We start from the raw sequence: 115,343 nt of genomic DNA, 5'->3' as shown, positions 1-115,343 counted from the left end.
GAACAAGTCGATGTTCGAGCAGTGCGGTCTCGATCCGGCGAACCCGCCGAAGACGACCGACGAGCTGTTCGCGCAGGCCGAGACCATGCACCAGAAGTGCCCGGACGACTACCTGATGAGCCGCAAGCCCGGCCTGTCGGACTTCTCGCTCGCCGGCGTCAAGATCATCAACGACCAGGGCACGAAGTTCACGTTCGCGAACTCCTCGAAGGCCGCCGACCTCATCGCGAAGTACGCGAAGGCCTACAAGGAGGGCCTCATGCCGTCCTCCGTGCTGAACACCGACTACCTCGGCAACTCGACCCTGTTCACGCAGGGCAAGGTCGCCTGGACCACCGGTGGTGCCACGGCGATCAGCGACTTCCAGAAGAACAACCCGTCGCTCAAGGGCAACATCGTCGTCTCGCCGGCGCTGGACAACCCGCCGCTGTACGTGCAGGGCCTCAGCGTCAGCGCGAAGAGCAAGCACGTCGCCACCGCCGAGGCGCTCGCTGCCTTCATGACGAACGCGAAGAACCAGGAAGCCTTCGCGCACCTGGTGAACATCTTCCCGTCGACCACCTCGTCGCAGTCCGACCCGTACTTCTCGAAGGACGACGGCACCGTCGAGGCGAAGGCCCGCGTGCTCGCCAACGACGCCCTGAAGACCGCGAAGAACCTCAACCCGGTCGAGGCGAACTCGGCGATGACGGACTTCCTCGACCAGCAGATCGCGCTGGCGATGAAGGGCGGCACCACGCCCGAGAAGGCGCTGCAGACGGCGCAGACCAAGATGAACAGCCTGCTGGCCAACAGCTGATGCGCGCCAACCGCTGGTTCACGCCCTGGCTGCTCGTCCTGCCGGCACTCGTCTGGCTCCTCGCGTTCAGCCTCTGGCCGTCGATCAACACCGTCCGGCTGTCGTTCACGAACGCCAGCCCCCTCGGGGGCGTGAGCCAGTGGGTGGGCCTGCAGAACTTCGAGACACTGCTCGCCGATCCGCAGGTGTGGGAAGCGCTCCTCAACAGCGTCATCTACATGGCGGTCTGCCTGCCGCTCCTGACGGTCCTGCCGCTCCTCATGGCGGTGCTCGTCGAGCGGAAGCTCCCCGGTATCGCGTTCTTCCGGACCGCGTACTACACGCCGGTGATCGCGAGCGCCGTGGTCGTCGGGCTCATCTGGAACTGGATCCTCGACGACCGCGGGGTCATCAACGAGATGGCGCAGCACCTCGGGATCGTCCAGAGCTCGATCCCGTTCCTCACCGACCGGTGGCTGCTCGTGTTCAGCGCGATCAGCCTGACGGTCTGGAAGGGCCTCGGGTACTACATGATCATCTTCCTGGCGGCCCTCGGGAACGTCGGGAAGGACCTGCACGAAGCCGCGGCGCTCGACGGCGCCGGCGCGGTCCGCCGGTTCTGGTCGGTCACCATGCCGGGGGTCCGGGGGACGATGACGCTCGTCGGGATCCTGGTCTGCGTCAGCGCGCTCCGGGTGTTCAGCGAGCTCTACATCCTCACCAACGGCACGGGTGGACCGGGCGGGCAGGACAACTCGCTCGTCATGCTCATCCAGCAGTACGCCCGCGGCTTCACCGGCAACCTCGGCTACGCGTCCGCCCTGAGCCTCCTGCTCTTCGTCGTGACGCTCATCCCGATGCTCGCCCTCGCCCGGATGAACAGCAAGGCGGACAAGTGACCAACACGACCACCACCAGCGAACCCGCCCTGGGCGGGGCGTGCGGTGCAGCCAGCCCCACGCCGGACGTGACCGGCGGGACGGACGGGGGGCGCGCCTCCAGGCAGAACGGACGCAAGCGCCGCGCGTCCTGGGGCGTCATGTCCACCCGCGAGAAGGTCCTCCGCTACGTCCTGCTCATCGTGGTGCTGTTCATCACGATCGGTCCGTTCCTCTGGCAGCTGTCCACCTCGCTCAAGGGCACGGGGGAGGACATCTACACCGCGAACCCGTCGTTCATCCCGACCCAGCCGACGTTCGGCAACTACCTGCGGGTCGGCGAGGCGATCCCGGTCTTCGGCTACATCGGCAACTCGCTCGTCGTCGCCGCGATCGACGTCCTCGGGAACATCGTGTTCGCGACCCTCGCGGGCTTCGCGCTCGCCCGGCTGCAGTGGCGGTTCCGCAAGTTCGTGCTCGGGCTGTTCCTCGCGACCCTGGTGCTGCCGGGGGAGGCGACGATCATCAGCCAGTTCGTCACCATCAAGGACATCGGTCTCGCCGACTCCCTCGTCGGCGTCGCGCTGCCCGGCATGATCGCGGCGCTCAACGTCCTGCTGATGTTCAACGCGTTCCGGCAGATCCCGGAGGAGATCGACCAGGCCGCCGTGATGGACGGCGCGAACGCGATGCAGCGACTCCGGTACATCTCGCTGCCCGCCGTGCAGGGGACCATCGCCGTGATCGCGATCTTCTCGTTCATCGGCGCGTGGGACGACTTCCTCTGGCCGCTCATCGTGCTGCAGTCCCCGGACAAGCTGACGCTGACGGTCGGGCTGCAGTACCTGCAGGGCACGTTCGCGACGGACCAGCGGATGATCGCCGCCGGCACGATGATCGCGTTCATCCCGATCGCCGTGATCTTCGCGATCCTGCAGCGCTTCTTCTTCAAGGGCGTCGAAGAGGGCGGGGTGAAGGGCTGATGCGCTTCGGCGTCAACCACACCCCGTCGGTCGGCTGGTTCCACTCGTGGCTCGACTTCTCGCCGTCGGACACGGCGCGGGACATGGAGCAGATCGCCTCGCTCGGCGCCGACCACGTGCGGATCTTCCCGCTGTGGCCGGTGGTGCAGCCGAACCGCACCCTCATCCGGCAACCGGCGCTGCGCGACGTCGCGACGGTCGTCGACATCGCGGGGTCCTTCGGGCTCGACGTCAACGTCGACGCGCTGCAGGGGCACCTGTCGAGCTTCGACTTCGTGCCGTCGTGGCTGGAGAGCTGGCACCGTCGGAACATGTTCACCGACCCGGACGTCGTCGCGTCGACCGCGGCGTACGTCGAGGCGCTCGCGGCGGCCGTCGCGGACAAGCCGAACCTGCTCGGGATCACCGTCGGCAACGAGGTCAACCAGTTCGCGCACGCGCCGCACCCGGCACCGCACGACACCACGGCGGAGCAGGGACACGCGTGGGCGGCGGCGATGGTCGCGGCGGCGCGGCGCGGTCTGGAGGCGCGGCGCGCGTCCGCCCCGTCGCCTGCGTCGGGCACCGGGTCGCGTCCAGGGCCCCTGGTCACCGTCGCGCAGTACGACGCGGCCTGGTACGACGACGCGCAGCCCTTCGGCCCGGAGCACGCGGCGGACCACGGCGACGCGACGGTCACGCACTCGTGGGTGTTCAACGGCTCGGCGGCGCTGCACGGCGCACTCGGTCCCGGATCGGTCCGGCACGGCGAGTACCTCCTCCAGCTCGCCGCCGCGTGGAACCGTGACCCCGAGCGGCCGAACTGGCTCCAGGAGGTCGGGGCCCCGACGAACGTGGTCGACCCCGCCGACGCCGCCTCGTTCACCGAGCAGACGATCCGCCACGTGCTCGACGCGCAGCACGTGCTCGGCGTCACCTGGTGGTGCTCGCACGACGTCTCCCGGTCCCTCGCGGACTTCCCGGAGCTCGAGTACGACCTCGGCCTGTTCACGAACGACGGCCGGCTCAAGCCCGCGGGGGAGGCCTTCGCCGCACTCGCCCGCTCAGCCGGCGACGGCACCACCACCTCGGTGACCCCGCCGTCGACCGCCCTCGTCCTCGACGACGTCGGCCCGGACCACGCTCCCCGGCACGGAGTCCGAGCCGACAGTGCACCCGGCGGCCGGTTCGCCGCCGCCTGGCTCGCGCTCGCCGAGGGTGCCCCGGACGGCCGCGGGCCGCAGGTCGTCCTGCGCTCCCGCCTCGGCGACGACACCCTGCTCGCCGCACGGGGCATCACCCGGTGCGTCGAGGTCCCCGACGACGCCCCCACAGCACTGCTGTCGGTCGCCCACCCGGCGACGATGGCCTGACCGCACCACCCGCCCGTCCCGCCGGCACCGACGCCGGCCCTCCCCTCCAGGAAGGTCCCCATGCACGACGACATCCCCCTCACCACCGGCCGGGCGCGACGCGTCCTCGACGAACGGATCCTGCCGGCCGTGCACGCGACGGCGACGGCGCTCGACACCGCCTGGCACGAGCTGCCGGGTGAGCCGATCGCGCCCGCCGAAGGCCTGGCTCTCGAGTTCACGCCGTACGAGGTGGGCACGACGTGGGGTGCTGCGTGGGGCACGACCTGGTTCCGCCTGTCCGGGACCGTCCCGACCGAGTGGGCCGGTCGTCGGGTGGAGGCCGTGATCGACCTCGGGTTCGACAAGAACATGCCCGGGTTCCAGTGCGAGGGACTCGTGTACCTCGTCGACGGCACCCCGGTGAAGTCGATCAACCCCCGGAACCAGTGGGTCCTCGTCGCCGAGGAAGCGGTCGGTGGCGAGCCCGTCGAGCTCTTCGTCGAGGCGGCGTCGAACCCCGTCCTGCTCGACTACCACCCCTTCCTCGTCACGCACGAGGGTGACATCCAGACCTCGTCGTCGAAGCGGCTCTACACGTCGCGCCGGATGGACCTGGCGGTGTTCGAGTCCGAGGTGCACGAGCTCGCCCTCGACATCGACGTCCTGCTCGAACTCCAGGCCGAGCTCCCGGAGGGCCCGCGTCGGATGCGGATCCTGCAGGCGCTCGACGACGCACTCGACCGGCTCGACCTGCAGCACATCGCGTCGACCGCCGGAGATGCCCGAGCGGCGCTCGCCGACGTGCTCGCCGCGCCAGCCGAGGCCTCGGCGCACACGATCTCCGCCGTCGGGCACGCCCACATCGACTCCGCCTGGCTCTGGCCGGTCCGTGAGACGATCCGGAAGGTCGCCCGCACCACATCCACGATGACCGAGCTCATCGACCAGACCGACGACTTCGTGTACGGCATGTCGAGCGCGCAGCAGTACGCGTGGATCAAGGAGCACCGGCCCGAGGTCTACGCCCGGGTTCGTGCCGCGGTCGAGGCCGGCCGGTTCTTGCCGATCGGCGGCATGTGGGTCGAGTCCGACACCGTGATGCCGACGGGTGAGAGCATCGTCCGCCAGTTCTCGCAGGGGCAGCGGTTCTTCGAGCGGGAGTTCGGCATCCGGCCGAAGGGCGTCTGGCTCCCGGACAGCTTCGGGTACTCGCCGGCGCTGCCGCAGCTCATGCGCCGTGCGGGCTTCGAGTGGTTCTTCACGCAGAAGATCTCGTGGAACCAGGTGAACAAGTTCCCGCACCACACGTTCCTCTGGGAGGGCATCGACGGTTCGCGGGTGTTCTCGCACTTCCCGTCGATGGACACGTACAACTCGCGGCTGTCGGGCAGCGAGGTCGCGAAGGCCTCCCGGCAGTTCCGCGAGAACCGGCTCGCGACCGGGTCGATCGCACCCGTCGGTTGGGGTGACGGCGGTGGCGGCACCACCCGCGAGATGACCGGTACGGCGAAGCGTCTGGCCGACCTCGAGGGCAGCGCCAGGGTCCGCTGGGAGCACCCCGACGCGTTCTTCGACCGGGCAAAGGCCGAGCTGCCGGACCCGCCGGTGTGGGTCGGCGAGCTGTACCTCGAACTGCACCGTGCGACCCTGACGTCGCAGCACGGGACGAAGCAGGGCAACCGCCGGTGCGAGCAGCTGCTCCTCGAGGCCGAGCTCTGGGCCGCGACCGCCGCTGCACGGACTGACTTCGCCTACCCGTACGACGAGCTCGACGCCCTCTGGCAGCAGGTCCTGCTGCAGCAGTTCCACGACATCCTGCCCGGCACCTCGATCGCCTGGGTGCACCGCGAAGCGGTCGCGAAGTACGCCGAGACGGCCGCTGCGCTCACTGCGATCATCGAGTCGGCGCTGTCGGCACTGGCCGGCCCCGGCGACGCGACGGTCGTCGTGAACCCGGCCCCGTTCCTCCAGGCCGGTGCACCCGCGCAGGGCGCGGTCGTCGCGACCGACGTGCCGGAGCCGACCTCCGTGACGCTCGCCGAGGAGGACGGCGGGTACGTGCTGGCGAACGACCTCGTCCGGGTCGTCGTCGACGGTCGTGGACTCGTGACGAGCGCCGTCGACCTGGCCACCGGGCGCGAGGCGATCGCCACCGGGCAGGCTGCCAACCTGCTCCAGCTGCACCAGGACTTCCCGAACATGTGGGACGCGTGGGACGTCGACCGGTACTACCGGAACCGGGTCGAGGACCTCGTGTCGGTCACGGCGCTGCACGGTTCGGTGGACGCGGACGGCGTCGCGCGTGTCGTCGTGGAGCGGACCTTCGGGGAGTCGACCGTGCGGCAGGAGATCACGCTCGCGCCGGACTCCCGCACCCTCGAGTTCGACCAGACGACCGACTGGCACGAGACCGAGAAGTTCCTCAAGGTCGCGTTCCCGCTCGACGTCCGCGCCGAGCACACCGTCGCCGAGACGCAGTTCGGCGCGCAGAAGCGGGTCACGCACACGAACACCTCGTGGGAGGCCGCGAAGTTCGAGACCTCGATGCACCGCTACGTGCTCGTGTCCGAGCCCGGGTTCGGCGTGGCCCTGGTGAACGACTCCATCCACGGGTTCGACACCACCCGCGACGCCGTCGACGGACACGTCACCACGACCGTGCGGCTCTCGTTGCTCCGGGCGCCGCGGTTCCCCGACCCCGAGACCGACCAGGGCGTGCAGACGCACCGGTACGGCATCGTGATCGGCACCGACCAGCTCGGGGCGACGGCGGCCGGTGTGGTCATGAACGCCGGGCCGCGCACCGTGACGGGTGCGCACGGGTTCGACCCGCTCGTGCAGGTGTCCGGCGACGTCGTGCTGTCGAGCGTCAAGCTCGCCGACGACCGGTCGGGCGACCTCGTCGTGCGGGTCTACGAGCCGAGCGGGCGCCGGGGGACCGGTCGGATCTCGGTGGAGGGGCCGTTCGGTCCTGCTGCCGAGGTCACGTTGCTCGAGGAGCCGCTGTCCGACACGGATCCGTCCTCGTTCCCCGTCGATGCGTACGAGGTGCGCACCTTCCGCTTCCCACACAACTGATCGACCAACCCATTCAAGGAGGAATGAGATGAAGAAGTCCATGAAGTTCGGGATCGTGGCGGCCATCGCCGCGATGGTGGCGGCACCGCTCGTGCCGTCCGCAGCGACCGCAGCGCCCAGCGCTGCGGCCGCTCCTGCGGCCACTGCGGCGACGAAGTCCGGTCCGACGAGCATCGCGTACGTCGAGGTCAACAACGACCAGCTCGCCAACGTCGGCCGCTACCAGCTGGCGAACGGCGCGAACGCGTTCGACGTGGCGATCATCTTCGCCGCCAACATCAACTGGAACGGGTCGAAGGCCGTCCTCTACAACAACGACAAGGTGCAGGCGACGCTCGACGCCGCAGCCACGCAGATCAAGCCCCTGCAGGCGAAGGGGATCAAGGTGTCGCTGTCGATCCTCGGCAACCACCAGGGCGCCGGCATCGCCAACTTCCCGACCCAGGCGGCGGCGCAGGACTTCGCGTCGCAGGTCACCGCGACCGTCACGAAGTACGGGCTCGACGGCGTGGACCTCGACGACGAGTACGCCGACTACGGCACGAACGGCACCCCGCAGCCGAACCAGCAGTCGATCGGCTGGCTCATCACGGCGCTGCGGGCCCAGATGCCCTCGAAGCTGCTGTCGTTCTACAACATCGGGCCGGCGGCGTCCTCGCTGTCGTCGTCGAGCTCGACGATCGGCTCGAAGCTGAACTACGCGTGGAACCCGTACTACGGCTCGTACTCGGCGCCGTCGATCCCGGGCCTCGGGAAGAGCGCGCTGTCCCCGGCCGCGGTCGACATCCAGAACACGGCGCAGTCCACCGCGGTGTCACTCGCTTCGCGGACGGTCGCTGACGGCTACGGCGTGTTCATGACGTACAACCTGCCGGGAGGCGACAAGTCCGCCTACGTGTCCGCCATGACGCAGAAGCTCTACGGGCAGGCCGCGACGTACCACTGACGTCGCGCCCGCAGCGGCGGCTCGCGCCCCGCGTCTCCTCGGCGTCGGCCTGGAGGCGCGGGGCGCGTCCGTCTCACTGCTCGCTCCTCGTGGTCGCTCGGCAGGGCATCAGTGTGCGAGGGCATCAGTGTGCGAGGTTCCGTGCATCGTGCGAGGGGCGCGGGGTCGCACACTGGGCGGGACCTCGCACAGTGTCGGTGGCCCCTCGCACCGTGCGAGGGGCACGGGTCGTACGATCGCGGCGTGGAACTCGAGTTCAGCGGCGAGGTCATCGAGTGGCGCGGGCCGGCGCCGTTCTTCTACGCGGTCGTGCCGCCGGACGCCGCCGAGGTCATCCACGAGCTCGCGCCGATGCTCACGTACGGCTGGGGAGTGATCCCGGCGCGGGTGACGATCGGCCGGGTGACGTGGACGACCTCGCTCTTCCCGAAGGATGGGGGATACCTCGTGCCGTTGCGGGCAGCGGAGCGCAAGCGTGCCGGGGTCGAGCTCGGTGACGCGCCGAACCTGACGCTCACGCTCGGCGCGCGCTGACTAGCGGATCTCGGCAGCAACGGCGATCGTGCTGGCGGCGCGCTCTGCGTTCCCGGAAGTGGCGAGGAACACCTGTCCGTTCTCCCGTCTGATCCGCACGGCGCGCTGACCGTCCGCCGCAAGGAGCAGGCCTCTCCGGCGGCTGGACCCCTTGATGCCCCACCCGCCGAAGTCCTCCAACGGGCGCACGTCGACGATGGTCACGGAGGCGATCTCGACGATCCTGATGCGGACGACCCAGAACGGCACGGCGAGGAGCCAGACCGAGTTGCGTGTCGCGAGGATGCCGACCGCCGGTACGACGAGCGTCAGGAGCAGCACCCCGGCGCCGATACCGAGCATCCACCAGCCACTCGCCTTCGGGAACTCGGCGATGGAGAACACGCACACCAGTGCGGGGCCGCCGCAGAGGATGAGGCGGAGGCCGATGGTGAACCGTTGCCAGGAGAGGACGCTCATTGCTCTGTCCGATCGCTTCGCGGTACGCGCAGGTATAGCGCCAGGAGCGCCGCCATGGCCAGGTAGAAGGACCAGAGCCCGAACATCACACCGATGCACAGGTGGAACGCGAGCATGATCGCGAGCGCCAGACGGCGGACGCCCGGGCGGACGAACAGGAGTGCTGCGGCGAAGAGCTCGAGAGCCGGGCTCCGCTGTGGGCTCGGCAGCAGCGTTCGACGGGGTGCAAGCCGATTACGCCTCCGACGAGTCGAACCACGGCCACGGAATCGGTCGCTGAGTGCCTCATCGCAGTCCTTTCATGATTACGTCGAGACTGGCATGCATGTGTAAAACACACAACTTCACTCCGTATCGAGGTAGCTGAGCTCAACCGCGGCCCCGCGCCGGGACGGGCTCCTGTCCCGCTGCGTATCCATCTGATCGCCCACGGTGAGAAGCTCGAAGCGGACACCGACTGTGCGTGGTAGGTGGTGCATCGGTGCCCAGGGCGGTGGCTGGCGGGTTGGTCTGACCAACGCTCGAACTGAGTGTCCTCCGGGCGGTCTCTCATGGAGGATCTCGTGCGCGTTCCGACACGGCCGTCTGGCTCGATCCCAGGGCGGGGCCAACGAGGGGCCCGCTGGTCGAAGCGGCTTGCGGTGGCAGGGATGACGGGAATCGAGCGTCGGCGCAGTGCCAGGTTGCAGGAGAGGGGATGACGGGAATCGAACCCGCGTGGCCAGTTTGGAAGACTGGGGCTCTACCATTGAGCTACATCCCCGCGCTGCGCACCTGTCGCAGCCCGACCATCGTAGCGGACGAACGAGCACCGACATGCCAGGCCGTGTGATCCCGAAGCCGGACGCCACGGCCGAGCGCACGATCCGTTGGTCGCGGGTGGCCTCGTACGTGCTGGTGGTCCTCGCCGCCGTCGTGTTCTCGCTGCGCCCCGAGCTGTTCGGGGATCCCCAAGGTCAGCCCGCGCACGCCCTCCTGCACGTCTGGCGGATCGTCGTCGGCGCACTCCTCGTGGTAGCTGCGCTCGGCGTCCAGGTGGTCGTCGGCGTCCGGTGGCGGACTGGCCTGCGACGACGCGCGCACGACGACGCCGGGGTCGGCTCCGCAGACGGCTCCGAACCTGCCGGGAACCGCGCGCCGGGGGACCGCTAGACTCATCGGCGTCCAGTGCGCGCTTCCGGCGTGCGCGGGCACCCTGGCTCAGTCAAACGGGGCGTAGCTCAGCTTGGTAGAGCGCCCGCTTTGGGAGCGGGAGGTCGCAGGTTCAAATCCTGTCGCCCCGACCAGGACCACACGAACGTCAACCAACAGGAGAACATCCCTTGGCCACCAGCACCGTCGACAAGGTGAGCGACACCCGCGTCAAGCTCACCGTGAACGTGACGCCGGAAGATCTCAAGCCGAGCATCGACCACGCGTACAAGCACATCGCCGAGCAGATCAACATCCCCGGCTTCCGCAAGGGCAAGGTCCCGCCGGCGATCGTCGACCAGCGTGTCGGCCGCGGCGAGGTCCTGAACCACGCCGTCGGCGACGCGATCGACAACTTCTACCGCCAGGCGGTGGAGGAGCAGGAGCTGCGCATCCTCGGCCGTGCCGAGGCGGACGTCTCCGAGCTCCCGAACGTCAAGGACTTCACGGGCGACCTCGTCCTCACCTTCGAGGTGGACGTCCGTCCCGAGTTCGACCTGCCGGAGTACGACAAGTACGTGCTCACCGTCGACGCCGTCGAGGTCTCGGACGACGAGATCGAAGAGGAGCTGCAGAATCTGCGCACCCGCTTCGGCACGCTCGTGACGGTCGACCGTCCGGCGACCACGGGTGACTTCGCGCAGATCGACCTCACCGCCACCATCGGCGACGACGAGGTCGACTCGGCCACCGGCGTCTCCTACGAGATCGGTTCGGGCGACCTGCTCGAGGGCATCGACGAGGCGCTCGAGTCCCTCACGGCCGGCGAGTCCACCACCTTCGAGTCGAAGCTCGTCGGCGGCGACCGCGAGGGTGAGATCGCCCAGATCGCCGTGACCGTCACCGCCGTCAAGGAGCGCGAGCTCCCCGAGGCCGACGACGAGTTCGCGCAGATCGCCAGCCAGTTCGACACGATCGACGAGCTCAAGGCGGACCTCAAGGAGCAGATCGCGAAGTCCAAGACCTTCGGTCAGGGCGCCGCGGCTCGCGACAAGCTCGTCGAGAAGCTCATCGAGGACGTCAACATCCCGATCTCGGAGAAGCTCATCGAGGACGAGGTGCACCGTCACCTCGAGCAGGAGAACCGTCTGGAGGACGACGAGCACCGCAAGGAGGTCTCCGAGTCCAGCGAGAAGGCCTTCCGTTCGCAGATCCTCCTCGACTCGATCGCCGAGAAGGAAGAGATCCAGGTCTCGCAGGAGGAGCTCACCCAGTACCTCATCCAGGCTGCTGCGCAGTACGGCATGGAGCCGGGCGAGTTCATCAAGGTGATCGACCAGAACGGGCAGATCCCCGGCATGGTCGGCGAGGTGGCCCGTTCCAAGGCCGTCGCGACCGTCCTCTCCAAGGTGACCGTCAAGGACTCCAACGGTGACGACGTCGACCTCTCCGCCTTCACGGCGGGCGTCGCGCAGACCCCCGCGGAGGACGCGGAGTAGTCCGCGACCACCTCTCTGACTGGAGGCGCGGTGCCAGCTGGCACCGCGCCTCCAGTCCGTTTGTGGGTCACCCGCATTGCCGACAGCGAACACACGCGAAGTGGTGCGTTGCAACCGATAAGTTCGACAACAAGCGACAACTGAACGGGAGCTTTTCCATGGCCGAAGCAACACTGAACCCCAGTGTTTTTGACCGCCTTCTGAGAGACCGGATCGTGTGGCTCGGCTCCGAGGTCCGCGACGACAACTCGAACGAGATCGCAGCCAAGCTGCTGCTGCTCGCCGCCGAGGACCCTGAGAAGGACATCTACCTCTACATCAACTCGCCCGGTGGCTCGATCACCGCCGGCATGGCGATCTACGACACGATGCAGTTCGTGCCGAACGACATCGTCACGGTGGGCATCGGCCTCGCCGCCTCGATGGGGCAGTTCCTGCTCTCGTCCGGCACCCCGGGCAAGCGCTACATCACGCCGAACGCGCGCGTGCTCCTGCACCAGCCGTCCGGTGGCTTCGGTGGTACGGCTGCCGACATCCAGACGCAGGCCAAGGTCATCCTCGACATGAAGCAGCGGATGGCCGAGCTCACGGCGGAGCAGACCGGCAAGTCGATCGAGCAGATCCTCAAGGACAACGACCGCGACAACTGGTTCACGGCGCAGGAAGCCCTCGAGTACGGCTTCGTCGACCACCTCCGCGCGTCGAGCGCCGAGGTCATCGGCGGCGGTGGCACCGTCGCCGACGGCGAGACCCCCACCGCAGCGGCCGAGCCCGACGCCCAGTCCTGACCCGACCCACCGAAGAAAAGGAAACGAGAATGCATCTCCCCATGCTCGGTGGCGCGCAGAACGTCCCGGCCCCCACTGATCGGTACATCCTGCCGAGCTTCGAAGAGCGCACGGCCTACGGCTACAAGCGGCAGGACCCGTACGCGAAGCTGTTCGAGGACCGCATCGTGTTCCTCGGCGTCCAGGTTGACGACGCCTCGGCGGACGACGTCATGGCGCAGCTCCTCGTGCTCGAGTCGATGGACCCGGACCGCGACATCGTGATGTACATCAACTCGCCCGGTGGCTCGTTCACCGCGATGACGGCGATCTACGACACGATGCAGTACATCCGTCCGCAGATCCAGACGGTCTGCCTCGGACAGGCCGCCTCGGCCGCGTCGGTGCTGCTCGCTGCCGGTACCCCCGGCAAGCGTCTGGCGCTGCCGAACGCCCGGGTGCTCATCCACCAGCCCGCGACCCAGCAGGGTGGCGGTCAGGCGTCCGACATCGAGATCCAGGCGGCGGAGATCCTCCGGATGCGCACCTGGCTCGAGGAGACCCTGTCGAAGCACTCGAACCGCACGCCGGAGCAGGTCAACAACGACATCGAGCGCGACAAGATCATGTCCGCCGAGGAAGCCCTCGAGTACGGCCTGATCGACCAGGTCCTCACGAGCCGCAAGAACCTGCCGGCGCTCGTCAAGTAAGACCGACGACCCGCACGACGAAGGCCCCGCACCGATCGGTGCGGGGCCTTCGTCGTGTGCGGTGTTGCCGGTGCGTCAGTCCTCGTCGGTGTCGTCCGCCGCGGGGGCGGGACGACGGCGGAGGAGCAGCAAGACGGCGACGACCACGCCGACCAGGACGACGCCGCCGGCTCCGATCCAGAGCGCGTCGGACGCGGCTGAGTCGTCGTTCCCCGAGGCGGTGCCCGTGGTGTCGGCGCCGGCGCTCGCGTCACTGCCCGCGGTGGCGCACACCGGGGGCTTCGTCGCACCCGTCGCGGGCGTGAACCCGGCGGGGGCGTCCCAGGTGAACGCGTACTCGTCGGACACGGTGTGGCCGTCCGCGGAGACGATCTGCCACTCGACGGTGTACTTGCCCGAGTCGCCGAGGGCGGCCTTCGTGGTCATCGACGGACCGTCGACGTCGAGGCAGCCGTCCTCGTAGTACTTCCCGTCCGGCCCGACGATCCGGTACGCGAACCCGGCGTCCGAGCCGCCGATGTCGAGGAGCTTGTCGTTCGTGGTGATCTCGAAGGCGTCGGGCAGCGACGTCAGCGTGCCGTCCACCTTCGGCGTCGAGGCGACCATGTAGTTGTGCGCACTGGCCGGGCCGGCGAGTCCGAGGACGGAACCGCCCGCGATGGCGACGGCCGCGGCGGTCCCGGCCACGAGCCTCCAGGCCCGCGACCGGCCACGCGCACGACGCTCGACGCGCTGGGTCACTTGGAGGCGCTCCGGCGGCGCGTGTTCGCGACGGCGACGACCAGGGCGACCGCGCCGAGCACCAGGCCGCCGAGGCCGAGGAAGCGGCCGACGAGGTCGGGGTCGGCGGGCGTGGTCGACGCCGGGGCCGCGGCCTCGGTCGCTTCGGCGCCGTGGGAGCCGTGACCGTCCTCGTCGCCCGCGGTCTCGGCCGCGGTGAGGGTGATCGAGGGGGCCGGGTGCTCGGGCTCGGCTTCGCCGGCCTTCTGCTCCTGGTTCCACTCGACCGACCCCTTCTCGCAGGTCTGCACCGCCGGGAACTCGACGAGGTCGCCCGCCTTGCCGTCCGGCAGCGAGAACGAGAGCGAGAAGGTGTCGCGCTCGTCGGCGGGGAGCGGGGTCTTCGCGGTGTACACGACGCTCGTCACACGCTCGCCGGCGTCCTCGGCGGACTCGTCGTCGGCGGCGGCCGAGGCGCTCGTGTAGGGCTCGGTCGTCTTCGTGATGGTCCAGTTCGGGTTCACCGTCGGCGTGACCTCGATGATGGACTCCGGCACCTCGAACGCGATCCGCGTGGTCGGGGAGCCGTCGCACCCGTGCGGCAGGGAGAACGTCGCGGTCGTGTACGAGTTCGCCGCGGTCGACGTGGCGGTGGCCGACACGTGCGCGCTGGCGACACCCGCGGTGCCGAGGACGATGAGAGCGGTGACGCCGAGGGTCGCGGTGCCGACGACGGCGAGACGCTTGGGCATGGGGTTCCTTCCGGAGCTGCAGTTCTACAAGTTGTAGAGAAGTCGTGGACACGGTAGCAGGATCGAACGCCCTGGGCGAACGCGCCGGGTGAAACCGGCTCGGCGTCGCAGCCGGTGTCACCGGTTGCGATTAGGCTCGTCCACAGTCGGGCAGGTCATCGGCCTGCATCGGTCAACCAGGGAGGGCACCGACATGGCACGCATCGGAGAGAGCGCTGACCTGCTCAAGTGCTCCTTCTGTGGCAAGAGCCAGAAGCAGGTCCAGCAGCTCATCGCCGGTCCCGGCGTGTACATCTGCGACGAGTGCGTCGAGCTGTGCAACGAGATCATCGAGGAACGACTGGCCGAGGCCGGCGAGGACACCGCCAGCGGCGAGTTCGAGCTCCCGAAGCCGCGCGAGATCTTCGACTTCCTGCAGGAGTACGTCATCGGGCAGGACCCGGCGAAGCGCTCCCTGGCCGTCGCCGTCTACAACCACTACAAGCGGATCCGGGCGCAGGGGCAGATCACCGCTGCCGAGGACCGCGACGACGTCGAGATCGCGAAGTCGAACATCCTGCTGATCGGCCCGACCGGCTGCGGCAAGACGTACCTCGCGCAGACGCTCGCGAAGCGCCTCAACGTGCCGTTCGCCGTCGCGGACGCCACCGCCCTGACCGAGGCCGGCTACGTGGGCGAGGACGTCGAGAACATCCTCCTCAAGCTCATCCAGGCGGCCGACTACGACGTGAAGCGTGCCGAGACCGGCATCATCTACATCGACGAGGTCGACAAGATCGCCCGCAAGGCCGAGAACCCCTCGATCACGCGCGACGTCTCGGGTGAAGGCGTGCAGCAGGCGCTCCTCAAGATCCTCGAGGGCACGGTCGCCTCGGTTCCGCCGCAGGGCGGTCGGAAGCACCCGCACCAGGAGTTCATCCAGATCGACACGACGAACGTGCTGTTCATCGTGGCAGGGGCGTTCGCGGGGCTCGAGGACATCGTGTCCTCGCGCGTCGGCAAGCGGGGGATCGGCTTCGGTGCGCCGCTGCACAGTGCCACCGACCACCAGGACCTCTACGCCGAGGTCCTGCCGGAGGACCTGCACAAGTTCGGCCTCATCCCGGAGTTCATCGGTCGTCTGCCCGTCGTGACCACGGTGTCGCAGCTCGACCAGTCCGCGCTCATGCAGATCCTCACCGAGCCGAAGAACGCGCTCGTGAAGCAGTACCAGCGGATGTTCCAGATCGACGGCGTCGACCTGGAGTTCGACCGTGGTGCGCTCGAGGCGATCGCCGACCTCGCGGTGCTCCGGCAGACCGGTGCCCGCGGGCTCCGGGCCATCCTCGAAGAGGTCCTCGGCCCGGTGATGTTCGACGTCCCCTCCGACGAGGACGTCGCCCGCGTCGTCATCACCCGCGAGTCGGTGCTCGAGAACGCGGCGCCGACGATCGTGCCGCGTCCGCGGGCGAAGCGGGTCGAGAAGTCCGCCTAGGCCACCCACGCGAAGGGCCCGCACCGTCTGTCGGTGCGGGCCCTTCTTCGTGCGGGCGGTCGGCGCGCCCACGGTTCGACGCCTGGTTCTTCCCATGACGGCTGCGATGGAAGGTGGGATCGGGCGTACCTGGTCGGAACTTCCGACCAGGTACGCCCGATTCGACCAGGTACGCCCGATTCGACCGGGTACGCCCGATTCGACCAGGTACGCCCGGGAGCGTCCGGGAGCGCCCGGTACGCCTGGAAGCGTCCGGTCGCGCCTACTCCAGCCCGCGGCGGCGCAGCAGCGGCCCCACCTCGGCGTCACGCCCGCGGAAGTCGCGGTAGGCCTCGAGCGGGTCCTTCGCCCCGCCGACGCCGAGCAACTTCTCCGCGAAGCGCGCCCCGGCTTCCCGCGACAACCCGCCGTTCGACCGGAACCACTCGACCGTGTCGGCGTCGAGCACCTCGGACCAGATGTACCCGTAGTACCCGGCGTCGTACCCACCGGAGAACGTGTGCGCGAAGTACGTCGACGAGTAGCGCGGCGGGACGGCCTCGACGGCGATGCCGGCGTCCTGCAGCGCCTGACGCTCGAACGCCTCGACGTCCGTGACCGCCGCAGCCGAAGCGGCCGACAGCCGGTGCCACGCCTGGTCGAGCAGCGCGGCGGCGAGGTACTCGGTGGTCGCGAAGCCCTCGTTGAACCCGGCCGAGTCGCTCAGTCCGAGCACGAGCTCCGGGGGCAGCGGCTCGCCGGTCTCGTGGTGCTTCGCGTAGTTCGCCAGCACGGACGGCCACGACACCCACATCTCGTTCACCTGGCTCGGGAACTCGACGAAGTCGCGCTCGACGTTCGTGCCGGAGAACCGCGGGTACGTCGTCCGGGCGATGAGGCCGTGCAGCGCGTGCCCGAACTCGTGGAAGAGCGTCTCGACCTCGTCCTGGATGAGGAGCGTCGGCGAGCCCGCCGCGGGCTTCGCCACGTTGAGGTTGTTCACGACGACAGGCAGCGTGCCGAGCAACGCGGACTGCTCGACGACGGGGTTCATCCACGCGCCGCCGCGCTTGCCGTCCCGCGTGTACAGGTCGAGCAGGTAGAGGCCGACCTCCTCGCCGGAAGCCCCGTGCACCTCGAAGACCCGGACCTCGTCGTTGTAGCCGTGCAGGTCCGGGCGCTCGGTGAAGGTCAGGCCGTAGAGCTCGCCGGCGGCGTGGAAGACGCCGTCCCGCAGGACTCGATCGGCCTCGAAGTACGGGCGGAGTGCCGAGCTGTCCGCGGCGAACTGTTCGCCGCGCAGGATCTCGGTGGCGTACGCCCAGTCCCAGGCCTCGACGTCGAAGCCGACGGTGCGGGAGCGGACGGCCCGCTCGTCGTCCGCGTTCGCCGCCGCTGCCGTCACGAGCGAGGACAGGAGCCCCTCGACGGCCTCGGGGGTCTTCGCGGTCTCGTCGGCGGTGACCACGGCGGCGTGGTTCGGGAAGCCGAGGAGTTCCGCACGCTCGGCGCGGAGCCGCACGATGCGGAGCAGGACCTGGCGGTTGTCGTGCTCGTTGCCGCGGCGGCCGCGGGACTGCGAGGCGCGCATGATCCGCTCGCGCAGGCCACGGTTCGCCAGCGACGACAGCCACGGGTGCCCGGTGTAGAGGGGCAGCGTGATGAGCCACCCCTCGAGGCCACGGTCGGCGGCGGCCCCGGCTGCGGCGGACTTCGCGCCGTCGTCGAGCCCCTCGAGCTCGGTCTCGTCGGTCACGTGCACCGCGAGGTCGTTCGTGTCCTCGAGCAGGTTCCGCTCGAAGGTCGTCGTCAGGGTCGAGAGCTCCTGGTTGATCGCCGTCAGGCGCTCCTTGCCGGCGTCGTCGAGCCCGGCACCGGCCAGGGTCATCTCGGTGAGCGTCCGCTCGACCAGGCGGCGGTCCTCGTCGGTGAGGTCGGTCCGGTCGCCGAGCGCGTCGTGCACCGCGCGAACCCGGGCGTACAGCCGGCTGTCGAGGGTGATCGCGTCGCGGTGGGCGGCGAGGAGCGGGGAGACCTCGGCCTCGAGGTCGTGCAGCTCCGACGTGGAGTCCGCCGACGACAGCGTGAAGAACACGTGGCTGACACGGGCGAGCAGCTGCCCGGTGCGCTCGAGCGCCACGAGGGTGTTCTCGAAGGTCGGGGTCTGGGTCGAGGCGGCGATCGCCTCGACCTCGGCGCGCTGCTCGGCGAGCCCCGCGTCGAAGGCGGGGCGGTAGTGCTCGAGCCGCACGTCGCGGAACGGGGGGAGGGCGTAGGGGAGGGTGCTCGGTTCGTCGAACGGGGTTGCCATGGCAACCACCCTACGGACGGGAGGCCCGTGGCGGCCCCGCCCCGCGCCTCCAGTCCGCCACCCGGTCGCGTCTCAGGCGCGCATGGCGGCGTCGATCAGGGTCTCGGCGGCGCGGCGGGCGTGCGCGGCCGGGGCCGTCGTACCGGCGATGGCCGCGGTGGTCTGCGCGCCCTCGGCCAGCAGCGCCAGCTGCGCGGCGAGCTCCTCGGCGCGGCCCGCGTCGGCGACCGCGTCGGCGGTGAGGTCCTGGACGAACCGCTGGAAGGAGTCCTTGTGGTCGCGGGCGATCTCGGCCACCGCGGGGGAGGTCGCCCCGAGTTCGCCGAACGCGTTGATGAACCCGCAGCCCCGGAAGGTGTCGTCGCCGAACCACGACTCGAGGAAGTCGTACATCGCGAGGAGCTTCTCGCGTGGTGTCGAGGCGGCGTCGACCGCGCCGTGCACCCCGCGCTCCCAGACGTCGTGGCGGCTGGCGAGCACGGCTGCGATGAGCTGCTCCTTGCCCGGGAACGCCGCGTAGAGCTTCTTGAGGGACACCCCGGCGCCGGTCCGGATCGCGTCCATGCCGACGGACTGGATCCCGCGCGCGTAGAAGAGCTGGTCGGCGACGTCGACGATGTGGGTCCTGGTGTCGGGATCGACGGTCGAGAGCGTGCTGGTTGCCATGGACGTACCCCGTTCGCTGCGTGTTCACCGTTCCCGACTTGCGCGGGGAACGAACGTTCTCTAGTGTAAGGGACATCAGCGGAGAACGACCGTTCTCCGCGAATCTCAGGGAAGGATCTACCATGGGTGCCATCACCGTCGGGACCGAGAACAGCGTCGACGTCGAACTCCACTACGAGGACAAGGGCACCGGTCAGCCGATCGTCCTGATCCACGGCTTCCCGCTCGACGGCAACTCGTGGGAGGGGCAGGTCCCGCCGCTCCTCGAGGCCGGCTACCGCGTGATCACGTACGACCGCCGCGGGTTCGGGCAGTCCTCGCAGCCGTCGACCGGGTACGACTACGACACCTTCGCCGACGACCTGCACACCGTGCTCGAGACCCTCGACCTGCGCGACGTGATCCTGGTCGGCTTCTCGATGGGCACCGGCGAGATCGCCCGCTACATCGGCCGCCACGGCGAGGACCGCATCGCCAAGGTCGCGTTCCTGGCCTCGCTCGAGCCGTTCCTCGCGATCACCGACGACAACCCCGACGGCGCCGGCCCGATGTCGTTCTTCGAGGGCATCGCCGCCGACGTGCAGAAGGACCGGTACGCGTACTTCACGAACTTCTACCAGGACTTCTTCAACCTGTCGGAGAACCTCGGGTCGCGCATCTCCGAGGAGGCCGTCCGGAACGCCTGGAACGTCGCTGCCGGTTCCGGTGCGATCGCGTCCGCCGCGGCCCCGCTGACCTGGCCGACCGACTTTCGTCAGGACATCCCGAAGGTCACCGTCCCGGCGCTGATCGTGCACGGCACGGCGGACAACATCCTGCCGATCGACGCCACCGGCCGCCGCTTCACCAAGGCCCTGCCGCACGCTGAGTACGTCGAGATCGAGGGCGCCCCGCACGGCCTGCTCACCACGCACACCGCCGAGGTGAACGAGGTGCTCCTGGGCTGGCTCGCGAAGTAGTCCGCTCCGGCTCTGCCCGGCGCACAACCAAAGTCACCCCGAACCGCGGAAAGCCGTGGTTCGGGGTGACTTTGGTTGTGCGAGTGCGAGCGCGAGCGCGAGCGCGAGTGCGAACCGCGACGGGACCGGGACCCGGCTCAGTCCTCTTCCGCGGCGTCGTCGGGGTTCGTCACCTGGGCGTGCCCGGCATCGTCGAGGTGGATGGACGTGCCGTCGTCGAGCGCGACGATCGGCTTGCCCTCGAGGAACGTCAGGGTCCAGCCCCACCCCGCCGTGTCGACGGACTCCGACGCGAGCTCGTCCTCGACCCCGCGCACGGCGACGACCATCGCCTCGGGGAGTTGCCCGGGTGCCTCCGCACCCACGTTCCAGCGTCTGCCCAACTGCATCCGTGCCTCCAGTCCGTCTGCCGACCCCGTCGCGACCGCGACTACGCCTGCTGCTCAGCCAACTCGATCTCGGTCACCGCGAGCTCCGCGCCGTCCGTGAACGACAGGTTCTCGATGCGGCCGACGGCCGCCAGGTCGACCGCCGCGCGCTCGATGAGCGCACGCGTCTCGGCCGGGGCCGCGACGACGGCACGCGTCACGGGCGTCTTCTGGGACGCCTTCGCCGCCGTCTTCGCCCCGCGGATGCCGATGAGCGCCTGCCCGACGGCGGCCAGCAGCCCCGTGGGCTCGGCCTGGGTGGGCAGCTCGGTCACGGTCGGCCAGGAGGCGCGGTGCACGCTGGTCTCGTGGGTCCAGGCCCACACTTCCTCCGTCGCGAACGGGATGAACGGTGCGAGGAGACGCAGGAGTGCGTCGATGGCGGCACGGAGCGCGAGGACCGCGCTCGCCTGCGTCTCGTGCGTGGACTCCGTCGCGGTGCCGTACGCGCGCTCCTTGACGAGCTCGAGGTAGTCGTCGCAGAAGGTCCAGAAGAAGCGCTCGATGACCTCCAGCGCGCGGGCGTGGTCGAAGCCGTCGAACGCCGTGGTGGCCTGGTCGATGACCGACCCGAGCTCCGCGAGCATGTCGACGTCGAGCGGCTCGGTGACGCTCGTGGCGCCCTCGGGCAGCGGGAAGCCGTAGACGAACTTCGCGGCGTTGAGCACCTTGATCGCCAGACGACGGCCGACCTTGATCTGCTTCGGGTTCTGCGGGTCGAACGCCGCGTCGGTGCCGAGCTTCGACGAGGCCGCCCAGTAGCGGACCGCGTCGGCGCCGTGCTGCTCGAGGATCGACAGCGGCGTGACGACGTTGCCCTTCGACTTCGACATCTTCTTGCGGTCCGGGTCCACGATGAAGCCGGAGATGCTCGCGTGCTTCCACGGCACGGTGTCGGCCTCGAGCTGGCTGCGGAGCACCGTCGTGAAGAGCCACGTGCGGATGATGTCCTGCGCCTGCGGGCGGACGTCGTACGGGTACACGAGGTCGTAGAGGGCCGGGTCGGTCTCCCACTTGCCCGCGAGCTGCGGGGTGAGGGACGAGGTCGCCCAGGTGTCCATCACGTCGAGCTCGCCCTGGAACCCGCCGGGGACGCCGCGCTGGTCCTCGGTGTAGCCGGGAGCTGCCTCGGACGCCGGGTCGACGGGCAGCTGCGCCTCGGTCGGGACGATCGGCTGGTCGAAGACCGGGTTGCCGTCGCCGTCGAGCGGGTACCAGACCGGCAGGGGCACGCCGAAGAAGCGCTGGCGCGAGATGAGCCAGTCACCGGACAGGCCACCGACCCAGTTGTCGTAGCGGACGCGCATGAAGTCCGGGTGGAACGCGATCTCCTCGCCGCGCTGCCGGAGCGTCGCCTTGAGCTGCTCGTCCCGCGCGCCGTTCACGATGTACCACTGGCGGGTGGAGACGATCTCGAGCGGCTTGTCGCCCTTCTCGAAGAACTTCACCGGGTGGTTGATGGTCTTCACGTCGCCGACCAGGTCGCCGGACTCGGTGAGGGCGTCGACGACGACCTTCTTCGCCGAGAACACGGTCTTGCCGGCCATCTCGGCGTAGAGGGCCTTGCCGCCCTCGGACTCGATCCAGGCGGGCTCGTCGGAACGGACGCGGCCGTCGAAGCCGATGATCGCGCGGTTCGGCAGCTGCAGCTCGCGCCACCACACGACGTCGGTGGTGTCACCGAACGTGCAGACCATCGCGATGCCGGCGCCCTTGTCCTGCTGGGCGAGGTGGTGGGCGAGCACCGGGACCTCGACGTCGAACAGGGGGGAGCGGACGGTCGTGCCGAAGAGGTCCTGGAAGCGCTCGTCGTCGGCGTGCGCGACGAGGGCGACGCACGCGGGGAGGAGCTCCGGACGGGTGGTCTGGATGACGACGTCACCCGTGCCGTCGGTCTTGTGGAAGGCGATGCCGTGGTACGCGCCGGGCATCTCCTTGTCCTCGAGCTCGGCCTGCGCCACCGCGGTGCGGAACGTGACGTCCCAGAGCGTCGGGGCGTCGGCCTGGTAGGCCTCGCCGCGCTCGAGGTTGCGGAGGAAGGCGCGCTGGGCGCTCGCGCGGGAGGTGTCGTCGATCGTGCGGTACGACTGCGTCCAGTCCACCGACAGGCCGAGCGTGCGGAAGAGGTGCTCGAACTGCTGCTCGTCCTGCACGGTCAGGCGCTCGCACAGCTCGATGAAGTTGCGGCGCGACACCGGGATCTGGTCGGCGGCCTTGCTCGACTTGCCGTCGCCGCCCTCGAACGGCGGCACGAAGGTCGCGTCGTAGGGGAGCTGCGGGTCGCAGCGGACGCCGTAGTAGTTCTGCACGCGGCGCTCGGTGGGGAGACCGTTGTCGTCCCAGCCCATCGGGTAGAAGACGTGCTTGCCGCGCATGCGCTCGTAGCGGGCCTTGAGGTCGGTGTGCGTGTACGAGAACACGTGCCCGATGTGCAGCGAACCGGAGGCGGTCGGCGGCGGGGTGTCGATCGAGTAGACGTTGCTGCGGTCACCGGCGGCGTCGCGGTCGAAGCGGTAGGTGCCGTCCTGCTCCCACACGGGGCCCCAGACGTCTTCGAGACCGTCCACCGTGGGCTTCTCGGGCATGGGCTTCGTCATGGCGGCCTTCCGTTCCGTGCGGTGCTGCGACCGCTCTGTGCGGCACCGAGTCCGTGATGAGGTGCCTGAGTGTGCGCGCGTGCTGCGCGGTGTACCCCAGGCTACCCGCTCTTCTCCAGGTCTTCGGCGTTCACTCCGCTCGGGCGCATCACACCTGATATTCCATCGCGCCCGCGCGTCTGATAGTCTGTCGGAGTTTGTTCGGCGGGCGGTCCATGGGCTCGCGAGCCGCAGTGTTGCCGTCCGTCGGATGCCCGAAGGAAAGACTCAGCACTACCGGAGGACGATTTGCCGACGAACAACCCGACGGAGTCCCACAAGGGACACCCCGTCAAGCCCGTGCGGAGCAAGGCCCAGGCCAAGCGCGCCCGCCGCAAGCTGACTGAGGACGACGTCACCGTCGTCGAGGAGTCGCTGCTCAAGCGCGCCGTCGCCGCCGCTGCGCTCGGCAACGCCATGGAGTGGTTCGACTTCGGCATCTTCGCGTACCTGACGGTCACGATCTCGCAGGTGTTCCTGCCACAGGGCGACCCCGCGGCGAACATCGTCGCGACGTTCGGCTTCTTCGCGGCCGCGTTCATCGTCCGCCCGATCGGCGGTGCCGTCTTCGGCCCGATCGGCGACAAGATCGGCCGGCAGAAGGTCCTCGCGCTGACGATGATCCTGATGGCCGCCGGCACGCTCATGATCGGCCTGATCCCGTCGTACGACTCGATCGGCTTCTGGGCACCCATCCTGCTGCTCGTCGCGCGCTTCGTGCAGGGCTTCTCGACCGGCGGTGAGTACGGCGGCGCCGCGACCTTCATCGCCGAGTACTCGCCGGACAAGCGCCGCGGGTTCATGGGCTCGTGGCTCGAGTTCGGCACCCTCGCCGGTTACGTGCTCGGTGCCTCGATCGTCACCGGCCTGCAGTTCGGCCTCTCCGAGGACGCCCTCCTCAGCTGGGGCTGGCGCATCCCGTTCATCATCGCCGGCCCGCTCGGGCTGATCGGTCTGTACCTGCGCCTCAAGCTGGAGGAGACCCCGGCCTTCCAGAAGCAGCAGGAGCAGGCCGCCGAGCGCGAGGCGCAGAAGACGCCGTTCCTCAAGCTCTTCGCCGAGAACTGGCGCTCACTCATCATCTGCATCGGCCTGGTCCTCGTGTTCAACGTGACCGACTACATGCTCCTGTCGTACATGCCGACCTACCTCGAGCAGAACCTCGGGCAGAACGCCACGTTCGGTCTCATCCTGATCGTCGTCGTGATGCTGCTCATGATGGTCGTGATCACGTTCGGTGGGCGGCTCTCCGACCGGTTCGGTCGTCGTCCGGTGCTCGCCGCGGGCTGCATCGGCTTCATCCTGCTGTCCTGGCCGGCGCTCAAGCTCGTCCAGACCGGCACCGGTCTCGGGGTCTTCGCTGGCCTGCTCATCCTCGGTGTCGTCCTCGTGACGTTCACCTCGACGATGCCCTCGACGCTCCCCGCGCTCTTCCCGACGATCATCCGGTACGGCGCCCTCGCGATCGCGTTCAACGTGTCGGTCTCGCTCTTCGGTGGCACGACCCCGCTCGCGACCTCCGCGCTCATCAACGCCGCGAAGGACCACGGGTTCGGCTGGGCCGAGGACATCCCGGCGTTCTACCTGATGCTCGCCGCCGTGATCGGGCTGGTCGCCGTGTACTTCACGAAGGAGACCGCTGCCACGCCGCTCATGGGCTCCGGCCCGACCGTCGGTTCTGAGGACGAGGTCGCCGAGGTCATCGCGGACTACAACGACGAGTCGTCGGAGTTCGCGCAGTCCGACTGGGCGAAGGAGTTCGCGACGAGTGAGATCCCGATCATCTCGGGTGACGCGCCGTCGTCGGGTGACGAGAAGAAGGAGCCCGCGGGCTCCTAGTCGCTCCCGCTTCGGGCTCCGCGCTCCGCGGGGTACTTGCCGGAATCGGGCGTACCCGGTCGTTCCTTTCGACCGGGTACGCCCGTTCTCGCTTCCCATCGCAGCCGTTCTGGGAAACACCGTGCGCGCGCCGCGCTCTGCGCACCGCGCAGCGCCCGAGGCGACCGGGTGGCGGTCCGGAGGTGCCCGCCGGGCCGCCACCGTGCCTCCAGGCCGCCGTGCCTTTCGGGCGTACCCGGTCGTTCCGGGCGTACCTGGTCGTTCCTTTCGACCGGGTACGCCCGATTCCGCTTCCCATCGCACCCGTTCTGGGAAACACCGGGCGTGCGCCGCGCACCGCGCTCCGCGCCGCCCGCGGCGACCGGGTGGCGGCCCGGAGGTGCCCGCCGGGCCGCCGCCGTGCCCTTTCGGGCGTACCTGGTCGTTCCTTTCGACCGGGTACGCCCGATTCCGCTTCCCATCGCACCCGTTCTGGGAAGGAACGGACACGCCACGGCCTGGAGGCACGCTGCAACCCCGCCGCGCACCGCACGGCGGGCCGTGGTCGCGTCCGAGGCCGTGCGTGCGTCCCCGAGACTCGGCTCGGTCACACGATCGTTCGCGCCCAGCGACGGTTCTCGCGTGCTGCGCCGCGAGAACTGTCGCCCAGCCCGAGACTCGGGGCCGCGCGGAGCGCGCTACGCGACGCCGGTCGCCAGCCGTTCGGCGGCGTGCAGCAGCCGCGCCGTCACCGCGTGCGCCGGACGGTCGAACACCGACGCCGCGGGGCCGTGCTCCACGACGCGCCCCTCGTGCACGACCAGCACGTCGTCGGCCATCCGCCGCACCGCCCGGAGGTCGTGCGACACGAACACCATCGCCACGCCGGTGGTGTCGCGCAGCCGTTCGAGCAGCGTGAGCACCGCGTCCTGCACCGTGGCGTCGAGTGCGGTGACGGGTTCGTCGAGGACGATCACCTCGGGCGACGTCGCCAGCGCCCGGGCGATCGCGAGCCGCTGCCGTTGCCCGCCGGACAGCGTCAGCGGGGACCGCCTGCGGAGTGCGGGGTCGAGGCCGACCTGTTCGAGCGCGGCGTCGACCCGCTGCCCGAGCGACCCACGAGCCGATCGCTCGGCACCGCCGGAGAACGCGTCGGCGAGGACCCGTTCGACGCTCCACCGCTCGTCGAACGTCGCACCGGGGTCCTGCACGACCGCGGCGAGCCGGTGCCGGTGCGGGCGTCGTTCGCGTTCGTCGAGGGGGACCCAGGGTGCTCCGTCGAGCGCGACGGTCCCGGTGTCGGGGGTCTCGAGTCCGAGGAGGATCCGCGCAAGGGTCGTCTTGCCGGACCCCGAGGCGCCGATCACCCCGAGCACCCGTCCTCGTTCGAGCCCGAACGACACGTCGTCGAGCGCGCGGACCCCGTCGAACGCGCGCGCGATCCGGTCGGCGGCGAGCACCGGGCCCGCACGGTGCGAGCTTCCGCGCGACGTGCGAGCCTCGGAGCCCCGCACGGTGTCCGGAACCTCGCACACTGCGCCCGCACCTGCGTCCGCACCACCGTCCGCGCCACCCGCGGCGCGCACCAGGGCCTGCGTCGCCTCGTGCTGCGGCGCCGCGAACACCGCGGCCACCGGTCCCTCCTCGACGACGCGTCCCTCGTGCATGACGACGACCCGGTCTGCCCAGCCCGCGACGAGCCCGAGGTCGTGCGTGATCACCAGCAGCCCGGCCCCACGCGTCTGGGCGGCACGGAGCTGCTCCATCACCGTGACGGCGACCCCGGCGTCCAGCGCGGTGGTGGGTTCGTCCGCGACGACGAGCTCCGGCGACCCCACCGTCGCGGCGGCGATGAGCGCACGCTGGCGCATCCCGCCGGACAGGGTGCCCGCGAGCCGTTCGTCCGTCGCGATCGCGGGGTCGAGTCCGACCGCGGCCAGGGCGTCCTGGACAGCGTCGACCCGTGCCGCCGCGGTCATGTCGGTGTGCAGTCGGAGTGCGTCGGCGACCTCGCGTCCGACCGGGCGCAGCGGGTCCAGGGCGCCCAGCGCCTCCTGGCCGACGTAGCCGATGCGCGATCCGCGCACCGCTCGCCACCGCCGGTCGGAGAACGCACGGACGTCGAGGCCGGCCACGGTGAGCCGGTCGACCCGGACGGCGGAGCCCGCGGCGGACAGGCCGAGCGCAGCACGCGCGGTGACGGTCTTGCCCGAACCGGAGGCCCCGACGAGCGCGACGCACTCGCCTGCCCCGACCCGGAGCGAGACGTCGTGCACGACGGTCGTCCCGCCGATCGCGACGGTGAGGCCGTGCATGTCGAGGACACTCATCGGAGGGCTCCCGTTCGTCGGATCGCCCGGCCGAGCACCGTCACCGCGGTCGCCAGCACGACGATCGCGAGACCGGGGAAGGTGCTCATCCAGGGGGAGGTCTGCAGGTAGGTACGGCCGTCGGCGAGCATCGCGCCCCACTCCGGGGCCGGTGGTGGTGTGCCGACGCCGAGGTAGCTGAGTGCCGAGGCCCACACGATCGCCTGCCCGACGCCGAGCGTCCCGACGGCGACCACCGGCCAGAGCGCGGCCGGCAGCACGTGCCGGAGGACGATCCGGCCGGGGGAGCGGCCCATCACGACGGCGGTCTCGACGACCTGCGAGGTGCGCGCACGGAGCACGAGTCCCCGCACGATGCGGGCGTACCCGGGTGCGGTGGCGAACCCGACCGCGAGCATCGCCGGGACGGGCCCGGGACCGGTCACCGCGATGACGACCAGTGCGACGAGCAGCAGCGGCAGGGCGAACGCGACCTCGGTGATGCGGCCAACGACGGCGTCGACGACCCGACCGCCCAGCCCCGCGACGACGCCGAGCACGATGCCGACCCCGCCGCCGACGAGCGTCGCGACGACCCCGACGACGAGCGAGGCCCGGGTCCCCGCGACGACGCGGGCGAGGACGTCCCGGCCGGACTCGTCGGTGCCGAACGGGTGGGCGCCGCTCGGCGGGAGCAGGGCGTCCGACGGGTGCACGGCGAGCGGGTCACCGCCGCCCAGGAGCGCGGGCCAGACGGCGGCGACGACCGCGACCGCCACCACCGCTGCCGCGACCGTTCCGGCCGGGCCGAGCGTCCCCCCACGGAATCGCTCGGACCGTCCGCCGGACGGGTCGCGCTGGGCACCGGCCTGGAGGCTCGGCTCGGCGATGCCGCTCACCGCGCGCCCGCCTCGGGTCGGGTGACGCGCGGGGCGCGCCGCCGGGTGCGGACCACGGGACGGGTCGCGTCGGCACGTGGGTCCACCAACCGCTCGACGAGGTCGGCGACGGCGAGCACGACGACGTACGCCGCCGCCGACACGAGCGCGATGCCCGCGACGAGGGGCATGTCGCGCTGCGTGACCGCGGTCACGAGGGCGCGCCCGATGCCCGGGAGCGCGAACACCGACTCGACGACGACGGCCCCGGAGACGAGCGACCCGAAGGCCCAGGCGGACAGCGCGATGCCCGGCAGTGCGGCGTGCCGGAGTAGGTGTCGGCCGAAGAGCCCGGCGCGGGTCTCGCCGCGACTCCGGGCGGCGAGGGCGAACGCCGACCGCTGTGCGTCCACCACGCCGTCGCGGACCGTCTCGGCCAGGTACCCGGCGACCGGCACGGCGACCGTGACCACCGGCAGGACCCAGCCGCGGGCGGTGCCGTCGCTCACCGCCGGGACCCAGCCCAGCGCGCTCGCGAACACCACGATGAGGACGCTGCCGAGCCAGAAGTGCGGCGTGACGCTCGCGGTGACGCTCAGGGCGCTCGTCAGCCCCGCGGCGAACCGGCCGCGCTGCGTCGACCACCACGCGGCGACGATCGCGAGCGCCCAGGCGACGACGAGCCCGAGGACGGCGAGCGTCAGCGTCACCGGGAGCTGCTGCCCGAGGAGCGTCGCGACCGGGGTCCGGAACGCGTACGAGTCACCGAGGTGCCCGGTCGCCAGACGCCCCAGGAACACGACGTACTGCACGAGCACCGGTCGGTCGAGGCCGTACTCCTGTCGCACCTGGGCGACCGCCTCGGCCGAGGCCTGCGACCCCGGCCCGCCGAGGATCGCGAGCGCCGGGTCGCCGGGGATCAGCCGGATCGCGACGAACACGATCGTCGCGACCGCCCAGAGCACGCCGATGCCGCCGGCCAGGCGGCGGAGTCCCCACAGGGCCCACGCCGACCACCCGGCGGGCGCGCTCCGACGTCCGCGACGCAACCCGTGCCTCCAGTCCGACGATCGCGAGGTCGCGATCAGCGGTCGATCCATGCCGTGCCGAACCACGGGGTCGAGACCGCCGTGGTCTGCACGCCGTGGACGGACGACCGGATCAGGAAGTGGTTCTGCTGGTCGTACAGGGGGAGCACCGTCCCGCTCGCCAGGATGGTCTTCTGCGCCTGCTCGTACAGGTCGCCGCGCTCGGACGTGTCCGAGGTCTGCGCGGCCCGCTGCAGCAGGTCGTCGAGCTCCGGGTCGTCGAGCTGGGCGAGGTTTGCGAAGTACCCCGACGGTGCGGGCGTGATGCTCGCGCTGTCGTAGAGGATGCGGAGGACGTCCGCGCCGACCTTCGTGTACGGCGCGCTGACGACGTCGTACTGGTTCGCCGCCAGGGCCGCGTACCAGCTGGACAGGTCGAGCTCCTTGAGGACGACCTTGATGCCGACGGCCTTCTCGGACGCCTGGATCTGCTGGAACAGACTGCGCTCGGCGGGGACGGACTGGTTCGTCGACACCGGGAACGTGACGGTGAGCTGCTGGCCGTCCTTCTGCCGGATGCCGTCGCTGCCGACCTTCCAGCCGGCGTCGTCGAGGAGCTGCTTCGCCTTCTTCGGGGAGTACTCGAACAGGCTCTTGTCGGAGTAGCCGTACGGCTCGACGCTGGAGAGGACCGAGTACGAGCGCTTCGCCGTCCCGAGGAAGAGCGACCGGATGCCCGGGTCGATCTCGGCGCCGGCGATGAACGCCTTGCGAACGGCCTCGTCACGGAAGACACCGTGGCCGGAGTTCAGCTCGAGGCGGTTCGACGCGCCGGGGCGCGGAGCGTCGAGGTCGCGGATCGAGCCCTTGGACGACGCGGCCTTGAGCTGGTCGGGCTGGGCGTTGTCGATGACGTCGACCTGGCCGGACTGCAGTGCCGCGTAGCGCGAGGTCGAGTCGGGCAGGAAGCGCCAGGTGATGCCGTCGAGGCGGGGCTTCGTGTTGCCGGTGAGTGGCGTGTACTCCGCGTTCTTGGTCAGGGTCACGCGGTCGCCGTGCTTCCAGGCGGTGACCTCGAACGGGCCGGTGCCGACGGGCGACTCGCAGTTGACCTCCTGCGAGCGCTGCAGGGCCTTCGGGGACTCCATGCCGACCCAGGGCTGCGAGAACGACTCGAGCAGGGCACTGTCCGGACGGCTCAGCGTCAGCGTGACGGTGTGGTCGTCGGTGGCGGTCGCCTTCGTGATCGACTGCAGCGCGAGGTACCCCGTGCTCGACGCCGTCGCCGGGTCCTGCACGTGCTCGATGTTCGCCACGACCGCCGCCGCGTCGAAGGGCGTGCCGTCGGTGAAGGCCACGTCGTCGCGGAGCGTGAACGTCAGGGCCTTCCCGTCGTCGCTCGTGGTCCAGGACTTCGCGAGCGCGGGGACGGGCTTGCCGTCGTCGAGGGCGGTGAGTTCCTCGATGTACTGGCTGGACAGCAGCGCCTGCGGGTAGTTGCCGCCGACGTGCGGGTCGAGGCAGGTGGGTTCGGCGTCGCCCGAGGCGTACACGAGCGTGCCGCCGTTCACCGGGGTGCTGGTCGAGCTCGCGGTGCCGCCGCCGGTGCACCCGGCGAGCACGAGGAGGAGCGCTGCGGCGCCGGCGACCGCCGTGACGGTTTTCTGTACTGAGTCCAAGATCATGGCTGGACGAGTCTAGCGGTTTACTGGGGCCCATGGACGAACCGATGCGCCGCGGTGGACGGCCCCGACGCTCGAGTGCCGAGGTGCTGGCGGACGCCGCCGCGGAGCTGTTCCTCGAGCAGGGCTACGCCAGGACCACGGTCGACCAGATCGCCGTCCGCGCCGGGGTGAGCCGGGCCACGTTCTTCAACTACTTCACGGCGAAGTCTGACGTGCTCTGGCTCGACCTGGACGCCGCCGTCGCGTCGTTGCCCGAGCTGCTGGCGGCGTCGACCGAGCCCTCGGCCGTCCGTGCCGTCGAGGAGGCACTGCTCGCCGCGGCCCGCGCCCACGACCCCGAGCGGGTCCCGTGGGCGATCGCCCAGGCCGAGGTGATGGGCATCGGTCCGGAACTCGTCGCGAGCGTCGCGACCCGGGTGACGGCGCAGCACGCGACCGTCGCGGCGTTCGTGGCCGGCCGGACCGGGGACCACCCGGCAGCGCTCTGGCCACAGACCGTGTCCGGCGCGATGCTCGGAGCCGCGGGCGCGGCGTTCGGCGTCTGGGTGGCCGACGGGGTGGCACGCGAGCCGCTCGTCCACTACGTGGCCGCAGCGCTCAGCCCGGTCGCGGCGGGGCTCGACGAGGTCTGAGACCGCGCTCAGCCCTCCTCGGAAGCCCGTGACACCGGCGCGGACGCAGCCGCAGGGCCCGGCTCCTGTGCGAGGATCGTTCACCGTGACCAACAGGAGACCGTCCCCACGCGCCCGGACGGTGGGGCGGTCCGCGGCACTCGTCGCGGTCGTCCTGGCGGGACTGTTCGTGGCCTTCCGGCACATCGGGCAGCAGACGCTCTACCCGGACGAGCTCACCTACCTGTCCGCCGCGTGGGACTACGTCCACGGCACCTTCACCGCGAACCTCGAGCACCCACCGACCGCGAAGTACCTGTACGGGATCGCCCAGCTCGTCCTCGGTCCAGGAGGCCTCGCCCCGCGCCTGGTCGCCACGTCCGCCGCCTTCGGGACCGGGGTCGTGCTGTTCCTCTGGCTCCGACGCCCCGTCGGCTTCTGGGCGGCGCTGGCGGCCGCCGGGCTCTGGTGGCTGACCCCCCGCGGCGACAAGCCGACCTGGGGGGACGTCGCGAGCGGCGCGGCCGCCCGCATCGACCGGCTCGCGCTCCTCGAACCCGTCATGGTCTTCTTCGCGGTGCTCGCACTCGCACTCACGTGGCGGTGGGCCGTCGGTCCGGCACGCAGCGGACGTCGGACGCTCGACCCGGCCAGTGAGGGATCGACGGCCGCGCGGGCGTTCGCCGGGTGGCCCTGGATGGCCCTCGCGGGTGCCGCCTTCGCCCTCTCGGTGACCTCGAAGGTGTCGACCGCGGTCCTGCTGGTCGCGATCGCGGCGGTGCCGGTGCTCTTCCGGCAGTGGTGGCGCCTCCTGGCCGGCGGTGTGGTCGCCGCAGTGGCCTTCGCCGTGGTCTTCGTCGTCGTGTACGTGCCGGTCGGCGGGGTCCGGGCGATCCAGTACATGCTCGACTTCCAGGACGAGCACAACCTCAAGGGCCACGTCACCCAGGTCCTCGGGCGGGACTACCAGCACTCGCCGTGGTGGGCGAACTTCGTCTACCTGCAGCAGGGGATCGGTTGGACGATGCTCGTCGTCGTCGTCCTCGGGATCACCTGCGCCGTCGTCATCCGGCCGGACCGCCTCGTCGCGGTGCTCGGCATCGCGCTCGGCTCGCTCATCGTCTTCTACTGCACCGTCGGCGTGGCGCTCCCGCACTACTACGACGCCTGGATGCCGTTCGCGCTCGCGCTCGCCGCGATCGGGTACGTGCGGTTGGCCAGGGTGCGACCACCCGTCACGGCGGTGCTCGCCGGCGTGCTCGTCGCTGCGACCGTCGTCCCGGCGGCGCAGCTCGCGGTGGCGGTCGAGCAGGCGCGTCCGGCGGGCCTCGCCGCGCTCCAGCCGGCGCTCGCTCGTCACGACGCGGCGGATGCGCGGGTGCTCTTCGCGAGACTGAACCGTCCGGCCTTCGCGGTCTACTTCCGGAGCGATCGCGGCTTCATGCAGTACGTGGACAGCGGACAGTACCGCGTGGTGGTCGAGGGCACGGACGACCGGTTCCCGATGACCCCGGCGCTCCGGACGTTCCTGACCGAGCACCGGTCGGAGTTCGACTCCTTCCGCGTCGACGACCTGCGCGTGTGGGTGATGCGGGACGGCCGGTCGTTCACGATGACGAAGACGGGCCCGGTCGAGGGCTGACCGCCCCGCGGCGACCGGTGCGCCGCGTCACTCCGTGCGCAGCGTCCCCGCGCCGCCGGCTGCGACGTCCTCGACCGTGCCGTCCCGCACGACCTCTGGCACCTCGTCGCTCGTCGGCCGCAGCGAGGCGTCCCCGGGGTAGCTCAGCGTGAGGACCGCTTCCTCGATGTACTGGCTGTCCTCCAGCGACTGCTCGACCTCCCGGAGCCGCACCGCGACGTGCTCCTCGTTCTCGTTGCCGGTCAGGTCGACGGCGGCGACGAGGTACACCCGCGACGGTCCGACGAACTCCAGGTGCAGGTAGGTGACCCGTTCGATCTGCGAACGGCGGAGCAGCTCGACGAGCACCGCGTTCTCGAGCTCCGGTGACGTGCTCTCGCCGAGCAGGAACCGGCGGTTGCGGTCGATGAGGACGACGGCGACGACCCCGAGCAGGACACCGATCGCGATCGAGCCGACGGCGTCGAAGACGGCCAGGCCGGTGATCTGGTGCAGGAACACCCCGAGGAACGCGACGACGAGCCCGACGAGCGCTGCGGCGTCCTCGGCGAACACCGCACGCAGGGTGGGGTTCGACGACTGCAGCACGTGGCGCAGCACCGGGACCCGACGCTTCGTCGCGGCACCGTGCGCCTGCCGGTACGCCTGCAGGAAGCTCGTGCCCTCGAGGCAGAACGACACCGCGAGCACGATGTAGTTCAGGACGACGTCCTCGGCCGGGCCGGTGTCCCCGAGCTCGGTGATGCCGTGGTAGATCGACACGATCGCACCCGCGGTGAACAGGCCGAACGCCGCGAACATCGACCAGATGTAGGTCTCGCGCCCGTACCCGAGGGGGTGCGCCGTGTCGCGCTTCCGGGCTCCTCGACGCTCCGCCACGAGGAGGAAGACCTCGTTCCCGGTGTCGGCCCAGGAGTGCGCCGCCTCGGCGACCATCGACGCCGATCCGGTGATCATCGAGGCGATGGTCTTGGCGATCGCGACGAGGAGGTTCGCGCCGAACGCGATGATGACGGTGAGCAGGGACTCAGGACGGTCCTCCTGCTCGGGAGAGTCGGGCATCGCTCCAGCATGCTCCCGTCCGCTAGACTCTTCTCGAACAGGCGCCGATCCGGCCATCACCGGGGAGCCTCCGGAAGAACGCGGGCCCGCCCGTCAGTAGAACCGGGCGGACCGGGCCGCGCACGATCCCGAACACGAGCGGTCGTGGGCAGCAGTCCACGGCAAGCGAGGTGGTACCGCGGAGCACGCTCCGTCCTCGTGGGAAGTCACATCCGCGATCCTCAGGAGCCCCCGGTGCCGTACCCGCTCAACTCCAGCAACGACGGAGTCACCCCGTCGCCGTCCTTCCCCGCCGTCGAGCAGGGCATCCTCGCCTTCTGGAAGGGCGACGGCACGTTCCAGGCCTCGATCGACCAGCGCGAGGGCTGTGACGAGTGGACGTTCTACGACGGCCCGCCGTTCGCCAACGGCCTGCCGCACTACGGCCACCTGCTGACGGGCTACGCGAAGGACGTGTTCCCGCGCTACCAGACCATGCGCGGCAAGCAGGTGCACCGCCGCTTCGGCTGGGACACGCACGGCCTGCCCGCCGAGCTCGAGGCGATGCGGCAGCTCGGCATCACCGAGAAGCACGAGATCGACGAGATGGGCGTCGACGTCTTCAACGCGGCCGCGAAGAAGTCCGTCCTGCAGTACACCGACGAGTGGCAGCAGTACGTCACCCGCCAGGCGCGCTGGGTCGACTTCGAGAACGACTACAAGACCCTCGACGTGACGTTCATGGAGAGCGTGCTGTGGGCGTGGAAGCAGCTCTGGGACAAGGGCCTGGCGTACGAGGGCTTCCGGGTCCTGCCGTACTGCTGGAACGACCAGACGCCGCTGTCCAACCACGAGCTGCGCATGGACGACGACGTCTACAAGATGCGTCAGGACCAGTCCGTGACGGTGTCGTTCCCGCTGCAGGGGGCGGGCGCCGAATCGCTCGGTCTGGCCGGCGTGCGGGCGCTCGCCTGGACGACGACCCCTTGGACGCTGCCGACGAACGCCGCCTTGGCCGTCGGGCCTGCGGTCTCGTACGTGGTGCTGCCTGCTGGGCCTGGAGGCGCGGCTGACGGTGGTCCCGCCGGTGCGGTCTCCTACATGCTCGCCGCCGACACGGTGGCCGCCTACGCGAAGGACCTCGGCTACGAGAGCGCGGAGGACGCCGCTGCCGCGGTCGTCCGCACCCTGGCGGGCGCCGAGCTCGACGGCGTCCGGTACGAGCGACTGTTCGACGACCTCGCCGACACCGAGGGCATGGAGCACGCCTGGCAGATCCTGGTCGCCGACTACGTCGAGACCGGCGAGGGCACCGGCATCGTGCACCAGGCCCCGGCCTACGGCGCCGACGACCAAGTGGTCTGCGCCGCTGCGGGCATCCCCGTGGTGCTCTCCCTCGACGAGGGCGGTGTGTTCACCTCGCAGTTCCCGCGCGTCGCCGGTCAGCTCTGGTCGGACGCGAACAAGCCGCTCACCAAGGCCGTCCGTGACGCCGGACGCCTGCTCCGCCAGGCGTCCTACGAGCACAGCTACCCGCACTGCTGGCGCTGCCGGAAGCCCCTCATCTACAAGGCCGTCTCGAGCTGGTTCGTCCGCGTGACCGAGTTCCGCGACCGCATGGGCGAGCTGAACCAGGACATCAACTGGGTGCCCGACAACGTCAAGGACGGCCAGTTCGGCAAGTGGGTCGGGAACGCCATCGACTGGTCGGTGTCCCGCAACCGGTACTTCGGCACGCCGATCCCGGTGTGGCAGTCCGACGACCCGTCGTACCCGCGTCAGGACGTCTACGGCTCGCTCGAGGAGATCGAGCGCGACTTCGGGCGCCTGCCCCGGAACGCCGACGGCGAGGTCGACCTGCACCGCCCGTTCATCGACGACCTGACGCGCCCGAACCCCGACGACCCCACCGGGCAGTCGACCATGCGCCGGATCACCGACGTGTTCGACGTCTGGTTCGACTCCGGGTCGATGCCGTACGCCCAGGTGCACTACCCGTTCGAGAACCGCGAGTGGTTCGAGTCGCACAACCCGGCCGACTTCATCGTCGAGTACATCGGGCAGACCCGCGGCTGGTTCTACGTCATGCACGTGCTGTCCACCGCACTGTTCGACCGCCCGGCCTTCCAGAACGTCATCAGCCACGGCATCGTCCTCGGCTCGGACGGCCAGAAGATGTCGAAGTCGCTGCGGAACTACCCGGACGTGTCCGAGGTGTTCGACCGCGACGGCGCCGACGCCATGCGCTGGTTCCTCATGTCGTCGTCGGTCATCCGCGGCGGCAACCTCGTCGTCACCGAGGAAGGGATCCGTCAGGGCGTCCGCGAGTTCCTCCTGCCGCTCTGGTCGACGTACTACTTCTTCACGCTGTACTCGAACGCCTCCGGGCCCGACGGGTACCAGGCTGCGCGCCGCACGGACTCGACCGACGTGCTCGACCGCTACCTGCTCGCGAAGACCCGCGTGCTCGTCGAGGACGTCACGACGCACCTCGACGCCCTCGACACGCCCCTCGCCGCGCAGGCGCTCCGCGACTTCGCCGACGTGCTCACGAACTGGTACGTCCGTCGGTCGCGCGACAAGTTCTGGCTCGGTGCGGCGTCCTCGCCAGAGGCGGCGGCTGCGTTCGACACGCTGTACACCGTGCTCGAGACGCTCACCCGTGTCGCCGCGCCCCTCGCACCGCTCGTCACCGAGGAGATCTGGAAGGGACTCACCGGCGACCGGTCGGTGCACCTGGAGGACTTCCCGTCGGCGGACGAGTTCCCCGCAGACGATGCCCTGGTCGCCGCGATGGACCGGGTGCGCGACGTCGCCTCGAAGGGCCTCGCGCTGCGCAAGTCGACCGGTAAGCGCGTCCGGCTCCCGCTCGCGACGCTCACGCTCGTCGTGCCCGACCCGGCCGCGGTCGAGCCGTTCGCGGACATCCTCCGCGACGAGCTCAACGTGAAGCGGGTCGTGCTGGAGCAGCAGGAGGAGTCCTCCCTCGGCCGCTACGGCATCGAGCGGAAGCTCACCGTGAACGCCCGTGCCGCCGGGCCCCGCATCGGCAAGCAGGTCCAGCAGGTCATCCCGGCCGCCAAGCGGGGCGACTGGACCGCGACCGAGACCGGCGTCACCGTCGGCGGCGTCGACCTCGTCGAGGGCGAGTACACGCTCGACCTCACCGTAGCGGACGACTCCGTGGCCGTGGCCTTCCTCGACGGCGGCGGGTTCGTGGTGCTCGACACCGTGACCACGCCCGAGCTCGAAGCCGAGGGCCTCGCCCGCGACGTCGTCCGCGCCGTGCAGCAGGCCCGCCGTGACGCGGACCTCGACGTCAGCGACCGCATCGTCCTCACCCTCGGTGCGGACGACGTCGCCGACGCGGCGGTCCGCACCCACCAGCAGCTCATCGCGGGGGAGACCCTGTCGACGAGCGTCGAGATCGTGCCCCTCGGGGCAGACGCCACCACCACCGACGTCGGTGACGGTGCGAAGGTGACCGTGGAGGTGTCACGCGCATGAGCGAGTACCCCGAAGACCCGTCCGAGGACGGCATCGAGATCCCCGTCGGCCCCGCCGGTGAGACGGACCCCGCCTCGGCCGTGCCGTTCGGCGCGGACGACGACGAGGTCAGGCGCGTCGAGGCGGCCCTGTACGCCCGGATCGGCGAGCAGTCGCCCGAACACCGCCTGTCCGCGACCCGGCGCGCCGTCGAGCTGCTCGGCGACCCGCACCTCGCGTACCCGGTCATCCACCTGACCGGCACGAACGGCAAGACCTCGACCGCGCGCATCACCGAGAGCATCGTCCGGGCCCACGGGCTGCGCACCGGCCTGATGACCAGCCCGCACCTCGTGTCGATCCGGGAACGCATCGTCGTCGACGGCGCCCCCATCGCCGCCGACCGCTTCGTCGAGAACTGGGACGACATCGCCCCCGTCCTCGAGATGACCGACAAGGAGCTCACCGACAAGGGCGAACTCCCGCTGACGTTCTTCGAGGCCCTGACCGTCCTCGCCCTGGCGTGCTTCGCCGAGGCGCCGGTCGACGTCGCGGTCATCGAGGTCGGCATGGGCGGCGAGTGGGACTCGACGAACGTCGTGCAGAGCCAGGTGTCGGTGTTCACGCCGATCGCCATCGACCACGCCAAGCAGCTCGGCGGCACCGTCGCCGAGATCGCCCGCACCAAGTCGGGGATCATCAAGCCGTCGTCGTCCGTCGTGTCGAGCGTGCAGACGCCCGAGGCGCTCGCCGAACTCCAGCGTGCGGCCGAACTCACCGAGTCGACGCTCGCGGTCGAGGGCGACGCCTTCCGGGTCGTCGACGTGACGCCGGCGGTCGGCGGGCAGCTCATCACCGTGCAGGGCGTCGCCGGTCGCTACGACGACCTGTTCCTGCCGCTGTTCGGCCGCCACCAGGCCGACAACGCGGCCGTCGCGATCGCCGCGGTGGAGTCCTTCCTCGGCCGCGGGTCGCAGGCCCTCGACGAGGACGTCCTGTCCGAGGGACTCGCGGGGGCGACCAGCCCCGGCCGGCTCCAGCCGATCGCCACGGATCCGACGGTCGTGGTCGACGCGGCGCACAACCCGCACGGTGCCCGCGCGCTCGCCGAGGCACTGCCCGTGGCGTTCCCGTCCGAGCACGTGGTCGGCGTCGTCGGCATCCTCGCCGACAAGGACGCCCGGGGCTTCGTGCGCGCGCTCAAGGACACCGTCGCGACCTTCGTCGTGACCCAGCCGCCGGGGGAACGCGCGCTCGACGCGGACGAGTTCGCCCGCATCGTCGTCGACGAGGTCGGTGAGGACCGCGTGGTCGTCGAGCCGACGCTCGCCGCGGCGCTGCAGGAAGCGCGCGACCTCGCGGACGAGGCGGACGCCGAGGACGCCCTCGTGCTCGTCGCGGGCTCGATCGTGATGGTGGGCGCGGTCATGGACCTGGTCCACGCGGAAGGCGAGACGAAGTGACGGACGCGAACCGTGCCTCCAGGCCGGGACGCGCACCGCGAGCCCGGAAGCCGCGACGCGAACGCGGTGCCCAGGAGAGCCTGCTCTCGATCACGCTGATCCTGGAAGCGATCATGTTCTTCTTCCCGATGCTCGTCGTGTTCGGGAAGGGCACGTTGCCGCCGGCCGCGGCCTTCGGCGGCGGCATCGGCGCGATGGTCGTGCTGGCGCTGGCCTCGCGGCTGACGGGCAAGCCCGCCGGTGTATGGTTCGGGTGGCTGCTGCAGGCGGCCATCCTCGCCACGGGGTTCATCGAGCCGTTCATGTTCGCGGTCGCCGTGGTGTTCCTGGCGCTGTGGGTCTTCTGCTTCGTCAAGGGCGGTCAGCTCGACCGTCAGAACGCTGCGCGACGTGCCGCACTGGGCGAGGACTGACCACCCCCCATTCGACCCCGAACACTAGGAGTTCTGCGTGTCCGACCTCGAAGAGACCCTCGTCCTCGTCAAGCCCGACGGCGTCGCCCGCCAGCTCACCGGTGAGATCCTCCGCCGGATCGAGGCCAAGGGCTACGAGATCGTCGACCTGAAGATGCTGACGGCCCCTCGCGACCTGCTCGACGCCCACTACGAGGAGCACCAGGGCAAGCCGTTCTTCGAGCCGCTCGTCGAGTTCATGCAGTCCGGCCCGGTCGTCGCGGTGCGCGTCGCCGGCAACGGCGTCATCGCCGGCTTCCGGTCGCTCGCCGGCACCACCGACCCGACCTCGGCCGCACCGGGCACCATCCGTGGTGACCTCGGTCGCGACTGGGGCCTCAAGGTGCAGCAGAACCTGGTGCACGGCTCCGACAGCACCGAGTCGTCGGCGCGCGAGCTCGCGCTCTGGTTCGCCTGAGACGGCCGGGGAGTCGGACATGACGAACACCCCTCGTCCCACCAAGAACGAGCGCCGCGCACACGCGCGTGACCTCGCCCGCGAGCGTGCCGCCGCCGAGAAGCGTCGGAAGCGCCGCAACAAGTGGTTCCTCCAGGGCGGCATCGGCCTGGGCATCGTCGCGATCGCGGCCATCGTCGCGATCGTCGTCGTGAACGTGAACAACGCGAACACCGTGTCGGCCACCGGCCCGAAGAACATGGCCACCGGTGCCATCCAGTTCACGGGCGGCGACGGCAAGGTCACCCCGGTGACCACGAAGGCCGTCACCGCGAAGGGGACGCCCTCGGCGATCCCGACGTCGAACAGTGACGGTGCCGTCGCGGTGACCGAGTACGTCGACTGGGCCTGCCCGGTGTGCAAGCAGTTCGAGGCCGCGTACGCCGACCAGATCCTCGACAAGGTGAAGTCCGGCGACGCGACGCTGGCGATCCAGCCGGTGTCGATCCTCGACCGCAGCTACCAGAGCTCGCGCTACGCCAGCCGTGCCGCGAACGCCGCGATGTGCGTCGCCAACTACGCCCCGGACAAGTTCCTCGACGTGCAGACGCAGTTCTTCGACAACCAGCCGGAAGAGGGCACCAAGGGCCTGACGAACGCCGAGATCGCGAAGCTCGTGAAGGCGGGCGGCGCGACCGGTTCGAACGTCTCGGAGTGCCTGTCGAGCGAGCAGTTCAAGGGCTGGGTCACCCGGTCGACGAGCCTCGTGACGAGCGACCCGGACCTGCAGGGCACGCAGGGCTTCGGCACGCCGACGATCCTCGTGAACGGCAAGAAGGTCGACACGCTGACGAACGTCATCACCGAGATCGACGCCGCCGCGAAGTAGCCCGCGCCGCGGTCCCTGCCGCGTTCCGCACAACCAAAGTCGCCCCGAACCACGTGCATGCGCGGTTCGGGGCGACTTTGGTTGTGCGCGGCCGGTCGGCACCAGCCTGCGCGAGCGCGCGCGGGCGCTCCCGCTACGCGGCGCCGCCGTTCTGCTCGACGAACGCGGCGAAGGCGTCGGTGTCGGTGAGCGAGCCGTTGTACTGCTTGCCGTTCACGATGACCGTCGGGGTACCGGTGACCTTCGCGAGCGACGAGTTCGGGATCGCCTCGTTCAGCACCCGGTTCGTGGCGTCGGCCACCCACCCGGCGAAGTGCTGCCCGGTGATGCAGGACGCGACCTTGCTGTTCGTGGCGCCGGCGGTCTTCGCCAGGGACGCGAGCTCGTCGTTCGTGAGGCCCCGGGTGCTCTCGGACGGCTGGTTCTCGTACAACGACGTGTTGTACGCCAGGAACGCGTCCGGGTCGTAGTTCGCGACACAGGCGGCCGCGGCGGCGGATCGGGTGGAGTACTTCGACCCGAGGGACACCCGGTCGAGCAGGTTGAACGGGTGCAGCTCGAGCGTTGCCGAGCCGTCCTGCACCCACTGCTTGATCTGGGACATCTGGCTGGTCTCGAACTGGTTGCAGTACGGGCACATGTAGTCCGAGTACACCGTGATGTTCGCGACGGAGTCGTCCTGCTTCGTGGGAGTGGGCTTCCCGCCCTCCGGTGTGGCCGCCGTCTCGACGGGGACGATCTTCCCGTTCACCCCGTGCAGCAGGACGCCGTCGCTCGCCATGTTCCTCGGCCCGGGGCCGGCGGGTTGCACGGAGTTCGCGATCACCACGACGACGATCGCGATGACCGCGAGACCGCCGACGATGATCCCGCTGATGCCCAGTGTCCGGTTGCGGCGGCGTCGCGCCTGCTCCTGTACGCGGGCGAGGCGTGCACGTTCCCGTGCGGCCTCCCGGCGTGCCTTCTTGCTCTCGTTCTCGCTCATCGAGTTCGAGCGTAGGTCGCGCGGGGAAGCGGATCGGTCCTGTTGGCTGGGAAGCACCCAGGAATTCGGTGACGCGTCATCGACGAGTCATCGGCAACCCCCAGCCGAGGCTCAGAAGGACTGCAGGATCGTCGGGAACGTGATGAGGATCGTGACGACGATGAACAGGTAGTTCGCCAGCGGGAACGCCCAGCAGAAGGGGAGCAGGACACGCCCGAGTCGCTGAGTCCCGGCGCCGAACCGGCCCTGCGCAGCGTTCCAGATCGTGAACACCCAGAACATCGGGATCGTCATCGACCAGACGAGCATGCACCACGGGCAGAGGGCGCCGATGAACCACACGGTCTGGGTGAACAGCCACGTGACGAACACCCACGCCAGGAAGACCCCGGCGTTGAACGCGATCCAGAACCAGCGCGAACCGTTCCGGAAGCCGGCGAGCAGCATCACCGCGACGGCGGTCGGTGCGACGAAGCCCATCACGCCGAGCAGCGGGTTCGGGAAGCCGAAGAGGTGCCCCTGCCAGCTGGCCATCACGTCCGAGCAGCTGATGAACGGATTGACGTCGCAGGACAGCACCTTCTTCGGGTCCGCGTACTTCGCGAACTCGTCGAGGACGAGCGAGAAGGACCCGTAGAGACCGACCACGCCGGTGATCAACAGGAAGACCGCGATGGCGATCGGACGGCGGGCGGCAGGTGCTGGCGAGCTCACGGCGTCATCATCGCATGCCCGTTCCGGTCCTTTCCGGGTGCGGCATGCGATAATCGTCGAAGGTCGTGCGGCCATCCGCACGACGATGAGAGCTTTCCGGGCGCCGCCCGGACGATCAGGTGCGGTGAGAGCGCACCGTGACCGGGATGCGCGTGACGCACCGGCCACAAGACAGCGAACGCGGGGGCGTGGTCGCCACCCGCTACAACTACAGAGTTCCCGCCGCCCGACACGGGCGCGAGCGGGGTCAAGGAGTGCACCAGGTCCATGGTGGAGCAGAACAACGACAACACGAACAACGAAGAAGTCGCGCCGAAGCGTCGCGGTCGCCTGTTCGGCGGCCGTCGCGCCCGGTCGGCGGGCAGCCTGGAGGCACGGGGTGACGTCGCGCAGACGGCTCCCGTCGACGAGACGGTCGCGCTGACGGACGAGGCGGTCGCCACGCCGGAGCCGGTCACGGCTGCCGACCCGGCACCCGTCTCGGTCGAGGTCGAGGCGGTCGCCAGCCCGAGCGACGAGCCGCACGACGTGAGCACCCTGACCGGCGACCTGCCGGTGGTGGACGCGACCACGGCACCGACCGTCAGCGACGAGGCGGCGGCAGACCGCGCCTCCAGTCCGGACGCTGCAGCGGCAGCCGAGCCCGAGGCGCCCGCCGCCGAGGAGCCGTTCGTCCCGAAGGCGACGAGCACCCTCAGCCTGATCTTCCACGCGCCGGTCCTGCCGGAGCTGCCGCACCGCGCGCCGCGCGACGAGCGCGACGAGGACGACGACGACGAGCAGGGCGGCGGACGTCGTCGCTCGCGTCGCCGCGGCACGAGCGCCGACCGTGAGCCCCGCGAGCACCGCGAGCCGCGCGACCACCAGGAGCCCCGCCGCCGCGAGGTCGAGTACATCACCGAGCCGCAGAAGGTGAAGGGCTCGACGCGACTCGAGGCGAAGAAGCAGCGTCGTCGCGACGGCCGTGACGCCGGTCGTCGTCGCCAGGTCGTGACCGAGGACGAGTTCCTCGCGCGCCGCGAGAGCGTCGACCGGCAGATGATCGTCCGGTCGAGCGCCTCCAAGATCGAGATCGGCGTGCTCGAGGACGGCATCCTCGCCGAGCACTACGTCACCAAGTCGCACAACGTGTCGCTCATCGGCAACGTGTACCTCGGCAAGGTCCAGAACGTCCTGCCCTCGATGGAGGCGGCGTTCGTCGACATCGGTCGCGGTCGCAACGCCGTGCTGTACGCGGGCGAGGTCGACTGGAACTCGGTCGACACCGGCAACCACGGTCGTCGCATCGAGGCCGCGCTCAAGCCCGGCGACAAGGTGCTCGTGCAGGTCACGAAGGACCCGGTCGGCCACAAGGGTGCCCGTCTGACCAGCCAGGTCTCGCTGCCCGGCCGCTACCTCGTGTACGTGCCGAACGGCTCGATGAACGGCATCTCGCGCAAGCTCCCGGACACCGAGCGCGCACGCCTCAAGAAGATCCTCAAGGAGGTCCTCCCCGAGCACGCCGGCGTCATCGTCCGCACCGCTGCGGAGGGCGCCACCGAGGAGCAGCTGACCCGCGACGTCCAGCGCCTCACCAGCCAGTGGGAGGCCATCCAGAAGAAGGTCGCGAACGGCCAGGCGCCGGTCATGCTCCACTCGGAGCCCGACCTGCTCGTGAAGATCGTCCGCGACGTCTTCAACGAGGACTTCACGAAGCTCATCATCGACGGTTCCGCCGCGCGCGAGACGATCGACGAGTACCTCACCGCGGTCGCGCCCGACCTCAAGGACCGCGTCGAGATCTACGACGGACCGGACTCCTTCGAGGAGTACCGCCTCAACGAGCAGATCGAGAAGGCCCTCGACCGCAAGGTCTGGTTGCCCTCCGGTGGTTCGCTCGTGATCGACCGCACCGAGGCCATGACGGTCGTCGACGTCAACACGGGGAAGTTCGTCGGGTCCGGCGGCAACCTCGAGGAGACGGTCACGAAGAACAACCTCGAGGCCGCCGAGGAGATCGTCCGGCAGCTCCGCCTGCGCGACATCGGCGGCATCATCGTCGTCGACTTCATCGACATGGTCCTCGAGTCGAACCGCGACCTCGTGCTGCGCCGACTCGTCGAGTGCCTGAGCCGCGACCGCACGAAGCACCAGGTCGCCGAGGTCACCTCGCTCGGCCTCGTGCAGATGACCCGCAAGAAGATCGGCGTCGGGCTCCGCGAGTCCCTCGACGAGGTCAACGCGAAGGTCAACGACAACAACGCGGACCCCGGCCCCTCGAAGGGTCGCCGCAAGGGTCGTGGCAACGGGAACGGCTCGACCGGCAACGGTGGGAACACCGGCGGCAACGGGTCGAACGGCACCGGCGGCTCCGGGTCGCCGCACGGCTCCTCGACGCAGGCGCACCAGATCACGGACGACGTGAAGAACGCGCTGTCGCGCATCGCGGCGTCGACCATCCCGCACGAGGAGCACGAGGGCGCAGCCACGCCGGCGTCGGCCTCGTCCGCGGTGTCGGCCGACTCGGTGCCGTCGGTTCCCTCGGCGCCCGCTGCCCCGGAGCCGGGCGAGTCGTCCGCGCAGGAGCACGGCGAGCAGGCCTCCGGGTCGAAGCGTCGTCGTCGCCGCGGTGGCCGTGGTGCGGGCGCGCCGGACGCGAACCCCACCGCCGAGGTCGCAGCCCAGCCCGCCGACGAGCCCGCCGCGCCGTCGTCCGCGTCCGAGCCGGCTGCCGCTGCCGCAGCTCCGGAGGTCGTGCCCGCCGCTGCTGCCGAGTCCGCGGAGCCCGCGAAGGCACCGACCCGGCGCCGGGTCAGCTCGAGCGCGCCGGTGACGCCGACGGAGACCTCCGTCGCGATCCTCGACATCCCGATCGCCGCCACGAAGCGTGCGCCGCGCACGGTCAGCGGAGACGCCGAGTCCCTGCTCGACTCCGTCCTGCAGGCGCTCCCGGAGCCGAAGCAGCCGGGGCAGGGCCGTTCGCGGTCGCGCCGTGTCTCGTCGCCGAGCATCAGCGCGCCGGCGACCGCCGAGGGTGACACCACCGACGACGGCGCAGTGATCCTGGGGAACTGACGATGTCGAACCCGGGCGACCCGCAGCGGTCGCAGCAGGACCGCGGGTACTACGGTGCGGGCTGGTCCCAGCCCGCACCGTCCCAGCCGGCACCGTCCCAGCCGGCGCCGCCGTCGCAGCCCGGCGGGCCGTACGCAACCGGGCCGTACGCAACCGGGTCGTACGCTCCCGGGCCGTACCAGCCGCCGCGGCCGCCCCGGCAGCAGGCCGACCCGCGGAGGGCCTGGGCGCCGGGCGCCTCGGTCACGAACACGGCCGGGGCGCTCATCGCCGTCGTGTCGCTCGTGCTCGTCGAGTTCGTCTCCGGGATGATCGGGCTGATCGGGACCTCGCTCGTGGTGCACCCGTTCTCGACCTACGGCACCGGGGACAGCCTGGTGAGCGGGTTCGTCACCGGGGTCTTCCTCGCGCCGTTCCCGTTCTACGCCGGGGCCTTCCTGTCGCTCGCGTTCCTGACGCCGATCGCCCGCCGGAGCCCGCTGCCCACCGTGCTGCTCCGCGCCGTCCTCGCCGGGGCTGCCGGCACCGTCGCGCTCGCCCTCGTCGGGGTCTTCACGGGGTCCGTCGGGGCGATCCGGTCCGGGGGAGCGCGTCTGGTGATCGACGTCTTCACGACCCCGCTGCAGAACGGCGTCCCGTTCACCGTGATGCTCCTCGCCACGTCGACCGCGGCGTGGCTGTGGCTCGGGCGTCCGCGTGGCGGTCGTCGTGCGCCGGGAGCTCCTGGGACGCTGGGCACGGTGCGACCCGCCGACGCCGTGCCGCCCGCGACCGTGCAGCCCCCGGCACCGCAGCACGGCGTGCCGCAGCAGCCGTCGGTGCCGCCTGCGCCGCCGTACGGCGGCCAGCAGCCCCCGGCCAACCCCTGGGGCGGTCCGGCGCCGCGCTGAGCCGTCAGTGGCGCGCCAGCGCGCTGGCGTGCCGACGCGTGCCGGTGCGTGCCGTCTTCACTGTGCGAGGTTTCGTGCGCGGTGCGAGGCTCCGACCCTCGCACCGTGGGCGGGACCTCGCACCATGCGCAGCCGGCCCCGCACCGTGCGAGGTGCGTGACGAGGCGGAGCGTCGCCGCGCCTCCAGGCCCGGGTGTCGTGCGCGCGTCAGAGCGCGCGCTTGTCGCGCTGCGCGACCCGCAGCCCACTCGCGATGAGCCGCAGGACCAGCTCGCGACCGGTGACCGCCGAGGCGCCGGCGGCGACGAGTTCGTCGTACCGGGCCAGGGGCACGTCGTAGTGGTCGTGGTCGAACGCCCGGCGCGGGATCCCGGCCAGTTCGGCGAACGCGTGCAGCTCGTCGTAGGATGAGTCACTGACGAGGTGCGACCACAGAGTGTCGTGAGCGGGCCACGTCGGCGGGTCGATCAACACGGTCACACGGCAATCGTACGTGTGTCGCCGTTTGACCGGACCTGGGGGCATCGAGTATTCTCGATCCCTGGTGTCAGCGGGCCGTTCTGCCTGCGTCGCCGATCGGGCCCGGCCTCCGGGAGCCGCTCGTGCAGAAGTGGGCACCCGAGACTTCCCTCAAGCAGAAATACGTAAGGATTTCCACGTGGTTTACGCAGTAGTGCGCGCCGGCGGCCGTCAGGAAAAGGTCGAGGTCGGGACGATCATCACCCTCGACCGCGCCAAGGCAGACGACAAGGGCAACATCGACCTCGCCCCGGTGCTCCTCGTGGACGGTGACAAGATCACGTCGGCGGCTTCCGAGCTCGCCAAGGTGACCGTCACCGCCGAGGTGCTCGAGGACCTCCGTGGTCCGAAGGTCGTCATCCAGAAGTTCAAGAACAAGACCGGGTACAAGAAGCGCCAGGGTTTCCGCGCTGAGCTCACCCGTGTCAAGATCACCTCGATCGCGTAAGGCGGGAGTAGAAGATGGCACACAAGAAGGGTGCGAGCTCCACTCGCAACGGTCGTGACTCGAACGCGCAGCGCCTCGGCGTGAAGCGCTTCGGTGGCGAGGTCGTCAACGCCGGCGAGATCATCCTCCGCCAGCGTGGCACCCACTTCCACCCGGGCGCCAACGTCGGCCGCGGTGGCGACGACACGCTGTTCGCCCTCTCGGCCGGTTCGGTCGAGTTCGGCACCAAGGGCGGCCGCAAGGTCGTCAACATCGTCAACGCGTAACACCACCGACGATCTGACTCTGCGGGAGGGGCGGGCCACGTGCCCGCCCCTCCCGTTCTCTTTTCTGCAACACCTAGGAGTGGACCCATGGCGACCTTCGTCGACCGCGTGACCCTGCACCTCACCGCGGGGAACGGCGGCAACGGCTGCGTGTCGGTCCGTCGTGAGAAGTTCAAGCCGCTCGCCGGCCCGGACGGCGGCAACGGCGGTGACGGTGGCGACATCGTCCTCGTCGCCGACCCGCAGGTGACGACCCTGCTCGGGTACCACCGTTCGCCGCACCGTTCCTCGAAGAACGGGCAGCCGGGCATGGGCGACATGCGCAGCGGCATCAGCGGGGAGACCCTCGAGCTGCCCCTGCCGATCGGCACCGTGGTCCACGACGAGAACGGCGAGGTGATCGCCGACATGACCGAACCGGGCATGCGCGTCGTCATCGCCCCCGGTGGTCAGGGCGGTCTCGGCAACGCGGCGCTCTCGACGACGAAGCGCAAGGCGCCCGGGTTCGCGCTCCTCGGGACCGAGGGCTGGTCGGGTGACGTCAGCCTCGAGCTGAAGACGATCGCCGACGTCGCACTCGTCGGGTTCCCCAGTGCCGGCAAGTCCTCGCTCATCGCCGCGATCTCCGCCGCGAAGCCGAAGATCGCCGACTACCCGTTCACGACCCTCACGCCGAACCTCGGCGTCGTCGAGTCCGGTTCCACCCGCTTCACCGTCGCCGACGTCCCCGGCCTGATCGAGGGTGCGTCGGAGGGCAAGGGGCTCGGCCTCGAGTTCCTGCGCCACGTCGAGCGCTGCGAGGCGCTGCTGCACGTCATCGACTGCGCCACGCTCGACCCGGGCCGCGACCCGATCACCGACCTCGACGTCATCCTCGGCGAGCTCGAGCGCTACCCGGTCCCGGAGGGCCAGGTGCCGCTGCTCGAGCGTCCGCAGATGATCGCGCTCAACAAGGTCGACGTCCCCGAGGCCGCCGAGCTGGCGGAGTTCGTCACGGCCGAGCTCGAGGGCCGTGGGTACCGCGTCTTCCCGATCTCCACCGCGTCCCGCAGGGGCCTGCGCGAGCTGACGTTCGCGCTGGCCGACGTCGTCTCCGCCGCGCGTGCGGCCAAGGCCGCCGAGCCGGCGCCGGAGCGGATCGTCCTCCGTCCCAAGGCCGTCGACGACAAGCCGTTCACGATCCGCGCCGAGGGCGGCGAGGAGCACCGCTTCTACCGGATCCGCGGCGCGAAGCCGGAGCGTTGGGTCCAGCAGACCGACTTCACGAACGAAGAGGCGATCGGGTACCTCGCCGACCGCCTGGCGAAGCTCGGCGTCGAGGACGGCCTGTTCAAGGCCGGTGCCGTCGCCGGGTCCACCGTCGTCATCGGTGGTGACGGCGGCACGGTCTTCGACTGGGAGCCGACGCTCACCTCGACCGCCGAGCTCATCACGAGTGCCCGTGGTACCGACGCCCGCATCGGGGCGACCTCGCGTCCGACCCGCAACGAGCGTCGCGAGGAGTACTTCGAGCGCATGGACGCCAAGACGGCCGCGCGTGCCGAGCTCGAGCAGGAGCGCATCGCCGGGCTCTGGGCGGAGGACGGGGACCTGTCTCCCGCCGCATCCGACAAGGACGACGAGGACTGACCGCAGCATGACCGACACGACCGCTCGCACCGACCTCGGACCCGTCACCCGGCGCGAGGACATCCCACGTGCCAGGCGGATCGTGGTCAAGGTCGGGTCGTCGTCGGTCAGCGGTGAGAACACCGGGCAGATCGCGCCGCTGGTCGACGCCCTCACAGCCGCCCACGCCCGGGGGACCGAGGTCGTGCTCGTGTCGTCCGGTGCCATCGCGACGGGGTTCCCGTTCCTCGGCCTCGAGGGGCGCCCGGACGACCTCGCCACCCAGCAGGCGGCCGCGGCCACCGGGCAGAACGTCCTGATGTTCCGGTACCAGAAGGAACTCGACCGGCACGGGGTGGTGGCGGCGCAGATCCTCCTGACCGCCGGGGACCTGCAGAACCCGACGCACCGGGTGAACGCGCAGCGGGCGATCGACCGGCTCCTCGCGCTGCGGGTGCTGCCGATCGTCAACGAGAACGACACCGTCGCGACCCACGAGATCCGCTTCGGCGACAACGACCGGCTGGCGGCCCTGGTGGCGCGGCTGCTCGGGGCCGATGCCCTCGTGCTGCTCTCCGACGTCGAGTCGCTCTACACGCGGCCGCCGGAGCAGCCCGGTGCTGCACCGATCACCCACGTGCCGTTCGGCGACGAGCTCGCCGGGGTCACCTTCGGATCGATCGGCGCCGCCGGCGTGGGGACCGGGGGAGCGGGGACGAAGGTCGCTGCCGCCCGGCTCGCCGCCGAGGCGGGGACGTCGGTGCTCGTGACCGCGACGGCGCTGGTCGAGCAGGCGCTCGCGGGCCAGCAGGTGGGCACCTGGTTCGAGGCGGCGCCCCGAGCCTGACCGGTTCGCGTCCGGCTGGGTGCGCTGGTCGGCGCACGGGCGCCGAGGTCGCTCGATGTGTCGCTGCACGCGACGGCTCGCGGCGTGTCGCGCGACTTCGGTGACCGGCAGGCGGCGTGTCGCGCGACTTCGTCGCGTCTCCGGACTGGAGGTGCGGGTCGACCCCGGCGTGCAGCGCGCCCTGGTGCGGTCGGCGAGCGGGCGAGATGCGTCCCGCTCGGCGCAGATCGGTGACCGTTCGCGCCCGCTCGGCGGACGTGAGCGGCACGTCCCGGCCGCTCGACGGCGGACGTGACCACCGGTTGCGGGGCGCCGCCCGCTCGGGGACGGGCGGCCGATCCCTCCACAGGAGGCGTGCCTCCAGGCCGAGTCCACAGGTCGACCCGACCGCCGTCATGCGGGCAGGGCCCGCGCCTAGAATCGAGCCATGTCGCTGACCGCACCCGCACCGACCCTGACCGACAAGCTCGTCGCGGCCCGCGACGCGTCGTCGGCACTCGCCACGGCGACCACCGCGGTGAAGGATGCGGCGCTCCTCGCGATCGCCGCCGCGGTGCGCGCGGCCACCGACGAGATCGTCGCCGCGAACCACGGCGACCTCGTCGCCGGGGAAGAGGACGGCCTGTCCGGGGGACTCCTCGACCGGCTGCGGCTCGACCCGGCCCGGATCGAGGCACTCGCGGCCGCGGTGGAGCACGTCGTCGGGCTGACCGACCCGGTCGGGGAACACGTCCGCGGTTCGCGCCTGGCAAACGGCCTGCAGCTCACGCAGGTGCGGGTGCCCTTCGGGGTCGTCGGCGCCATCTACGAGGCACGTCCGAACGTCACCGTCGACATCGCCAGCCTCGCGCTGAAGAGCGGCAACGCCGTCGTCCTGCGCGGGGGATCGGCGGCGCAGCGCACCAATGCCGTGCTCGTCGCGCGCCTGCAGGACGCCGTCGCCTCGGTGGGGCTGCCGCGGGAACTCGTGCAGACCATCGACGAGTTCGGCCGTGCCGGGGCGACCGAGCTGATGCGGGCTCGCGGGCTGGTCGACGTGCTCATCCCGCGCGGCAGCGCCTCCCTGATCCAGACGGTCGTCACCGAGTCCCAGGTGCCCGTGATCGAGACCGGCGCCGGCGTGGTGCACGTGTTCCTCGACGAATCCGCACCGCTCCAGCGATCGGTCGACATCGTGCTCAACAGCAAAGTGCAGCGCCCGAGCGTGTGCAACGCCCTCGAGACGCTCCTGGTGCACGAGCGCGCAGCCGAGCGTCTCCTGCCGGCACTCGCCGACCGGCTCCGGGCCGCCGGGGTCACCCTGCGCGGCGACGACGCCACGCGCGTGATCGTCCCCGGGGTGCTCCGCGCGACGGACGCCGACTGGGCGACGGAGTCGATGGACCTCGACCTCTCCATCCGTGTCGTACCGGACGTCGACGCGGCGATGGCGCACATCGCCCGGTGGTCGACGCACCACACCGAGTCGATCGTGACCAACGACGTCGACACGGCCGAGCGCTTCATCGCAGAGGTCGACTCCGCCGTCGTGATGGCGAACGCGTCGACGCGGTTCACCGACGGCGGCGAGTTCGGGTTCGGCGCCGAGGTCGGGATCTCCACGCAGAAGTTGCACGCCCGTGGGCCGATGGGACTACCAGAGCTCACGAGCACCAAGTGGATCGTGCGCGGGCAGGGTCAGATCCGCGGCTAGACTGAACGCCGACTTCCCCCGACCGAACGGAGCATCGGACACATGACCTTCCTCGCAGAAGCCGCTGAGCACGCCTCGGGCGTTCCCGCGTACGTCTTCCCGCTCGTCGGTGCGCTCTTCTTCGCGTTCCTCGGCTTCGTGACCTGGAGCTTCCGCGACGTGGCCTACCGTCACTCCCAGAAGTTCGAGGCCACCCGCCACCACGAGACGGGTGTCGACGAGTTCGGTCACACCAAGATCTGACCCGCCACTCCATGCTCGAGAGCACGGGCCGCCCTCGCATCGGTGTGATGGGTGGCACCTTCGACCCGATCCACCACGGTCACCTCGTGGCTGCGTCGGAGGTCGCCCGTGCCTTCGACCTCGACGAAGTGGTCTTCGTCCCCACCGGTCAGCCGTACATGAAGTCCGACGTGACCGACGCCGAGCACCGGTACCTCATGACGGTCATCGCGACCGCGTCCAACCCGATGTTCACGGTCAGCCGCGTCGACATCGACCGTCCGGGGCCGACCTACACCGTCGACACGCTCCGTGACCTGCACGACCAGCGGCCGGATGCGCAGCTCGTCTTCATCTCCGGCGCAGACGCCGTCCAGCAGATTGTCGACTGGAAAGACCATGATGGTCTCTGGGACCTCGCGCACTTCGTCGCCGTGACGCGTCCGGGACACGCCTTGAGCATCACCGGATTGCCCGAACGGGACGTAAGCTTGCTCGAAGTTCCCGCGCTGGCCATATCGTCGACCGATTGCCGCGACCGGGTGAGACGCGGTTTCCCCGTGTGGTACTTGGTCCCCGACGGTGTCGTCCAGTACATCTCCAAGCACCATCTGTATCGGAGCGTTGCATGAGTTCGTCCGACGCGCAGCCGCCACTGTCGCGGCGCCAGGCGCGCGAGCGTGAGCGTGCCGCCGCAGCCGGCGCGCAGCCCGTGACGCCGCCGCCGACCGTCGCGGCCCCGGCGGAACAGCCGGAGACCCGCCACCGTCCCGGATCGCACGTCGCGCCCGCACCGGGCGCGCCCGCGCAGTCCGCCGCACCGTCGGCTGCGCCCTCGTCGGCGGCCAGCGCGCCGACATCGGCCAGCGCGCCGACGTCGGCGTCCGCGGCACCCGCGGGTGTCCCGGCGATGCCCCCGGCGTCCGCGACCGAGATCGTCCCCGGCTCCGGCGGCCTGACCCGACGGCAGATCCGCCTGATGCGCGAGGCCGACGGCGGAGCAGTCCAGCCGGTCCCGCTGCAGAACCCGACGCCGCAGTCGTCGGACCGCACCGTGCAGGACGTGCTCGGCTCCGTCGACGCACTGCAGGAGACGCCCCGCTCGGCCGCGTCGAAGCAGTCCGAGCCCGCGTCCCCCGTGTCGGACGACGCCGCGCAGGAGCCCGCCGCCGAGACGGTCGTGCTGGACCAGGCCGCTGTCGCCCAGGCCACCGAGGCCGACGGTTCGCCCGACGCCATCGAGCCGCTCGAGACCGCCGTCGCCAACAGCGAGGAACCACGTCGGCACCGCTCGACGTGGGCGCCGCACGACGCACCCGAGGACGCGACCGGGGCCGGTGTCCCCGACGTCACCCCGTCGTCGCCGGCACGTGTTCCTGCAGTCGAGCCCTCCACGCCGGCGGTCTTCCCGCTGTCGCTGGACGACGACGACACGAACGAGGTCCCCGTCCAGGCCGTCCCCACGTCCGCGCCGCGTTCCGCCGGGAGCGACGACGAGGCCACGGATCCGGCACCCCGTGTGCCCGCCTCCTTCCAGCGTCCGTCCGAGCCGAAGCCCCTGACGACGGCGTTCGAGCCGCCGGTCGGCCACTGGTCGCAGCAGGCGCACGACTCGAACGACACCGAGATCCACGACGAGGAGACCGGCACCCGTCGCGTCGCCGTGACGAACACGAACGCGATCATCCTGCCGAACTCGGCCCTCGCCGACCCGACCGGGGCGCTGAACGCCACGGGCGAGGTCATCCTCACCGGCTCGATCGATCTGCCGGCGTCGTTGTCCTCGACGGGATCGCACCGGCCGATCGACGGCGCCGAGGTGGACCGCCTCCTCGAGCAGCACGACGAGCAGCCCGAGACGGACGCCAGCCCGGTCCGAGCCAGCCGCGCGGTGTCGAGCCACACCTCGACACGTCAGGTCGTCCTCGCCGCCGCCAAGCCCAAGGAATCGCGCACGCCGCTCATCCTCGGTGTGACGGTCGGGGCGGTCGGTGTGGCCGCAGCCGCGGTGATCATCGTCGCCCTCGTCACCACCCACACGTTCTGACACACGGGTCCGATCAGCGCCCCGTCGGCCGCGGCCTGGCCGCCGTCGGCGGGGTGGCTTATGATCGGGACCCATCAAGCGATCCGGACACTCCCGGGTCGACGACCGGAAGGAATCCGTGACCGCCTCCTCACGCGCACTGGAACTCGTGCAGACAGCCGCCCTCGCGGCCGACGCCAAGCAGGCCGAAGACCTCGTCGCCCTCGACGTGACCGGGCCGCTGCAGCTCACTGACGTGTTCCTGCTCGCGACCGGCCGGAACGAGCGCAACGTGCTCGCCATCGCGGACGAGATCGAAGAGCGCCTCCTCGAAGCCGGGGCCAAGCCGCTCCGCCGCGAAGGCCGGAGCGAGGGCCGCTGGGTCCTCATCGACTTCGGTGACATCGTCGTGCACGTCTTCCACGAAGAAGACCGCCAGTACTACTCGCTCGAGCGCCTCTGGTCGGACTGCCCGACCATCCCGCTCGCGCTGCCGGTGGACCACACCGCCTGATCGCGACGCGCCCGGGTGGCGGCGACGATTTCGTCACCCGGCGTTCGCATGGTGTACGCTTCTATGGTGCCTCCGGGGAACTGGCCGGTACGAAAGCAACACGATCTGGGTCTGTGGCGCAGCTGGTAGCGCACCTGCATGGCATGCAGGGGGTCAGGGGTTCGAGTCCCCTCAGATCCACCCATTGAACCCCGTAGCATCGCGCTACGGGGTTCTTCTCGTCGGTGCTGACGACGTTCTCGGGGGAGATGGCATGAGCGGCTAGGGGGTGGATCCGCACGCGGTGGCAGTGTTGACGCGACGGAACGTCGACGAGCCGTTCCGTGATCGCACGCACGAGACCGTCGGCTGGTCGCGGACCACGACGGGTGTCGAGATCGAGTTCTCCTCCCGCACGGGCGCGACACGGTACGCGTACCGCGGTACCGACAAGGCCATCGTGATGGAGCACCCCTTCCCGGTCTCCATCCCGAGCGGTTCCGTCGTCGAGGTGGACGGGGACGTCTGGGACACGGTCACGGGACTCCTCGGGTTCGCCGGACCCGACGGGCCGTGGACCCGGGTGTTCTACGACACTCGGTCAGGACCGAGCTTCCGGACCTACCCGGGCGCTCGGGTCCGGCTCGTACCGGACGCAGGGCGTGCGCCACGCGCTGCGGCGGTGCTCCGCTACTGGCGACGGATCGTCGAACGGCTCCCGGTGACCGACGGCCGCCGTCATCCGTTGGCGATCGGTTGGGACTCGCTCGGCCGGATCGATCCCGAGTCCGCACTCGCGACCTACCTCACCGGGGACGAGGTGTCGGCAGCGTCGGACGGTCGCCGAGCGATCTTCCCGTTCTCGTCGAACCTCAGTCAGCGAGCGGCCCTGACGACCGCGCTCGAGTTCCCCGTCTCGGTGATCGACGGTCCACCGGGCACCGGGAAGACGCAGACGATCCTGAACCTCGTGGCCTCGCTCGTCGCGGCGGACCCCTCGGTCAGCATCGGCGTCGTCTCATCGAACAACGCTGCGGTCGACAACGTCGGTCAGAAGCTCGACGCACTCGGCTACGGCTTCGTCGCCGCAGCGCTCGGCAACGCCCAGCGGCGCGACGCGTTCTTCGCGCAGCAGCCAGCGCGCGGCGCCGCGGTGTCGCGTTTCCTGGAAGCGGCCAGGGGTGACGATCCGGACGAAGCCGCTCGCGCCGCCGACCGGTTGGACGAGCTGGACAGCGAGATCGCGATCCTCCAGGAATCGGAGCGGCTGCTCGCGAAGACGCGGCAGGACCTCGACGCGCACCGCCTGGAGCAGCGCCACTTCCTGCAGTACCTCGCCGGTCACGAGGCCACCGACCTCGATGGGATGCCGCTCCTCCGCAAGAGCTCGGACCGCATCATCGACTTCATCGCGGAGACCAGTGGCGTCCCGCACCCCGAGCCGTGGCCGCTTCGCTGGTTGACGCGCCTCCGCCAACGAGTGCGGTACGGATCGCTCGCTGGAGTCGACCCGTCCGACTCAGGCACGGTGCTCGCGCTCCAACGCAGGTACTACGAGCAACGCATCGCGGAACTCGAGGCCGAGTCGCTGGAGCTGGAACACCGGCTGGAACGCGCGGACCTCACCGGACTCACGGAGGAGCAGCAGCGGCTCTCCGTCGTGGTGTTGCGGCGTGCGCTCGTGGCGAGGTACGCGGATCGTCCACGAAGAAGCCACGAGGAACGCGGGTACCGCACGGACTTCTCGCGGTTCACCGCCGACCACCCGGTCATCCTCAGTACCTGCCACTCGTTGCGTCGCAGCATCGCACCGGGGGCGTTGCTCGACGTGCTGATCGTCGACGAAGCTTCGCAGGTGGACCTCCTGGCCGGTGCCCTCGCGCTCGCTGCAGCGAGGCGGGTCGTGGTCGTCGGAGACCTCGCACAGCTCTCCCACATACCCGAGGCGAGCGCCGCCGCTGCCGTCGGACCCGCGCCGATCGATGCCTACGACTACGGCACGCACAGTCTCCTGTCGTCCCTCGTGGCGCTCCACGGCGATCGACTCCCGAGGACGATGCTCCGCGAGCACTACCGGTGCGACCCAGCGATCATCGGGTTCTGCAACGAGAAGTTCTACGACGGCCAGCTCATCCCGTTCACGACCGGGCGCTCGGCGCGGCCGGTCGTGGTCCACACCACCGCTCTGGGGAACCACATGCGGCAGCACCGTTCCGGAGGGCGGTCCAACCAGCGGGAGATCGACGTCATCGAGCGTGAGGTCATCCCGCAGCACTGCGCCGACGTGGCTCGGAACGAGATCGGGGTCACCTCGCCGTACCGCCGACAGGTGGAGAAGATCGGCGACGTCCTCGTGCAGGAGCTCGTCGAGATCGAGGCCGACACGGTGCACCGTTTCCAGGGCCGGGAGAAGCAGGTCGTCGTGATGAGCACGGTCCTCGACGAGACCTGGCGTGGACGGACGGGTACGGCGTTCGTCGACGATCCCCGGCTCGTCAACGTCGCCGTCTCCCGAGCGGTGGAGCAGTTCATCCTCGTCACCGACCACGAGATGCTCCCGACGAGTCGCCATCTCCGCGACCTCGTGGAGTACATGCGCTACCACGACCCCGGCAACGAGCCCCTCCGCAGTGGTGTCGTCTCGGTGTTCGATCTCCTGTACCGGAGGTTCTCGGAGCGGCTCCTCGCGTTGTCCGGCCGCCTCAGGGGCGAGTTGCGTTTCCTGTCCGAGGACATCATCTGGACCGTGCTCCGCGAGGTACTCGACGAGGCGCCGTACACCGATCTCGTCGTCGTGCCGCAGGTTCTGGTGCAGAACGTGCTCCCGGACACCGACCGGCTCACCGTGGCGCAGGCGACCTACGTCCGCAACCGATGCTCACTCGACTTCGTGGTGTACCGGCGCATCGGACGGATCCCGGTCCTCGCGGTCGAGGTGAACGGGTTCGCGTTCCACGAGGACAAGCCCGACCAGGCACGGAAGGACCTCCTCAAGCAGCAGATCCTCGAGGAGTACGGCCTCCCGCTGTTGTCGCTCGCGACCACGGGGAGCGACGAACCCGGGCGGATCCGTCGGGCACTCGACGCCGCAACGGGGGCGCCCGTCCCGATACGCTGAGCGCATGAGCAGCGACGCCCCCCTCTCCGGTTCCGCCCTGACGATCACCGCCGGTGGCTACACGGCCGAGCTCGCCTCGGTGGGGGCGACGCTGCGGACGCTCCGGTACGAGGGCCGCGACCTCGTCGTGCCGTTCGACGCCGACGAGGTCCGCCCCGCCTTCCGCGGGGCCGTCCTCGCCCCGTGGCCGAACCGGGTCGTCGACGGCACGTACTCCTTCGGTGGCTCGGATCACGAGCTCGCGCTCACCGAACCCACCCGCCACCACGCCCTGCACGGCCTCGTCGCCTGGACCGACTTCCGGACCGTCGCGCACGAACCCGACCGCGCCGTCCTCGCCACGACGATCCCCGCCCAGTCCGGGTACCCGTTCCGCGTCGAGGTCCTGGTCGAGTACCGCCTCGACGCCGAGGGGCTGCACACGACGATCACCGGCACGAACACGGGGCCCGACGCGGCACCGTGGGGGACCGGCCCGCACCCGTACCTCGTCGGCGGCGAGGGACGTGTCGACGACTGGACCCTGACGCTCCCGGCCGCCGAGGTGCTCGAGGTCACCGAGGACCGCCTCATCCCGACCGGCCTCGCGCCGGTGCACGACGAGTTCGACCTGCGGAGCGCGACGCTGATCGGGGAGCGGTTCATCGACCACGCGTACACGGGGTTCGACCGCGACGCCGACGGCACCGCGACGATCGTCCTCACCGCGGCCGACGGGCACGGTGTCCGGGCGTCGTTCGGTCCGGAGTGCCCGTGGGTGCAGGTCCACACCGCCGACCACGTGATCCCCGAGTACCACCGTGCCGGCCTCGCGGTGGAGCCGATGACCTGTGCGCCGGACGCGTTCAACGCCGGCGTCGACGCCGGGCTCGTCGTGCTCGCCCCGGGCGCCTCGCACGCCGCGTCGTGGACGATCGCCGCGGTCTGACGGCGGACCCTGCCGTCCGCGTCACGGTCCGCGCCTTCCCGACCGTCCCGGACCTCGGGGCGTTGGCGGCAGCCGCGGACGGCGACGTCGTCTGGCTCGACTCCTCGCTCCCGCCGGAGGCTCCGGTGGCGGCGCACGCCCGAGCGCGATGGTCGGTCCTCGCGCTGACCGACGGCCCGTTCGCCGCCCGGTTCCGGCACGAGGCGCACCGCGCCGACGTCGAGGTGTCCCCGGCATCGCGCCGGTGGTTCGGCCCGTCCCGGCACGACGACACCCCCGCGTTCGCGGTCCTCGACGCCCTGCTCGGGCGCACCCCGGCAGTGTCGGAACCGATCGCCGGGTGCGGCTTCGCGCTCGGCTGGGTCGGGTTCCTCGGCTACGAGCTCGGTCGCGAGTCCGGTGGCGCCGACCGCACGGCCGACGGGCACGCGGACGCCGACCTGCGGTTCACGGACCGCGCGGTCGTCGTCGACGCGGGCGGAGCAGCGTGGGCGCTCGCCCTGGTGGCCGACGCGGAACCGGCGGCCAGCGCGGCGAACCGCGCATGGCTCGAGACGGTGACCGGCGGGCGGACGTGGGCCGACGTCGACGACGTGCCCCCGCGCCTCCCGTCCGGTGCAGTGGCGACCGGACGCGTCACGCGCGCCGCCTACGAGACGGCGGTGGACGCGTGCCGCGCGGAGATCCGCGACGGCAACGCGTTCCAGGTCTGCCTCACCACCGTCTTCGGGCTGGTTCCGGCACCCGGTCTGGGCCCACGCCGCCGGTTCCGGGGCGACGCGCCAGCGGCGGACCGGCCGTGCCGGTGGGGAGAGGCGCGGTGCCTGTCCGGTACGGACGCGCACCTCTCCGAGTACCTGCGGCTGCGTGCGCTCGACCCCGTCCCGTTCGGTGCGTACCTGCGGCTCGGCCCGCTGCGCGTGGCGAGCCGGTCGCCGGAGCGGTTCCTGCGGATCGAGGCGTCCGGGGCGGTGGCCGCGGAACCGATCAAGGGGACGCGGCGGCGGCGTGGCGACCCGGAGGAGGACGCGGCAGCACGTGCGGAACTCGCGGCGAGCGTGAAGGACCGCGCGGAGAACGTGATGATCGTCGACCTGCTGCGGAACGACCTGCTGCGGACGGCCGTGCCGGGGTCGGTGCACGTCGACCGGCTCTGCGACGTCGAGACGTACGCGAGCGTGCACCAGATGGTGTCGACGATCGGTGCGGTGCTGCCGGACGGTGCCTCGCGGGCGGCTGTCGTGCGCGCGGCGTTCCCGCCTGGATCGATGACCGGCGCCCCGAAGATCAGTGCGATGGCGATCGCGGACCGGCTCGAGGGTGCGCCCCGGGGCGTGTACTCGGGCGTGATCGGGTACTTCTCCGCCAGCGGTGCGGTCGATCTGTCGGTGGCGATCCGCACACTGGTGACGGTGGTCGACGACGCCGGCACGGTGCGGTCGCGGACGTTCGGGGCCGGCGGCGCGGTGACGTGGTCGTCGGTGGCGGCGGACGAGGCGGACGAGGTCGAGACGAAGACCCGGTCGGTGTTGTCCGGGCTGGGGGCCGTCGCGCGCTGGTAGGGGGTCGTCGATCTGCGCCGGGATCCTGCCACCACGGCGTGTCGAACGTGTGTTCGGGCTGGTTGTCCACAGGATGTCGGTCCTCGTTGACATCATCGAACACATGTTCGAATATGAGGGCATGCAGACGGCGGCGGCACTCCAGTCGTCCGGGGCTCCACGGGAGTCGACCGGACGGTCCGGTGCTGCCCGACCGGTGCGTCGCGTCGACCACCTCGGGGATGCCCGGGCGGCGCTCGAGCGCATCACCTCGTTGCGCTCGCGGGTCGCCGAGATGGAGTCCACACGCGTCGACACCGAGGGACTGCCGACCACCGAGGCACTCGCGCCCCTGCTGCCGGGCGGGTCGATCCGGGTCGGGGGCGCCTACGCGGTGCACGAGTCGGTGCTCCTCGCGATGACGATGCTCCAGGCCGCCTCGGCCGCCGGGGCCTGGTGCGCGGTGGTGGGTGTGCCGTCCTTCGGGGTCGAAGCGGCCGCAGCCGCGGGGATCGACCTCGAGCGGCTCGTGCTCGTGCCGGACCCGGGCGACCAGTGGCTCACCGTCACCGCCGCCCTGGCGGACGTGGCGCAGATCGTCCTCACCCGTCCGCTCGGTCGGGTCGTGCCGGGCGACGTCTCCCGGTTGTCGGCACGGCTGCGGCAGCGTGGCGGAGCGCTGGTGGCGCTCGGGTCCTGGCCGGGGGCGGACGTCACGCTGCGGGTGACCCGGTCCGAGTGGAGCGGCATCGGGGACGGCCACGGCTTCCTGGCCGAGCGACGGGTCACGGTGTCGGCGTCCGGGCGCGCGGGGGCGGTCCGGCCGGTCGACGCCGAGCTCCTGCTGCCCGCGGCGGACGGCACGGTGCGGGCAGCGGTCCCCGCCGCGGCTGCGGGCGCCGGCTCGGACACCGGGCACGTGCTCCGCCCCGTGGCGGTGGCGTCGTGAGCCCCCGTCGGGGTGTCCGGACGCGCACAGCGGGTGTGCCCGATGCGCGGGCGGTCCGTGCCGACGCGATCGTCCGCGGGGGAGCCCTGCCCGAGCCGCCCCCGACCCGGACGATCGTGCTGTGGTGCCCGGACTGGCCGGTGATCGCCGCCGCCCGTGCCGCCGGGTCGCCGCCGGACCACCCGTTCGCACTCGTGGTGAAGGGGCAGGTGTACGCCAGTTCCGCGAGTGCCCGGCAGCACGGGGTCGTGCGGGGCCTCCGCGTGCGAGAGGCCCAGGCGCGCTGCCCGGAGCTCGTCGTGCAGCCCTACGACGACGCCCTCGACCACCGGGCGTTCGAACCGGTCATCCGTGCGGTCGAGGCTGCCGTGCCCGGTGTCGAGGTCGTGCGCCCCGGCACCCTCGCGCTGCGCTCCCGGGGGCCCGCGCGCTACTACGGCGGTGAGCGTGCCGCGGCGGCGACCCTCGCGGGCATCGCGGCGGACCACGGCGCCCCCGGGGTCCGGGCCGGGATCGCCGACACCCCGTTCGCCGCCGAACAGGCCGCACGCGCCCGACCCGTCCGACCCGGGGAGCGCGTCCGGATCGTGCCCGTGGACGGCTCGGCGCCGTTCCTGGCCGGGCTGCAGCTCGGGGTGCTCGGCGACGCCGACCTCGCGATGCTGCTCGGGCGCCTCGGCATCACGACCCTGGGGGAGTTCGCCGCGCTCGGTGACGAACAGGTGCGCGACCGGTTCGGCGTGGCCGGGGCGTTCCTGCACCGGCTCGCGGGCGGGCGTGACCCCCGTGCGGTCGCGGCGCGGGACGTCCCGCCGGAGCTCCGGGTCGAGGCAGCATTCGAGCCCCCGCTCGACCGGGCCGACCAGATCGCGTTCGCGTTCCGGCGCTCGGCCGACGACTTCGCCGCCCGGCTGCGGGCCGCCGGGCTCGTCGCCACGACGATCCGGGTCGGCATCGTCGACGAGCGGGACATCCTGCTCGAACGCACGTGGGTGCACCCGCGGTGGTTCGACGCCGCCGACGTGGTCGACCGGGTCCGCTGGCAGCTCGCCGGCGGGGTGGACCCCACCGGGCTCGAGGCGCCCGTCGTCTCGGTGGTCCTCGAACCCGTCGCCGTGGACGACGTGGCGAACCACGAGCGCGGACTCTGGGGGACCGGCCCGGACGAACGGGTCCACCACGGGCTCGCCCGCGTGCAGGGGCTCGTCGGGCACGACGGGGTCGTCACGCCGCGCATCGGTGGCGGACGCACCCTGGCGGAGCGTGTCGTGCTCGTGCCGTGGGGGGACGCCCCCGTCGGCGGTGAGCGCGCCCTGGCGACCGTGCGGGACCGGCCGTGGCCCGGCAAGCTGCCCGGACCGCCGCCGGCGACCGTGCTCGACCGACCCCGACCGGTCGACGTGGTGGCTGCCGACGGCGGCACCGTCGACGTCGACGACCGCGGTGCCCTGACCGGGACACCCGAGCGCTTCCGTGCCGATGGGGAGCGCGGCGGGCGGTTCGACCCCGTGACGACGTGGGCCGGGCCCTGGCCGCTCGTCGTCCGCTGGTGGGAGTCCGGCGGCCGACGCCTGCACCGGTTGCAGCTCGTCGACGCCGAGGGGCGTGCGTGGTACCTGGTGCTCGCGGACCACCGGTGGTGGGCCGAGGCGGTGGCGACGTGACGCGCGCGAGTGGGGAGCACTGATGGGCTACAGCAACCCGCCGATCCCGTGGTCGCAGTTCGAACGCGCCCTGTCCGACAAGCGGAGTCCCGGCACCACGCACGACGGCGACGGCGGCGACAGTCCGGCGTGGTCGCGGAAGCGCTCGCGGTACGAGGCCCCGAGCGGTCTCGAGGACACGGGCAACGTGCCGGTCGTGCCGTACGCCGAACTCCACGCGCACTCCACCTTCAGCTTCCTCGACGGCGCGAGCGGGCCGGAGCACCTCTTCGAAGAGGCCGCGCGGCTGCACCTGCACGGCCTCGCCCTCACCGACCACGACGGCTTCTACGGCGCTGCCCGGATGGCCGAGGTCGCAGAGGCGTACCCGACCGTGGCGACCGTGTACGGCACCGAGCTGTCCCTCGGGTTGACCGAACCGCAGAACGGCGTGCCCGACCCAGAGGGCACGCACCTGCTGCTGCTCGCGGACGGCCAGGACGGCTACCACCGGCTCGCCGGCGCCGTGACGAGCGCCCACCTGGCGGCCGGAGCCGAGAAGGGGCGGCCGCGGTACGACCTCGACGACCTCGCGGCACGGTCCGACGGCCACTGGCGGGTCCTCACCGGCTGCCGGAAGGGCGCCGTCCGACAGGCGCTCGAGCGCGGCGGGGAGACCGCTGCCGAAGCCGCCCTGCGCGCGCTGCTCGACCGGTTCGGCACGGCCGGCGTCGTCGTCGAGCTCATCGACCACGGCGACCCGATGGACACCGCCAGGAACGACGCCCTCGCCGCGCTCGCCACGAAGCACGGCCTGCCGACCGTCGCCACGGGGAACGTGCACTACGCCACCCCCGACCGGTTCCCCGTGGCGACGGCGCTCGCCGCGGTCCGGGCGCGGCGCAGCCTCGACGAGATCGACGGCTGGTTGCCGGCCGCCCCCACGGCGTACCTGCGTTCCGGGGCTGAGATGGCCAGACGGTTCGCGCGCTACCCGGGTGCCGTCCAGCACAGCGTGGAGCTCGCCGACGAGCTGGGGTTCCGGTTGAAGACGGTCAAGCCCGGGCTGCCGGACATCGACGTCCCCGAGGGGCACACCACGATGTCCTGGCTGCGGGAGCTCACGTGGCGCGGTGCCCGCCGGTTCTACCCGGGCAGCTCGGACGGGGTCGACCCGCAGAAACGGGAGCGCATCGAACGCGAGCTCTCGGTGATCCAGGACAAGGACTTCCCTGGGTACTTCCTCATCGTGCGGGACATGGTGCAGTACGCCCGCGACCGCGGGATCCTCTGCCAGGGGCGGGGCTCCGCGGCGAACTCGGCGGTCTGCTACCTGCTCGAGATCACCGCGGTGGACTCGATCCGGTACGGGCTGCCGTTCGAGCGGTTCCTGTCGGCGATGCGCGACGAGGAACCCGACATCGACGTCGACTTCGACTCCGACCGGCGCGAAGAGGTCATCCAGTACGTGTACGAGAAGTACGGCCGGTTCAACGCCGCCCAGGTCGCGAACGTCATCACCTACCGACCCAAGGGCGCCGTGCGGGACATGGCGAAGGCGCTCGGGCACAGCCCCGGGCAGCAGGACGCCTGGTCGAAGCAGGTCGAGCGCTGGGGCTCGGTGACCGAGAGCCAGGACCACGACATCCCGGACACCGTGGTGGACATGGCGCAGCAGGTGCTCGGGTTCCCGCGGCACCTCGGCATCCACTCCGGCGGCATGGTGCTCACCGACCGGCCCGTGGGCGAGGTCGTGCCGATCGAGCACGCCCGGATGGACGGCCGGACCGTGCTGCAGTGGGACAAGGACGACTGCGCGTACATGGGGCTCGTGAAGTTCGACATGCTCGGGCTCGGCATGCTCGCTGCGCTGCAGTACTCGTTCGACCTCGCCGACGAGCACTGCGGGGAACGCTGGGACATGCACTCGATCCCGAAGGAGGAACAGGGCGTCTACGACCAGCTCTGCCGAGCGGACACGATCGGGGTGTTCCAGGTGGAGTCCCGCGCTCAGATGGGCACGCTGCCCCGTCTGCTGCCCCGGCGGTTCTACGACCTCGTGATCGAGGTCGCCCTGGTGCGTCCCGGGCCGATCCAGGGCGGCGCGGTGCACCCGTACATCCGCCGTCGCACCGGCGAGGAACCGATCACCTACATCCACCCGTCGCTCGAACCCGTGCTCGAGCGGACCCTCGGCGTGCCGCTGTTCCAGGAGCAGCTCATGCAGATGGCGATCGCGGTGGGCGGCTGCTCGGGGGACGACGCCGATCTGCTCCGACGGGCGATGGGGTCGAAGCGCGGGCACGAGAAGATCGACCGGCTGCGCGAGAAGCTCTACGCGGGGATGGCGGCGAACGACATCCACGGCGAGGACGCCGATGCCATCTACGCGAAGATCCAGGCGTTCGCGAACTTCGGCTTCGCGGAGAGCCACTCGATCAGCTTCGCGCTCATCGTCTACGCGAGCGCGTGGATGCGTTTGCACTACCCGGGCGCGTTCCTGGCAGCGCTGCTCCGCGCCCAGCCGATGGGGTTCTACTCGCCGCAGACGCTCGTCGCCGACGCCCGACGGCACGGGGTGCGCGTGCTGCGGCCCGACATCCTGCGGTCCGGCGTGGACGCCACGCTCGAGCCGTTGCCCGAGGGTGAGCGTGCGACCGCACCCAGCGACGCGGACGCCTGCCTGGCCGAGGAACAGCCACCGGTGCTGCCGTTCGACAAGGCCGCACCCGACGACACGGCACGGCACCGACGCGACGGCGCCTTCGCGGTCCGGCTCGGCCTGGCCGAGGTCTCGTCGCTGGGACGGAAGAGCGCCGAGAAGATCGTGGCCGAACGCGACGCCCACGGACCGTTCACCGACATGTCCGACCTGGCGCGTCGGGTCGGCCTGACCACGGCCCAGCTCGAGGCGCTCGCCGCCGCCGACGCCTTCGCCGCGCTCGGGGTGGACCGCCGCGGGGGCATGTGGTCCGCCGCCCAGGCCGCTGCCGAGCGTCCGGACCAGTTGCCGGACACCCAGGTCACGGTGCAGCCGCCGCTGTTCGGGCAGATGACGAGCGGCGACGTCCTCATCGCGGACATGTGGTCCACGGGGATGACGACCGACGACCACCCCGTGCGGCACGTCCGTGCCGGACTGGTCGCCCGCGGGGTCCTCAGCGTGCAGGACACCGCGACGGCGGAGACCGGGCGGCGGGTGGAGGTCGGTGGGATCGTGACGCACCGGCAGCGACCGGCGACCGCCTCGGGCATCACGTTCATGAACGTCGAGGACGAGACCGGGCTGGTGAACGTGATCTGCAGCGTCGGGGTGTGGGGGCGCTACCGGCGGGTGGCGCGTGAGGCTCCGGCGGTCGTCATCCGGGGGATCCTCGAACGGTCACCCGACGGGGTCGTGAACCTGGTGGCGGACCGGATCGAGCACCTGTCCCTGTCGGTCCGCACGCGGTCGCGGGACTTCCAGTGATCGCCGTGGCGTCAGGAGACCGCCGGGATGCGGACGGTGACCTCGAGCCCACCGGAGCGGACGTTGCGGAGGGACGCGGTGCCTCCGGCCCGTTCCGCGACCGCTCGGACGATCGCGAGCCCGAGACCGGACCCGCCGGGCAGCGGGATGCCTCCGGTGGCCGGGTCGGGGTTCGGGCGTGACTTCCGGGCTTCGTCCGGGCGGGTGAAGCGGTCGAACGCGACGGGGATGAACGACTCCGGAACGCCAGGGCCGTCGTCGGTGACCTGCAGGATGCCCTCGTCGCCGGTGCTCCGCCACGACACGAAGATGCCGCCCCCGCGGGGGAGTGCCGACACGGCGTTGCCGGCGATGTTCGTGACGAGCTGCGCCATCCCACCGGTGTCGAGTCGGTACCGCGGCTCGACGGTGCCTCCGCCGATGCCCGGCCCGGAACCGCCCACGGCGACGGGTGACTCGAGGTCGAAGTCGACGGTGATGTCCTTCGCCGAGGCGATCAGCCGGACCCGGTCGACGGCGGACATGACCTCGTCGCCGAGGTCGGACCACCCGGTGAGCGTCTGCTGCTGACCGTCCTGGTCACGGCGCTCCGACTCCTCGATCCGGGACAGCGCGAGCAGGTCGTTCGCCAGACGGGACAGCCTCGCGACGCTGAGCTTCGCCCGTTCGATGTGCGCGGCCAGCGCTGCGGCGTCGTCGCCGTCGAGCGAGGCCAGGTCGAGCTGGGTCGTCAGGATGGCCAGGGGGGTGCGGAGCTCGTGGCTGGCGTCCGAGACCATCTGGCGCTCGCGTTCGGTCGCCTGGCGGGTGCGGGCGAGGAACGCGTTGAGCGTGGTGGCGAGGGACGCCAGTTCGTCCTGCGCCGGGCCGACCGGCAGTTCCGCGCGTTCGGGTGCGACGGAGAGCCGTTCTGCCTCGCGCCGCATCCGGTTCACCGGGCGCAGGGCCGCGGTGGCGAGCGCCCACGACGCGATGCCGAACGCCACGAGGATGGCCAGGCCCGTGAGCGAGAGCGTCGAGGTGAGGTCGTCGACGACGATCGCCTCGGCCTGCGAGTTGCGGGCCGCGACGACGGTCCAGCGTCCGGCCTGGTTCACCGGGTGCTCCACGACGACGCGGTACTCCGATCCGGACACCCGGATGAGCGAGGTGCCGGCCTTCGTCGACGTCAGGCTGCCGAGTGCCCGCTCGACCCGTGGCGGCATGGTGGACAGCGCGATGTCGCCCGACGGGGACACGACCGCGACGAGCTGTGCGTTGCCGGGCGGGGACAGATCGGGGTCGCTGTCGACCTCGAGCGTCGCGACGTACGGGTCGGCGTCCGCGTCGAGCAGGGTGCGCGTGGCACTCGCGACGACGCTGACCACCTGGAACCGCATGACGAGCACGAGGAGCACGATGACGACCGCGGCGATCGCGGTGGAGCCGATGGTGATGCGCGAACGGAGCGAGAGCATCCGCAGCGGACGGATCAGACCACGCCTCGGGGTGTCCGATCCGGAGGTGGGGAGGGGCTCGGTCACGCCCCGAGCAGGTCGAGCCGGTAGCCGCGGCCGCGCACGGTGGAGATCGCGACGGTGGCCTCGTGCGAGGTCAGCTTCTTCCGGAGGTACGAGATGTACTGCTCGACGACGTTCGGGTCGACGTGCTGCGAGCCGTCCCAGACCTCCTCGAGGATCTTCGGGCGGTCGACCACCGTGCCGACCGAGCGCGCGAGCAGCCGCAGCAGGGCGAACTCGGTGGGGCTCACGGCGACCCGCTGGCCCTTGATGGTGATGCGGCGGGCCTCCGAGTCGATGCCGACGTCGCCGACCTCGATGGTGCGCGGAGCGCCGGCGGACTCGCGGCGGCCGAGGGCGCGCAGGCGAGCGGTGAGCTCGGCGAAGGCGAAGGGCTTCGTGAGGTAGTCGTCGGCACCGGCGTCGAGGCCGAACACCCGGTCGTCGACGGCGTCGCGCGCGGTCACCAACAGGATCCGCACGGGGTCCTCGCGCTCACGGATGCGCCGGGCGAGCTCGAAGCCGGACATGCCGGGCATCATGACGTCGACGACGGCGAGCTCGAAGGCCTGCTCACCGAGCGCGATGAGCGCTTCGACGCCGTTCTCGACCGCCGTGACGCGGTACCCCTCTGCCGCGAGCCCACGCTCCATGAGCGCACGCATCTCGTCATCGTCCTCGACCACCAACAGGCGCATAGCGACCTCCTCGGACCCATCGTGGCATCGAACCGGGCGAGCGGGGGCGTTCCTCCACCGAACTCGCTGAATCTCGTCACAGCGAACGGGCAGAACGGTCTGTCCCTCGTTCGTGGGACGTGAGAGCTTCTTGCGTTCTTGCTAGGCTCGCGCTCCGGACGGCGCGTACCCGACGCCACGTCCGATGGGGGCACCATGAACGACTCGCCGGATCACCCGGCCCTCGTCCGTCTGCGCGCCGAGCTCGACGCTGCATGGAAGGGCATGGGCGTGCTCGGTGACATGGAGGACGTCAGCCGCGACCGCGTCGTCGCCGAACTGCGCGCTGCGGTCCCCGACGTCGCCAGTCGTGCCGCACGCGCTGCAGGGACCGACGCCGTGGTCGCCGAGATCAACCGGTTCGCGGCGGCTGAGGTCGTGTCGAGCGACGCCGCAGTCCCGACGGCGACGATCTGGGACGACATCGTGCACTCGGCGACCGAGGCCGCGAGCGCCGCGCGCTGACGCCTGGTTCTCGTTCCGCCTCGACGGTGGTGGGTCGTCGCGCGTACCTGTCGGATTCGGGTGTACCCGGCGGATTCGGGCGTACTGGGTTTGTTTCGACCAGGTACGCGCGATTCCGCTTCCTCCTGCGGGCGGTAGGGGAAGGAACGAGCGTCAGTCGTCCTCGCCGAGCAGCTCCTCGCGGACGCGCCGGATGTCCTCCAGGAGCGCCCCGATCAGCACCCAGTGCCGCGAGTTCGGCCGGATCACCTCGAGCGGCGCGGTCAACGCAGGCTCCGCAGGTGATGCACCCGGCTCGACCCCCGCGACCACCGGCGCCTGGACCGGAGAGTCCGCGACCCGCGCACCGAGGGCCCGGACGTCGGCAGCGATCCGTGCCACCTCGGTCGCGATGCTGCCCACCACCGGGTCCGCCCGGAGGTCCGGCGCGGTGTTGTCCTGGATCGCCCGCGTCATGCCGGTGACGCGCGTGACGAGGACGCGCAGGTGCTCGGTGACGACGATGTCCTCGTCGAGGATGGTCCGGTGCCGGCCGCCGCGCGGGTTCATCGTGAGGGACTCACGGGCTGCGGTGAGCGATGCCTCGGCGCGGGCGTGCTGCTGCCGGAGCGCTCTGGCCTGCAGCAGGGCCTCGTGCCAGCGGTCGTGGTCCCACCCCTCGGTGAGGCCGATCGCGACCCGTTCGAACGCGGCGGCGGTGTCGCGGGCGAGCCGGGCGACGGCGAGGTGGGCGGGGCCGAGCAGCACCGGCGGCACGATCACGGCGTTCACGATGAGGGCGACGATCGCGCCGAGCACGGTCTCGAGGATCCGGTCCGCCGAGTAGTTCGGCGTCACCACCCCGGCGGTGAGCACGAGCATCCCGCTGATGCCGACCTGCGTCGCCGAGGTCGGGGTGAGCCGGAGCGCCCACGCGATGAGGATCGCGAGCACGATGACGAGCAGGACGACCCACACGGAGTCGCCGAGCAGCAGGTGGAACCCGGTCGCGAGGACGACGCCGAGGACGACGCCGGCGCTGCGTTCGAGTCCCTTCACGAACGACTGGTTGATGCTCGGCTGGACGACGAGCAGCGCGGCGATCGCGGCGAAGGTCGGGAACGGTCCGTCGATGAGCACCCGGCAGAGCAGCACGGCCGCGACCACCGCGACCGCGGTCTTGACGACCTGCAGGAACGGCGTGCGACTGGAGCTGCGGAGACGCGCGACCGGGTTCACGTCGACCACGCTAGCCACGGTCCGCGCGCCGAGCCGTGCACGAACGCGACGAAACCCGCCCCGTCCGGTTGACTGGTCTCGTGTGGCCCAACCATGAGCGCGTCATCCCGCAGGCCTTCGCCGGCTCCGGGACCTCCGTGGTGGCCGCACGCGCCCACTCCGTCGAACCGTCGGGGAACGGCTACCTCTACGGGTACGAGGTGGACACGGTCGACCGCAACGGTCAGCGTGCCACCGTCCTGACCTACGTCGACACCGGCGGGACCCACGACCAGAACAGTGCGATCGTCACCGATCCGGCCACGGGGGAGCCCGTCTCGGTGTGGGCATACCCGAACGACCCCGGGCTGCCGGTGCTGCCGCAGGTGACGTACCGCGACGCCGTCGCCGAGCTCCTGACCACGCTCGGCATGCCCGTGACCGACCCGACCCTGACCGTCGCGGCGTACCGGCCTGGCAAGCGCGCGGTGGTCCGGGTGGACGCCGCCGAGGGCACCGTGTTCCTCAAGGTCGTCCGGCCGCACCGCGTCGGCCCGATCGAGAAGTCGCACGAGCAGTTCGTCGCAGCCGGGCTGCCGGTCCCACGGGTCCTGTCGAGCCGCGGGGACGGTCTCCTCGTGCTCGAACGCATCCGGGGCGTGCCGGCCGGCAGCCGGATCCTCGAGATCGCCGACGACCCGCGGTTCGTGGCGTCCCTCGCGGCGCTCACCGGGCGGATCGCGACGGTGCCGATGACGCAGCAGGCGCGTGCCGACGCGATGGACCACGCCGACTGGCACCGCCGGACCCTGATCGCCGCGCTGCCGCAGGACGCCGAGGAGATCGACGGCCTCTACGACGCGATCGGCCGGCGGTCGATCGGCTGGGCGACCGCGACGAAGCAGGTCGTGCACGGCGACCTGCACCTCGAGCAGGTGTTCGTCGACGAGGACGAGCCGTGGCGCATCTCCGGCCTGCTCGACATCGACACCGCGGGCTGGGGCTTCCCGGTCCGGGACATCGGCGCCGTGGTCGCGCACCTCGTCGTCACCGGGCTGTGGCACCGGTCGCGCGGCGACGCGGAGCGCGGCGCCGCGGCCGAGCGACTCGCCGACGCGGTCGCCCGCGACTGGGTCGCGCGGAACCCCGAGCAGGCGGACCGCATCGGCCCGGCGATCGGCGCGCAGCTCCTCGCGCACGCGGGCGGACAGGCGACGACCGGATCCGCGAACGGCATCCAGACTGCGGAGCAGCTCCTGGCTGCGACGCAGGCCGCCCTCGCCGAGGCCACTCCCGTCGTCCCGTCGGACGGACTCGTCCGACCGCGGTCCGCACCGTCGCTCTGAGGTCGCAGGACACGCCGCGTCTGCGGCATCGAGGTCGCGCAGACGGCCGCAGGGCGGCCTCGGCTGCGACAGATCGTGCGACCTGGGGCGGTGACCCATGCGGACGGGAGGCGCGTGGCGGGGCCGAGCCGCGCCTCTCCCCGCCGGCACGGCCGGCACGCCGCTGGCGCGTCGCGCCGGTACCGGCGTCGTGGGCCCAGTCCGACACGTGGTGGGGAGACGGACTGGAGGCGCGACGCGCGCGGGTGTCGTCGAGTCGCCTCCGTCGGTGGTCGGGGAGTAAACTGAGCGCGCACGCACCGCGTTCCCGCGTGCCGCGTCGATTCCGGACGCTGCAGTCGGTCACTTGACCGACGTGGGAACCGGATCCGTGGTCGTCCCGAGGGGGCGTCACGTGCGTGTGACGGCGCCGGATCCCGGCGCGGACCGTCGCATCCGGCTCCACCCGGTGGCCGTGACGGAACGCCGCGTCAGGAACCGGCACAGGACTTCCGCCCACGGGCGGCTCGCCCGTGATGAACGGGCGGAACAGGAGGAGCGTTGGCTCGATCAGGCACCCGGCGAGCAGCCGGCGGGACGCGGACCGCGTCGCGTCGCACCCGGCCGCTCGACAACGACGGCGTCATCCCCGTCCTCGCCCGCGCCGTGCGCGAGGTCGAGGCGGCGGCGCAGCGCGGACCGCTCAAGGCGTCGAACCGTTCGAAGTTCCAGGCGGTCGCCCTGCTCATGCGCGAGGAACGCGCACGGGTCAAGGCCGACACGGAGCTCACCGACGCGCAGCGCGCGGAGCAGCTCAAGCGGCTCGACGGTGTGGCGACGATCCTCGCGAAGACCGCGGCCCGGGACACGAGCGTCATCCAGCTCCTGACCGAGGAAGCCTCGGTCAGTGAGACCACCCGCACGGTCAAGCGCGACATGATGATCGCGGGCGGCATGGAACTGCAGCCCGAGGAACTCGTCATCGCGGCCGAGCCGTCCCCGACGGTCGAGAGCCCGGTGCGAGCGGTCGTCCCGCAGGCGGTCGTGCAGCGCCAGCTCGCGAACCCGTTCCTTCCGCCGGACTTCGCCCTCGCCGACCAGCCCGTCGCACACCCGCGTCGCCTGGCGAACTGGGAGCTGTTCGGACCGCTGTTCAAGTCGTTCGAGTACGGCGCGGGCGGGGGAGCGGCGACGATGCCGCTGCCGGAGCCCGCGACGCTGCACTCGAAGTCCGGCACCACGCTGATGAAGCACCAGGCCGAGCTCATCGCCGCCGCTGCGCAGGGACACCGCACGTTCTTGCTCGCCGACGAACCGGGCCTCGGCAAGACCGCGCAGTCGCTGCTCGCCGCCGACGCTGCGAACGCGTTCCCGCTCCTGGTCGTCGTCCCCAACGTCGTCAAGACGAACTGGGCGCGCGAAGCGTCCCGCTGGGTCCCGAACCGCACCTCGACGGTCATCCACGGTGACGGCGACGACCTCGACGGGTTCGCGGACATCGTCATCGTGAACTACGAGATCCTCGACCGGCACGCCGGCTGGCTCGGGGCCTTCGGGTTCAAGGGCATGGTCGTCGACGAGGCGCACTTCATCAAGAACAAGGACTCGCAGCGCTCGAAGTTCGTGCTGCAGCTCGCCGAGAAGATCCGGCAGCGCACCGCGCACCCGCTGCTCATGGCGCTGACGGGGACGCCGCTGATCAACTCGGTCGAGGACTTCCGCACCATCTGGGAGTACCTCGGCTGGATCGACGACAAGAAGCCCCGCGCGAAGCTCATGAACGAGCTCGAGGAGATCGGCCTCACCCCGGCCGACCCCGGCTTCTTCGTCGAGGCGCGCAAGGCGGTCATCGACCAGGGCATCGTCCGACGCCGCAAGGTCGACGTCGCCGCGGACATCCCGGCCCGTCGGATCGCCGACATCCCCGTCGAACTCGACGACGAGGTCGGTCGCTCCATCCGCGACGCCGAACGCGAGCTCACCGCGAAGCTCGTCAAGCGGTACCACCAGGCGCTCGACGCCCGCACCGGACAGGACCCGGTCGTCGGCATCGACCACAAGCTCGTCCGCCAGGTCGCCCGCTGGGAGCTCGAGGATCAGGACGCCTCGCCGACCGGGGAGAACGTGTTCTCCATGGTCCGACGGATCGGCCGCGCCAAGGCGCAGCTCGCGGCGGACTACGCGGCGCAGCTCGCGTCGAACGTCGGCAAGGTCGTGTTCTTCGCGAAGCACCTCGACGTCATGGACCAGGCGGAGGAGGTCTTCGCACGCCGGGGCCTGCGCACCGCCACCGTCCGCGGCGACCAGACGCCGGCGCAGCGCACGGCCGAGATCGACTCGTTCGTGAACGACCCCGACGTCGCCGTCATCGTCTGCTCGCTCACCGCCGCGGGCGTCGGCCTGAACCTGCAGGTGTCGTCGAACGTCGTGCTCGCCGAGCTGTCGTGGACGAGCGCCGAGCAGACCCAGGCCATCGACCGCGTGCACCGCATCGGGCAGGAAGAGCCCGTCACCGCGTGGCGCATCATCGCGGCGCAGACGATCGACACGAAGATCGCGGAGCTCATCGACTCGAAGGCGTCCCTCGCGGCCCGGGCCCTGGACGGCTCGGACGAAGAGGTCGTCGACTCTGGTGACATCCAGCTCGACGCGATGGCGGCACTGCTGACCGAGGCGCTGGAGCGCGGCGGCCGGTAGGGGCTGTTCCGGCTCGCTGGCGCCGGCGGTGGCGCTGGCGCGCACCTTGCACAACCAAAACCCGCTCGAACCGTGGAAATGCGTGGTTCGAGCGGGTTCTGGTTGTGCGGGTCTGGGCGCCGCGGGGGCGCGATGCGTCAGATGCGCGACTGGACCTCGGCGAGCGAGGGGTTCGTCGCCGTGCTGCCGTCCGGGAACACGAGCGTCGGCACGGTCTGGTTGCCGCCGTTGACCTCGGCGACGAGCTCGGCCGTCCCCGGGGTCTGCTCGATGTCCACCTCGGTGTAGGGGACGCCGGCCTTCGACATCTGGTTCTTCAGGCGTGCGCAGTAGCCGCACCAGGTGGTGGTGAACATCGTGACGGCGCCGGCCTCCGGCACGAACGCGTCGCGGGTGATCGTCTCGCTCATGGGCCCAGGGTAACTCGCCCGCCTGGAGGCCTTGCGCCGCTTGTTCTACATAGGTAGATTGAGGGCATGGAACCGATCCACCGCGTGACCGCACCCACGCTCGACGTGCTCGACGCCTTGCTCTCGAGCGACGGCGCCGTGTGGGGACTGCTCGTCATCAAGGCGACCGGGCGGCAGGCGGGCACCGTCTACCCGATCCTCGAGCGCCTCGAGCGCCAGGGGTGGATCCGGTCGTCGTGGGACGACGATGCCGACCGGCCCGGCCCACGTCGTCGCCTCTACGAGTTCACGGCCGAGGGCGCCGAGGCCGCCCGGGAACTCGTCGACGCGCGCCGGTCAGCAGTGGACGCGGCGGAACGCGCCGCGCGCGCCGGACGCCCGAGCGGCCGGACGGTGACCTCGTGACCGCGCTCGACCGCGTCCTCGTCGGGGCGGCCGTCGCCGTCTCGCCCGCCGCCCACCGGGAGGTTCGTCGGGAGCAGTGGCTCGCCGACGTCCGGGACGCCCGGGAACTCGACCTCTCACCGACCGCGCTCGCGTTCGGTGCACTCACCACGGCGCTCTTCCACCGACGCGCCGGACACCGATCCACATGGGGGGAATCCATGACCGCAGCACCGATCCACGTCCGTCCCGCACCGCACACGATCCAGACCGTGCCGGTCCTGATCGGGTTGGCGCTGCTGTCCTTCGTGGCAGGTGGCGTCGGACTCACGCTGCTCCAGCGGTACAACGGGTTGCCCGGCGCACGCACGCTGTTCGTGCTCGACGCGCTCGCGCTGTCCGTCGTGCCGGGGCTCGTCGTCGCGTCCGCGGTGCTGCTCCTCGCAGGGGTCACGCTGCGGCGACGCGTGCTCGGCGCGTTCGCCGTGTTGGGGATCACCGCGCTGTGGTGGGAGACCGTCATCGGCCGCTTCTCCCTGCCCGTCGAGTACTTCCTGCAGATCGGGGTCTTCGCCGCCGCGGTCCTCGCCGTCTGGTTCGCCGTCCGCGGCCGCGCGGGCTGGGGATGGCTGCTCCTTGCCCTGCCGGTGCTCGCCGGGGTCCTCGTCGCCCCGCTCGCCCAGGTCTCGGGTCCCACGGTCTTCACTGCCTCCGGATCGACCGCGGTGTACCTCGGCCTCCAGCTGGTCCCGTTCGCCGTGGCGGCGATCGCGGGCACGGTCGCGACCCGGTTCTCCACAGATGCACCCGCACTGGTCGAGCCGCACGGCGAAGCACTGGTAGACAAGAGCGCGTGAGTGACACGCACCTCGAGATCGAGCGCACCTACGACCTGCCCGAGGGCGGTTCCCTCCCCGACCTGATCGGCGTCGGCGGCATCCTCCGCACCGACCACCAGGAACCGTTCGAACTCGACGCGACCTACTGGGACACCGAACGGTACGACCTCGTCGCCGCCCGGGTGACGGTTCGTCGCCGCACGGGTGGCCCCGACGCCGGCTGGCACATCAAGCGCGCGGCATCGGACACCGTCCGGCACGAGCAGCACTTCCCGCTCACCGACGACGCCGACGCCGTGCCGGACGAGGTCCTCGCCGCACTCTTCACCGAACGCCGCGGCCGTGGCCTGCGTCCGGTCGTCCGGATCACCACCACCCGCACCGTCACGCGCCTGCTCGACGAGGACGGCGACCAGGTCGCCGAACTCGCCGACGACCAGGTCGCCGCGCAGCGACTCGACGACGACGCCCCGGAGACCGCGCGTACCTGGCGCGAGGTCGAGGTCGAGACCGTGGAGGGCGTCGACCCGCAGGTCGCGCGCGAGCTCTTCGCCGCGCTCGACGGACGCTTCGCGGCCGTCGGCGCCGGCCCCGCCGCCGTGTCGTCCAAGCTGGCACGCGGGCTGGCCGGCGCACCAGCACCGCGCCTCCAGTCCGCCGACAAGCCCGAGAAGGGCACCGCGGCACGCGCGCTCGTGAAACGACTCCGGAAGCTGCGTTCCACGCTGCTCGACCAGGAGGCACTGCTCCGGTCCGGTGCGCAGGCGGACCTCCGCGAGACGGCGGCCGTCGCGCTCGGGATCGCCGCGGTGATCGGGTCCTACCGGCCGGCGTTCCCGCCGACCGAGGACGTCGACCGCGCGGCCGAGGCCGCCGAGGGGCTCGCCGCGGTGACGGCGCGTGCCGCACTGGCCGAGTACCTCGTCGAGGGGCTGCCCCGTGCGTCGACCCCGGCACAGGACGCCCTCGTCGACTCGATGACGCGCGAGCGCATCCTCGCCGCCACACGGGAGCGCCGTGCCGTCGCCGTGCGGGACGTCGTCGCCTTCCTGCACGGCGAACCGTTCCTCGAACTGCTCGACGTGCTCGACGACGCCGTCGAACGGCCCGAGCCGACCGCCTGGGCACTCCGGTCGCCGAAGAAGGTCGCGCAGGACGTCTCGGCGGTCGAGAAGCCTCGTGTCCGCGAACTCGTCCAGGACGCGGTCGGGGACGACGACGACTCGTCCGCGGTGCTCGACCGCGAGGCGACCGCGCGCGAAGCGACCGAACAGGCCTGGCGCGCCGCGACCCGTGCTCGGATGGCCATGGACGTCCTCGGAGACGACGCCTTCCCGCACGCGCTGTGGAAGCGCATCGGCGACGCGGCGGACGTGCTCACCGAGCGCGTGCGCTCACTGCACGCGCTCGACGTGCTCCGGGTGCACTCGGGCATCGCCGAACGTGGTGGCGAGGGCACGTTCGGGTACGGCGTCCTCGCGGGCGATCGGGTGCGGTTGGCCGAGGAGTCCTACGACGAGGCGGTGCACGCGCTCAACCGCGTGTGAGTGCGCGCGGCGCCGGGTGGGCGGGCGCCGCGTCGTGCACCTCGTGAGCAGGAACGGTCGGGTGTCCGCAGCGAACCCGACCGTTCCTGCTCACGAAGCTCGGCGCGAGGCGTGCGCGTCGCGCGGGCGTGCGCGTCACGCGTCACGCGTCGCGCGTCGCTCGGCGCGCCGCACGCCCGCTGGTCAGGCGGACTCGTCCGCCAGCCCCAGGACGTCGAGCAGCCACGCGAGCTCGAACGCCCGTTCCTTCCACGAGTCGTACCGACCGCTGACGCCACCGTGTCCGGCGGCCATCTCGGTCTTGAGCAGGACGGGTGCTCCGACCTCTCGCAGCTTCGCCGTCCACTTCGCGGGCTCGACGTAGAGCACGCGGGTGTCGTTGATCGAGGTCACCGCGAGGATCTTCGGGTACTGCACGTCGGACCGGACGTTCTCGTACGGGGTGTACTCGCTCATGTAGCGGTAGACCTCGGCGTCGTGCAGCGGATCGCCCCACTCGTCCCACTCGATGACGGTGAGGGGGAGGTCCGGGTCGAGGATGCTGGTCAGCGCGTCGACGAAGGGCACCGCGGCGAGGATGCCCGCGAACCGTTCGGGAGCGAGGTTCGCCACCGCACCCATGAGGAGTCCACCGGCGCTGCCGCCCTCGGCCACGAGTTGCTCGGCGCTGGTCCGACCGGAGTCGATCAGGTGCTCGGCGACCGCCACGAAGTCGGTGAAGGTGTTCTTCTTCGTGAGGGTCTTGCCGTTCTCGTACCAGTGCCGGCCCATCTCGCCACCACCGCGGACGTGAGCCACCGCGAAGACCACGCCGCGGTCGAGCATCGAGAGGCGCATCACGCTGAACCCCGGGTCGATCGAGTGCTCGTACGACCCGTAGCCGTACAGGTGCAGGGGTGCCGGGCGATCGGTGTCGACGGCATCGCGACGCCAGACGAGCGAGATCGGCACGCGCGTGCCGTCCGACGCGGTCGCCCAGTCGCGCTCCTGCACGTAGTCGGCAGGGTCGTAGCCCCCGAGGACGGGCTGACGCTTCAGGACGGTGACCTCGCCGGTCGCGAGGTCGAGGTCGCTGATCTCGGACGGCGTGACGAACGAGGTGAAGCCGATGCGGAGTGTCGGCTGGTCCCACTCGGGGTTCCCACCGAGCCCGGCGGAGAACAGGGCTTCGTCGAAGGGGACCTCGTGTGCGTCACCGTAGCCGTCGCCCTCGATCGGGATGATCGCGACGCGGGGGAGGGCCTCGGACCGGTACTCGAGCGCGAGGTGTCCGGCGAACGCGTCCACCGACTCGATCCGACGCTCGGTGTGGTGCGCGACGACCACACGACGGTCCCGCTCGGACATCGGGTCGTCGGCCGGGACGTCGACGAGTTCGAAGTTCTCGGCGCCGTCGTTGTGGAGCACGAGGAATCGGTCGCTGCCGCCGACGATCGCGTGCTCGATCTCGTACTCGACGCCCTCACGCCGCGGCCACACGACCTGGAACTCGCCGGTCGGGTCGGCGGCGTCGAGCACGAGGGCCTCGGAGGTGATCTTCGACCCGAGCTCGATCACGATGTACTGCGACGAGCGGGTGACCCCCACGCCGACCCAGTAGCGGTCGTCGGGCTCCTCGAATACGACGACGTCCTCGGCGGCGGTGCTGCCGACGGTGTGCCGCCAGATCCGGTCCGGTCGCCAGGAGTCGTCGACGGTCGGGTAGAACACGTAGCGACCCGACGGGTCGAAGGTCGCGCCGGCACCCGTGTTCGGGATCTCGTCGCCGAGGTCGGCGCCGGTCGTCAGGTCACGCACGTGCAGGGTGTACCGCTCGTCACCCTCGACGTCGATGCCGTACACCAGCCGGGTGCCGTCGTTGCTGATGTCGTAGGTGCCGAGCGAGAAGAAGTCGTGCCCGTCGGCGAGCGCGTTGCCGTCGAGGACGACGTGTTCGCCGGGCAGCGTGGCCTCGCCCTCGAGCACCGTCGGCGGCGTCCAGTCGTCGGGCCCGGTGATCGGCGCACGGCAGTGGACGCCGTACTGGCTGCCCTCCGACGTCCGCGTGAAGTACCACCAGTCGCCCATCCGCACCGGGACGGAGAGATCGGTCTCCTGCACGCGGTCCTTGACCTCGGTGAAGATCCGGTCGCGCAGGGCACCGAGGTGCGCGGTCGCTGCGTCGGTGTGGGCGTTCTCGGCCTCGAGGTAGTCCAGGGTGTCGGGTGATTCCTTGTCCCGCAACCACTCGTAGTCGTCGACGAAGTCGATGCCGTGGTGGGTCCGTGTCACGGGCCGCTTGGCGGCGGTGGGCGGGGTGGCCTGGGCGTGCTCGCTGCTCACCACCCCACCCTATTCGCCCGCTGCAGGACGGCGGCCCGGACGCGATCGCCGAACGCCGCGAGCTCGTCCACCATCTCGACGACCACCCACGCGCGGTTGCGCCGGCGTTCGGTGACGGCGCGGAGCACGCCGCGCCGGCACAGGTCCTCGGCGACGGTGTCGACCGCCGCGTCGTCGTGCAGCCCGACCGCCCGGAGGCCGTCCGCCAGGCGCTCCTCGGTCAGGACCGGATCGCCTCCGATGACGGAGCGGACCGTCGGGTCCAGCCCGTCGGATGCCTCGGCGAGGAGCAGTGCGGTGAGGGTGGCCTCGTCGCAGACGGTCCCGACGGCGATCGCGAGGTCGCGGACCCACCCGTCGACCCGGCCGTCCCGGTACCGCTCGAGGTGCCAGAAGTACCGGTCCTGCTCGGCGACCAGTGCCGTGGCGATCGGCAGGGTCAGCACCCGGGTGAGCCCGCGCCGACGGAGGACCGCGCCGACCAGGGCCCGCCCGATCCGCCCGTTGCCGTCGGTGAAGGGGTGGATCGACTCGAACTGCGCATGCCCGATGGCGGCCTGCGCGAGGGGGTGCAGGTCGTCCCGGTGGAGGAACGCGAACAGGTCGTCCATGAGCGCCGGGACGAGTTCCGGTGGTGGCGGGACGTGGCGAGCGAGCCGGGGTGTCGCACCCCCGCCGACCCAGTTCTGCACATCGCGGTACCGGCCGGCGTACCGACCGTCGACCGGATCGTCCCGCATGAGCGCGCGGTGGGCGTCGAGCACCGCCGTCGGCGTGATGGTGCCCGAGCCAGCCGACGAGACCAGCCGCTGGATGGCGTCCCCGGCGCGCACCACCGCCGCTGCGCTCGTGTTCGCTCGGACGCCCACCACCGCACGGGCGACGTCGTCGAGGCTGGCCGGTTCCTGCTCGATGCGGGAGGACGCGACCGCCTCGGTCCGGTCGAGCGCCCCGCCGAGCGCGACGAGGTCCGCTCCGTGGTGCGTGTCGAGGTCCGTGAGCGCCCTGGCCGCGCGGTCGAGCAGCGCCTCGGTGTCCCGATCGGGGATCCACGTGGCCGCGGCGATGAACGGCGGGATCGAGGTGCTGATCGAGGTCGTCCGTCGATCGGGGAGGGGGAGGCGGACGCTGCTGCGCCACGGCACGGTCCGTGTGGTGTGTGCGGGCCAGGGGTGCTCGGCGATCAGCATGCTTCCTCCGGGGATGGCGTGGGCGTCGACCGGTGACGGTACGAGAACGAAGCGCATGCGCGCCAGGAATCGGCATGTTGTATGCATGACGGGGATGTCGGCCCACCTCGATACCGTGGTGACATGAGCAACTCCTTCGTCGTCACGAACGCGCACGTGGTCCCCGTCTCCGCCCCCGAGTTCGACGGCACGGTCGTCGTCCAGGACGGCACCATCACCGCCCTCGGCCCGGACGTCACTCCGCCGCCCGGGGCCGAGGTCGTCGACGCCGCCGGCGCGTGGCTCGTGCCCGGCTTCGTCGAGGCGCACGGCCACGTCGGCATCCACGAGGAGGCCAACGGCGAGGCGGGCAACGACACGAACGAGATGACCGGCCCGAACATGGCCGGCGTCCGTGCGATCGACGCGATCGACATCGACGACGAGGGCTTCCGCGACGCCCTCGCCGGCGGCATCACCTCGATCGTCGTCAAGCCCGGCTCCGGCAACCCGATCGGCGGCCAGAGCGTCGCGATCAAGACGTGGGGCGGCCGCACGATCGACGAGCAGCTCATCTCCGACTCGGTGAGCATCAAGAGCGCCCTCGGCGAGAACCCGAAGCGCGTCTACGGCGGCAAGGGGCAGACGCCGTCCACCCGCCTCGGCGTCGCCAAGATCATCCGCGACGCCTTCGTCGAGGCCCAGAACTACCGTGCCGCCCGTGACGCCGCTGCCGCGAAGGACGAGCCGTTCGCCCGCGACCTCACGAAGGAGACGCTCGTCCGCGTCCTCGACGGCGAGCTCGTGTGGGACCAGCACACCCACCGACACGACGACATCGCCACCGCGATCCGCCTGTCCGAGGAGTTCGGCTACCGCCTCGTCGTGAACCACGGCACCGAGGCCCACAAGATCGCGGACGTCCTCGCCGAGAAGGACATCCCGGTCATCTACGGGCCGCTCTTCACCAGCCGCTCGAAGGTCGAGCTCCGCGACCGCGGGATCCCGAACCTGGCCACGATCGCCGCCGCCGGCGTCCGCGTCGCGATCACCACGGACGCCCCCGTCGTGCCCATCAACATGCTCGTCGACCAGGCGACCGCCGCGGTCAAGGAAGGCCTGCCTCGTCAGACCGCGCTCGAGGCACTCACCACGAACCCGGCCGAGTTCCTCGGGTTCGGCGACCGCGTCGGTCGTCTCGCCGAGGGCTACGACGCCGACCTCGTCCTCTGGGACGGCGACCCGCTCGACGCCACCAGCCGCGCGATGCGCGTCTGGATTGACGGCAAGTCCGTCTTCGCGTGGGCCGACGGGACCGGCGTCACCACGCCGCGCTGGTAGCGACTGCCCGGCCTGGAGGCACGGATCGCGTCGTGCGCGCACGTCCCGCCCCGCGCCTCCAGGCCCATACCGCGTCTCGTCTCACTGAGACGAGACGCCGCCCTCGGCGCGAGGCGCCGCTCCGGCCGCGAGACACCGCCGATTCGGGCGGTGTCTCGCGGCTCCCGGGGCGTCTCGCGGCAGATGCTGCGTCTCGTCTCGACGAGACGAGACGCCTCGACACGCGGCGAGACGCCGCGCGCCGGGCCGCGCCGTGCCGCGGCCCGCGCGCTCAGACCTCGCGCGCCAGCAGGAAGTCGTTGATGCGCGTCGTGAGCTCCGCGTCGACGGACCAGGGCGTCCCGTTCACCGAACGGATCGGCGCCGCCTGCCGCACGCTCGACACGAGCCAGGCGGCGTCCGCAGCATGGAAGTCGTCGAGCGTGACGAGCTCGTACGCGGTCTCGATGCCCGCTTCCTCGGCGAACCGGAACACGTCCGCCTGCGTAGTGCCGGCGAGGATCCCGATGTCGGTGCGCGGCGTCACGAGCCGACCGCCGACCGACAGGATCAGGTTGGCGCGCGTGCCCTCGAGCACGTAGCCGTCGGTCGAGACGAAGACTGCGTCGTCCGCACCGCGTCGGACCGCCTCGCGCAGCGCCGCCATGTTCACGCCGTACGACAGGGTCTTCGCCCCCTGCAGCAGCCACGGCGACGTGCGCTCGACGTCGTGTCGGTAGCCGCGGTCCAGCGTGACGACGGAGATGCCCTCGGTGCGGGCGGCGGTCGAGTCGGGGGAGGGGGCGCCGTACACCCAGCCGGTCGGGCGGTCCGTGCCCTCGACACCGCGGGTGAGGACGGTCTTGACGAAGGCCTCGCGCACCGGGTCGACCCGGGCGCAGACCGCTTCGATCGCCTGCCGCCACGCGTCGACGTCCGGCGCGGGCAGGTCGAGCATCGCCGCCGAGCGGCCGAACCGCGCGAGGTGGGCTTCGAGGGCCTGCGGGTGTCCGTCGACCACGGTGATGGTCTCGAAGACGCCGTCTCCGCGGGTGATGCCGAGGTCCTGCACCTGGATGTGCTCCTCGAGCGGCTTCGCCCAGGTGAAGGCGTCCGCGGCGGGGTCGTGCGGTGCAGCGTCGCGCGAGGGCTGGTTCAGGACGGCGAGGACGGTTTCGGTCATGCCTCCATCCAACCGCAGCCCGGTCGGAAACGACCTAGCCGGCCTCGGGCAGGGCGCCCAGGAGCTTCCACACCGCCGGCGTCAGCTCCGGGTGCTGCAGGGCGATCCGGCGCAGGCGGTGGTACTCCTCGCCGAGGCGGGTGCCCTGACCGGACGCCGGGTGCATGGACCACTGCGCATTCCGCTGCCCGATCGCGGCGTCGAGCTCGACGGCGTCCGCGCGGAGGATGAGCACGACCTGCTCGTCGACGGTGGGGAGCGTCGGCATGAACTCCCACGGGTCCTCGCCCTGGCGGCTGCGGTGCTCGACGAGCATCGAGATCTCCTCGGCGGCCTCGGCACGCAGCACTTCGAGGCTGCGCCCCGCCCTGCGGGACTCAGCCATGATGCCCCCGCAGCACGCCTGCCATGGAAAAAGCCTACGCCAGAACTTCGGCCAGACTTGACGCGTGAACCCGCGCGACGTGAGCAAGTCCCAGCACCCCGCCGTGGTCGTCGTCTACCTGGTACGCGACGGCCCCGAGGGCCCCGAGGGCCCCGAGGTGCTCCTCGGCGAGAAGCGGCGAGGCCTCGGCACGGGCCGCCTCGTCGGCCCCGGCGGCAAGCGGGAGCCGGGGGAGTCCGCGGTCGAGACCGCGGTGCGCGAGGTCGCCGAAGAGGTCGGCTTGCGGATCGAGGTGGACGACCTGGAGGCGCGGGGCACGTTGGACTACAGGTTCCCGTACCGTCCGTCCTGGTCCCAGGTCTCGGACGTCTTCGTCTGCCGCCGCTGGCAGGGCAGCCCGTCGGGCAGCGACGAACTCGAACCCCGGTGGATCCCGGTCGACGCCGTGCCGTACGACGCGATGTGGGACGACGCGAAGTACTGGCTGCCGGGGGTGCTCGGCGGGGGATCGGTCCGGGCGCGCTTCACGTTCGCCGAGGACGACGCGACGGTGTCGGGCTACACCGGTACCGGGGTCGAACCGCCGACCACCGACTGATCGACAGGAGACACCGCATGCCCAAGAACCCGATCGGCCTCCTGCTCCGGAACCGTCGTGCCGGCGAGGGGAGCCTGGTGTGGGCGGACCCGACGCTCGCCGCACGCGAGGAGCCCTCGTCCACCCCGTCCTTCGCGCTGACGAGTCCGGCGTTCGCCCACGGTGCTCCGATCCCGCCACGGTTCCGGGGACGCCTGCGTGGGGAGAACGTCTCGCCTCCGCTCGAGTGGACGGCGCCGCCGGCCGGTACGCGCGAACTCGTCCTGGTCGTCGAGGACCCGGACGTCCCGTTCCGGAAGCCGGCGACGCACGCGCTGACCTCCGGCATCGACCCGGAGTCGCGGGGGTTGGTCGAGGGAGGGCTCACCGATCCCGCGCCGGTGCCCGGACTCCGGCACGGCCATGGTCCGCTCGGTCGCCGCGGGTACGCCGGCCCGATGCCGATCCCGTCGCACGGCGCGCACGCCTACGTGTTCCAGCTCTTCGCACTCGATCGTCCGACGGAACTCGCGTCCGGCTTCCGGCTCAGCGAGGCGCGGGCCGTCATGGCCGGGCACGTCCTGGCGCGTGCACGGCTCGACGGTACGTACGAGATCGCCTGAGGCGTCGCGTCCGCGGGCCGGGTCAGCGGGTCTGGGTGCGGGTGCTCCCGGTGCGGGCTTCCTCCGCAGCGGCCATCACCTCGGCGTCACCGCTGCGGCCACCGAGCGGGCGGACGAAGAAGTCGATGATGCCGAACACGATCGCGCCGACCATGGCGAACATCGCCCAGCCGACGAACAGGCCCGCGACGTTCCGGCCGTCGGCGGGTGCGAGGAACACGCTCGCCGCGTAGAAGCCGACCGTCAGCACGAGGAACACGACGACGACGGTGACGAGGACGCGGTGCCAGGCGATGCGGGGGTTCATGCCCCCAGGATACTCGCGGCCCGACACGTCACCGCTCGCGGGCGGTCGACGATGCACGTGCATCGTGCGACGTCACGCCGGTCGATCGACGCGTGCGGTGTCGGAGGATGCGCCCGCACCCGATGCGTTCGTACCGTTCGACACCACGCTCGTCGATCGACGCGTGCGGTGTCGGACACCGGGCGTCAGCGGGCGGCCCGCGGCGTCACCGGTCCGCGTGCCGACCGTGGGGACGGCCGTCGTCCGTGTCGCGACCCGACGCGTCGGACCGGACGGGGGCCCTGGAACCGTCCACGCGGGGGACGGGCCGGGTCCGCGGGCCGGTCCCCGCGCCTCCCCCCACGTGCTCGGCCGTCACGTCGCTCCGCAGGCTCCGCGACGCGCCGGAACCGGCCCGCGTGGGACCGGACCGCTGCGCCGGACCGGTGCGGTCCGCACCGCGCACCACGGGGATGCGCCCGGTCGGCGTGGACTCGGTCTCGAGGCCGTCGCGCCCGCCCATGAAGACGTCGCCGTTCGCGCGGTCGTCCTCCCAGTCGGCGTCGCGCAGCACGCTGAGGGTGCCGGTCTCCGTCGAGGTCAGCCCGTGGCGCTCGAGCTCGGCGTCGCGCTGCGTGCCGAGGAACTCGCGGTTGGCGGTCTGGGCGTCCTGGAACATCGTGGTGCGGCCGGTGACGATGGCGCGGATGCGGCGACGCTCCCACCACATCTTGCCGAAGTACATGAGCACGAGTCCGGCACCGGCGTAGCAGGCCATCGTGATGAGGCCACGTGAGTACGACGGGCCGACGCCGTAGATCTGGTGCTTGATCATGTCGACCATGCTCGAGCCGACGACGACGTTGTTGAGCCACGCGAACGGCTCCGGCATGAACCACTTCGGATAGGCGCCGCCCGACGACGGCATCGACAGGAAGACGAAGCAGATCATGGCCGGCGCGGCGATGAACCGGCCGACGAAGTAGCTCAGCCCGTTGACGGCGAGGCCGATCGCGACGATCCAGCCCCAGGCGATGAGGACGAGTTCGATCCAGTGCCCGTGGATCGCACCGACGACCGGGCCGGCGAGCGTGTTCGTGATGAGCGAGATGACGAGGCCGCCGACGACGATGACCGCCATGCGCGTGCGGTGTCGGAGGGGGCCGCCCATGATGCCGATGAACATCGCGACCATGTAGCCGCCGATGCACCACGCGAGCATGACGTACATGGCGACGGTGCCGTACTCGTCCCAGGCGGGGAGCGGCGCGAGCTCGGTGACGGTCGGCGCCGCCACCCCGATGCCGGTCAGGACCGTGCTGAGGGCGACCGGGACGAGCGAGGCGACCTGGAACTGGTGCGCCGTCGCCTTGAAGACCTCGTTCGTCGACGGGTCGTACGCCACGGCCATCGTGCCGGCGAGGACGTCGCGCTTCGCCTGGGCGAGGGAGTCGTAGGTGTGGAAGAGGTACTCGCCGGGCAGCGCCTTCTGCATGGCGGCGACGAGGGACGGGTCGCTGCCGACGAGGGCGATCGGGACGTCGTGCGGGTGCGGGGCGTGGAACGCGAAGACGTAGCAGAGGCAGAAGCCGACGATGAAGAAGAGCGGCATCCAGAGCTGCAGGCCGATCAGCTGCAGCGACGGGTGGAGCGTGCCGAACCAGCGCCGGTAGCGGCTGATCCGCTGCGGCTCCGGGACGGGCGCCTGCCGGACGCGTCCGCTGCCTCCGCCGCCGGTGCGGCTCGGGCGGGTGCCGGCGACCGGGGCGCCGCGGCGGGGTCTCGATCCGCCACGGGTGGAGGGACGCGTCGCGCGCTGCTTCGGAGCGGAGTTCTGCCTCGGCCCACCGTCACGATCCGGGAGGTCGTTGTTCCTGGGGACGTCGTTCCGCGGCGTGCTCACTCGGCGTTGCGCTCCTGTTCTGGGTCGGGCCGCCAGGATACGCCCGGAGGGCCGCTCACGCGCTGGGGCGTCTTCGCGGCCGGCCGCCGCTGGCCGTCGCGGCTGGCCTCTCGCTCAGGACCGGCTGCGGGAGGCCTGCGCCGAGTCCATCGCGAGCTCCTCCGCATCGAGCGTCACGAGCACCCGACGCATGACCTCCTCGTCGAGGTTCCCCTTCTCGCGTTCCTCGAGCACGATCTCCCGACGCCGGTCGAGCAGCTCCCGCCGGATGTCCTGGATCTGCGCACCGCGGAGGCGCATCGGGGCGTTCCGCTCCTCGTCCTCCTCTTCCTCGGCGTCGCGCCGGAACGTCTCGGCCTGCCGTTCGAGTCGGGCCTTCAGCCGGTTCACCACGGAGTCCACCGCCTGGTCGCCGTACTGCGCCGACCAGTGCGCGCGCCGCTGCTCGAGCATGTCGATCGCCGCCTCGGTCGTGCGCTGGTTGAGGCGCATCTCGCTGCGGATGTCTTCCTCGCCCTCGGCGGGGTCCTGCACCTTGAGCGATCGGATCACGAACGGCAGCGTCAGTCCTTGCAGCAGGAGCGTGCCGACGGTCACGATGAACGCGATGACGAAGATGGTGTCCTGCGCCTTGATGTCGACGGGGTTCGCGACGACGGACACCGCAGCGGCGAGGGTGACCACGCCGCGCATGCCGGTCCACGAGATGACCGTGAGCTCCCGCCAGTTGAGCTTCGGCTCGGCCGTTCCGCGCATCCACCGCAGTGACGGGTGCCCGCGGGACAACCGCACGCGCAACGGTCGGAACCAGCGGCCGTTGAACCGGTTCCGGACGTACGACTCGAAGACGAACAGGGGCCGTACGAGGATCACCACCACCAGGACGACGGCGGCGGCGGTGAGGGTCTGCGCGAGGCTGCGCTCGCTCTCGACGAGGTCCTGCACGACGGTGTTGAGCTGCAGACCGATGAGGGCGAAGACGAACCCCTCGAGGATGACGTCGATGCTCGTCCACAGCGGGCGCTCCTGCAGGCGGGTGGCGTAGCCCTCCTTCGGCGAGTTGTAGCCGATGTACAGCCCGGCGGTGACGACCGCGATGACGCCGGAGCCAGAGAGGTGCTCGGCCAGGATGTACGCGACGAACGGCAGCAGGATGCTCATGATCGTCTCGACCACGGGGTCGTTGATCCGCATCCGGATCCAGTGCACCGCGACGCCGAGGACGATGCCGACGGCCAGGCCGACGCCGATCGCGAGGCCGAAGATGCCGAGGTCCTGCCAGATCGTCAGCGAGGTGCCGGCGGCGATCAGCGTGAACACCCGCACGAGCGTGAGCGACGCCGCGTCGTTGATGAGGCTCTCGCCGGACAGCACCGTCATCACCCGTCGGGGGAGCCCGAGCTTCCGGCCGATCGCGGCGGCGGACACGGCGTCCGGCGGGGCGACGATCGCGCCGAGCAGGATCGCCGCGGGCCAGTCCATGTCCGGGATGATGATGTACGCCGCGAGGCCGACCGCCAGCGCCGTGATGATCACGAGGAAGATGCCGAGTCGGCGGATCTGCTTGATCGACTGCCGGAAGCTCTGCCACGACACGTCGAGCGCCGCCGAGTAGAGCAGCGGCGGCAGGATCAGCGTCAGGATGACCTCAGAGTCGATCTCGATCGGCGGGAGTCCGGGCAGGAAGGACGCCGCGAGTGCGACCGCGGTCACGAGCAGTGGAGCGGGCAGCCCCTTCGCCCGTGCGAACCCGGTCACCGCGAGCGATCCGACCAACAGGATGAGGAGCTCGACGGTGTCCATGGCGTCCATTCTCCCATCGGAATGGTTCCGAACCTGAACGACTCCGAAGGCGACATGAACGGCAGGTGTCCGGGAGGGTTTGCCCTGGAGGTGCCTCATGGGGAACACTGGCCCGCGGTGGACATCACACTCATAGTCGTCCTGGTCATCGCGTTGGCCCTCTTCTTCGACTTCACAAACGGTTTTCACGACACCGCCAACGCGATGGCGACACCGATCGCCACCGGGGCCATGAAGCCCAAGGTGGCGGTCACGGTCGCCGCGGTGCTCAACCTCGTCGGCGCGTTCCTCAGCACCGCCGTCGCGACGTCGATCTCGCACGGCCTGATCAACGAGGGGCCCGGTGGCGTCGCGATCTCGCCCGAGATGATCTTCGCGGGCCTCATCGGCGCGGTCGTCTGGAACATGATCACGTGGCTGCGCGGGCTGCCGTCGTCGTCCTCGCACGCGCTGTTCGGCGGGCTCATCGGTGCCGCGATCGTGGGTGCCGGGTTCAACGCCGTGAACTACGCGGCCCTGCTGACGGTCGTGATCATCCCCGCCTTCCTGTCGCCGGTCATCGCCGCGCTGGTGTCCTTCCTGTCGACGCGCATCGCCTACCGGATCACGAAGCGCCCGGTGTTCCCGAACGAGCGCGGCGGCTTCCGGATCGGCCAGATCTTCACGAGCTCGATGGTGTCGCTCGCGCACGGCACGAACGACGCGCAGAAGACGATGGGTGTCATCACCCTCACGCTGATCGCCTCGGGTGCTCAGTCGTCGAACCAGGGCGTACAGTTCTGGGTCGTCGTCGCCTGTGCGCTCGCGATCGCCCTCGGCACCTACACCGGTGGCTGGCGCATCATCCGGACCCTCGGCTCGGGCATCACCGAGATCCGCGCGACGCAGGGCTTCGCGGCCGAGGCGTCCACCGCCGCGACGATCCTGGCGTCGAGCCACCTCGGCTTCGCGCTCTCGACCACGCAGGTGTCCTCCGGCTCGATCATCGGTGCCGGGCTCGGTCGCCGCGGTTCGAAGATCCAGTGGTCGACGGCCGGCAAGATCGTCATCGCCTGGTTCATCACCCTGCCGGCAGCGGCAGCGGTCGGCGCGGTGGCCTCGGGCATCGCGCGTCTCGGAGTGACCGGTCTGGTCATCGACGCGCTCGTCGGTGCCGCCGTGATCCTCGGCCTGTACCTCTGGTCGCTCCGGAAGCCGCACGAGCAGGCCGCCGCGATCGAGGTCGACGTCGCCGCGAACGCGGTCTTCACCCGCAAGGAGCTCCGCGACCTGCAGCGCAAGAAGCGCGCCGAGACCGTCGCCGCACGCCGTGCCGAGCTGAGCCGGGAGCGCACGCTCCGCCGGATGGCCGGCCGCAAGGGAGGTCGTCGCTGATGGGCATCGACTGGTTCGCGTTCCTTACGGTCGCGATCGTGTCACTGATCGGCGCGTGCTTCGTGGTCACCGTGTACTCGATCGGCCTGCGCTTCTGGAGCGCCGCCGACACCCGCGCCGGCAAGTTCACCGTGAAGGACGACGGCACGATCGGCCCGGCCACCGTCGGGTTCCCGCACCCCTCGAACGTCACGGCCGCGGTGCGCTGGTTCCGGACGCTGTCCATCGCCTGCTTCGTCGTCTCCGGCGCAGCCGTGCTCTACGGCATCTACCTGATCGTCCCGCAGTTCCACTGACGGCGGTGCGCGCCCTGGGCGCGACCCCCTGACGGCCTGGAGGCGCGGTGCCGGCCCGCACCGCGCCTCCAGGCCGTCACTGCGTGCGTCCACGGCGCGACCCGCGTCGTCCACGCAGGTCGCGACGCGCCCGCGCACGCGGGGGCCCGGACCCGACCGGCTGGACGGGCTACCCTCGTGGGCGTGACCGGCAACGAAGCAGCACAGACCCACGAACGCGCCCAGACCCGCACGGAGACCGACTCGCTCGGCTCGAGGGAGGTCCCGGCGGACGCGTACTGGGGCATCAACACCCTCCGCGCGCTGGAGAACTTCCCGATCACCTCGGTGCCGATCGCGGTGTACCCGGACCTCATCGAGGCCCTCGCCACCGTGAAGCAGGCCGCCGCCCGGGCGAACAAGGCGATCGGGGTGCTCGACGCCGAACGGGCCGACGCCATCGACCGCGCTGCGCAGGAGGTCCGGGACGGCGCCCTGCGCGACCAGTTCGTCGTCGACGTGGTGCAGGGCGGTGCTGGTACCAGCACGAACATGAACACGAACGAGGTGCTCGCGAACCGGGCCCTCGAGCTCCTCGGCCGCGAGAAGGGCGACTACGGGTACCTGCACCCGATCGACCACGTCAACCGCAGCCAGTCCACGAACGACACGTACCCGACGAGCGTGAAGCTCGCGATGATCTTCGGCGTGCAGCGGCTCACGGAGCAGCTGTCGCTCCTGTCCGACGCGTTCGCCGAGCGGGGGCGCGCCTTCGCCGACGTCCTGAAGATCGGCCGCACGCAGCTGCAGGACGCCGTGCCGATGACCCTCGGCCAGGAGTTCACCGGCTTCTCGCACACCATCCAGGAGGACGTCGTCCTGCTCCGCACGGTGATGCCGCTGCTGGCGGAGACGAACCTCGGCGCGACGGCGATCGGCACGGGCATCACGGCGGACCCGCAGTACCGCGACGAGGTCCGTCGGCAGCTGCAGGTCGCGAGCGGCCTCGACATCGTCACGGCTCCAGACCTCATCGAGGCCACGAGCGACGCCGGCGCCTTCATGACCCTGTCCGGCACCGTGAAGCGCAGCGCCGCGAAGCTCTCGAAGATCTGCAACGACCTGCGGCTCCTCGCGTCGGGACCGCAGGCGGGGCTCGGCGAGATCACCCTGCCGGCTCGCCAGGCGGGTTCGTCGATCATGCCCGGCAAGGTCAACCCGGTGATCCCCGAGGTGGTGAACCAGATCGCGTTCGCCGTCGCCGGTGCGGACACCACCGTGACGATGGCGGCCGAGGGCGGGCAGCTGCAGCTCAACGCCTTCGAGCCGATCATCGCGCACTCGATCATGCAGTCCCTGCAGTGGATGGCGAACGGTTGCGCGACGCTCCGGGACCACTGCGTCGTCGGCATCGAGGCGAACGAGGCGAAGCTCGCGGCGCAGGTCGACACGAACGTCGGCGTCGTCACGGCGCTCACGCCGTACATCGGGTACGCGGCGGCGGCGTCGATCGCGCACACGGCGCTGACGACCTCGACGCCGATCGCCACGCTCGTCATCGCGGCGGGGCTGATGGAGGAGGACCAGGTGCAGCGGGTCCTCAGCCCGGCGCGGTTGTCCGGGATCGAACTCGCGACGGGGGCGATCCCGGTGGTCACCGAGGAGATGCTCGACGCCGCGGCGCGGGAGACCCGGCGCGACTGACGGCGCGCGCCTCGCACCGTGCGAGGTCGCGTGCGAGGTCGCACCGTGCGAGGCGCCTACGGTGCGAGGTTCCGACCAGTGTGCGGGGCCGCGCGGGTCCCACACTGCGCGGAACCTCGCACACTGCGGATGCGGGCCTCGCACCGTGCGATGCGCAGCGCGGCGCGGCGTGCGGCGCGCGCTACGGCAGCGGGGACTCGCCGGCCCGCACCTGCTGGGACATCTCCCGCAGGTGCTCCCGCTGCTCGTCCGGCTCCGGCGACGCGCCCTCGTCGATGCGCTGCATGGCGGCGGTCCGGACGTGGTGGGCGGCCGCGATGTCGGCGTCCCGCCACCGTGCCAGCGTGAAGTTCCGCGTGACGTCGCGGAGCGGCAGCCGGATCGACTCGTCCGCCTCGATGCCGGCGAGCAGCTGGCGCATCCGGATCACCTCGGAGTCGAGCTCCCCGCCGACGACGAGCACGAAGTTCGAGATGTACAGGTACACGAGCAGCAGGATCGCGCCGCCGAGCCATCCGTACGCCTTGTTGCCGCCGCCGATCGTCTCGACGTAGATCGCGAACCCGAGCGTCGCCATCGCCCAGGTCACGATCGCGAACCCGGCACCCGCGGACACCCATCGCAACTGCGGCGTCTTCACGTTCGGCGTCGCGTAGTAGAGCGTCGCCACCATCACCACGAGGTCCGCCGCGAGGACCGGCCACTTCGCGACGTTCCACAGGTCGTCGATCCACGGCGCCCACCCGAGCTGTCGGATCACCGCCGCGGAGATCGTCGGCGTCCCGAGCAGGATGACGATCGCGATCGCACCGCCGACCATCACGAGCAGCGTGACGAGGAGCATCATGCTGCGGAACTTCCAGATCCGCCGGCCCTCCTCGACCTCGTACGCCGTGTTCATCGCCCGGCCGAACGCGGTGGCGTACCCGGACAGCGACCAGAGCGTCAGGACGACCCCGGTGGAGAACCCGAGCCAGGGGTTGTCGAGCGTCAGCAGCTGTCGGAGCGGGGTCTCGAGGTGCTCGGCGGTCTCGGGGCGCACGATGAAGCCGAGCACCTCGATGATGTCCGACAGGCTGTCGCCCTGCCGGTCGACCACCGACAACGCCGACACCACCGTGAGCGCGGTGGGGAACACCGTCAGCAGGGCGAAGAACGTCAGGGAGGCGGCCGCGTCGACGACGCGGTGCCGGATCACCGAGTGGTAGGTGCGCCGGACGACGGCGCGGACTCCCGTCCGCTGGAGGTCGCGCGATGCGCTGTCCGGCATGCGTTGTACGGTACCCGACACGTGACGGCCTGGAGGCGCGGGGCGGCGCCGCCACGCGCCTCCAGGCCGGTGGGGGTCCGGTCCGGCGGCCGCTGCCGAGACTCGGCCTGGGCGACGGATCACGCGCTCCGAGGCCCGAGGACGGTCGCTGCGGCCGAGTCTCGGCGGAGCGGGCCCGAATCCCGGGCGTCAGTTGGCGTGGGGGTGCAGCGCGTCGTAGCGGCGGAAGCTCGGCACCAGGCGGAGGAGCAGCGCGACGAGGCCGATGATGAGCACACCGCCGATGATCGGCGGGTACGCGATGCCCGCCGCGACGACGAGGCCCGCGTACAGGTCACCGAGCCGCGGGCCACCCGTGACCACCACGATGAAGATGCCCTGCAGGCGCCCACGCATCCCGTCCGGCGACGCCGCCTGCAGGATCGTGTTGCGGAACACCGAGCTGACGTTGTCCGCACCGCCGGCGGCGGCGAGGAACAGCGCGGCGAGGCCGAGCGCGGGCAGGATGCCGACCGAGAACGCTTCGCCGGACCGACCGCCGAGCACGCCAGCGAGAGCGATGACGACGCCGAAGGCAGCGATCGCGCCGCCGTACGCCGTGATGGCCCAGCCGACGGCCTCGCCCTGGCGGCGGACGTGTCCGAGCGGGCCGGAGAAGACGCTCGAGAGCAGGGCCCCGATCGCGTACGCGGCGGTCAGCGTGCCGACCGTGATCGACCCGCCACCGATCACCAGGGCGCCGATCGCGGGGAACAGGACGCGCGGCTGCCCGAACGTCATCGCGCAGATGTCGAGGACGAACGTCATGGTGATGTTGCGGGACCGTCGGAGGAACCGTGCGCCCTCGATCAGGGAACTGAGCCCCGGTCGGAGGGCACCGTGGTCGGCGGGCATCCTCGGCAGGGTGAAGACGCCGAGGAAGGCGAACGTGAACAGGACGACGTCGATCGTGTACGTCGGTGCGAACCCGACCGCGGCGATGAGCACACCGGCGACCGCCGGACCGACGGTGACCTGGAACCCGGCCGCGATCCCGCCGAGGGCGCTCGCCGCGGGCAGCAGGTCGGTGCCGACCAGACGCGGCACGATCGCCGAGCGTGCGGCGTTGCTGACGGTCGCGGCGACCGCGTTCACGGTCGCGAGCACGTAGAGCAGCGCGACGCTGTGCAGCCCGAGCCAGGCGTGCGTGGCGATCAACGCGACCGCGGCCCAGGCGATGATCGAGGAGACGACCGCGACGGTGCGCCGGTCGAAGGCGTCCGCGAGCATGCCGCCGTACAGTCCGGCGACGATCATCGGCAGCAGGGCGATGACGCCGACGAGCGCCACGGCGAAGGTCGAGTGGGTGATCTCGTAGACCTCGAGGCCGACGGCCACGGTGGTCATCTGCGTGCCGATGCCGGCGATGGCGGTGCCGGCCCAGAGCCGGGCGAAGGCGGGGGACCGGCGGAGCGGGGTGAGGTCGGCGAGGATGCGGCGTCGCGGCGGTGCGGGAGTCGATGGTGTCACGGTGGAACCATTCTGGGGGCTGTCCGCCGTCTCTGGTTGACTTGCGGCATGACTGACCTGAACAGCAAGCCCGAGTTCGACGCCCCCGAGGGCCCGGCCCCCACCGAGCTCGTCGTCACCGACATCGTCGAGGGCTCCGGCGACGTGGCGTCCGCCGGCTCGACCGTCAAGGTCCACTACGCCGGCGTCGAGTACGAGACAGGCGAGGAGTTCGACAGCTCCTGGAACCGCGGCGAGCCGATCGACTTCCCCCTCGCGGCCCTGGTGCGCGGCTGGCAGGAGGGCATCCCCGGCATGAAGGTCGGCGGGCGCCGCAAGCTCGTCGTCCCGCCGGAGCTCGCCTACGGCCCGGCCGGCGGCGGACACTTCCTCTCCGGCAAGACCCTGATCTTCGTGATCGACCTGCTCGGGGTCCGCTGATGCAGGTCGGTGCCCCGACGATCGAGCTGAACGACGGCCACCGGTTCCCCGAGCTCGGTCTCGGCACCTACGGCCTGAACGGCGACGAGGGCGCTGCGGCGATCGGCACCGCGATCTCGGGCGGCTACCGGCTGCTCGACACGGCGCTGAACTACGGCAACGAGGACGCCGTCGGCCGGGCCGTCCGAGAGTCAGAGGTGGCGCGTGAGGACCTCGTCGTCACGTCGAAGCTCCCGGGCCGCCACCACGGCTACGACGAGGCGCACCGGTCGATCGACGAGACCCTCGGGAACCTCGGCCTCGACCACGTCGACCTGTACCTCATCCACTGGCCGAACCCGTCGGTGGACAAGTTCGTCGACACCTGGAAGGCGTTCGTCGACCTCCGTGACAGCGGCAAGGTCCGCTCGATCGGCGTCTCGAACTTCACGCCGGAGCACCTCCGTCGCATCGTGGACGCCACCGGGGTCGCGCCCGCCGTGAACCAGGTCGAGCTGCACCCGTACTTCCCGCAGGCCGCACTGCGGAAGGTCCACCAGGAGCTCGGGATCGTCACCGAGAGCTGGAGCCCCCTCGCGAAGCGGTCGGAGCTCCTCACCGAGCAGCCGATCGTCGACGCGGCCGCCGCGCACGGGGTCGCCCCTGGTCAGGTCGTGCTCCGTTGGCACGTCCAGATCGGTGCCGTCCCGGTGCCGAAGTCGGGCGACGCGGCACGGCAGCGCGAGAACCTCGACGTCTTCGGCTTCGAGCTGACCGACGCCGAGGTCGCGGCGATCTCCGCGCTCGAGCGCGGCCGCCTCTGGGACGGCGACCCGGACACGCACGAAGAGATGTAGACGCTTCGCGTCTGACGGACGGGAGGCGCGGTGCCGGCTGGCACCGCGCCTCCCGTCCGTCAGTCCGTGATGTCGGTCGCGCGGGACTACACTGGACACCCCTCTTTCCCGAAGGGTTGTGTGTGTCCGAACCGACCGAGATCGACCGCGAGCGTGGCTACGTGGACGGGCTCTTCGCCCGACTCGACGAGCTGACCGCCGAGGCCGAGCAGCGACTCGCCGAGACCCGCCGTCAGGCGGTCGGCGGGAACCACCAGAGCCGCAGCGAGCGCGATGCCTACGCACGGCTCTACGAGGACACCATGGCGACGCTCGAGCGCGTGGGGGACCGGCTGGTCTTCGGGCGGCTCGAGGTCTCCGAGCCCGACAGCGACGAGGACGCCTTCCGGTACATCGGCCGCGTCGGGCTGCGCGACCGCGAGCACCGGCCGCTCCTGCTCGACTGGCGCGTCCCGGGTGCCAGCGCCTTCTACCAGGCGACCGCCGCGCACCCGATGGGCATGCGTGCGCGCCGGCACCTGACCCTCGACGGGCGCAGGGTGGTCGGCATCGAGGACGAGGTCTTCGACGCCACCCTGTACGACGACGAACGCACGCACCTGCAGGGCGAGGGCGCACTGCTCGCGGCCGTCACCGCCGAGCGCACCGGTCGGATGACGGACATCGTCGCGACCATCCAGGGCGAACAGGACCGGATCATCCGCTCCCCGCTCGAGGGCGTCCTCATCGTGCAGGGCGGGCCCGGCACGGGCAAGACCGCCGTCGCGCTGCACCGGGCCGCGTACCTGCTGTATTCCTACCGCGAGCGGCTGCGGGGCTCCGGCGTGCTCATGGTCGGTCCGTCCCCGGCGTTCCTGACCTACATCGAGCAGGTGCTGCCGTCCCTCGGTGAGACCGGTGTGGTGATGGCCTCCCTCGGGTCGCTCTACCCGGGCGTGCACGCCACGAAGCACGACCAGCGCGACGTCGCCGCGGTGAAGGGCTCGGCCGAGATGGCCCAGCTGTTCCGCCGTGCCGTGCGGTCGCGGCAGGTCGTCCCCACCGAGTCCGTCACGCTCGACGTCGAGGGCGAACGGCTCGTCGTGCCGCCCGAGCTCGTCGCCGACGCCATGAAGCGTGCGCAGGACCGCGGCAAGCCGCACAACGTCGCCCGGGTCACGTTCAACAAGATCGCGCTCGACTCGATGACCCGCCTGCTCGCCGACCAGCTCCGGGCCCGCGGCACCGCGGTCGACGAGGCGGACGAGAAGGTGCTGCGCGAGGACATCCGCTCGTCGTACGACGCCCGCGTGCTGCTCAACACCGCGTGGCTGCCGCTGCCGCCGGACAAGTTCCTCGAGGACCTCTACGCCCGGCCGAACTGGCTCGCGTCGCTCACCCCGCACTGGACCCCGGAGCGCCGTGCCCTGCTGCTGCGTGCGCGTGGGACCGCGTTCACGGTGGAGGACGTCCCGCTCCTCGACGAGGCCGCCGAGCTCCTCGGCCCGTTCGACCCGACCGGCGGCGCGGCGAAGCGTGCGGCGAAGGCGAGCCGGAACCGCGACATCGAGAACGCCCGTCAGGCGATCGAGAACATGGGCGTCGAGGGCATCGTCACCGCCGAGCAGGTCGCCGGCTCCTTCGCCGAGGGCGGGGACGCCCGGAGCACCGCCGAGCGCGCCGCCGAGGACCGCGAGTGGACCTACGGGCACATCGTCGTCGACGAGGCGCAGGAGCTCTCCCCGATGCAGTGGCGGGTGCTGGCCCGTCGGAACCCGCTGCGGTCGTTCACGATCGTCGGCGACATGGCCCAGGGCTCGTCGCCCGGTGCCGCGCGCACCTGGGACGACGCCATCGGCGCCCTCGCTCGCCGTCGCCGGGGCCGTGCGCCGCAGGTGCCGATCGCGCACCGTGTCGAGGAACTCACGGTGAACTACCGCACGCCGCGCTCCATCGTGCAGGCCGCGGGGGAGTTCGCCGACGCGGCCGGGCTCTCGGTGACCCGGAACGAGGCCGTGCGCGACGGCGACCCGGTGGTGCGGCTGCAGACGGCACGTGCCGACCTGCTCGACACGGTCGCGTCGGTCGTCGACTCCGAGCGGGACCACATCGGCGCCGGCACCATCGGCGTCATCGTGCCCGAGGCAGAGGTCGACGCCGTGCGGCAGCGCCTCGCCCGGACCGAGGCGGACGTCCGGTCGCTCGGGTCGCCGCGGCCCGGGTCGGTGACGGTGCTGACCGGTGCCGACGCCAAGGGCCTCGAGTTCGACGGCGTGCTGCTCGTCGACCCGGAGCGGGTCGGGGCGGACGCGGCCCGGGCCGCCGCCGCGGTCTACGTCGCGATGACGCGTCCGACGCGGCGGCTGACGGTCGTCGACGTGGCGTGAGCGCCGGCTGCGTCACGTCGTGACCGGCGGACGGGAGGCGCGCGGCGCGTCCGTCAGGTCGGGGTGCCCTCGGCGCGCACGCGCGTGACCAGAGCCGCCCACGGGCCGTCGAGGCGGGTGCCAGGGATCGTGACGGTCGTCCGTTCGACGGTGATCGTCCACGTGTAGTCGTCGCGGACGCCCGGCGCCGGAGCGCTCGGGGCGTCGCGGGGCAGAGAGTCGACGAGGTTCGACCAGTCGGACGGGTCGTCGCAGGCGTCGGTGTCGACCCACCAGCCCTGTGAGAGGCCAGCGAGCCCCCCGGTGCGGCGGACGTCGATGCGCATGCCCCGACCGTACGCCCGGCGCCCGGGTCAGTCGAGTACGCCCACCGACCGCCAGGCGTCCTGCACCGCGGTGTGCTGCGACGAGTCCGCACCGAACCGGGCAGCGGCTGCGTCGACCGTCACGGTCGCGAACCCGGCGAAGTCGATCGACGCGGTGACGGCGTCGGAGGTCAGGGCGTCCCACCAGACGGCTCCGGCCCCGTCCCACACGTTGCCGCCGATCGCGGTCGCTGCCAGGAAGAACGCGTGGTTCGGGATGCCCGAGTTCGTGTGCACCCCGCCGGCGTCCTCGGTGGTGTCGACGTACCCGGCCATCGTCGCGGGTTGCGGGTCCTTGCCGAGCACCGGGTCGTCGTAGGCGGTGCCGGGAGCGCGCATCGAGCGCAGGGCGACCCCGCGCACGGCGGCCGTAAAGAGCCCTTCGCCGATGAGCCACGAGGCCTGGTCGGCGGTCTGGTGTGCGGCGTACTGGGCCACGAGGGAACCGAAGACGTCGCTGATCGACTCGTTCAGCGCGCCCGACTGCCCCTGGTACGTCAGGTCTGCGGTGTACTGCGTGACGCCGTGGGCGAGCTCGTGGCCGATGACGTCGACGGCGATCGTGAAGCGGTTGAAGACCTCGCCGTCGCCGTCGCCGAACACCATGCGGCTGCCGTCCCAGTAGGCGTTGTCGTAGTCCTGCCCGTAGTGCACCGTGGCGTCGAGGGGGAGTCCGGCACCGTCGATCGACACCCGGCCGAAGACGTCGAGCCAGAACGCGTGCGTTGCCCCGAGGCCGGTGTACGCCTCGTCCACCGCGGCGTCGCCGGAGTCGGGGTCGCCCTCGTGCCGGACGGCGGTGCCGGGCAGCGTCGTGCTGCCGTGCGCGTCGGAGATCGTGCGCTGCGGTGACCGGTCGACCGTGCCGCTGACGCCCTGCGGACGGGCACGGTGCTCGTGCTTCGGGCGCTGCACGGTGTCGAGCGATGCGAGGGCGGTCCGGGCGGCCGAGGCCGCGCGGGGGAACGCGCGGGCTTCGGCGACGGCGCGGAGCAGGTACGGCGGGACGACGGATCGGACACGGTCGGTCGGGGTCATGGCGTCATGCAACCACCGGGCACCGACAGGGACGGTCAGCGCTTGCGGTTCTCCACCAGCCCGAGCGCGTACGACTCCCACCACTGCCCGGCAGCGGGTCCGCCGTTGCACGTGCCGTCGCTGAGGCCGGGGGTCTTCACCCAGAGCAGCGCGTCCAGCCGCGTGGAGCCCCGCGTCACGTGCGGCGCCTGCCCGAGCCCCGCGCCGTCCGGGTTGCACCACGTGCCGCGCCACCCCTGACCGTTGCGCGAGACGTCGATCACGAAGTGCGGGTCGTCGCCGATCGCGTCGGCGAGCTGGTCGGCGTAGGCGCGCTCCTGGTCGACGCGGTAGAAGTTCGACACGTTCGTGAAGAAGCCCTGCGTCCGGTCGACCCCGGCCGCGCGGAGCCACTTCGCCATCGTCGCGGTCGGCACCCGGTTCTCGTTCCCGCCGTCCAGGTACACGGTGAGGCCGTGCCCGGTGAGTTCGTCGACGGCCTTCCGGAGCAGGGGCAGCCGGTCCTGCTCGAGGCGCTTGCACACCTGGATCTGGGCGATGGCGTCGGGTTCCACGAGGACGACCGCCCGGGAGCCCGCCATCGCCCGCACGGCGGACCGGACCCACGGCAGGTACTCGTCGGCCTGTGTCCCGCCCTTCGAGTAGCTGCCGCAGTCGCGGTCGGGCACGTTGTAGAGGACGAACACCGGGGTCTTCCGCTGGGCCTCGGCACTCCGCACCACGTCGCGGATCGTCTGCCGGGTCTCCGTGACCGAGGTGTTCGTGAGCCAGGTCGCGATCGGCTGGTCGGCGATGACGGCGATCTTGGCGGCCGTCGCGTCGTCCCCGTCGGCCCGCGCCTGGGACTCGCGCTTGCCCGGTTGGTTCTCGTCCGCCGGTTGCCGGGCGAGGCCTCCGGGGAACGCCCCCGAGGCGGACTTCCGTTCGGCGACGTGCCGGCCGTCGGTGCCGGATCCGCGGGGCAGGACGAGCACGAGCGTCGTGACGAGGGCCGCCACGACCACCGCCGCGATCCCGATCCACGTCCACTGACGACGGGCGGAACTGCGACGTGCACGGGTTCCCTCGACACTCGGCATACGCCCATGCTCGCAGGTGGGGAGGGGGAACGCCCAGCCACACCGGGCGTTCCCCCAGGCGTGGCGCTGGTTCCTGTCAGGACCATCCCGCAGACTGGCGGGATGTTCCGGAAGCTCCTCCTCCTCGCCCTGACCGCGGCGTACGCCTGGGTGATCTGGCGGATGACACTGACACCGCAGGTGTTCACGTCGGCGCAGAACTCCCTCGTCCTGCACGCGATCGCCTGGGTCCAGCAGCTCCCGCACGGCACGTGGTTCACCTACGAGCGCACCGAGTTCCTCGCGAACATCGCCATGTTCGTCCCCGTCGGGATGCTCGCCGCGCTCTGGCTCCCGCGTCGCTGGTGGATCCTCGGCGCCGTCGTCGCGGTCGTGCTCTCCACCGGCATCGAGTTCGCGCAGGCGACCTACCTGCCGTACCGCGTGGCCGACCCGCGCGACGTGCTCTCGAACGGCCTCGGCGGTCTGCTCGGTGCGACGCTCGTCGGACTCTTCCGCAGCCTGTTGCCCGCGCCGCGACGCCGCCGACTGCGTGCTCGGACCGCCTGACACTCTGGTAGTCTTGGGCGGTTGCCGTCGAACGGCCGCGGACAAAGAGCGCTCGTGCATTCGGTACGGGCACCGCGCAACGGACAGGAAGGGGATCATCCATGGCACTTGACGCGAAGGTCAAGCAGGAGATCATCGAAGAGTACGCGACCCACCCGGGCGACACCGGATCCCCCGAGGTCCAGGTCGCCGTTCTGACTCGTCGCATCAACGACCTGAACGAGCACCTCAAGGAGCACAAGCACGACCACCACTCGCGTCGTGGTCTGCTGCTCATGGTCGGTCAGCGTCGCCGTCTCCTCGGCTACCTCTCCGACGTCGACATCGCCCGCTACCGTGCGCTCATCGAGCGCCTCGGCCTGCGTCGCTAGTCGACCGACCCACGCTTGACCGGACGCCCCGGTCCTCCTCGTGAGGACCGGGGCGTTCTTCCGTTCCGAGCGGGATCGCGCGGGAATGGTTGCACCAGGACCTCGGTTGAGTACGATGTTCATGCAAACGCATCGAAAGTCGGGACTCACCATGACCACCATCGCCGTCGTCTCCGCCGGGCTCTCCGAGCCCAGCTCCACCCGCCTGCTCGCCGACCGCCTGGCCGAGGCGACCGTCGCGTCGCTCGCCACCCCCGGTCGCGACGGACAGTCTGGAGGCGCGGCGACGGTCCTGCACGTCGACCTGCGTCCGCTGGCGCACGAGATCACCGACGCGATGCTCACCCGGTTCGCGGCCCCGGCACTGTCCGCGGCCATGGCGGCCGTCGTCGAGGCCGACGCGGTCGTGTTCGTCACGCCCGTCTTCACCGCCGGGGTGAGCGGGCTGGCGAAGTCCTTCCTGGACGTCCTCGACAAGGACGCACTCGCCGACATGCCCGTCCTCCTCGGAGCGACCGGCGGGACCGCACGGCACTCGCTCGCGATCGAGCACGGCCTGCGCCCGGTCTTCGCCTACCTCCGTGCCGCCGTGGTGCCGACCGGCGTCTTCGCCGCGACGGACGACTGGGGGAGCGCGGGCGACTCCGCCGCCCTGGACGGACGCATCCGCCGGGCGGGAGACGACCTGGCCTGGGCGATCCGTGCCTCCAGGCGGACCCCGCAGGAAGCCGACGCGCTCCCCGCGACGGCGGACTTCGCGTCCCTGCTCGGTGGCCTCGGCCACTGACCCAGTCTCTTAGACGGCCCACAGGGGTCGCCGGGGCCGGGTGCAGCCCACACCTGGGTCGTTCACCGGCGCGCTCGGGAACCTCGTCATGACGACGAGGAGGACCGATGGACACCAGCGGGAACGGCAGGCGAGGCGGCCTGACCACGAGTGCGCTCGTGAGCGTGGGCGGGGTGATCGTCGCAGCGGTCACGGGCGTGGGACTGTGGTTCGGGCACGAGCAGGCCTCGACGACCGAGGGCTCCACCTCCGAGACGCAGACCTCGACCGACACGCAGTCGTCGACCGACACCGGGACGGCGACCGACCAGGGCGTGACGCAGGGCGGCAGCAGCGCCGGCGACTCGGACGCCACGACGACGGGATCGTGACCGTGCGCGCCGCCGCCGAGTGGGAGCTCTGGACCACCACCGCCCGCGTCGTCCTGGACCACCGGGACCGACGCCGCCTCGCGGCCGCCGAGGCCTGCGTCCGCGAGGTCACCGCCGCCGTGGACGCCGCGTGCAGCCGCTTCCGGCACGACTCCGAACTGGTCTCCCGCTCCGCCGAGCTCGTCCGCGGCGCCGAGGTCTCGCCGCTCCTGGCCTCGCTCGTGCACCAGGCGATCGACGCGGCCCGGGTCTCCGACGGCGACGTCGACCCGACGCTCGGCGCCCGCATGGTCTCCCTCGGCTACGACGCCGCGTTCGCCGACGCGCCGCCCGTGCCCACACCCGAGGCGGTCGCCCGCGAGCTCGACGGCCGCCCCGCCTGGCAGCGGGTGCTGCTCTCCGGCACCTTCCTCCGTGTGCCCGAAGGTGTCACGCTCGACCTCGGTGCCACTGCGAAGGCCGCGGCGGCCGACATGGCCGCGGCGAGCATCACCGCCCGGCTCGGCATCGGCGCGCTCGTCTCCCTCGGCGGTGACGTCGCCACCGCCGGCCCGGATCCGTCCGGCGGGTGGCAGGTGCGGGTGCAGGACCTCGACGACGACCCGGCCGACCGAGTGCGGATCGCCGCCGGCTGGTCGGTCGCGACCTCGAGCACGCAGAAGCGCCGGTGGGACCAGGACGGGCACGCCCGGCACCACATCCTCGACCCGCGGTGGGGGCTGCCGGCCGAACCGGTCTGGCGCTCGGTCACGGTCGTCGAGCCGTCGTGCGTGTCGGCGAACACCCTGACGACCGCGGCGGTGGTACGTGGGCACGGTGCGGTCGCGGTGCTCCGGCAGAGCGGTCGAGCGGCACGGTTGGTCGCGGCGGACGGCTCGGTCGTCCGGGTCGGCGGCTGGCCGGACGAGGACGCCCGCGCCGCCTGAGGTGCGCTGGTCAGTACCAGTGCGGGTTGACGCTCATCTCGTGGTTCCACGCCCCGCACGGCGAGCCGTAGGCGTCGTGGATGTACGCCAGGCCCCAGTTGATCTGCGTCGCCGCGTTCGTCCGCCAGTCCGCGCCGGCCACCGACATCTTGTTCGCCGGCAGCGACTGGGGGATGCCGTACGCCCCGCTCGACGCGTTCAGGGCGTTCGCACGCCAGCCGGACTCCTGCGTCCACAGCGAGACGAGGCACGAGAACTGGTCGGAGCCCCAGCCGTACGAGCCGATCGCGCTCCGGGCGTAGGCCTGTGCCGCGGCCGGGTCGACCACCACGCCGCTCGAGCTCGGGTAGGACGACCCCGAGCCGCCGCTCGTCACGGGGACGGCCGTGTTCGTCGCCGCTGCCGCGTCCGCCGCCGCTTGGCGCTTCCGCTGCTGCTCGGCCTTCTGCGCCGCCACCTGCACGCCGAGCTGGTAGCGCTGCTCGGTCGAAGCGGTGGTGTTCTTCAGCGACGCGAGCTGCGCGTACAGCTCGTCGCTGTGCTCCTGCGTGTCGGCGACGGCGGCCTTCGCGACGGCCTCCGCCGACTTCGCGGCGCTCGCCTTCGTCTCGGCGGCGTCGGCCAGGTCGGCGCGTTCGTCCTCGGCGCGGGTCGCCTGGTCGTGCAGCGACGACGCGGTCTTCGCGGCGACGGACGCGTCGTCCATCACGCCGGCCCACGTCGACGACAGCTGGTCGAGCGCGCCGAGCTGGTAGAGCAGCTGGTCGGGGTTCTTCGCCGTCGCGATGCGGGTGGTCATCTCGTTCGAGCTGCCGTCGCGGTACAGGTTGGCCGCCAGCTGACCGGCGCGCTGCTGCGCACGGTCGGCGGTCTTCGCCGCCTGGTCGGCCTGGGCCTGGAGGCTCGTGGCGGCCTGGGTGGCGGAGGCCAGGTCCGCCTCGGCCCGGTCCGCCTTCTCGGAGGCGTCGAGCGCCGCCTGCGACTTCGCCGCGGCGGCCGCCTGCGCCGCCTCGAGCGCGGCCTGCACGCGGGAGACCTCGGCCTTCTTGGACGCTTCGTTGCCCTTCGCGCGCTCGACGTCCTGCCAGCTGGGGTACTCCGTCGCGGTCGCCGGGACAGCGGTGACGACGGGGGCGACGAGCGCGCCGACGACCACTGCGGCCGCGACGAACAAGCCCCGGGTGGGGGTGAGGCGCATGGCAGCAGGGTACCGAGGACACGCCCGTTCGCCGTGAGCCTCGCCGCCGATTCCCTGCGGACTGGTAAAGTCCATCACGTCCGGGGACCGTTTCCCCGGGCGTCAGACAAACACTGCGCAGGCCGGGCACGGAGCTGGTCATCGGTGGTGGCTCGCGGGCCGGACGGTTTCCCGAGTGCTTCTACTGCTGGCCAGACATGCGTCCCGATCCCTTCGGCGCGCACGCACCATCGGGTGCCGTGGCCCCAGCCTGCCGAACACTTCAAGGAGGCACCCTTTTGGAGGGTCCCGAGATCAAGTTCGCCGAGGCCGTTCTCGACAACGGCAAGTACGGCAAGCGCACCGTCCGGTTCGAGACCGGTCGGCTCGCACAGCAGGCACAGGGCGCGGTCGCCGCGTACCTCGACGAGGACACGATGCTCCTCTCGGCCACCAGTGCCGGCAAGCACCCGCGTGAAGGATTCGACTTCTTCCCGCTGACCGTCGACGTCGAGGAGCGCTCGTACGCCGCCGGCAAGATCCCCGGTTCGTTCTTCCGTCGCGAAGGCCGTCCCAGCACCGAGGCGATCCTCGTCTGCCGACTCATCGACCGGCCGCTGCGCCCGTCGTTCGTCGACGGCCTCCGCAACGAGGTCCAGATCGTCATCACCGTCCTGAGCATCGCTCCGGACGAGTTCTACGACGCGCTCGCGATCAACGCCGCGTCCGCGTCGACGCAGATCTCCGGTCTGCCGTTCTCCGGCCCGATCGCCGGTGTGCGCCTCGCGCTCATCGGTGACCAGTGGGTCGCGTTCCCGAAGGCGTCGCAGCTCGCCGAGGCCGTCTTCGACCTCACCGTCGCGGGCCGTGTCGTCACGGACGAGGCCGGCAACGAGGACGTCGCGATCATGATGGTCGAGGCCGAGGCCACCGAGCACAGCTGGGACCTCATCCAGGGCGGCGCCACCAAGCCCGACGAGGCAGTCGTCGCGCAGGGCCTCGAGGCAGCGAAGCCGTTCCTCAAGCAGCTCGTCGAGGCGCAGGCGAAGATGGCCGCCCAGTCGGCCAAGGAGATCCAGGACTACCCGGTCTTCCCGCCGTACGCCCCCGAGGTCTACGACGCGGTCGAGGCCATCGCGCTGTCCGAGCTCGGCGACGTCTACAAGATCGCCGGCAAGCTCGAGCGTCAGGACGCCGACGACGCCCTGAAGGCCCGCGTCAAGGAGGCCATCGCCGCGAAGGTGTCGGCCGGTGAGCTCCCCGAGAGCGCCAACGGCCAGGTCAGCGGTGCCTACAAGTCGGTCACGAAGAAGGTCGTCCGCGGCCGCATCCTGACCGAGCAGGTCCGCATGGACGGTCGCGGCCTCGCCGACATCCGTCCGCTCGACGCCGAGGTCGCCGTGATCCCGCGCGTCCACGGTTCGGCGATCTTCCAGCGCGGCGAGACCCAGATCCTGGGCGTCACCACGCTGAACATGCTCAAGATGGAGCAGCAGATCGACTCGCTGTCGCCCGTCACCAAGAAGCGCTACCTGCACCACTACAACTTCCCGCCGTACTCGACGGGTGAGACCGGTCGTGTCGGTTCGCCGAAGCGTCGCGAGATCGGGCACGGCTTCCTCGCCGAGCGCGCCCTCGTGCCGGTGCTGCCGTCGCGCGAGGAGTTCCCCTACGCCATCCGTCAGGTGTCCGAGGCCCTCGGCTCCAACGGTTCGACGTCGATGGGTTCCGTCTGCGCCTCGACCCTGTCGCTCCTCAACGCCGGTGTGCCCCTCAAGGCCCCGGTCGCGGGCATCGCGATGGGCCTCGTCTCCGACACCGTCGACGGCCAGACCCGCTACGCGGCGCTGACCGACATCCTCGGTGCGGAAGACGCGCTCGGCGACATGGACTTCAAGGTCGCCGGCACCTCGGACTTCGTCACGGCCATCCAGCTGGACACGAAGCTCGACGGCATCCCCTCGTCGGTTCTCGACGCCGCCCTCAAGCAGGCCAAGGAAGCGCGCTCCGCGATCCTCGGTGTGCTGAACGAGGCGATCGACGCTCCCGACGAGATGGCCGACACCGCGCCGCGCGTCATCTCCGTGCAGATCCCCGTCGACAAGATCGGCGAGCTGATCGGCCCGAAGGGCAAGACGATCAACGGCATCCAGGACGAGACCGGCGCCGACATCTCGATCGAGGACGACGGCACCGTCTACATCGGCGCCGTCGACGGTCCGTCGGCCGAGGCTGCCCGTGCCCAGGTCAACGCGATCGCGAACCCGACGAACCCGGAGATCGGGGACCAGTTCCTCGGCACGGTCGTCAAGATCGCGACGTTCGGTGCCTTCGTGTCGCTGCTCCCTGGCCGCGACGGTCTGCTCCACGTCTCCGAGGTGCGCAAGCTCGCCGGTGGCAAGCGTGTGGAGAACGTCGAGGACGTCCTCGGCGTCGGCCAGAAGATCCTGGTCGAGGTCACCAAGGTGGACGACCGCGGCAAGCTCTCGCTCGCGCCGGTCGTCGCCGACGAGGCCGAGGCCGCGCCGGTGGAGACGGTCCGCGCCCACGGCGAGGACCCGGCCGAGGGCTGATCCCTCCCGCGTCCTGGCACACGAACGGCCGCCGTCCCTTCCGGGGCGGCGGCCGTTCGCCGTTCGCGGGCGCGGGGCGCCGGCTGTGCTGAGACTCGCGCTGAGCGACAGTTCTCGGGCGCCGGGGCCCGAGAACTGTCGCTGACGCCGAGTCTCGGCGCCGGGTGCCGGGCGCCGGGCGTGCCGGTCAGGCGGCGGGGGTCTCCTGCGTGCCGACGAGCTGCGCACGGCCGAGCAGGTGCTCCCGCAGCACGAACCCCACCACGGCGGGCGTGGCGTCCGCGGGCGCCTCGAGCACGGGGACGTCGAGCGCGCTCAGCGTGAAGAAGTACCGGTGCGGTCCGTGTCCGGCGGGCGGGGCGGCACCGAGGAAGGTGTCGGTGCCGAACTCGTTCCGACGGCGGAGCGCCTCGGCGGGCAGCAGCGCGTCGTCGGTGCCGGCACCGGCGGGCAGCCCGGTCGCGCTCGCCGGGATGTCCGTCAGGCTCCAGTGCCAGAAGCCCGAGCCGGTCGGGGCGTCGGGGTCGTAGACCGTGAGCACGAAGCTCTGCGTGCCCTCGGGCGCACCGGACCACTCGAGCGCGGGGGAGCGGTCCTCGCCGCCGGCGTCTCCGCCGCGGGCCCACTCGGGCAGGACGTCGCCGTCGGAGAAGTCGGGACTGGTCAGGGTGAACGAGGGGACCTCGGGGAGGTTCCAGTTGGGATCGTTGGCCATGCGCCCAGCCAACACCCGCCGCCTCGGCTCACGCTCGGTGCGCGAGAGCGACACTCGGCCGCGAAGCTGCGCGGTCCCAGCCGGCAGAGCGACAGATGCACGCGGAGATCCGGCGGCACGCTGTCGCTTTCGCGGCGGACCGGCGCGGGCCGGCCGGCGTGGTGGCGGTGCGGCCTGGAGGCGCGGGGCGGGGCCGACCGGTGCCTCCAGGCCGTCGGGCGGTCGCCTTCGCGGACGCGACCCGCGTCAGGCGGCGAGCACGCGTTCGACGACGCGGCCGAGGGCCGCCGTCGCGGCGATCGCGTCACCGGCGTACGCGCCGGACATGGCGCCGTCGCGCGCGAGCATCAGCTCGTCCGCGCCGTCGCCGGGCAGGGCGTGTCCGGCGTCCTGCAGCAGGTCGGCCAGGCGCTCGGTGTACCAGTCGCGGTGCATCGCGACGACCTCGCGCACGGGGTCGCGGGGGTCGTGGTACTCGGCGGCGGCGTTGAGGAACGCGCAGCCGCGGAAGTCGGGGTCGTTGACCTCGTCGGCGAGGGCGGCGACCCACGCGCGGACGGCCAGCTCGGGGGAGTCGGCGTCGGCGATGAGCTGCTCCATCCGCTGCTGCACGCGCTCGTGCTGCGTCCGGATGTAGGCGAGGATCAGGTTGTCCTTGGACCCGTAGTGCTTGTAGAACGTCGCCTTCGTGACGCTCGCCTCGGAGATGAGACGGTCGACGCCCACGCTGTGGATGCCCTCTTCGTAGAAGAGTCGCGTGGCGGTCTCGAGGACGCGGACCTTCGCGCCGCCGGAGCGGGGAGCCGGGGGGACGCTCGACCCGTCCGACGACGCGAGGTTCGTGCTCGGGCCAAGGAGACGCTGGACGGCCGGTTGGGGGGAATCGACCGTCACAGCGTGGCTCCTTGGACTCATCGGCTCCGCGACTGAGTGGGGGGACTCGTACGTCGCGCAGGACTGATGTCCCGAGCCACCGGATCGAAATCTAGGGGGGCTTTCGATCCGGTAGAAGAACTGTACCACAAGGAGGACAGACAGACGAGTCTTTCTATCCTCCTCGGATGTACCCCACTTCGAGTGACACGGTGTGCGCCTGTCGAAACTGGGCGACGGGCACTCCGGGGTCAGTAGGCTCGTCTGCGATGAACCACCCAGTGCCGTTGCCGCTCGAGGCCCCGGACACGTCGTTCCTGACGTCCGGGGGCGCCTTCGTCCGCCGATCCGTCCTGCCCTCGGGCGTCCGGGTCCTGACCGAGGCCATGCCCGGAGCGAGTTCGACGAGCCTCGGGTTCTGGGTCGGGGTCGGCTCCCGGGACGAACGGGCCGGTCAGTACGGCTCGACCCACTTCCTCGAGCACCTGCTGTTCAAGGGCACCGCGAAGCGTTCGGCCCTCGACATCGCGATCGCGTTCGACTCGGTCGGCGGTGAGCACAACGCCGCCACCGCGAAGGAGTACACCTGCTACTACTCGCGGGTGCGGGACGCCGACGTCCCGATGGCGATCGAGGTCATCGGTGACATGGTCACCGGTTCCGTGCTCGAGTCCGCGGCGTTCGACGTCGAGCGCGGCGTGATCCTCGAAGAGCTCGCGATGGCCGCGGACGACCCGGCCGACGTCGCGGGCGAGGCCTTCTTCGCCGCCGCGTTCGACGGGCACGCCCTCGGTCGGCCGATCGGCGGCACCCCGGAGAGCATCCGTGCGGTCGGGCGTGACGAGGTCCTGGCGCACTACCGCGAGCACTACGCCCCGAACGGCATCGTCGTGACCGCCGCCGGTGCGATCGACCACGACCGCTTCTGCGAACTGGTCGAGGCCGTGTTCCAGGGCGCCCCGAAGGCCTCCCCGCTCGCCCGACGGACCCCGCAGCCCGTGGCCGACCCGGCGATCCCCAAGCTCTCGGTCGTGCACCGTCCGACCGAGCAGGTGAGCATGCTGCGCGGCTCGCAGGGGCTCGACCTCCGCGACGAGCGACGGCCGGTCCTCAGCGTGCTCAACGCCGTGCTCGGCGGCGGCATGAGCTCCCGTCTCTTCCAAGAGGTCCGCGAGCGCCGTGGCCTCGCCTACGCGGTGAGCTCGTTCGCGCCCGCCTACCTGGACAACGGTGCGTTCGGCGTCTACGCCGGCTGCGCCCCCGACAACGTCGCCGGGGTCATCGAGATCGTCGACGCCGAGTTCCGCCGGATGGTCGACGACGGCATCACCACCGACGAACTCCGCCGCGCGAAGGGGCAGATCGAGGGGGCGCTCACGCTCTCGCTCGAGGACTCCGACGCCCGGATGACCCGACTGGGTCGGTCGGAGCTCGGCACGGGGGAGTTCACCGACCTCGCCACCGCCCTCGAGCGGGTGGACCGGGTCACCACGGGCGACGTCCTCGAACTGGCGCGCGACCTCCTGACCCGCCCGACCATCACCTCCGTGGTCGGTGCGGTGCAGCAGGACGAGCTCGCGGCCGCGATCGGGATCGGCGGTTGAGCACCGACATGTCGCACTACCTCTACCTCGTCCGGCACGGCGAGCACCAGGACGCGGAACACGGGCTGCGTGACGGCAAGCTCTCGGAGCGCGGCAAGCGGCAGGCGATGCTCGTCGCCGACCGGCTCGGCGGCGTGCCGTTCGACGGCGTCTACCACTCGCCGCTCGAGGCCCCGAGCGAGACCGCCTCGTTCCTGTCGCAGCGACTCCCGGCGATCCAGCCCGAGCCCTCGACGCTGCTGTTCGACTGCATCCCCTCCGGGCCGACGCCGGACATGCCGCACGCCTACCAGGGCTGGTACGGCGGCATCACGGAAGAGGAGATCGTCGCCGGGCAGGCCCAGATGGGCGACGCCGTGGCCGAGTGGTTCACGCCCGCGCGCGAGGACCGGCACGACCTCCTCATCACGCACAACGCCGTGATCGGCTGGTTCGTGCGCGAGGCGTTCCAGGCACCGGAGTGGCGGTGGATGGGGACGAACGTCGCCCACACCGCGCTGACGATCATCCGCATCCGGTCGGCCAAGCCCGCCGAGGTGGTGGCGCTGAACGACCTGGCGCACCTGCCGGTCGAGCTGCGGACCGGGCTGCCGGTCGATCAGCCGGTCTAGCCGCGGACGGGCTTGCGGTACCAGGCGGTGGCGTTCGGGTTGTCGTTGAACGGCTGCACCCGCGCGTAGCCCCGGCCCCGGTACATCGCGCCCGCGGCGACGAGCGAGTCGTTCGTGTCGAGGACGATCGCGGTCGCCCCGAGCCCCGACGCGGCGGCTTCGAGCGTGTCCATCAGTGCCGTCGCGACCCCCTTCCCGCGGCCCGCGGGCGTCACGAACACGTGCTTGACCTCGAACCGGACGTCGGCGCCGTCGTCCGCGATGCGCCGGAGCCCGCCGCACCCGACCGCGAGGCCGTCGTCGTAGGCGACGGCGAACACCCCGTTCGGTGGCGTGAACTCGGCCGCCGGGGTGCGCTTCCGCGAGTAGGTGCCCTGCGCGCTCGGGAACGTCGCCTCGCGCTCGTCGAGGTACGCGTCGAGCAGCTCGTCGACCTCGGGGATGTCTGCCGGCACGGTCCTGACCTCGAGCGTCATGCGTCGATCCTAGGATGGTGGACATGGTCACTCCCGTCGCCGTCGTCGGCGCCACCGGTCGTCTCGGGGGCCTCGTGGCCGCCGTGGTCGAGGAACTGCCCGAGTTCGAGCTCGTCGCGAGCCTGTCGTCGAAGGACGGCCCGCACGAAGCCGGTCCGTCGGTGTTCGGGGGAGCGGCCGTCGTCGTCGACGTGACCGTCCCCGCGCTGAGCCCCGCCATCGTGGACACCGCCCTCGCGAGCGGCGCGAACGTGCTGGTCGGCACCTCGGGCTGGTCCGGCGACCGGCTCGCGAAGCTCCGCGCCGGACTCGAGTCGCGTCCCGAGCAGGGTGTCTTCGTGGTGCCGAACTTCTCGATCGGCTCGGTGCTCGGCACGCACCTCGCGACGATCGCGGCGCCGTGGTTCCCCTCGGTCGAGATCGTCGAGACCCACCACGCCGGCAAGATCGACTCCCCGTCCGGCACCGCGGTGCGCACCGCCGAGCTCATCGCCGACGCCCGGCGCGAGGTCGGTCCGGTCGAGGCCCCGCACGTCGACCAGCGCGCTCGCGGGCAGCAGGTCGCGAGCATCCCGATCCACTCGCTGCGACTGCCCGGCGTGAAGGCCGTGCAGGACGTCCTGCTGAGCGGCCCCGGCGAGACCCTGACGATCCGGCACGACACGAACGACGACGTCGCCTACGTGGCGGGCATCCGCGCGGCGCTGTCCGCCGTCGGTTCGATGCGGGGCCTGACGGTCGGCCTCGGCAGCGTCCTCGGCATCGGCTGACCCGCCGTGCGCCTGACCCGGTCGCTCCGTTCGCCGTTCTGGGGTGCCGCCCTGATGGCGGTGCTGCTGGCGCTCTACATCGTGCTCGTCGGGCAGCGCGCGGTGGCGTTCATCGCGACCGGGATCCCGATCGGCATCGGCATCGGCGTCGCCCTGTTCGTCGTCGCGGCGATCGGCGCGCTGCTGCTCGTCCTGGAGTTCCGCTTCGGGCTCCGCATCACCCGGCTCGGCGCGCGACTCGAACGCGAGGGCGCGGCGCCGGCAGACGTGGTCCCCGTGCGACCCTCGGGTCGACCGACGCGCGAGGCCGCCGACGAGCTCTTCCCCACGTACAAGGCCGCCGTCGAGACCGATCCGACGGACTGGCGTGGGTGGTACCGCCTCGGCGTCGTCTACGACGCCGCCGGTGACCGCAAGCGGGCGCGTGCCGCGATGCGCGAAGCGCTCACCAGGGCACGCGGTTGACGGACGGGCGCGGCTCGCTCAGCGGTGGCGCGCCAGCGCCACGCGAGCCGCGCCGACCGAGCCTGCGAGGGAGGACGGTGCCAGCTGGCACCGCGCCTCCAGTCCGGTCCGTCGGTGCGTCAGAACGCGGCGTCGACCGCGTCCTCGGCACGCGCGTAGCGGAACGCGTAACCGGACTCGAGGAGCTTCGTCGGCCTCATCTGCTGGCTCGACAGGAGCATCTCGTCCGCCGCCTGCTGCAGGAGCAGTCGGAGGGCGAACTCCGGGATCCGGAACAGGTAGGGCCGGTGCAGGTCCTCGGCGACGCGCTTCGTGATGCGGTCGGCCACGGCGGCCTCGGGCCCGGCGAGGTTCACCGGTCCGGCCACGGCGGCGGCGTCCGGGCTCGTCGCGAGGTGCACGATCGCGCCGACCTCGTCCTCGAGTGCGATCCACGGCCAGTGCTGCCCGCCGGTGCCGAGCCGTCCGCCGAGTCCCGCCTTCGTGAGCGGGACGAGGGGTGCGAGCGCGCCGCCGCCCTTCCCGACGACGATGCCGGTGCGCAGGGTGACGACGCGGACACTCTCTGGTGCGGCGTTCGCGGCGGCCTCCCACGCGGTGCAGACGTCGGCGAGGAACCCGGAGCCCGCGGCGGCGTCGTCCTGCAGGACGTCGGCGGGACGGTCGCCGTAGATGCCCGAGGCCGAACCGGACAGGAACAGCGGCGGCGGGGTCGTGGCGTGGCGCATCGCCTCGACGAGGGTCTCGGTGGCCGTCACCCGCGAGCGGAGGATCTCCTGCTTGTACGTCTCGGTCCACGGGAGCTTGCCGATGTTCGCCCCGGCGAGGTTGATCACCACGTCGGCGCCGTCGAGGATCGCCGGGTCGAGCTTCCGGCTGCCGGGGGACCAGCGGAACTCGGTCGCCGTGTGCGGCTCACGCCGGACGAGGGTCGTCACGTGGTGTCCCGCCTCGCGCAGCGCGCGGACGAGCGGGGTCCCGATGAAGCCGGACGCACCGGCGACCAGGATCGAGAGCGGCTCTGTCGTCATGACGCTCACGCTACTCAGCTGCCCGTGGATCGCCTGCCCGTGGATGTCCCCGGCTCGTCGTAGGCTTCCTGGTGTGACCGAGACCGTGCTGCCCGACGCCTCCGTTCCGACCCCGTACGAGGACCTGCTCCGTCGCGTCCTCACCGAGGGGACCCCGAAGGGCGACCGCACCGGTACCGGTACCCGCAGCCTGTTCGGCGCACAGCTCCGCTACGACCTGTCGAAGGGCTTCCCGCTCGTCACGACGAAGCGCGTGCACTTCAAGTCGGTGGCGTACGAGCTGCTCTGGTTCCTCCGTGGCGACGGCAACGCCCGCTGGCTGCAGGAGCACGGCGTCCGGATCTGGAACGAGTGGGCGGACGAGGACGGCGACCTCGGCCCGGTCTACGGCGTGCAGTGGCGCTCGTGGCCGACGCCGTCGGGGGAGCACGTCGACCAGATCGCCCAGGTCATCGAGCAGATCAAGACCAACCCCGACTCCCGCCGCCTGATCGTCTCGGCGTGGAACGTCGCGGACATCCCGGAGATGGCGCTCGCCCCGTGCCACGCGTTCTTCCAGTTCTACGTCAACGACGGCAAGCTCTCGTGCCAGCTCTACCAGCGCAGCGCGGACATGTTCCTCGGCGTCCCGTTCAACATCGCCTCGTACGCGCTGCTCACCCACATGATCGCGGCGCAGACCGGGCTCGAGGTCGGCGAGTTCGTGTGGACCGGCGGCGACTGCCACGTCTACGACAACCACGTCGAGCAGGTCGAGGAGCAGCTGTCCCGCACCGGGTACGCGCTCCCGACGCTCGAGCTCGCCCCGCGCGACTCGATCGACGACTACGAGTACGAGGACTTCACCGTCGTCGGCTACCACCACCACCCCGCGATCAAGGCCGCGGTCGCCGTCTGATGTCGGCCGGTTGGACCGAGCCCGTGCGCGGGATCGGCATGGTCTGGGCGCGCTCGACGAACGGCGTGATCGGCGCCGACGGTGGGATGCCGTGGCACGTGCCGG

Annotated in this window: 101 protein-coding genes and 3 tRNA genes (2 of these 104 cut by a window edge); 67 read left to right on the top strand and 37 right to left on the bottom strand. The window is 71.2% G+C overall.

Annotated elements, in window-relative coordinates:
- The 7 genes from CRP27_RS10050 to CRP27_RS10020 form a co-directional block, all read left to right on the top strand.
- A protein-coding gene (locus CRP27_RS10050) for a sugar ABC transporter substrate-binding protein (protein WP_097180545.1) crosses the window boundary here: on the top strand, positions 1-799 show its 3' portion. The gene continues 500 nt to the left of window position 1, outside the view; 799 of the gene's 1,299 nt are visible here — the last part of the coding sequence; its start codon lies off the left edge, out of view; the stop codon is at positions 797-799.
- On the top strand, positions 799-1,677 hold the full coding sequence (locus CRP27_RS10045) for a carbohydrate ABC transporter permease (RefSeq protein ID WP_097180544.1): 879 nt from the start codon (positions 799-801) through the stop codon (positions 1,675-1,677). Before CRP27_RS10050 ends, CRP27_RS10045 begins: the two co-directional genes overlap by 1 nt.
- On the top strand, positions 1,674-2,639 hold the full coding sequence (locus tag CRP27_RS10040; RefSeq protein WP_217990724.1) for a carbohydrate ABC transporter permease: 966 nt from the start codon (positions 1,674-1,676) through the stop codon (positions 2,637-2,639). Before CRP27_RS10045 ends, CRP27_RS10040 begins: the two co-directional genes overlap by 4 nt.
- On the top strand, positions 2,639-3,991 hold the full coding sequence (locus CRP27_RS10035; protein WP_097180542.1) for a cellulase family glycosylhydrolase: 1,353 nt from the start codon (positions 2,639-2,641) through the stop codon (positions 3,989-3,991). The genes CRP27_RS10040 and CRP27_RS10035 overlap by 1 nt, the downstream gene beginning before the upstream one ends.
- A gap of 60 nt (positions 3,992-4,051) precedes the next feature.
- A complete protein-coding gene (locus CRP27_RS10030) occupies positions 4,052-7,051 on the top strand; it encodes a glycoside hydrolase family 38 C-terminal domain-containing protein (RefSeq protein ID WP_097180541.1) in 3,000 nt (999 codons plus the stop codon).
- A gap of 28 nt (positions 7,052-7,079) precedes the next feature.
- Complete coding sequence (locus tag CRP27_RS10025; RefSeq protein WP_097180540.1) at positions 7,080-7,997, top strand: endo-beta-N-acetylglucosaminidase H; 918 nt, start codon at positions 7,080-7,082, stop codon at positions 7,995-7,997.
- Between the two features lie 243 nt (positions 7,998-8,240).
- Entirely contained in the window at positions 8,241-8,531 is a 291-nt protein-coding gene (locus tag CRP27_RS10020) for a DUF1905 domain-containing protein (protein ID WP_097180539.1), read from the top strand.
- On the opposite strand, the gene CRP27_RS10015 is transcribed toward CRP27_RS10020, so the two are convergent.
- Together CRP27_RS10015 and CRP27_RS10010 are read right to left on the bottom strand one after the other, a co-directional pair.
- Positions 8,532-8,990 carry a hypothetical protein gene (locus CRP27_RS10015; protein WP_097180538.1) on the bottom strand — a complete coding sequence of 153 codons (459 nt, stop codon included), beginning with the start codon at positions 8,988-8,990 and terminating at the stop codon, positions 8,532-8,534.
- 692 nt (positions 8,991-9,682) lie between these two features.
- Positions 9,683-9,753 (bottom strand) — tRNA-Gly (locus CRP27_RS10010).
- A gap of 53 nt (positions 9,754-9,806) precedes the next feature.
- Here CRP27_RS10010 and CRP27_RS10005 point away from each other — a divergent pair.
- The 5 genes from CRP27_RS10005 (at position 9,807) to CRP27_RS09985 (ending at position 13,097) form a co-directional block, all read left to right on the top strand.
- Positions 9,807-10,142, top strand: coding sequence for a hypothetical protein (locus CRP27_RS10005; protein WP_141399735.1), 336 nt, complete (start codon positions 9,807-9,809; stop codon positions 10,140-10,142).
- A gap of 57 nt (positions 10,143-10,199) precedes the next feature.
- A tRNA-Pro gene (locus CRP27_RS10000) sits at positions 10,200-10,276 on the top strand.
- Between the two features lie 36 nt (positions 10,277-10,312).
- Positions 10,313-11,620 carry a trigger factor gene (tig, locus tag CRP27_RS09995; RefSeq protein ID WP_097180536.1) on the top strand — a complete coding sequence of 436 codons (1,308 nt, stop codon included), beginning with the start codon at positions 10,313-10,315 and terminating at the stop codon, positions 11,618-11,620.
- A gap of 158 nt (positions 11,621-11,778) precedes the next feature.
- Complete coding sequence (locus CRP27_RS09990; RefSeq protein ID WP_079238571.1) at positions 11,779-12,408, top strand: ATP-dependent Clp protease proteolytic subunit; 630 nt, start codon at positions 11,779-11,781, stop codon at positions 12,406-12,408.
- 29 nt (positions 12,409-12,437) lie between these two features.
- Positions 12,438-13,097, top strand: a complete 660-nt coding sequence (locus CRP27_RS09985; protein ID WP_097180535.1) for an ATP-dependent Clp protease proteolytic subunit — start codon at positions 12,438-12,440, stop codon at positions 13,095-13,097.
- A gap of 75 nt (positions 13,098-13,172) precedes the next feature.
- On the opposite strand, the gene CRP27_RS09980 is transcribed toward CRP27_RS09985, so the two are convergent.
- Together CRP27_RS09980 and CRP27_RS09975 are read right to left on the bottom strand one after the other, a co-directional pair.
- Positions 13,173-13,838, bottom strand: coding sequence for a copper resistance protein CopC (locus tag CRP27_RS09980; protein ID WP_097180534.1), 666 nt, complete (start codon positions 13,836-13,838; stop codon positions 13,173-13,175).
- Positions 13,835-14,569, bottom strand: a complete 735-nt coding sequence (locus CRP27_RS09975) for a YcnI family protein (RefSeq protein WP_097180533.1) — start codon at positions 14,567-14,569, stop codon at positions 13,835-13,837. The genes CRP27_RS09980 and CRP27_RS09975 overlap by 4 nt, the downstream gene beginning before the upstream one ends.
- Before the next feature lie 193 nt (positions 14,570-14,762).
- Here CRP27_RS09975 and clpX point away from each other — a divergent pair, with 193 nt between their 5' ends.
- Positions 14,763-16,043 carry an ATP-dependent Clp protease ATP-binding subunit ClpX gene (gene clpX, locus CRP27_RS09970; RefSeq protein ID WP_097180532.1) on the top strand — a complete coding sequence of 427 codons (1,281 nt, stop codon included), beginning with the start codon at positions 14,763-14,765 and terminating at the stop codon, positions 16,041-16,043.
- A gap of 262 nt (positions 16,044-16,305) precedes the next feature.
- Here clpX and CRP27_RS09965 read toward each other — a convergent pair whose 3' ends face one another.
- Both CRP27_RS09965 and CRP27_RS09960 read right to left on the bottom strand, forming a co-directional pair.
- Positions 16,306-18,333 carry a M3 family metallopeptidase gene (locus CRP27_RS09965; protein WP_097180531.1) on the bottom strand — a complete coding sequence of 676 codons (2,028 nt, stop codon included), beginning with the start codon at positions 18,331-18,333 and terminating at the stop codon, positions 16,306-16,308.
- 72 nt (positions 18,334-18,405) lie between these two features.
- On the bottom strand, positions 18,406-18,999 hold the full coding sequence (locus tag CRP27_RS09960) for a TetR/AcrR family transcriptional regulator (protein ID WP_097180530.1): 594 nt from the start codon (positions 18,997-18,999) through the stop codon (positions 18,406-18,408).
- Positions 19,000-19,121: 122 nt separating this feature from the next.
- Between CRP27_RS09960 and CRP27_RS09955 the strand changes: the two genes are divergently transcribed.
- A complete protein-coding gene (locus CRP27_RS09955; protein WP_097180529.1) occupies positions 19,122-19,958 on the top strand; it encodes an alpha/beta fold hydrolase in 837 nt (278 codons plus the stop codon).
- Positions 19,959-20,095: 137 nt separating this feature from the next.
- On the opposite strand, the gene CRP27_RS09950 is transcribed toward CRP27_RS09955, so the two are convergent.
- Both CRP27_RS09950 and valS read right to left on the bottom strand, forming a co-directional pair.
- Positions 20,096-20,347, bottom strand: a complete 252-nt coding sequence (locus CRP27_RS09950) for a hypothetical protein (RefSeq protein WP_097180528.1) — start codon at positions 20,345-20,347, stop codon at positions 20,096-20,098.
- Between the two features lie 41 nt (positions 20,348-20,388).
- Positions 20,389-22,983 (bottom strand): valine--tRNA ligase, encoded by a 2,595-nt coding sequence (gene valS, locus CRP27_RS09945; protein ID WP_255257532.1) that lies wholly within the window; start codon positions 22,981-22,983, stop codon positions 20,389-20,391.
- 288 nt (positions 22,984-23,271) lie between these two features.
- On the opposite strand from valS, the gene proP reads away from it, so the two are divergent.
- Complete coding sequence (gene proP / locus CRP27_RS09940) at positions 23,272-24,861, top strand: glycine betaine/L-proline transporter ProP (RefSeq protein WP_255257531.1); 1,590 nt, start codon at positions 23,272-23,274, stop codon at positions 24,859-24,861.
- A 677-nt stretch (positions 24,862-25,538) separates the two neighbouring features.
- Here proP and CRP27_RS09935 read toward each other — a convergent pair.
- Genes CRP27_RS09935 through CRP27_RS09920 form a run of 4 tightly spaced genes read right to left on the bottom strand, consistent with a single transcriptional unit; the run spans position 25,539 to position 30,740 of the window.
- The gene (locus CRP27_RS09935) at positions 25,539-27,170 is read right to left on the bottom strand and encodes an ABC transporter ATP-binding protein (protein WP_097180527.1); all 1,632 of its coding nucleotides are present in this window, start codon (positions 27,168-27,170) and stop codon (positions 25,539-25,541) included.
- Positions 27,167-28,048, bottom strand: a complete 882-nt coding sequence (locus CRP27_RS09930) for an ABC transporter permease (RefSeq protein ID WP_097180526.1) — start codon at positions 28,046-28,048, stop codon at positions 27,167-27,169. The genes CRP27_RS09935 and CRP27_RS09930 overlap by 4 nt, the downstream gene beginning before the upstream one ends.
- Positions 28,045-29,127 carry an ABC transporter permease gene (locus tag CRP27_RS09925; RefSeq protein ID WP_255257530.1) on the bottom strand — a complete coding sequence of 361 codons (1,083 nt, stop codon included), beginning with the start codon at positions 29,125-29,127 and terminating at the stop codon, positions 28,045-28,047. Before CRP27_RS09925 ends, CRP27_RS09930 begins: the two co-directional genes overlap by 4 nt.
- Entirely contained in the window at positions 29,112-30,740 is a 1,629-nt protein-coding gene (locus CRP27_RS09920; RefSeq protein ID WP_097180525.1) for an ABC transporter substrate-binding protein, read from the bottom strand. Before CRP27_RS09920 ends, CRP27_RS09925 begins: the two co-directional genes overlap by 16 nt.
- Before the next feature lie 32 nt (positions 30,741-30,772).
- Between CRP27_RS09920 and CRP27_RS09915 the strand changes: the two genes are divergently transcribed.
- Both CRP27_RS09915 and CRP27_RS09910 read left to right on the top strand, forming a co-directional pair.
- A complete protein-coding gene (locus CRP27_RS09915) occupies positions 30,773-31,372 on the top strand; it encodes a TetR/AcrR family transcriptional regulator (RefSeq protein ID WP_097180524.1) in 600 nt (199 codons plus the stop codon).
- Between the two features lie 85 nt (positions 31,373-31,457).
- A complete protein-coding gene (locus CRP27_RS09910) occupies positions 31,458-32,993 on the top strand; it encodes a phospholipid carrier-dependent glycosyltransferase (protein WP_141399734.1) in 1,536 nt (511 codons plus the stop codon).
- 27 nt (positions 32,994-33,020) lie between these two features.
- Here CRP27_RS09910 and CRP27_RS09905 read toward each other — a convergent pair whose 3' ends face one another.
- Positions 33,021-34,055 (bottom strand): cation diffusion facilitator family transporter, encoded by a 1,035-nt coding sequence (locus CRP27_RS09905; RefSeq protein ID WP_097180522.1) that lies wholly within the window; start codon positions 34,053-34,055, stop codon positions 33,021-33,023.
- Positions 34,056-34,289: 234 nt separating this feature from the next.
- Here CRP27_RS09905 and ileS point away from each other — a divergent pair, with 234 nt between their 5' ends.
- The 5 genes from ileS to CRP27_RS09880 are packed head-to-tail and all read left to right on the top strand — an operon-like array spanning position 34,290 to position 40,721.
- Positions 34,290-37,541: an isoleucine--tRNA ligase gene (gene ileS, locus CRP27_RS09900; RefSeq protein WP_097180521.1), complete on the top strand. Its 3,252-nt coding sequence runs from the start codon at positions 34,290-34,292 to the stop codon at positions 37,539-37,541.
- Positions 37,538-38,983: a folylpolyglutamate synthase/dihydrofolate synthase family protein gene (locus CRP27_RS09895; RefSeq protein WP_255257529.1), complete on the top strand. Its 1,446-nt coding sequence runs from the start codon at positions 37,538-37,540 to the stop codon at positions 38,981-38,983. The genes ileS and CRP27_RS09895 overlap by 4 nt, the downstream gene beginning before the upstream one ends.
- Entirely contained in the window at positions 38,980-39,396 is a 417-nt protein-coding gene (locus tag CRP27_RS09890; RefSeq protein WP_097180520.1) for a DUF4233 domain-containing protein, read from the top strand. The genes CRP27_RS09895 and CRP27_RS09890 overlap by 4 nt, the downstream gene beginning before the upstream one ends.
- Positions 39,397-39,433: 37 nt before the next feature.
- Entirely contained in the window at positions 39,434-39,853 is a 420-nt protein-coding gene (gene ndk / locus CRP27_RS09885; RefSeq protein WP_079238588.1) for a nucleoside-diphosphate kinase, read from the top strand.
- A gap of 19 nt (positions 39,854-39,872) precedes the next feature.
- Entirely contained in the window at positions 39,873-40,721 is an 849-nt protein-coding gene (locus tag CRP27_RS09880; RefSeq protein WP_097180519.1) for a thioredoxin domain-containing protein, read from the top strand.
- 133 nt (positions 40,722-40,854) lie between these two features.
- Here the strand turns inward: CRP27_RS09880 and CRP27_RS09875 are convergent, their stop codons facing one another.
- Both CRP27_RS09875 and CRP27_RS09870 read right to left on the bottom strand, forming a co-directional pair.
- A complete protein-coding gene (locus CRP27_RS09875) occupies positions 40,855-41,706 on the bottom strand; it encodes a thioredoxin domain-containing protein (RefSeq protein ID WP_097180518.1) in 852 nt (283 codons plus the stop codon).
- A 111-nt stretch (positions 41,707-41,817) separates the two neighbouring features.
- Positions 41,818-42,420, bottom strand: a complete 603-nt coding sequence (locus tag CRP27_RS09870; protein ID WP_255257528.1) for a vitamin K epoxide reductase family protein — start codon at positions 42,418-42,420, stop codon at positions 41,818-41,820.
- Between the two features lie 267 nt (positions 42,421-42,687).
- Between CRP27_RS09870 and CRP27_RS09865 the strand changes: the two genes are divergently transcribed.
- Entirely contained in the window at positions 42,688-45,474 is a 2,787-nt protein-coding gene (locus CRP27_RS09865) for an Rne/Rng family ribonuclease (RefSeq protein ID WP_097180517.1), read from the top strand.
- Positions 45,475-45,476: 2 nt separating this feature from the next.
- Entirely contained in the window at positions 45,477-46,364 is an 888-nt protein-coding gene (locus CRP27_RS09860) for a hypothetical protein (RefSeq protein ID WP_097180516.1), read from the top strand.
- 207 nt (positions 46,365-46,571) lie between these two features.
- On the opposite strand, the gene CRP27_RS09855 is transcribed toward CRP27_RS09860, so the two are convergent.
- Complete coding sequence (locus CRP27_RS09855) at positions 46,572-46,844, bottom strand: DUF4031 domain-containing protein (RefSeq protein WP_079238593.1); 273 nt, start codon at positions 46,842-46,844, stop codon at positions 46,572-46,574.
- A 178-nt stretch (positions 46,845-47,022) separates the two neighbouring features.
- Between CRP27_RS09855 and rplU the strand changes: the two genes are divergently transcribed.
- The 16 genes from rplU (at position 47,023) to CRP27_RS09775 (ending at position 66,134) form a co-directional block, all read left to right on the top strand.
- Positions 47,023-47,331, top strand: coding sequence for a 50S ribosomal protein L21 (rplU, locus tag CRP27_RS09850; RefSeq protein WP_079238594.1), 309 nt, complete (start codon positions 47,023-47,025; stop codon positions 47,329-47,331).
- Between the two features lie 14 nt (positions 47,332-47,345).
- The gene (gene rpmA, locus CRP27_RS09845; RefSeq protein WP_022905368.1) at positions 47,346-47,597 is read left to right on the top strand and encodes a 50S ribosomal protein L27; all 252 of its coding nucleotides are present in this window, start codon (positions 47,346-47,348) and stop codon (positions 47,595-47,597) included.
- An 87-nt stretch (positions 47,598-47,684) separates the two neighbouring features.
- Positions 47,685-49,226 (top strand): GTPase ObgE, encoded by a 1,542-nt coding sequence (obgE, locus tag CRP27_RS09840; RefSeq protein WP_097180515.1) that lies wholly within the window; start codon positions 47,685-47,687, stop codon positions 49,224-49,226.
- 7 nt (positions 49,227-49,233) lie between these two features.
- Positions 49,234-50,052, top strand: coding sequence for a glutamate 5-kinase (gene proB / locus CRP27_RS09835; protein WP_255257527.1), 819 nt, complete (start codon positions 49,234-49,236; stop codon positions 50,050-50,052).
- A gap of 427 nt (positions 50,053-50,479) precedes the next feature.
- On the top strand, positions 50,480-51,745 hold the full coding sequence (locus CRP27_RS09830; RefSeq protein WP_097180514.1) for a glutamate-5-semialdehyde dehydrogenase: 1,266 nt from the start codon (positions 50,480-50,482) through the stop codon (positions 51,743-51,745).
- Positions 51,746-51,787: 42 nt separating this feature from the next.
- Complete coding sequence (locus tag CRP27_RS09825) at positions 51,788-51,988, top strand: hypothetical protein (protein WP_079238598.1); 201 nt, start codon at positions 51,788-51,790, stop codon at positions 51,986-51,988.
- 11 nt (positions 51,989-51,999) lie between these two features.
- Entirely contained in the window at positions 52,000-52,599 is a 600-nt protein-coding gene (gene nadD, locus CRP27_RS09820) for a nicotinate-nucleotide adenylyltransferase (RefSeq protein ID WP_097180513.1), read from the top strand.
- The gene (locus CRP27_RS09815) at positions 52,596-54,014 is read left to right on the top strand and encodes a hypothetical protein (RefSeq protein ID WP_097180512.1); all 1,419 of its coding nucleotides are present in this window, start codon (positions 52,596-52,598) and stop codon (positions 54,012-54,014) included. Before nadD ends, CRP27_RS09815 begins: the two co-directional genes overlap by 4 nt.
- 118 nt (positions 54,015-54,132) lie before the next feature.
- Positions 54,133-54,507, top strand: a complete 375-nt coding sequence (gene rsfS, locus CRP27_RS09810; protein WP_097180511.1) for a ribosome silencing factor — start codon at positions 54,133-54,135, stop codon at positions 54,505-54,507.
- A gap of 107 nt (positions 54,508-54,614) precedes the next feature.
- A tRNA-Ala gene (locus CRP27_RS09805) sits at positions 54,615-54,687 on the top strand.
- Between the two features lie 103 nt (positions 54,688-54,790).
- Entirely contained in the window at positions 54,791-57,604 is a 2,814-nt protein-coding gene (locus tag CRP27_RS09800; RefSeq protein WP_141399733.1) for a DEAD/DEAH box helicase, read from the top strand.
- Positions 57,605-57,608: 4 nt separating this feature from the next.
- Positions 57,609-58,532, top strand: a complete 924-nt coding sequence (locus tag CRP27_RS09795; RefSeq protein WP_097180509.1) for an aldose 1-epimerase family protein — start codon at positions 57,609-57,611, stop codon at positions 58,530-58,532.
- Positions 58,511-60,094 carry an anthranilate synthase component I family protein gene (locus tag CRP27_RS09790; RefSeq protein ID WP_176505550.1) on the top strand — a complete coding sequence of 528 codons (1,584 nt, stop codon included), beginning with the start codon at positions 58,511-58,513 and terminating at the stop codon, positions 60,092-60,094. Before CRP27_RS09795 ends, CRP27_RS09790 begins: the two co-directional genes overlap by 22 nt.
- Positions 60,095-60,197: 103 nt before the next feature.
- On the top strand, positions 60,198-61,022 hold the full coding sequence (locus tag CRP27_RS09785; protein ID WP_176505549.1) for a hypothetical protein: 825 nt from the start codon (positions 60,198-60,200) through the stop codon (positions 61,020-61,022).
- 35 nt (positions 61,023-61,057) lie between these two features.
- On the top strand, positions 61,058-62,686 hold the full coding sequence (locus CRP27_RS09780; protein WP_097180507.1) for a DNA polymerase Y family protein: 1,629 nt from the start codon (positions 61,058-61,060) through the stop codon (positions 62,684-62,686).
- Positions 62,687-62,708: 22 nt separating this feature from the next.
- Complete coding sequence (locus CRP27_RS09775; RefSeq protein WP_097180506.1) at positions 62,709-66,134, top strand: error-prone DNA polymerase; 3,426 nt, start codon at positions 62,709-62,711, stop codon at positions 66,132-66,134.
- 11 nt (positions 66,135-66,145) lie between these two features.
- On the opposite strand, the gene CRP27_RS09770 is transcribed toward CRP27_RS09775, so the two are convergent.
- Both CRP27_RS09770 and CRP27_RS09765 read right to left on the bottom strand, forming a co-directional pair.
- Positions 66,146-67,657, bottom strand: a complete 1,512-nt coding sequence (locus CRP27_RS09770; protein ID WP_255257526.1) for a HAMP domain-containing sensor histidine kinase — start codon at positions 67,655-67,657, stop codon at positions 66,146-66,148.
- Complete coding sequence (locus tag CRP27_RS09765) at positions 67,654-68,331, bottom strand: response regulator transcription factor (protein WP_079238605.1); 678 nt, start codon at positions 68,329-68,331, stop codon at positions 67,654-67,656. The genes CRP27_RS09770 and CRP27_RS09765 overlap by 4 nt, the downstream gene beginning before the upstream one ends.
- A 195-nt stretch (positions 68,332-68,526) precedes the next feature.
- Between CRP27_RS09765 and CRP27_RS09760 the strand changes: the two genes are divergently transcribed.
- Positions 68,527-68,835: a hypothetical protein gene (locus CRP27_RS09760; RefSeq protein ID WP_097180505.1), complete on the top strand. Its 309-nt coding sequence runs from the start codon at positions 68,527-68,529 to the stop codon at positions 68,833-68,835.
- A gap of 153 nt (positions 68,836-68,988) precedes the next feature.
- Here CRP27_RS09760 and CRP27_RS09755 read toward each other — a convergent pair whose 3' ends face one another.
- The gene (locus tag CRP27_RS09755; RefSeq protein ID WP_255257525.1) at positions 68,989-70,062 is read right to left on the bottom strand and encodes an aromatic acid exporter family protein; all 1,074 of its coding nucleotides are present in this window, start codon (positions 70,060-70,062) and stop codon (positions 68,989-68,991) included.
- 71 nt (positions 70,063-70,133) lie between these two features.
- Here CRP27_RS09755 and CRP27_RS09750 point away from each other — a divergent pair, with 71 nt between their 5' ends.
- Together CRP27_RS09750 and CRP27_RS09745 are read left to right on the top strand one after the other, a co-directional pair.
- Positions 70,134-71,378, top strand: a complete 1,245-nt coding sequence (locus CRP27_RS09750; RefSeq protein WP_097180504.1) for a phosphotransferase enzyme family protein — start codon at positions 70,134-70,136, stop codon at positions 71,376-71,378.
- A 540-nt stretch (positions 71,379-71,918) separates the two neighbouring features.
- Positions 71,919-74,054 carry a DEAD/DEAH box helicase gene (locus CRP27_RS09745; protein ID WP_176505548.1) on the top strand — a complete coding sequence of 712 codons (2,136 nt, stop codon included), beginning with the start codon at positions 71,919-71,921 and terminating at the stop codon, positions 74,052-74,054.
- A 137-nt stretch (positions 74,055-74,191) separates the two neighbouring features.
- Here the strand turns inward: CRP27_RS09745 and CRP27_RS09740 are convergent, their stop codons facing one another.
- Positions 74,192-74,464 carry a mycoredoxin gene (locus CRP27_RS09740; RefSeq protein WP_079238609.1) on the bottom strand — a complete coding sequence of 91 codons (273 nt, stop codon included), beginning with the start codon at positions 74,462-74,464 and terminating at the stop codon, positions 74,192-74,194.
- 66 nt (positions 74,465-74,530) lie between these two features.
- On the opposite strand from CRP27_RS09740, the gene CRP27_RS09735 reads away from it, so the two are divergent.
- The 3 genes from CRP27_RS09735 to CRP27_RS09730 are packed head-to-tail and all read left to right on the top strand — an operon-like array spanning position 74,531 to position 77,234.
- The gene (locus CRP27_RS09735; RefSeq protein ID WP_097180503.1) at positions 74,531-74,869 is read left to right on the top strand and encodes a helix-turn-helix transcriptional regulator; all 339 of its coding nucleotides are present in this window, start codon (positions 74,531-74,533) and stop codon (positions 74,867-74,869) included.
- Complete coding sequence (locus tag CRP27_RS18230) at positions 74,866-75,705, top strand: hypothetical protein (RefSeq protein ID WP_176505547.1); 840 nt, start codon at positions 74,866-74,868, stop codon at positions 75,703-75,705. The genes CRP27_RS09735 and CRP27_RS18230 overlap by 4 nt, the downstream gene beginning before the upstream one ends.
- The gene (locus CRP27_RS09730; RefSeq protein ID WP_176505546.1) at positions 75,702-77,234 is read left to right on the top strand and encodes a CYTH domain-containing protein; all 1,533 of its coding nucleotides are present in this window, start codon (positions 75,702-75,704) and stop codon (positions 77,232-77,234) included. Before CRP27_RS18230 ends, CRP27_RS09730 begins: the two co-directional genes overlap by 4 nt.
- Positions 77,235-77,417: 183 nt before the next feature.
- On the opposite strand, the gene CRP27_RS09725 is transcribed toward CRP27_RS09730, so the two are convergent.
- Together CRP27_RS09725 and CRP27_RS09720 are read right to left on the bottom strand one after the other, a co-directional pair.
- Positions 77,418-79,556, bottom strand: a complete 2,139-nt coding sequence (locus CRP27_RS09725) for a S9 family peptidase (protein WP_097181006.1) — start codon at positions 79,554-79,556, stop codon at positions 77,418-77,420.
- The gene (locus CRP27_RS09720; protein WP_176505545.1) at positions 79,553-80,746 is read right to left on the bottom strand and encodes a Fic family protein; all 1,194 of its coding nucleotides are present in this window, start codon (positions 80,744-80,746) and stop codon (positions 79,553-79,555) included. The genes CRP27_RS09725 and CRP27_RS09720 overlap by 4 nt, the downstream gene beginning before the upstream one ends.
- A 123-nt stretch (positions 80,747-80,869) precedes the next feature.
- On the opposite strand from CRP27_RS09720, the gene CRP27_RS09715 reads away from it, so the two are divergent.
- On the top strand, positions 80,870-82,066 hold the full coding sequence (locus CRP27_RS09715) for an amidohydrolase (RefSeq protein ID WP_097180500.1): 1,197 nt from the start codon (positions 80,870-80,872) through the stop codon (positions 82,064-82,066).
- 271 nt (positions 82,067-82,337) lie between these two features.
- Here the strand turns inward: CRP27_RS09715 and CRP27_RS09710 are convergent, their stop codons facing one another.
- Together CRP27_RS09710 and CRP27_RS09705 are read right to left on the bottom strand one after the other, a co-directional pair.
- The gene (locus CRP27_RS09710) at positions 82,338-83,228 is read right to left on the bottom strand and encodes an aminodeoxychorismate lyase (RefSeq protein ID WP_097180499.1); all 891 of its coding nucleotides are present in this window, start codon (positions 83,226-83,228) and stop codon (positions 82,338-82,340) included.
- 34 nt (positions 83,229-83,262) lie between these two features.
- Positions 83,263-83,613 (bottom strand): tryptophan synthase subunit alpha, encoded by a 351-nt coding sequence (locus CRP27_RS09705; RefSeq protein WP_079238615.1) that lies wholly within the window; start codon positions 83,611-83,613, stop codon positions 83,263-83,265.
- 64 nt (positions 83,614-83,677) lie between these two features.
- On the opposite strand from CRP27_RS09705, the gene CRP27_RS09700 reads away from it, so the two are divergent.
- Both CRP27_RS09700 and CRP27_RS09695 read left to right on the top strand, forming a co-directional pair.
- Positions 83,678-84,211, top strand: a complete 534-nt coding sequence (locus tag CRP27_RS09700; protein WP_097180498.1) for an 8-oxo-dGTP diphosphatase — start codon at positions 83,678-83,680, stop codon at positions 84,209-84,211.
- A 17-nt stretch (positions 84,212-84,228) separates the two neighbouring features.
- Entirely contained in the window at positions 84,229-84,813 is a 585-nt protein-coding gene (locus CRP27_RS09695; protein ID WP_097180497.1) for a YbhB/YbcL family Raf kinase inhibitor-like protein, read from the top strand.
- A 22-nt stretch (positions 84,814-84,835) separates the two neighbouring features.
- Here CRP27_RS09695 and CRP27_RS09690 read toward each other — a convergent pair whose 3' ends face one another.
- The 3 genes from CRP27_RS09690 to CRP27_RS09680 form a co-directional block, all read right to left on the bottom strand.
- Positions 84,836-85,120 carry a hypothetical protein gene (locus CRP27_RS09690; protein ID WP_097180496.1) on the bottom strand — a complete coding sequence of 95 codons (285 nt, stop codon included), beginning with the start codon at positions 85,118-85,120 and terminating at the stop codon, positions 84,836-84,838.
- A 205-nt stretch (positions 85,121-85,325) separates the two neighbouring features.
- Entirely contained in the window at positions 85,326-87,002 is a 1,677-nt protein-coding gene (locus tag CRP27_RS09685) for an ABC transporter permease (protein ID WP_097180495.1), read from the bottom strand.
- A 114-nt stretch (positions 87,003-87,116) separates the two neighbouring features.
- A complete protein-coding gene (locus CRP27_RS09680) occupies positions 87,117-88,805 on the bottom strand; it encodes a sodium:proton antiporter (protein ID WP_097180494.1) in 1,689 nt (562 codons plus the stop codon).
- A gap of 117 nt (positions 88,806-88,922) precedes the next feature.
- Between CRP27_RS09680 and CRP27_RS09675 the strand changes: the two genes are divergently transcribed.
- From CRP27_RS09675 to CRP27_RS09665, 3 genes are all read left to right on the top strand, one after another.
- Positions 88,923-90,179: an inorganic phosphate transporter gene (locus tag CRP27_RS09675; RefSeq protein ID WP_255257524.1), complete on the top strand. Its 1,257-nt coding sequence runs from the start codon at positions 88,923-88,925 to the stop codon at positions 90,177-90,179.
- A 38-nt stretch (positions 90,180-90,217) separates the two neighbouring features.
- A complete protein-coding gene (locus CRP27_RS09670) occupies positions 90,218-90,475 on the top strand; it encodes a hypothetical protein (protein WP_255257523.1) in 258 nt (85 codons plus the stop codon).
- Positions 90,476-90,658: 183 nt separating this feature from the next.
- The gene (locus tag CRP27_RS09665; RefSeq protein ID WP_097181005.1) at positions 90,659-92,158 is read left to right on the top strand and encodes an aspartate ammonia-lyase; all 1,500 of its coding nucleotides are present in this window, start codon (positions 90,659-90,661) and stop codon (positions 92,156-92,158) included.
- 181 nt (positions 92,159-92,339) lie between these two features.
- Here CRP27_RS09665 and CRP27_RS09660 read toward each other — a convergent pair whose 3' ends face one another.
- A complete protein-coding gene (locus CRP27_RS09660; RefSeq protein ID WP_097180491.1) occupies positions 92,340-93,428 on the bottom strand; it encodes a YihY/virulence factor BrkB family protein in 1,089 nt (362 codons plus the stop codon).
- A 189-nt stretch (positions 93,429-93,617) separates the two neighbouring features.
- Complete coding sequence (locus CRP27_RS09655) at positions 93,618-94,937, bottom strand: MFS transporter (RefSeq protein WP_097180490.1); 1,320 nt, start codon at positions 94,935-94,937, stop codon at positions 93,618-93,620.
- Between the two features lie 48 nt (positions 94,938-94,985).
- Between CRP27_RS09655 and CRP27_RS09650 the strand changes: the two genes are divergently transcribed.
- The 3 genes from CRP27_RS09650 (at position 94,986) to CRP27_RS09640 (ending at position 98,559) form a co-directional block, all read left to right on the top strand.
- Positions 94,986-95,357, top strand: coding sequence for an FKBP-type peptidyl-prolyl cis-trans isomerase (locus CRP27_RS09650; protein ID WP_022908613.1), 372 nt, complete (start codon positions 94,986-94,988; stop codon positions 95,355-95,357).
- Positions 95,357-96,193 (top strand): aldo/keto reductase, encoded by an 837-nt coding sequence (locus CRP27_RS09645; RefSeq protein ID WP_097180489.1) that lies wholly within the window; start codon positions 95,357-95,359, stop codon positions 96,191-96,193. The genes CRP27_RS09650 and CRP27_RS09645 overlap by 1 nt, the downstream gene beginning before the upstream one ends.
- 122 nt (positions 96,194-96,315) lie before the next feature.
- Positions 96,316-98,559 carry an ATP-binding domain-containing protein gene (locus CRP27_RS09640; RefSeq protein WP_176505544.1) on the top strand — a complete coding sequence of 748 codons (2,244 nt, stop codon included), beginning with the start codon at positions 96,316-96,318 and terminating at the stop codon, positions 98,557-98,559.
- A 53-nt stretch (positions 98,560-98,612) separates the two neighbouring features.
- On the opposite strand, the gene CRP27_RS09635 is transcribed toward CRP27_RS09640, so the two are convergent.
- Genes CRP27_RS09635 through CRP27_RS09625 form a run of 3 tightly spaced genes read right to left on the bottom strand, consistent with a single transcriptional unit; the run spans position 98,613 to position 101,041 of the window.
- Positions 98,613-98,885, bottom strand: a complete 273-nt coding sequence (locus CRP27_RS09635; protein WP_097180487.1) for a protealysin inhibitor emfourin — start codon at positions 98,883-98,885, stop codon at positions 98,613-98,615.
- Between the two features lie 27 nt (positions 98,886-98,912).
- A complete protein-coding gene (locus tag CRP27_RS09630) occupies positions 98,913-99,962 on the bottom strand; it encodes a M4 family metallopeptidase (RefSeq protein ID WP_097180486.1) in 1,050 nt (349 codons plus the stop codon).
- A 35-nt stretch (positions 99,963-99,997) separates the two neighbouring features.
- Positions 99,998-101,041, bottom strand: coding sequence for a glycoside hydrolase family 6 protein (locus CRP27_RS09625; RefSeq protein WP_097180485.1), 1,044 nt, complete (start codon positions 101,039-101,041; stop codon positions 99,998-100,000).
- A gap of 102 nt (positions 101,042-101,143) precedes the next feature.
- Here CRP27_RS09625 and CRP27_RS09620 point away from each other — a divergent pair, with 102 nt between their 5' ends.
- From CRP27_RS09620 to CRP27_RS09605, 5 genes are all read left to right on the top strand, one after another.
- On the top strand, positions 101,144-101,590 hold the full coding sequence (locus CRP27_RS09620; protein WP_176505543.1) for a VanZ family protein: 447 nt from the start codon (positions 101,144-101,146) through the stop codon (positions 101,588-101,590).
- A gap of 101 nt (positions 101,591-101,691) precedes the next feature.
- A complete protein-coding gene (rpsO, locus tag CRP27_RS09615) occupies positions 101,692-101,961 on the top strand; it encodes a 30S ribosomal protein S15 (RefSeq protein WP_070416523.1) in 270 nt (89 codons plus the stop codon).
- Between the two features lie 121 nt (positions 101,962-102,082).
- Positions 102,083-102,748, top strand: a complete 666-nt coding sequence (locus tag CRP27_RS09610; protein ID WP_255257522.1) for a CE1759 family FMN reductase — start codon at positions 102,083-102,085, stop codon at positions 102,746-102,748.
- A 107-nt stretch (positions 102,749-102,855) separates the two neighbouring features.
- Entirely contained in the window at positions 102,856-103,119 is a 264-nt protein-coding gene (locus CRP27_RS18365; RefSeq protein ID WP_217990723.1) for a hypothetical protein, read from the top strand.
- Positions 103,116-104,045, top strand: a complete 930-nt coding sequence (locus tag CRP27_RS09605) for an FAD:protein FMN transferase (protein ID WP_217990722.1) — start codon at positions 103,116-103,118, stop codon at positions 104,043-104,045. Before CRP27_RS18365 ends, CRP27_RS09605 begins: the two co-directional genes overlap by 4 nt.
- Before the next feature lie 10 nt (positions 104,046-104,055).
- Here CRP27_RS09605 and CRP27_RS18225 read toward each other — a convergent pair whose 3' ends face one another.
- Positions 104,056-105,243, bottom strand: a complete 1,188-nt coding sequence (locus tag CRP27_RS18225; RefSeq protein ID WP_097180482.1) for a hypothetical protein — start codon at positions 105,241-105,243, stop codon at positions 104,056-104,058.
- Positions 105,244-105,521: 278 nt separating this feature from the next.
- Here CRP27_RS18225 and CRP27_RS09595 point away from each other — a divergent pair, with 278 nt between their 5' ends.
- The gene (locus tag CRP27_RS09595) at positions 105,522-107,795 is read left to right on the top strand and encodes a polyribonucleotide nucleotidyltransferase (protein WP_097180481.1); all 2,274 of its coding nucleotides are present in this window, start codon (positions 105,522-105,524) and stop codon (positions 107,793-107,795) included.
- A 187-nt stretch (positions 107,796-107,982) separates the two neighbouring features.
- On the opposite strand, the gene CRP27_RS09590 is transcribed toward CRP27_RS09595, so the two are convergent.
- Positions 107,983-108,510 (bottom strand): YbhB/YbcL family Raf kinase inhibitor-like protein, encoded by a 528-nt coding sequence (locus CRP27_RS09590; protein WP_097180480.1) that lies wholly within the window; start codon positions 108,508-108,510, stop codon positions 107,983-107,985.
- A gap of 246 nt (positions 108,511-108,756) precedes the next feature.
- Complete coding sequence (locus CRP27_RS09585; protein ID WP_097180479.1) at positions 108,757-109,404, bottom strand: TetR/AcrR family transcriptional regulator; 648 nt, start codon at positions 109,402-109,404, stop codon at positions 108,757-108,759.
- Positions 109,405-109,652: 248 nt separating this feature from the next.
- Between CRP27_RS09585 and CRP27_RS09580 the strand changes: the two genes are divergently transcribed.
- Both CRP27_RS09580 and CRP27_RS09575 read left to right on the top strand, forming a co-directional pair.
- Positions 109,653-110,987 carry a pitrilysin family protein gene (locus CRP27_RS09580; protein WP_097180478.1) on the top strand — a complete coding sequence of 445 codons (1,335 nt, stop codon included), beginning with the start codon at positions 109,653-109,655 and terminating at the stop codon, positions 110,985-110,987.
- Between the two features lie 8 nt (positions 110,988-110,995).
- A complete protein-coding gene (locus CRP27_RS09575; protein ID WP_097181003.1) occupies positions 110,996-111,598 on the top strand; it encodes a histidine phosphatase family protein in 603 nt (200 codons plus the stop codon).
- On the opposite strand, the gene CRP27_RS09570 is transcribed toward CRP27_RS09575, so the two are convergent.
- Positions 111,595-112,074: a GNAT family N-acetyltransferase gene (locus CRP27_RS09570; RefSeq protein ID WP_097180477.1), complete on the bottom strand. Its 480-nt coding sequence runs from the start codon at positions 112,072-112,074 to the stop codon at positions 111,595-111,597. The genes CRP27_RS09575 and CRP27_RS09570 overlap by 4 nt on opposite strands.
- Positions 112,075-112,097: 23 nt before the next feature.
- Between CRP27_RS09570 and CRP27_RS09565 the strand changes: the two genes are divergently transcribed.
- Positions 112,098-112,844, top strand: coding sequence for a 4-hydroxy-tetrahydrodipicolinate reductase (locus CRP27_RS09565; RefSeq protein ID WP_255257521.1), 747 nt, complete (start codon positions 112,098-112,100; stop codon positions 112,842-112,844).
- Between the two features lie 54 nt (positions 112,845-112,898).
- Entirely contained in the window at positions 112,899-113,309 is a 411-nt protein-coding gene (locus CRP27_RS09560) for a tetratricopeptide repeat protein (RefSeq protein ID WP_097181002.1), read from the top strand.
- Positions 113,310-113,428: 119 nt separating this feature from the next.
- Here CRP27_RS09560 and CRP27_RS09555 read toward each other — a convergent pair whose 3' ends face one another.
- Positions 113,429-114,340, bottom strand: coding sequence for a TIGR01777 family oxidoreductase (locus tag CRP27_RS09555; protein ID WP_097180475.1), 912 nt, complete (start codon positions 114,338-114,340; stop codon positions 113,429-113,431).
- Positions 114,341-114,413: 73 nt separating this feature from the next.
- On the opposite strand from CRP27_RS09555, the gene CRP27_RS09550 reads away from it, so the two are divergent.
- Both CRP27_RS09550 and CRP27_RS09545 read left to right on the top strand, forming a co-directional pair.
- Positions 114,414-115,238, top strand: a complete 825-nt coding sequence (locus tag CRP27_RS09550; RefSeq protein WP_255257520.1) for a thymidylate synthase — start codon at positions 114,414-114,416, stop codon at positions 115,236-115,238.
- On the top strand, positions 115,238-115,343 hold the beginning of the coding sequence (locus CRP27_RS09545) for a dihydrofolate reductase (RefSeq protein ID WP_176505542.1). Its footprint extends 413 nt past the window's final position; the window shows 106 of its 519 coding nt (coding positions 1-106); the start codon lies at positions 115,238-115,240; the stop codon falls past the right edge of the window. Before CRP27_RS09550 ends, CRP27_RS09545 begins: the two co-directional genes overlap by 1 nt.

Origin of the sequence: Curtobacterium sp. 314Chir4.1 (assembly GCF_900215175.1) — a bacterium.
GTDB classification, from domain to species: Bacteria; Actinomycetota; Actinomycetes; order Actinomycetales; family Microbacteriaceae; genus Curtobacterium; species Curtobacterium pusillum_A.
The sequence above is the reverse complement of the archived record's forward strand: the minus strand, read 5'-3'. Positions and strand labels throughout refer to the sequence as shown.

Coding starts and splice junctions, on each gene's coding strand:
- CRP27_RS10030 (WP_097180541.1), top strand. CDS start 4,052: ATGCACGACGACATCCCCCTCACCACCGGCCGGGCGCGACGCGTCCTC.
- CRP27_RS09645 (WP_097180489.1), top strand. CDS start 95,357: ATGCAGGTCGGTGCCCCGACGATCGAGCTGAACGACGGCCACCGGTTC.
- valS (WP_255257532.1), bottom strand. CDS start 22,983: ATGACGAAGCCCATGCCCGAGAAGCCCACGGTGGACGGTCTCGAAGAC.
- CRP27_RS18365 (WP_217990723.1), top strand. CDS start 102,856: ATGGACACCAGCGGGAACGGCAGGCGAGGCGGCCTGACCACGAGTGCG.
- CRP27_RS09580 (WP_097180478.1), top strand. CDS start 109,653: ATGAACCACCCAGTGCCGTTGCCGCTCGAGGCCCCGGACACGTCGTTC.
- rpsO (WP_070416523.1), top strand. CDS start 101,692: ATGGCACTTGACGCGAAGGTCAAGCAGGAGATCATCGAAGAGTACGCG.
- CRP27_RS09985 (WP_097180535.1), top strand. CDS start 12,438: ATGCATCTCCCCATGCTCGGTGGCGCGCAGAACGTCCCGGCCCCCACT.
- CRP27_RS09705 (WP_079238615.1), bottom strand. CDS start 83,613: ATGGCTGAGTCCCGCAGGGCGGGGCGCAGCCTCGAAGTGCTGCGTGCC.
- CRP27_RS09760 (WP_097180505.1), top strand. CDS start 68,527: ATGAACGACTCGCCGGATCACCCGGCCCTCGTCCGTCTGCGCGCCGAG.
- clpX (WP_097180532.1), top strand. CDS start 14,763: ATGGCACGCATCGGAGAGAGCGCTGACCTGCTCAAGTGCTCCTTCTGT.
- CRP27_RS10045 (WP_097180544.1), top strand. CDS start 799: ATGCGCGCCAACCGCTGGTTCACGCCCTGGCTGCTCGTCCTGCCGGCA.
- CRP27_RS09650 (WP_022908613.1), top strand. CDS start 94,986: ATGACTGACCTGAACAGCAAGCCCGAGTTCGACGCCCCCGAGGGCCCG.
- CRP27_RS09830 (WP_097180514.1), top strand. CDS start 50,480: ATGTCGCTGACCGCACCCGCACCGACCCTGACCGACAAGCTCGTCGCG.
- CRP27_RS09560 (WP_097181002.1), top strand. CDS start 112,899: ATGGCGGTGCTGCTGGCGCTCTACATCGTGCTCGTCGGGCAGCGCGCG.
- CRP27_RS09630 (WP_097180486.1), bottom strand. CDS start 99,962: ATGACCCCGACCGACCGTGTCCGATCCGTCGTCCCGCCGTACCTGCTC.
- CRP27_RS09660 (WP_097180491.1), bottom strand. CDS start 93,428: ATGCCGGACAGCGCATCGCGCGACCTCCAGCGGACGGGAGTCCGCGCC.
- CRP27_RS09735 (WP_097180503.1), top strand. CDS start 74,531: ATGGAACCGATCCACCGCGTGACCGCACCCACGCTCGACGTGCTCGAC.
- CRP27_RS18225 (WP_097180482.1), bottom strand. CDS start 105,243: ATGCGCCTCACCCCCACCCGGGGCTTGTTCGTCGCGGCCGCAGTGGTC.
- CRP27_RS09635 (WP_097180487.1), bottom strand. CDS start 98,885: ATGCGCATCGACGTCCGCCGCACCGGGGGGCTCGCTGGCCTCTCACAG.
- CRP27_RS09620 (WP_176505543.1), top strand. CDS start 101,144: ATGTTCCGGAAGCTCCTCCTCCTCGCCCTGACCGCGGCGTACGCCTGG.
- CRP27_RS09785 (WP_176505549.1), top strand. CDS start 60,198: ATGTTCGAATATGAGGGCATGCAGACGGCGGCGGCACTCCAGTCGTCC.
- CRP27_RS09625 (WP_097180485.1), bottom strand. CDS start 101,041: ATGCCGAGTGTCGAGGGAACCCGTGCACGTCGCAGTTCCGCCCGTCGT.
- CRP27_RS09955 (WP_097180529.1), top strand. CDS start 19,122: ATGGGTGCCATCACCGTCGGGACCGAGAACAGCGTCGACGTCGAACTC.
- CRP27_RS09880 (WP_097180519.1), top strand. CDS start 39,873: ATGACGAACACCCCTCGTCCCACCAAGAACGAGCGCCGCGCACACGCG.
- CRP27_RS09575 (WP_097181003.1), top strand. CDS start 110,996: ATGTCGCACTACCTCTACCTCGTCCGGCACGGCGAGCACCAGGACGCG.
- CRP27_RS09720 (WP_176505545.1), bottom strand. CDS start 80,746: ATGCTGATCGCCGAGCACCCCTGGCCCGCACACACCACACGGACCGTG.
- CRP27_RS09925 (WP_255257530.1), bottom strand. CDS start 29,127: ATGGATCGACCGCTGATCGCGACCTCGCGATCGTCGGACTGGAGGCAC.
- CRP27_RS09740 (WP_079238609.1), bottom strand. CDS start 74,464: ATGAGCGAGACGATCACCCGCGACGCGTTCGTGCCGGAGGCCGGCGCC.
- CRP27_RS09975 (WP_097180533.1), bottom strand. CDS start 14,569: ATGCCCAAGCGTCTCGCCGTCGTCGGCACCGCGACCCTCGGCGTCACC.
- CRP27_RS09920 (WP_097180525.1), bottom strand. CDS start 30,740: ATGATCTTGGACTCAGTACAGAAAACCGTCACGGCGGTCGCCGGCGCC.
- CRP27_RS09715 (WP_097180500.1), top strand. CDS start 80,870: ATGAGCAACTCCTTCGTCGTCACGAACGCGCACGTGGTCCCCGTCTCC.
- CRP27_RS09610 (WP_255257522.1), top strand. CDS start 102,083: ATGCAAACGCATCGAAAGTCGGGACTCACCATGACCACCATCGCCGTC.
- CRP27_RS09895 (WP_255257529.1), top strand. CDS start 37,538: ATGAGCGAGTACCCCGAAGACCCGTCCGAGGACGGCATCGAGATCCCC.
- CRP27_RS09690 (WP_097180496.1), bottom strand. CDS start 85,120: ATGAACCCCCGCATCGCCTGGCACCGCGTCCTCGTCACCGTCGTCGTC.
- CRP27_RS09990 (WP_079238571.1), top strand. CDS start 11,779: ATGGCCGAAGCAACACTGAACCCCAGTGTTTTTGACCGCCTTCTGAGA.
- CRP27_RS09965 (WP_097180531.1), bottom strand. CDS start 18,333: ATGGCAACCCCGTTCGACGAACCGAGCACCCTCCCCTACGCCCTCCCC.
- CRP27_RS09555 (WP_097180475.1), bottom strand. CDS start 114,340: ATGACGACAGAGCCGCTCTCGATCCTGGTCGCCGGTGCGTCCGGCTTC.
- CRP27_RS09825 (WP_079238598.1), top strand. CDS start 51,788: ATGACCTTCCTCGCAGAAGCCGCTGAGCACGCCTCGGGCGTTCCCGCG.
- proB (WP_255257527.1), top strand. CDS start 49,234: ATGACCGACACGACCGCTCGCACCGACCTCGGACCCGTCACCCGGCGC.
- CRP27_RS09710 (WP_097180499.1), bottom strand. CDS start 83,228: ATGACCGAAACCGTCCTCGCCGTCCTGAACCAGCCCTCGCGCGACGCT.
- CRP27_RS09960 (WP_097180530.1), bottom strand. CDS start 18,999: ATGGCAACCAGCACGCTCTCGACCGTCGATCCCGACACCAGGACCCAC.
- rpmA (WP_022905368.1), top strand. CDS start 47,346: ATGGCACACAAGAAGGGTGCGAGCTCCACTCGCAACGGTCGTGACTCG.
- CRP27_RS09590 (WP_097180480.1), bottom strand. CDS start 108,510: ATGGCCAACGATCCCAACTGGAACCTCCCCGAGGTCCCCTCGTTCACC.
- CRP27_RS09565 (WP_255257521.1), top strand. CDS start 112,098: ATGGTCACTCCCGTCGCCGTCGTCGGCGCCACCGGTCGTCTCGGGGGC.
- CRP27_RS09950 (WP_097180528.1), bottom strand. CDS start 20,347: ATGCAGTTGGGCAGACGCTGGAACGTGGGTGCGGAGGCACCCGGGCAA.
- CRP27_RS10015 (WP_097180538.1), bottom strand. CDS start 8,990: ATGAGCGTCCTCTCCTGGCAACGGTTCACCATCGGCCTCCGCCTCATC.
- CRP27_RS10035 (WP_097180542.1), top strand. CDS start 2,639: ATGCGCTTCGGCGTCAACCACACCCCGTCGGTCGGCTGGTTCCACTCG.
- CRP27_RS09570 (WP_097180477.1), bottom strand. CDS start 112,074: ATGACGCTCGAGGTCAGGACCGTGCCGGCAGACATCCCCGAGGTCGAC.
- CRP27_RS09915 (WP_097180524.1), top strand. CDS start 30,773: ATGGACGAACCGATGCGCCGCGGTGGACGGCCCCGACGCTCGAGTGCC.
- CRP27_RS09765 (WP_079238605.1), bottom strand. CDS start 68,331: ATGCGCCTGTTGGTGGTCGAGGACGATGACGAGATGCGTGCGCTCATG.
- CRP27_RS09865 (WP_097180517.1), top strand. CDS start 42,688: ATGGTGGAGCAGAACAACGACAACACGAACAACGAAGAAGTCGCGCCG.
- CRP27_RS09875 (WP_097180518.1), bottom strand. CDS start 41,706: ATGAGCGAGAACGAGAGCAAGAAGGCACGCCGGGAGGCCGCACGGGAA.
- CRP27_RS09775 (WP_097180506.1), top strand. CDS start 62,709: ATGGGCTACAGCAACCCGCCGATCCCGTGGTCGCAGTTCGAACGCGCC.
- nadD (WP_097180513.1), top strand. CDS start 52,000: ATGCTCGAGAGCACGGGCCGCCCTCGCATCGGTGTGATGGGTGGCACC.
- CRP27_RS09680 (WP_097180494.1), bottom strand. CDS start 88,805: ATGGACACCGTCGAGCTCCTCATCCTGTTGGTCGGATCGCTCGCGGTG.
- CRP27_RS09905 (WP_097180522.1), bottom strand. CDS start 34,055: ATGCCCGACTCTCCCGAGCAGGAGGACCGTCCTGAGTCCCTGCTCACC.
- obgE (WP_097180515.1), top strand. CDS start 47,685: ATGGCGACCTTCGTCGACCGCGTGACCCTGCACCTCACCGCGGGGAAC.
- CRP27_RS09935 (WP_097180527.1), bottom strand. CDS start 27,170: ATGAGTGTCCTCGACATGCACGGCCTCACCGTCGCGATCGGCGGGACG.
- CRP27_RS09695 (WP_097180497.1), top strand. CDS start 84,229: ATGCCCAAGAACCCGATCGGCCTCCTGCTCCGGAACCGTCGTGCCGGC.
- CRP27_RS10005 (WP_141399735.1), top strand. CDS start 9,807: ATGCCAGGCCGTGTGATCCCGAAGCCGGACGCCACGGCCGAGCGCACG.
- CRP27_RS10025 (WP_097180540.1), top strand. CDS start 7,080: ATGAAGAAGTCCATGAAGTTCGGGATCGTGGCGGCCATCGCCGCGATG.
- CRP27_RS09815 (WP_097180512.1), top strand. CDS start 52,596: ATGAGTTCGTCCGACGCGCAGCCGCCACTGTCGCGGCGCCAGGCGCGC.
- CRP27_RS09860 (WP_097180516.1), top strand. CDS start 45,477: ATGTCGAACCCGGGCGACCCGCAGCGGTCGCAGCAGGACCGCGGGTAC.
- CRP27_RS09795 (WP_097180509.1), top strand. CDS start 57,609: ATGAGCAGCGACGCCCCCCTCTCCGGTTCCGCCCTGACGATCACCGCC.